Source organism: Pseudomonas sp. LBUM1653, assembly GCF_059716115.1.
Window position 1 is genome coordinate 3,033,523 of record NZ_CP166803.1, and the last position, 115,343, is coordinate 3,148,865.

Consider the following 115,343-nt stretch of genomic DNA (forward strand, 5'->3'; position numbering starts at 1 on the left):
CAGCGGCAGGCAGAACAACCAGCCGCGACGACCGGCGCACGCGGCCAGCAACAGCAGCGGCAACAGCAGCCAGTAACCCTGGTCGGCCCAGGTGTCGAGGCGCAGGGTCTGGCCGTCGTTGCGCAGGTTGCGCGGACCTTCGAGCAGGCCGAGGGCGCGCAGGTCGGCATCGCTCATGCGTGCGTGGCGATAGTGTCCGTCCAGATCATTGACGAAGGATTTCAAACCGGGCTCATCCAGGCGCGACACGAGAATCGCCCCCTGTTCATCCTTGAGGAAACTGCCATCTTCCTGGGTAATGGGCGCGCCTTCGGCGGTGCCGATGCCGAGCATCAAAAATTGCGTCGATTTACCGCTCAAGGCGCGGCTGATTCCCAGGCGCTCCGGCTCGCTCAGGGAGGTGCCGATCAACAGGATCCGGCCGTCGCCCAGTGCGGCCTGTTCCAGCAATGCCAGGGCCTTGAGCACCGCCAGGTCGGCACGATGGCCGGCTTCGGGCATCAATGACGGCTTGAGCGCATCGAGCAGGTTGCGGCTGGTGGACAGGTCGTCCGACAGCGGCACCAGGGTGTGGGCGCTGCCGGCGAAGACGACGATTGCAGTCTGTGCGTCGCTGCGGCTTTGCAACAGGTCGAAGAGTTTGCGCCGGGCCTGTTCCAGGCGATTTGGCTGAACGTCGGTGGCGAGCATTTGCGGCGTCAGCTCAAGGATCACCACCAGCGGATCGGCGGGTTTCTGGCTGGTCTGTTCGACGCGGGAAAAGCTCGGTCCCAGCAATGCGACGACGGTGATCAACCACGCAATGCCCAGGGCGACCCACGGCAGTTTGCTTTCGCGCCCGCTGCCGCCACTGAGCAACGCCGCATGAAAAGCCGGTGGCAGGATCATCTGCCAGCGCCCGGCGCGTTTCTGCCGATGCCAAAGTTGCCAGAGCAACCAGCCAAGCAGTGGCAGCAACAACAGCCACCACGGGCGGAACCAGTACGGCCAGAGTGCGCTCATCGGCGCCTCCGCAGGCGCAGGCGTTTGAGGCGCTGGCGCCAGTCAGGCAATTGCGTTTGCAAAAACAGGTCCTTGGTAAACAGTCGTTGCAGCGGGTTATCCGGCCACAGCTCGAGCACCACCAGCAGCATGCTCAGCCACAACGCCAGCCCCAGCGGCCAGTGGTACAACGCTTGGGCCGGACGGGCCTGGGTCGGTTGCTGGGTCACGGGCTCCAGTTGGTCGAGGGTGGCCTTGATCGATTGCAGTTCCTTGGCGTCTCGAGCACGAAAGTAGCGGCCACCGGTCGCTTCAGCGATAGCTTTGAGGGATGCTTCATCAAGATCCAGGCTCGGATTGATCCCCAGGAAACTCGGCGTGCCGCTTTGTTCCGGGTCGGCGCCGATGCCGATCGGGTAGATTTTCACCCCTTCCCTGGCTGCCAGGCGCGCGGCGGTGAGCGGATCGATTTCGCCACCGTTGTTGGCGCCATCGGTGACCAGGATCAGCACGCGACTTTGCGCCGGGCGTTGCCGCAGGCGCTTGAGGGCCAGGCCGATGGCGTCGCCGATGGCGGTATTCTTGCCGGCGATGCCGATGCGCGCTTCGTCGAGCCAGACGCGCACGGTATGCCGGTCAAACGTCAGGGGTGCCTGCACGTATGCCCGGCTGCCGAACAGGATCAGGCCGACCCGGTCGCCGTCGCGGCTTTCGAGGAAGTCGCCAAGCAAATGCTGGACCAGCGTGAGGCGGCTGACGTCATCCTCCTGCCACTGCATATCGGGAAAGTCCATCGAGCCGGACACATCCACTGCCACCAGCAGATCGCGACCACTGGCGGCAATCGGCAGCGGTTCGCCGAGCCATTGCGGGCGCGCGGCGGCGCTCAGCAGCAGCAACCAGAGCAGCAGGAACGGAGCCTGCTGGCGCCAGGCGGGCAGGTTGGCGCGAGCGCGACGCCGGGCCAAGCCTTCGAGGTCACTGAGGAAACTGACCTTGAGCGCCGGTTCGCCACTGTCGGCCACCGGCAACAGCACACGCATCAACCAGGGCAGCGGCAGCAGGGCGAAGATCCACGGCCAGGCGAATTCAAACATGTTTGCGAATCCAGGTATCGACCGCCTGGGTCAAGCCGGCGATGGCCTTGTCGTCGAGCTTGCATTCGGGCTTGTAGGCGCCTTCGACCAGCACCATCCAGCGGGTCAGGCCGGCAGCGGGGCAGCGGTTGTCGAGAAAAGCCAGCCATTTGCGGCCATTGAGGGTATGGCTCTGGCTGTAGGGGTAATGGTTACGGCACAGACGCTTGAGCAGGCCATTGAGCTGCTGCAGCCAGGCACCGGCGGGCGCACCATCGTAAGGTTTGGGCATGCGCGCCAGTTCGGCCAGTGCGGCCACGCGCACCGGGTCCAGGGGTTGTTCGACGGGCGCGACCGGCGGTTTGCCAGGCAACAGGCGCCGCAGTTGCCACAGGCCAAAGCCGATGGCTGGCAGCAACAACAGCAGTAACCACCACCCCGGTGCCAGCGGCCAGAAATCCACCGGGGGCGGGGAAATCAGTGGCTGCAGTTGATCGAGACTGCTCATCGACCTTTCCCCGGTTTCTGTGGGTTGAGGTACTCACGCAGTTGCTCGACCATTTCACTTTGCGTGCTCAGCGGCATCAGCAACACCCGGAGCTTTTGCGCCAGCAACTCCCAGCGGGCGATGCGGGCTTCGGCCTGGGCGCGGTAGGTCTGGCGCAGGTCGAAATTGAGCGTGTCGAGTTCCAGTTGTGCGCCACGTTGCGCGAAGCGCAAAAGGCCGGCGGCGGGCAGGGCGTGGTCCAGCGGATCGGACACCGGCAGCAGCAACAGGTCGCAATGGCGCGACAGCAGGCTCAGCTGTTGTTCTGCACTGTCGGACAAGGCGCGCTCATCGCAAATCACGATCGCCAGGCTGCCGGGTCGCAGCACTTCGCGCGCGCGGCGCAAGGCAATGCCGAACGCATCGCGATCGGGCTCGCTTTCGGTGTGCAGCGACTGGTTGACCCGTACCAGGCGGTTGAGCAACTGCAGCAGGCTCTGTTTGCTGCGCCTTGGCTTGATTTCGTAATGCTCGTTGTCGCCGAACACCAGGCCGCCGACCCGGTCGTTATGCCCCAGCGCAGCCCAGCCAATCAAGCTCGCGGCCTGGGCGGCCAACACCGACTTGAACATCAGCCCCGAGCCGAAAAACAAGCGACGACTTTGCTCGACCATGATGAAGATCGGCCGCTCACGCTCTTCGTGAAACAGCTTGGTGTGGGGCTCCTGGGTCCGGGCGGTGACGCGCCAGTCGATGCTGCGCACGTCGTCGCCAGCCTGATAGACCCGCACCTGATCGAAATCCACGCCACGGCCCCGCAGCTTGGAGTGGTGCAGGCCAATCAGCGGGCTGCGCTGGCTCGGCGTGGAAAACAGCTGCACTTCCCGCACGCGATGGCGCATCTCGATCAACTCGGCGAGGCTGACACGGATGCCCGGTTCGGGCGGCAGGATGGCGTTCATCGGGGTCAAGCGACGGCTACGACGTCGAGAATCCGCTGGACCACTCGGTCCTGATCGATACCGGCGGCTTCGGCTTCAAAGGAAAGAATGATGCGGTGGCGCAACACATCGAACAGTACCGCCTGGATGTCTTCGGGGCTGACGAAGTCGCGACCGGCCAGCCAGGCGTGGGCCCGGGCACAACGATCCAGGGCAATCGAACCGCGGGGGCTGGCGCCGTAGGCGATCCATTCAGCCATTTCCGGATCGAACTTGGCCGGGGTGCGCGTGGCCATGACCAGTTGCACCAGGTATTCCTCCACGGCGTCGGCCATGTACAGGCCGAGAATCTCCTTGCGTGCGGCGAAAATCGCCTGCTGGCTGACCCGACGTTCGGGCTTGGTTTCGCCGTTCAAGGCTTCGCCACGGGCCTGTTGCAGGATGCGGCGTTCGACAGCAGCGTCCGGAAAGCCGATTTTCACGTGCATCAGGAAACGGTCCAGCTGCGCTTCGGGCAGCGGGTAGGTGCCTTCCTGCTCGATCGGGTTTTGCGTGGCCATCACCAAAAACAACGGCGACAGCTCATAGGTGCTGCGTCCGACACTGACCTGGCGCTCACCCATGGCTTCGAGCAGCGCCGACTGAACCTTGGCCGGGGCACGGTTGATTTCGTCCGCCAGCACCAGGTTGTGGAAGATCGGGCCTTGCTGGAACACGAAACTGCCGGTTTCCGGACGATAGATCTCGGTACCGGTGATGTCGGCAGGTAACAGGTCGGGGGTGAACTGGATGCGATGGAACTGCGCTTCGATGCCTTCGGCCAATTCCTTGATGGCCTTGGTCTTGGCCAGGCCCGGGGCACCTTCGACCAGCATGTGGCCGTCGGCGAGCAGGGCGATGAGCAAGCGCTCGATGAGTTTTTCCTGGCCGAGAATCTGCGTTGAAAGAAAGGTTCGCAGCGCGAGCAGCGCTTCACGATGTTCCATCGATGACTGTTCCTGGAAAGGGTGACCGAAGACGTTCGTATAACGCCAGGGCTGGGGGCGTTACTTTAATCTATCGCGGGGTGCGGCGACTAACGGCATTTTGTGCAAAGTGCGGGAAAAGGCTGGCGAAAATGTTGGGGCTTTGTACAGATGGGAGATGGATGTCGTTCGTTATGGCCTCTTCGCGAGCAGGCTCGCTCCCACAGGTAATCGGGTTCCTTCAGAAAGAACGCGATCAATTGTGGGAGCGAGCCTGCTCGCGAAGAGGCCGGTACAACCACTTAATACTAGAGCTGGCTGATGTAAGTCCCAGTCCCCATGAGAATGTTTTGCAACGTCTCTTCCACCTCCGCCAGATCACTCGCATCAGTGTCATGGGTGATCTCCAGCACATCATCCCCATTAAGCGCGTCGGCATCCGCGGCAGCGATTTCGATCTTCAGCAGGGTAGGGCTGAGGGTGACTTTTACGCCTTCCAGGGTCGAAGGTTCTCCGTCGAGGGTAATTTCCAGCTCGTCCTCATCCGGGTAACGGCTCATCAGGAACATTTCGCCCTTGTCGCTGTGACAGCAGAGCATGGCCATGTTGTCTTCCTCGTCGTCGCATGGGTTGACAATCAAAAGGGCGGTGGTCATTTGCATGTGAGTAGTCCTGACGCTGGGCGGGTTGGTGACAAACAATGTGCAATTTTGCCATTTCAAACGATTTATTGCTGGGTTGTGTTAGGGAATTGCCGATCAGGTTGAATAACTAGCATTTCTGCTAGTACCGGGCGCTTGGGAATACTTCGATAATCCAGCCTCCCTGGTCTTGCTCATTGGAGTATCTCCCCATGCGCAATCTGCAGAAAACACTGCTTGCTCGTTATCAATACGACGCACTGGATCGACTGACCGTCCACGGCCACGCGGACAGGCAAGAGTCTCAGCGCTTTTACTGTGAAAGCCGATTGGCCACCGAGATACAAGGCGGGGAGCGGCATTCAATCTTCCAGCACGGTGATCAACTGTTGGCGCAACAGACGCAAGACAGCGGTGGGCGTGCTAGCACGTTGTTGGTCACGGACCTGCAACGTTCTGTATTGAGTGCGCTCAATGCCGGAAATCCACATGCCACCGTTTACTCTCCCTATGGTCACATTCCTTTCTCTGGTGGGTTGATCAGCTTGTTGGGTTTCAATGGTCAACGACCGGACCCGGTGACCGGACATTATTTGTTAGGCAATGGCTATCGAGCGTTCAACCCGGTATTGATGCGATTTAACCGTTCCGATTATTTGAGCCCGTTCGGAGAGGGCGGATTGAATTCTTATGCATATTGCCTAGGAGATCCGGTGAATCGGACTGATCCTAAGGGGGATATTTCAATAAGCAATTTCATGTCGAAAATTTCGACGCACATCCTAGCTGCCACTGGGCGAAATGTGAAAGTCGTAAAAAATATTACAAGGCTCGATCACGATATTTACACATTTCAAGATAAATATAAAAAGGGTTACAGGCTTAATTTTGTTGCGCATGGCTCGAGAAGGAGCGGGTTGATGGCGGCAGGTAATGGACGGAAGCTAAATGCACGCGAGCTGTTCGAGCTCGCAAAAAGCAAAGGCGTAATGGTTGAAAAATACGAATCTTATCGAATGGTTATGTGTCATTCAGCACCGTTTGCCCAGGAATTTTCGAGGTATGTGAGCGGTCCAGTGAAAGCTTATCCTGAGCAGGTTGGCCATTTTGATTCTTTTATAAACAACAGGATAAAGGTGGGCAAAACCTACAAAGGCTACAGTCGATTCAAAGTATACAAAAAACCTGAAAGTCTTAAGGCTATGAACGCTAAAAATCCATATGAATCCGTAACGTTTCGCAATGCTAACGAAGTACGTAAACGCTAGATAGTTTGACGGGGAATGTCGTGCATCCAGGATGAGTGAACGTGGAAGGACGACGCCCAGAACGAAACGTTCCTCACCAGTCATTTTTGGTACGGATGTACCGTATAACCGGACTGAAAACCGCCATTTTCCCGCACAACTGCTAGTGTTGTTCGATGCGCACGCCAAGAGCAGCGTACCGTTGACCGAATATGTCGCAGCACCGCAAGCACGGGCCTCGCCGCACTGGTTAAGCTGCGCAACGGATGAGCACCCGTAAAGGCATTGCGTTGCACGCAGCCCAGTCGCTTTTGCAGATGCCCATTCACGGAAGGTGAATGTGACCCGAGTGTCTCGTCCAGCTTCACCCACCTGTCACCCTGTTTCCTCTGCCCGAGAATCAGGAACAGGGTGACGGGTAGCCTTGAAACATAGCCCCGAACAGGGGTGTTTCGCGCGACGCTTCCATCAATAACAAGCCCAAGCGGAGTACCACAGATGGCGTTCTTCACCGCAGCCAGCAAAGCCGACTTCCAGCACCAACTGCAAGCGGCACTGGCGCAGCACATCAGTGAACAGGCACTGCCACAAGTGGCGCTGTTCGCTGAACAATTCTTCGGCATCATTTCCCTGGATGAACTGACCCAACGTCGGTTGTCTGACCTCGCTGGCTGTACCCTTTCTGCGTGGCGCCTGCTTGAGCGCTTCGATCATGCGCAACCGCAAGTGCGCGTCTACAACCCCGATTACGAACGTCACGGCTGGCAGTCGACGCACACCGCGGTCGAAGTGCTGCACCACGACCTGCCGTTCCTGGTGGACTCGGTGCGTACCGAGCTGAACCGCCGCGGCTACAGCATCCACACCCTGCAAACCACGGTGCTGAGCGTGCGTCGTGGCAGCAAGGGCGAGTTGCTGGAAATCCTGCCCAAAGGCACCCAGGGCGACGACGTGCTGCAAGAGTCGTTGATGTACCTGGAAATCGACCGTTGCGCCAACACCGCCGAACTGAACGTGCTGACCAAAGAGCTGGAGCAAGTGCTCGCTGAGGTGCGCGTTGCGGTTGGCGATTTCGAACCGATGAAAGCCAAGGTCCAGGAAATCCTCACCAAGCTGGACAACAGCCAGTTCGCCGTCGATGCCGACGAAAAGAGCGAAATCAAGGGTTTCCTGGAATGGCTGGTGGGCAACCACTTCACCTTCCTCGGCTACGAAGAGTTTGTGGTCAGCGATGAAGCCGATGGCGGCCACATCGTCTATGACAAGGACTCCTTCCTTGGCCTGACCAAACTGCTGCGCTCCGGCCTGAGCTACGATGACCTGCGCATCGAAGACTACGCCGTGAACTACCTGCGCGAACCGACCCTGCTGTCGTTCGCCAAGGCGGCGCACCCAAGCCGTGTACACCGTCCGGCTTACCCGGACTACGTGTCGATCCGTGAAATCGACGCCAACGGCAAGGTCATCAAGGAATGCCGTTTCATGGGCCTGTACACCTCCTCGGTGTATGGCGAGAGCGTTCGGGTCATTCCGTACATCCGCCGCAAGGTCGCGGAAATCGAACACCGTTCGGGCTTCCAGGCCAAGGCTCACCTGGGCAAGGAACTGGCGCAGGTGCTCGAAGTGCTGCCGCGCGACGATCTGTTCCAGACCCCGGTGGACGAGCTGTTCAGCACCGTGATGTCGATTGTGCAGATCCAGGAGCGCAACAAGATCCGCGTATTCCTGCGCAAGGACCCGTATGGTCGTTTCTGCTACTGCCTGGCCTACGTGCCGCGTGATATCTACTCCACCGAAGTACGGCAGAAGATCCAGCAAGTGCTGATGGATCGCCTGAAAGCCTCGGATTGCGAGTTCTGGACCTTCTTCTCCGAGTCCGTACTGGCCCGCGTGCAACTGATTTTGCGCGTCGACCCGAAAAACCGCCTCGACATCGATCCGCAGCAACTGGAAAACGAAGTGATCCAGGCGTGCCGCAGCTGGCAGGACGATTACTCGGCCCTGACCGTCGAAACCTTCGGCGAAGCCCACGGCACCAACGTGCTGGCCGACTTCCCGAAAGGCTTCCCGGCCGGTTACCGCGAGCGTTTCGCGGCCCATTCGGCTGTGGTCGACATGCAGCACCTGCTGAACCTCAACGAAAAAAATCCGCTGGTGATGAGCTTCTATCAGCCACTGGGCCAGGTAGGGCAGCGTGAGCTGCATTGCAAGCTGTATCACGCCGATACGCCACTGGCGCTGTCCGACGTGTTGCCGATCCTGGAAAACCTCGGCCTGCGCGTGCTGGGTGAGTTCCCGTACCGCCTGCGTCACAACAATGGCCGCGAGTTCTGGATCCACGACTTCGCCTTTACCGCGGCCGAAGGCCTGGACCTGGACATCCAGCAACTCAACGACACCCTGCAGGACGCGTTCGTGCACATCGTGCGCGGCGATGCCGAGAACGATGCGTTCAACCGCCTGGTATTGACCGCCGGCCTGCCATGGCGCGACGTGGCGCTGCTGCGTGCCTACGCCCGCTACCTGAAGCAGATCCGCCTGGGCTTCGACCTGGGTTACATTGCCAGCACCCTGAACAACCACACCGACATCGCTCGCGAATTGACCCGGTTGTTCAAAACGCGCTTCTATCTGGCGCGCAAGTTGAGCAGCGACGATCTCGAGCAGCGTCTGGAACACGCGATCCTGACTGCGTTGGACGACGTACAGGTGTTGAACGAAGACCGCATCCTGCGTCGCTACCTGGACCTGATCAAGGCCACCCTGCGCACCAACTTCTACCAGACCGACGCCAACGGCCATAACAAGTCGTACTTCAGCTTCAAGTTCAACCCGCACTTGATCCCTGAGCTGCCGAAGCCTGTACCGAAGTTCGAAATCTTCGTCTACTCGCCACGGGTCGAAGGCGTGCACCTGCGCTTCGGCAACGTTGCTCGTGGCGGCCTGCGCTGGTCCGACCGTGAAGAAGACTTCCGTACCGAAGTCCTGGGCCTGGTAAAAGCCCAGCAAGTGAAGAACTCGGTCATCGTGCCGGTGGGTGCGAAGGGCGGCTTCCTGCCGCGTCGCCTGCCACTGGGCGGTAGCCGTGACGAGATCGCGGCCGAGGGCATCGCCTGCTACCGCATCTTCATTTCCGGCCTGTTGGACATCACCGACAACCTCAAGGATGGCGCGCTGGTTCCGCCGGCCAACGTCGTGCGTCATGACGACGATGACCCGTACCTGGTGGTTGCCGCGGACAAGGGCACCGCGACCTTCTCCGATATCGCCAACGGCATCGCCATCGACTACGGCTTCTGGCTGGGTGACGCATTTGCGTCCGGTGGCTCGGCCGGTTACGACCACAAGAAAATGGGCATCACCGCCAAGGGCGCGTGGGTCGGCGTACAACGCCACTTCCGCGAGCGCGGCATCAATGTCCAGGAAGACAGCATCACCGTGGTGGGCGTCGGCGACATGGCCGGTGACGTGTTCGGTAACGGCTTGTTGATGTCCGACAAGCTGCAACTGGTGGCAGCCTTCAACCACCTGCACATCTTCATCGACCCGAACCCTGAGCCTGCCAGCAGCTTTGCCGAGCGTCAGCGTCTGTTCGACCTGCCACGTTCGGCCTGGTCGGACTACGACACCAGCATCATGTCCGAAGGCGGCGGCATCTTCTCCCGTAGCGCGAAGAGCATCGCGATTTCCCCGCAGATGCAGGAACGCTTCGACATCCAGGCCGACAAGCTGACCCCGACCGAACTGCTGAACGCCTTGCTCAAGGCACCGGTGGATCTGTTGTGGAACGGCGGTATCGGTACTTACGTCAAGGCCAGCAGCGAAAGCCACGCCGATGTCGGCGACAAGGCCAACGATGCACTGCGCGTGAACGGCAACGAACTGCGCTGCAAAGTGGTGGGTGAGGGCGGTAACCTCGGCATGACCCAGCTGGGTCGCGTGGAGTTCGGCCTCAATGGCGGCGGTTCCAACACCGACTTCATCGACAACGCCGGTGGCGTGGACTGCTCCGACCACGAAGTGAACATCAAGATCCTGCTGAACGAAGTGGTTCAAGCCGGCGACATGACCGACAAGCAGCGTAACCAGCTGCTGGCGAGCATGACCGACGAAGTCGGTGGCCTGGTGCTGGGCAACAACTACAAGCAGACCCAGGCGCTGTCCCTGGCGGCCCGTCGTGCCTTGCCGCGGATTGCCGAATACAAGCGTCTGATGAACGATCTGGAAGGTCGCGGCAAGCTGGATCGCGCCATCGAGTTCCTGCCGGCTGAAGACCAGATCAACGAGCGCATCGCGGCTGGCCATGGCCTGACCCGTGCCGAGCTGTCGGTGCTGATCTCCTACAGCAAGATCGACCTCAAGGAGCAGCTGCTGGGCTCCCTGGTGCCGGACGACGACTACCTGACCCGCGACATGGAAACCGCTTTCCCGCCGACCCTGGTGAGCAAGTTCTCCGAAGCCATGCGCCGTCACCGCCTGAAGCGCGAAATCGTCAGCACCCAGATCGCCAACGATCTGGTGAACCACATGGGCATCACCTTCGTGCAACGACTCAAAGAGTCGACCGGCATGAGCCCGGCGAACGTGGCCGGTGCCTACGTGATCGTGCGTGACATTTTCCACCTCCCGCACTGGTTCCGTCAGATTGAAGCCCTGGACTACCAGGTTTCCGCTGACGTGCAACTGGAGCTGATGGACGAGCTGATGCGCCTGGGCCGTCGCGCCACACGCTGGTTCCTGCGTGCCCGTCGCAACGAGCAGAACGCTGCCCGTGACGTCGCGCACTTCGGTCCGCACCTCAAGGAGTTGGGTCTCAAGCTCGACGAACTGCTCAGTGGCGAGATCCGCGAGAACTGGCAGTCCCGCTATCAGGCGTACGTCGCAGCCGGTGTACCGGAGTTGCTGGCGCGCATGGTGGCGGGTACCTCGCACCTGTACACCCTGCTGCCGATCATCGAGGCCTCCGACGTGACCGGCCAGAACCCTGCGGACGTGGCCAAGGCCTATTTCGCCGTGGGCAGCGCGCTGGACATCACCTGGTACCTGCAACAGATCAGTGCCTTGCCGGTGGAAAACAACTGGCAGGCCCTGGCCCGTGAAGCGTTCCGCGATGACGTCGACTGGCAGCAACGTGCGATCACCATCTCCGTCCTGCAACAGGGCGATGGCACCCAGGACGTGGAAACACGGCTGTCCCTGTGGATGGCGCAGCACGTCAGCATGATCGAACGCTGGCGCGCCATGCTGGTGGAAATCCGTGCCGCCAGCGGTACGGACTACGCCATGTACGCGGTGGCCAACCGTGAGTTGCTGGACCTGGCGTTGAGCGGGCAAGCGGTGGTGCCTGTCACCGCCCCTGTCAGCGCCGAGCTGGAACCGGCGGCCTGATCAGGCGTTGAATGAAAAAGCCCCGCATTGAGAGATGCGGGGTTTTTTTATGCAAATTTTGTGGTGTTTGGTCGGTCCCTTTCGCGAGCAGGCTCGCTCCCACATTGGTTTTGCGGCGTACACAAAGCTTATGTGGGAGCGAGCCTGCTCGCGAAGGGGGCAATGAGATCAATTCAACTTCTGCCCCTTGTTATTATCAAGCATCGACACTTTATCTGTCGGCTTGGTCAATAAATTACTGAGCGACTGGTCAAACTTCTGCAGTGCCCTTACTTGCACATTCTGTTGCTCGTTAATGTCGGCAACAATCTCTTCACTGCGTTTAAAATCCGCCCACACAGGACTTAGCGCCTTCGCGTCATGCCCTTTGGCAGTTCCGATGTAACTCAGGTTCTTATCGTAGAAGTCCACGCTGACATTTGCCTCAACGTCCGAACTGCGCGAGGTGATCAATTGGCTGCGGCTATCGACGATGGCGACCACATCCGGTTTTGCCGCCTGCAGGCTTTGCATGTCCGGGTACACCGTGACCGATCCAAATTGCCGTTGTAGAGAGGCCTCGACCCAGTCTACCGCCAGATCGGGTTTTGACGTGGCCACATAGGCGTCATGAATCGACTGCACCAGCAGGCTCTGGCCGAAACCGGTGCCGGCATTGGCCTGGTAGTCCTGCAGGTAGGCGCGGTTGGCCTGGGTATTGCGGCTATACACGATGCCCAGCGAAACATTCCGGCCGTTGGGAATGCTCGTGGCACCACTGCGGCCAACCGGTTGTGTAAAAATTCCGTCCAGCGAAGACACCGCTGAAGGTGCGGTGGGAACCGAGCACCCGGTTATTAACACGGTCATGGTCAATGTACTGATAAGCGCAAGTTTCATGGTGTTTCTCCAGTGAAACAACTTCAGGCGGGTAGTTTCAGTTGCCGCAAGTGATCGGCAGTAACTCCAGACTAAACCGTGAGTCGTTGAATGAAATAGCCAATCTTCGTACTTATCAGGTGGCCAATAGTTTTGTTTGGTTTAAGGAAGTGCGGTTAATTACATGAAGAAATAAAAACGCTCAAATCAAGGGTTTGGGGCGTTTTTATTTATGGCTAAAGGTTCAACGATCAGTTTTCCAATGGAACCAACACTTTCTCGTCCGGGGACAACACCATGAATACCAACAGCTTCGCAGGTTTGGTCGTGCTGGCATTTTTCGAGACCAGGTGTTCCGAACCCGCAGGTTCATACCAATACTCACCAGCCTTGTAAGTGACGGCTTTTTCGCCCTTCACCTGAGAAGTGATCGATCCCGAAAGCACATAGGCCATGGCAGTGCCGTCATGCTTGTGGGCGATCGACGCTTGGCCTGGCTTATAGTCGACCTCGATCATCAAAGCCTTTTTGCCTGGGGCGTTTTTCAGCATCTGGTCCTGCAATACCGTGACCTTTTCTGAAGGATCACCGGCTTCATGGGCAAACGCCGAGGCGCAAACGGTCAAGGCAAGGGCAGCGAGAGAGAAGCGCAAAACGTTCATGGTTCATCACCTGCAGTGGTTAGTTGTCAGGGACCAATCTATTGCGCCAGGGGAGACAAACAAACAGCCAATTCTCGGGAAGGCCAGGGGACCAATGTGCGGCGCTGAAACGAAAAAGATCGCAGTCCCCGGCAACGTTTACAGAGGTACCCATACTCTGCAAGCGCGACCAAGGACTGCGATCTTTAACCGTGTCTTATCTGATCGGAAAGCTGTTGAAGTCGACGGCGTTGGCCAGCTGGCAATCGATCAGGTCGATGAAGCCTTGCACCTGGGGGCTGTTGAAATGCGATTGCATCGCCGTTTCCGATTGCCAGTGGGCACTGACAGTCCAGCGATTACTGTCCTCAGGGCAGCGGTCGACCATATAGGATTCACAGCCCGGTAGTTCGCGCAGGGTATCGACAATCTTTTGCAGTTGCTTACCCAGTTCGTCCGAGCGGCCGGCGACGGCCTGCACCTGTACGGTATTGATCACTTTGTAGGACATTGGCTCACACTCCTCATTGAGGGATAACGCCTATGCAGGATAGGCCTGCACCCCCGGACCACCAATAGCCAATCGCTGGATAAAATCGCAGACCAATCCATCAGGCAACCTGCTGCAAAATGTCTCTGAGACGGTCCAGGGCGATGTCGATGTCCAGGGTCTCAATAGCGCCAAAACCCAGGAAAAACCCGACCTTGGGCGCTTGCTGGTAGAAAAAGCTGTCAATGGCATAGAGTCCCACTTCTACTTTTTTCGCCAGCTCGATCACCAGTGGCACGTCGATCGCTACCTTGCACAGCACCACCATGTGAAAACCCGCTGTGGTCGGCACCGCTTCAAGCCAGGGCGCGAGATCACCGGCCATGCGCGCCAGGATCCGCTCACGCCTGCCCGCATAAATCGTATGGCAGCGACGAATGTGCTTGAGCAGGCAGCCTTCGGCGATGAATTTGGCCAGCGCCCACTGGGGCAGGGTGGAGGTGTGCAGGTCGGTGAGTTGTTTGGCGCGTACCACCGCCTCGAGAATCGCTGGCGGCAGGATCGCGTAACCCAGGCGCAGCTCTGGCAGCAGGGTTTTCGAGAAGGTCCCGACATAGGCGACGATCCCGCGCTCATCCATGCTTTGTAGCGAGTCCGTGGGGCGGCCTTCGTAGCGGAACTCGCTGTCGTAGTCGTCCTCGATGATGATCGCCCCCAGTTCATGGGCGCGTGCCAGCAGCGCGACACGGCGATCCTGGCTCATGGGCATGCCCAGCGGGAACTGGTGCGATGGGGTGACGTAGATCAGCCGCGTTCCGTGGGGGATTTTCTCCACCACAATGCCTTCGGCGTCCACCGGGACGCCAATCACCGTGGCGCCATGGGTGCCGAACAACAGGCGCGCCGGCGGATATCCGGGATCCTCCATGGCCACAATGCTGCCGGGGCGCGTAAGCACCCGGGAAATCAGGTCCAGGGCTTGTTGCGCACCATTGCACACCACCACGTCCTCATCCTGGCAATTGACCCCGCGAGAAAAGGCGATGTGCTGCGCGATGGCATTGCGCAGCGCCGGCAGGCCTTCGGGCAGGCTGTAGAAGCCCTTGGACCCGGCGATCTGGCGCAAGGCGTGGGACGTACAGCGTCGCCAGTCGTCCTGGGGGAACTGACCCTTGCTGGTGGCGCCGCCAATGAAGTCATAACGCAGCGAGCCTTCCAGCGTCGGATGACGCAGAAACACCGGCAGGTTGCGCCAGGACTCGATCACCTCGAAGCCGGCAAGCTCGCTATGGCTTTGTTTGCGCTCGATTTTAGAGGTACGGGCGTTGACGTAGGTGCCTTTGCCGATCACCCCGGTGAGGAAGTTTTCATAGGTCAGCTGGGCATAGGTATCGGAAATGGTCTTGCGTGAAATGCCCAGCTGCTCGGCCAACAGGCGGCTGGGTGGCAGTTGCGTCCCGGCGGCCAGGCGGCCCGATTCGATAGCGCTGCGCAGTTGTGTGTACAACTGCCCCGCCAGGTCCTTGCGTCCGTTAATGACAACGTGTAGTTCCATACCGGCAAGGCTCCATGACAATTGAGGCGCGTGTGCATCACGCCAGATTAACCTCAACCGGTGTTTGTGCAGTAGTTGTGTGGTGGAAAAACCGCCAATTGGTCTGGGGCCCGGTGGTCCACGGATAATTCGCGCAATTGGATCTGTAATGCACTGTTAACAACTACTACCTTGGGGGGCACATCATCGCTACCTGAGGTCGCTCCATGAACCCCCGCCTGGATTACTACAGTGCCTCGCCCAAGGCGATGAAAGCGATGATCGCCATGGAAGCCCTGACCAGCAGCCTGAGCATCGAGCCGGCGCTGCTGCACCTGATCAAGATCCGCGCTTCGCAGCTCAACGGCTGTGCGTTCTGCACCGACATGCACTCGGTGGACGCCCGGCGCCTGGGCGAGACCGACCGCCGCCTGTACTCCATCGTGGTCTGGCGCGACAGTAACTTCTTCAACCCGCGCGAGCGCGCCGCCCTGGCCTGGGCCGAGGCTGTGACACTGCTTTCGGAAAACCATGTGCCGGACGCTGTCTACGAGCAAGCCCGGGCGCAATTCAGCGAGGGTGAACTGGTGGACCTGACCATTGCTGTCACCACCATCAACAGCTGGAATCGACTGGCCGTGAGTTTTCGCCAGACGCCCAGCGCCTGAGCGTCTGTCACACGTCGTTCATGAACGATGCGCAGGATGGACTTCCGGTGATAGATCGACAGGGAGTCTTCGATGTCATTCATGGAAACCAGGAGCGATCAGCCTGTAGCGCAATATCCCGCATCCTTCGATAAAACTACGTCCTGGCGCACTCGCGCGGCGCAGATCGATCCGTTGCTGGCGCAGTGCTTCAGCGTCATCGCCCGTTGCGGCTGCTACATGCAGGCGGCCCGCCGCCTGAACATCAAGGCAACCCGGTTGCGCAAGCAATTGGCGCAGCTGGAAAAGCAATTGCAGTGTTCGCTGTTCGGCCCTTCGGAGAACGGCCTTGTGCTCAGTCGTGACGGCCTGCAACTACACAAGCAGCTGACCGCCCTGGCGCATGAACGCGACCTGCCGGTGATCGAGCAACCCTTGGTGCGGCTGGCCGTTGCCGAGACGATCCTGCACGACATCCTCGGTCGCGACCTTGTGGCGTTGCTGCGACGCAATGCCAGTGCGCGCCTGGACATCATTACCCTCGACAGCGAATTGTCCCTGCAGGCCGTCAGTGCCGATGTCGTGGTGTGGCAGGCGGGTACCGACTCGCCGCTGCCAGGACCGAGTTTCGCCGTCAGCGAGCCCCGATGCCTGGCGCGACTCAACTACGTTCCCCACATTGCCAAGCGCTATTCACGGGTCGCCTCGCGGCCGGACAGCCTCGATGACCTGGCCGACTTCATGCTGGTGCAATGGCAGCATGATCGGCAGATCGACAGTTTTCGGCCATGGAACGATCTGGTCGACCAGCGTCTGGCCGGGGTCGTGCAATTGCATTCCTATGAACTGATGCTGGAGATGATCCGGTGCAGCGCCTGCATCGGCCTGTTGCCCGGCTACATGAGTCACTTTGACCGTGGCTTGATCGGCTTGCCGGGGCTGTTCCACCCGCCGATGCAGCGACAGGTGTGGCTGGCGGTGAATGCCCAATCCCAGTGCGATGCGCAGGTGCAGATGATTGTCGAGTTGATCCTCAGCACCTTCGAAGAGCGCAGGGAATGGTTTAAAAGTTGAGCGATGTCCAAAAATGTGGGAGCGAGCTTGCTCGCGATAGCGGTGGATCAGTCAATGAAGGTGCTGAATGTGCGGCCGCCATCGCGAGCAAGCTCGCTCCCACATTGAATCTCGCCGTGCTGGAGGGATGCGTTGTAGAGTAAGCGGCCATGTCTGCATCAAGGATGAATCACCCATGTCGCTCAATGACACCGCCATCACCCTCGAACGCTTCAACGAATCCCACCTCGACGGCGTTACCGCGCTCTACAACGACCCTGCGGTCACCCGTCAAGTGCTGCAAATGCCGTTTCAGTCCGTCGAAGTCTGGCGCAAACGCCTGGAAGCGGACAACGAACGCTCGGTCAAACTGGTCGCGCTGCATCAGGGCGTCGTGGTCGGCGAGCTTGGCCTTGAACAGTTTTCACGTATCCGACGCAGTCACGCCGGCAGTTTCGGCATGGGCGTGGCGCCAGCCTGGCAGGGCAAGGGCGTGGGCTCGAAACTGCTGGCAGCGGCGCTGGATATCGCCGACAACTGGATGAACCTGCGGCGGGTCGAACTGAGCGTGTATGCCGACAACGAAGCCGCTATCGGCCTGTACCGCAAATTCGGCTTCGAAACAGAAGGGCTGTTTCGCGACTACGCGGCGCGTGATGGCGTATACGTCGATACCTTGAGCATGGCGCGTCTGCGCCGCATGCCCAAGGCCGATTGATCACTTGCCCAAGGCAAACGCCACCGCCGCCCTGGCATGCAGTTCGGTGGTGTCGAGCAGAGGCAGGGCGCTGTGTTCGGGTTTGATCAGCAGGCTGATTTCGGTGCAGCCGAGGATGATCGCCTGGGCGCCGCGTCTGGTCAGTGATTCGATGACCTGTTGATACACCTTGCGCGACGCCTCGCTGATCACCCCGACACACAACTCGTCATAGATGATCCGGTGGACGGCCTGACGTTCATCGGCGTCCGGCACCAGCACGGTCAACCCCTGCGCGCTCAGGCGATCCTTCAGAAAGTCCTGTTCCATGGTGAACGCGGTACCGAGCAAGCCGACCTTTAACGCACCCGCATCGACGGCAGCCTGACCCGTCGGATCGGCGATATGCAGGAACGGAATATCGACCGCTGCCTGAATCTGCCCGGCGACCTTGTGCATGGTGTTCGTGCACAACACCACGCAATCGGCGCCACCCGCTTTGAGCCGACGTGCGGCGTCCACCAGAATCGCCGCCGCATCGTCCCAGCGCCCGGCATGTTGTGCCTGCTCGACCGGTCCGAAGTCGACGCTGTACATCAGCAGTTTCGCCGAACGCAACGGCCCGAGGCGGTCGCGTACTTGTTGGTTGATGAGGCGGTAATACTCGGCGCTGGACTCCCAGCTCATGCCGCCGATAAGGCCGATAGTGCGCATGTTGTGATCCTGTTGAAGGCTGACGGGCGTTCCTACAGTGCCCGCGAATCTTGCATGGCGCAAACCCCTCTCGTACCTCCTGGCGTTTAGTCGTACGCCGGCGGCGCGCATCTGCCATGCTCAACGTCCGCAGCACCGTTTCAATCAAAGGAACACCGCAATGGACGACGTACAACAACTGGGCGAGATGCTTCGTCACTACGCAGAAAGCGAAGCGCACAAAAAGCAGATGTTTGAGACGCAATCAACTGTGTGGGCAACGCGCATTGGTGAGTTGTTCGATCAGATCCAGCAGTGGCTGGAGCCGGTTCTGGCGCCGAATCTGCTGGAGGTGAGCCGCGAAGCGTATGTCGCGGCGGGGCCGAGTGCTCCGGTGGAGACCTCCACGTTCAAGACTGAAAAGCTGAGCATCCTCATCGCCGGCAAACCCGTGGAATTCGTACCCGATGTGATGGGTGTCGGCGGTCAGATTTCATTGGCAGTGATGGGGTTTACCGCTGCGCGCTATGGCAGTGTTTCGCTGGTGTGCCTGCCGCCGTCCAATGCTTGGCAGTGGCGCAAGACCAATGGTCTTAAGGACCCGGATACTTTTGCCTTCGATGCGGATTTTCTGGCGCAGCAGTTGCAGAGTTTGATTCCCCGCGAGCGAAGCTAGGTTTCCGAGCGTTGACACATACCCCTGTGGGAGCGAGCTTGCTCGCGAAAGCGGCGTACCAGTCAACATTGATGTTGACTGACACTCCGTCTTCGCGAGCAAGCTCGCTCCCACAGTGATTGATGTTGCATTAGATTTCGATGTTTCCCCACCCAGGCTTTTCTGCTTGCGGCGCTTTCACCACCTTGCCGGTAGCCGCTTCCACGCGCCGCGCGACCTCAGGGTCATCGGCAAACGGTATCAGGCTGGCATCGTCCAGGCTCTCGGCGGTCTGATGACGAAGGCAGTATTCGATGGCGAACCACACGAACACCACCCCCAGGATATTCACCACGACTTCAGTCATCAGGCTATCTGCGCCTCACATTCAGCCATCGCCACGTCGGACACCCGCACCGTGCGCCACACGTTGTAGGCCATCACCAGCATGCCAGTGAGGAACAACACACCACCGGCAAAGCGCACCACGAACCCCGGATGGCTGGCCTGCAAGGCTTCGACGAAAGAGTAGGTCAGCGTGCCGTCATCATTGATCGCGCGCCACATCAGGCCCTGGGTGATGCCGTTGACCCACATCGAGGCGATGTACAGCACGGTGCCGATGGTCGCCAGCCAGAAGTGCAGGTTGATCAGCGGTGTGCTGAACATCTGCTCGCGACCGAAGATTTTCGGCACCATGTGGTAAGTCGCGCCGAAGGTGATCATTGCCACCCAGCCGAGGGCGCCGGCGTGCACGTGGCCGATGGTCCAGTCGGTGTAGTGGGAGAGGGCGTTGACCGTCTTGATCGCCATCATCGGCCCTTCGAAGGTCGACATGCCGTAGAAGGCCAGGGACAGCACCAGAAAACGCAGGATCGGGTCGGTGCGCAATTTATGCCAGGCGCCCGAGAGGGTCATCATGCCGTTGATCATCCCGCCCCAGCTCGGCGCCAGCAGGATTAGCGACATCGCCATGCCCAGCGACTGCGCCCAGTCCGGCAGCGCGGTGTAGTGCAAATGGTGGGGACCTGCCCAGATGTACAGGGTGATCAGCGCCCAGAAATGCACGATCGACAAACGATACGAATACACCGGCCGACCCGCTTGTTTGGGCACGAAGTAATACATCATCCCGAGGAAACCGGTGGTCAGGAAAAAGCCCACGGCGTTGTGCCCGTACCACCACTGAACCATGGCGTCGGTAGCCCCCGAATACACCGGATAGGACTTGAACCAGTCCACCGGAATCGACAGGTGATTGACCACGTGCAGCATCGCAATCACCACGATGAACGCGCCGAAAAACCAGTTGCCGACATAGATGTGCCGGGTCTTGCGCTGCACCACGGTGGTGAAGAACACGATGGCGTAGGCGATCCAGACCACGATCATCCACACCGCGCCGGAGAATTCGATCTCGGCGTATTCCTTGGTGGTGGTGTAGCCCAGCGGTAGGGTGATAAGCATCACCACAATGACCGATTGCCAGCCCCAGAACGTGAAGGCGGCGAGTTTGTCCGAGAACAGCCGCACCTGACAGGTTCGCTGCACCGCGTAGTAGCTGGCGGCGAACTGTGCGCTGCCGGCGAATCCGAAAATCACCAGGCTGGTGTGCAGCGGGCGCAAGCGGCCGAAGGTGGTCCACGGCAGGTCCAGATTCAACTCCGGCCACACCAGCTGCGAGGCGATCCATACGCCCATCGCCATCCCCACGACGCCCCAGATCACGGTTGCCACGATGAATTGGCGGACGACCTTGTAGTTGTAGGCCTGCCCCATAGTTACTGTGCTCATGATCAATGCTTCCACGGTTGCAAAGTCGGGCAACTGTAAAAACATCTGCAAATTCAAAACAGACTCAGGGAAAAGTCATTTATGCGGATCAGATCTACAGCGAGTCGAGCTATGCAGCTCTACTCCTGATACGGTTTTTTCATGAATAGCTGAATCTGTAATGAAAACCAGCACGGGTCCATAGTCACTACCTCGAAACGAGCCGCAGTTGATGCCGTCCAGCCCGTGGGAGCGAGCCTGCTCGCGAAGAGTCCAGCACATTCAACATCGATGTCGCCGGATACTCCGCCTTCGCGAGCAGGCTCGCTCCCACAAGTATCGCGCCAGGCATCAGTACCAGAGCCCGATCAATCCTGATGAGGTAGCCAGATGTATCAGTACGACGACTATGACCGGGCACTGGTGTTCGAGCGGGTTGCGCAGTTTCGCGATCAGGTCGAACGCTTCATGGCCGGCGAACTGAGCGAGGAAGAGTTCCTGCCGTTGCGCCTGCAAAACGGCCTGTACATGCAAAAACACGCGTACATGCTGCGCGTCGCCATTCCCTACGGCACGCTGAGCGCCCGGCAGATGCGCACGCTGGCGAGCATCGCCCGGGATTACGATCGCGGCTACGGTCACTTCACGACGCGGCAGAACATGCAGTTCAACTGGATCGAACTGGCCCAGGTGCCGGACATCCTCGAACGCCTGGCCCAGGTGCACATGCACGCCATCCAGACCTCTGGCAACTGCGTGCGCAACATCACCACCGAAGCCTTTGCCGGGGTTGCGGCCGACGAAATGATCGACCCGCGCCCGCTGGCGGAAATCCTGCGGCAGTGGTCGACCATCAACCCGGAATTCCTCTACCTGCCGCGCAAGTTCAAGATCGCCATCTGCTCGGCCGAGCAGGACCGCGCGGCAATCATGATGCATGACATCGGCCTCTATCTTTACCCAGGCGACGACGGGCAAATGCTGCTGCGGGTGATCGTCGGCGGCGGCCTTGGGCGCACGCCGATCCTTGGCTTGCAGATTCGCCAAGGCTTGCCGTGGCAGCACCTGCTTTCCTATGTCGAGGCGGTGTTGCGCGTATATAACCGCCATGGCCGGCGGGACAACAAGTACAAGGCGCGGATCAAGATTCTGGTCAAGGCCTTGGGTATCGACGCGTTCGCCGCGGAAGTCGAGGAAGAATGGCAGTACCTCAGGGACGGCCCGGCCCAACTGACCGCCGATGAATTCGAGCGTGTGGCCAGTGCCTTCGTCGCGCCGCAGTACCGCGAACTGGCGGATACCAGCCTTGATTTCGGCACGCATCTGGCCCAGACCCCGGCGTTCGCCCGCTGGGTGCAACGCAATGTACAGGCGCACAAGGTATCGGGTTACGTCAGCGTCGTGCTGTCGACCAAACCGGGCGGTTCCGCGCCGCCGGGCGATGTCACCACCGCGCAAATGGAGGCGGTGGCCGAATGGTCAGAGCGCTTCGGATTTGGAGAGATCCGCATTGCCCATGAACAGAACATCGTCCTGCCGGACGTGCCCAAGGCCGATCTGTTCGCGCTTTGGCGCCTGGCCTGCGAGCACAACCTGGGCAGCGCCAACGTCGGTTTGCTCACCGACATCATCGCCTGCCCCGGTGGCGATTTCTGTGCGCTGGCCAACGCCAAGTCGATCCCCATCGCCCGAGCCATTCAAGCGCGCTTCGAAGACCTCGATTACCTGCATGACCTGGGCGACATCAGCCTCAACATCTCCGGCTGCATGAACGCCTGCGGTCACCACCATATCGGCAACATCGGCATCCTGGGGGTCGATAAGAACGGCAGCGAGTGGTACCAGATCACCCTGGGTGGCGCCCAGGGCAAGAACAGCGCGCTGGGCAAGGTCATCGGCCCGTCCTTCAGCGCCGCGCAAGTGCCAGATGTGATCGAGCAGATCGTCGACACGTTCGTGCGTTACCGCGAAAGCGAGGAACTGTTTGTAGACACCTTGCAGCGCATCGGCCTGGAGCCGTTCAAAGAGGCGGTTTATCCGACAGTGCTGGAGGTGTCGGCATGAATAATCTGTTGCTTCTGGAGGAGGGCGGGGCGCGGATTGTCGAGGATGATCCATGGATGCTTGTCCGGGATCTGCAGGCACCATTGCCTAGGAGCAAGGTGATCTTGCCGCTGGCACGCTGGCTGGAAAATCCACGAGAAAATGCTGTCTGGCTGGGGCCGGATGATGAGGTTGAAGGCCTTGAGCGGTGGTTTGGCGAATTGCCATTGATCGCCCTGGATTTTCCGAGTTTTCGCGATGGTCGAGCCTATAGCCAGGCCTATTTGCTGCGCACTCGATTGGGCTGGAACGGGGAGTTGCGTGCCGTTGGTGATGTGTTGCGCGATCAGCTCAGTCATATGCGCCAATGTGGATTCGACAGCTTTGCGGTACGTGAAGACAAATCTGCCGAGGATGCGCTCAAGGGGCTGGCGGGGATGAGCGTGTTGTATGGGCGGTCGGTGATTGAGCCGCGGCCGTTGTTTCGGCGGCGGTAACAGCGTCAAGATCAAAAGATCGCAGCCTGCGGCAGCTCCTACAGGTCGACCCATGTAGGAGCTGCCGCAGGCTGCGATCTTTTGATCATTTCAACGCCGGATCCCCCATGTTCATTTTCTTCCAGCCCTGCAACAGCACCTGAGCCTTCGGTTCCTGGCCGTTATCCAGGTAGTACTGGATCAGCGCCAACCGCGCATTGCGGTTGGCTGGCTGCACTTTCAACAGCCTTTCCAGCTCCTCGCACGCGGCATCGACCTTGCCGCTGTCATGCAGGGCCACGGCCAGTACATAGCCGTATTGCGCGCTCTGCTGTTCCAGTTGTGCGGCTTTGCGCAGGAAGGGCATGGCCTGTGCGGATTTGCCGGCTCGTACCAGCGACAAGCCTTGGGTGTGTTGCAGCAGTGCGGCGTCGGGGTGTTCCTTCAGGCTTTGCGCCAGCAGCGCTTGAGCTTCCTGACCGCGACCGTTGGCTTCCAGCCATTGCACCAGTGTCACCAGCGCCGGGTAGAAGTCCGGGTCGCGCTTGAGTGATGTGCGCAACAAACCTTCGACTTCGCCGCTGCGGCCGCTGGCCTGATACAGCATGGCCAGGTTGAGGTTGGCTTCGGCGCGTTCGGCCAGGCTCTTTTGCACGGTCTCGTACTCGGCGATGGCCGCGTTCCAGTTGTCCTGAGCCGTGCCCAAACCATTACGTGCCACGCCGAGCAAATCCCGGGCCGCGGCAATGCGCACAGCCTTGACCGGGTCGCTCAGCAACGGTGTCAGCAGGGGTGCACGCTCCGGTGGCGGCAGGAACGCGCTGATCGCCCGCACGGCGCTTTCACGCACTTGCGGTGCCGGGTTGCTCAAGTCCCTGGTGGCCAGTTCCAGCGCCTGTTCGCTTGGATACAGCGGCAGCTCGGCGAGCAGGGTCGCCCGTTGAATCGCCCGCAGGTTGCTGCGTTGCAGTTGCTCGTACAGAGCTTGCGCGGCGCCGGGTAAACCGTTGCGAATCAGCCACAGGCTTTCGTCGTAACGCGGGGCCTGCGCGGCGGTGGACGTGTTCCAGAGCTTGAACTGCTCGGTAACCTTGTCACCGGCCTTGCCCTGGTGGCAGGTCAGGCAGGCGTCCGGCGTGCCGAGTTTTTTCGCCCGCTCGGGATTGGGGATGCTGAAACTGTGGTCATGCCGAAAGTCATTGATCATGTAGAACTTGCCGGGCATGTGGCAATCCACGCATTGCGAGCCCGGTTGGCCCAGGGTGTGCCGGGTGTGTTCGATGGAGTCGTAATTCTTCGCCTGTAGGCCTTTGCCGTCGACGCCTTCGACGGAGGTCTTGCCAGCCGTGTTGTGGCATTGCAGGCACACGCCATTGCCCGGCGCCTTGAGTTCGGTGCTGTGGGGGTTATGGCAGTTGCTGCACCGCACGCCCTTGTCGAACATTTTGCTCTGGGCGAACGAACCGTGTTCGAACACTTCATCCTTGATCTTGCCATCCAGCGCATACAGTTCGCGGGTCAGGGTGCTTGGCAGGTAATCATCCATCAGGCGCTTGCCCACGGTAAAACCATCACCCAAGGGGGCGCGGCGCGAGTGGCACCGGGCACAGGTTTCGATTTCGACGGTCGCGTTTTTGTCCTTGAGGTCGACGGCAAAACCCGAGTGGATCAGATCGCCTTTTTTCGCCGTCCATTGCAGATGATTGGAGGCCGGGCCATGGCAGGCCTGGCAGCCAACGCCGAGGCTGTTCCACTGGCTGTCGAAGGTGTTTTTCGCGGTATCGAAATTGCGCTTGTACCCGGTGGTATGGCACTCGACGCACATGAAATTGGCGTTCTGGCTCGGCTTGCTCCAGTGCAGCGGGTCCTTGAAGGTCACACCCTGGCCTGGATAGAGATGAAACCAGCGGTGCTTCTCGGTATCCCAGGCGATGCCGAGGGCTTGCAAGCGACCCTCGCCGACCTCGATCAGGTATTGCTGCAACGGTGCGATGCCAAAGGTGTAGGCGACCTTGAAGTCGGCGTTCTTGCCGTCGATGCCAGGGGTGTTGACCCAGAATCCGTCGTCCTTGCGTGAGAACCGGGTGGTTTCGTTTTCGGCCTTGAAAGTGACGTTGTTGAAGTCGCCGAGCATGGTCTCGGCGTTGGCTTCCTGCATCGCCAATTGGTGATGGGAACCTTGCCAGTCCTTGACCTGGGCGCTGTGGCAGCCCTGGCATTGCTGTTCGTCGACCATTGTGGCCGGCGCCACGGCGACGGGTTGCGGTTGCGGCCTGACGGGTTGAGCGACAGGTGTGCTGGCCGGCGCATAGGTCACGGGAGTGGGTTGGCTGCTGAACAGAAACCAGCCGATGCCTGCGACCGCCAGCAGCAAGACGCCAATGGTGACGGGGAACAGGTATCGATGAATCAGGGTTGGTTGCGAATCAGGCTTTGGGTCTGTTGCTTTATTTTTATCTTTCGGCATTACGACTTCCGTGGTCCAGGTGCGTTTGCCGTCAGGCGCGCGTTCAAGCTCGTTGCAGCTTTGCCGGATGGCCGGCGTCTGTCAAATGGTTGCGGCGAAGCTGATGGCCCCATCGCGAGCAAGCTCGCTCCCACAGTGGATTGTGTTTGCATACAAATCTTGTGGACGACACAGATCAACTGTGGGAGCGAGCTTGCTCGCGATAGCGGTCTGATAGACAACCTATCATTCCCCGACAAACCAGCGGAAATACGGATTCCCCCCATCCCCGCGCATCACCTCGCGCACATCCCTGGCCCAGGCATCCCGGTCACCGTCATAGGCGTGCAGGCTTGCCCGGTAGAACTGCATCAGGCGTTGCCGATGGGTGTTCATTCGCTCGTTAAACCCTTGATCGGCGTTCACCAGCACCGGCGGTTGGTGCAAGTCCAGCAGGGCCGGCAGCACGCGGCTGATTTCCTTGGCCCGAACCCACGGCGCGTATTCGATTCGCGGCTGATCATCCGTCACCGCGGGTGCGTCAGCGGCGAAGCGTTCCAGGCCGGCGCGATCGGTCACCCAGGTCGCGAGCAGTGCGGCGGCCGAGCCGATACCGACGTCTTGCAAGGTGCTGCGCACACTGTCCTGCTGGAAGCGCTGGCTGATTTTTGCGGCATCAAGTTCGATCGGCTCCAGCGAGCCCACCAGCAGCATTTCGTGAAACTCGCTGGTCCACAGCGTGGCGTAGGGGAAGACATCGAGGAAGCTGCGCACCAGCGAGCGCGAGTCGTCGATGTTTTGCGTGGGCAGCGGCAGCCATTGGGCGACCAGGCCCTGTTTCTCTAGACGGCTGGCGGCTAACTGATAGAAGTCTCGGGAATACAGATTGACCACGCCAGCCGCGGAGGGTGGTGGCGGTTCGAGGGTTATCAGGTCGTAGCGTTGCGGGTTGCGCAGCAGTTCCTGGCGCCCGTCGCGCAGGCGCACGTCGACACCCGGATCGGATGCTGCATTGAAGTTGCCCTTGAACAACGGTGCCGCCTTGACCACCGAAGGCAGCAGTTCAGCGACAACCCGATGTTCAAGGCCCGGATAGCGCGTCAAGGCGCCCGCCGTGATTCCTGTGCCAAAACCGATCACCAGCGCCGAGCGTGGTTCGCCGTTGTGGATCAACAGCGGCAACAGCGCCTGAATCCGCATGTAACGCAGCGAAGGCATGGCGTCGCCGGTGTTGGATACACCCTGGATATACAAGCGCTGGAACGCCCTCTGGCCTTTGCCCTGGGTGACCACGGCGACGGTGCCGCCGCGTCCTTCTTCGTAAAACGCCAACGTGCCGTTGCGCGCGCCGGGCAGCAGGCTGGCCAGTTTGTCCACCGGGGTCAGCAGCGCCAGCGCCGCCGAGATCAGGCCGACCGCAATGACACCCTGACGCCGTCCCTTTTTCACGCCATGGCCCTTGCGCACGGCAAAGTAGCCAATTCCTGCAGCGATGATCGCCAGCAGGCCAAGGGTTCGAACCAGGCCCAACAGCGGGATCAGTACAAAGCCGCAGAGCATCACCCCGACTATCCCGCCGAGGGTGTTGAAAGCCACCACTTCACCGACATTACGCCCTATATGGTCGCGCCCGACGCTCAAGCGCAGTGCCACGGGAAACGCCGCGCCGAGCAGCACGGTCGGCACGAACACGATGCTCAGTGCTGCCACCGCGAAGCGTGCGCTCATGCCCAGCAATTCACTGGCCCCCATCGACAACACCCACGCTTCGACCACGCTTTGAGCGAGCACCAGCCAGCGTCCGAGCAGGGCAATCTCCAGCAATGCGATCAAACCGGCACCGGCGATCAGCAAGCCAAACACACCCCAGGGATCGCGTAGGCGATCGACCCGACGGGCGAGCAGGGCGCTACCGACAAACAGCCCGGTGAGGTACGTCGCCAACACCACGGCGAAGGCATAGGTGCGGGTGCTCATGAACTGCACGATGGATTGTGACCAGACCACTTCGTAACCGAGGGCCACGCCACCGGCAATCGAATACAGCCACAGGGCCAGGCGATCCGGTGCTTTGTTTGTGTGGTGTTTGACCGGGGTTTCAGCGGGTAGCGAACGATGGCGCTGGAACCACAAGGCACCCGCAGCGGCCAGCAGGTTGAGCATTGCGGCGGCCAGGGCACTGCCGCGCACGCCGAGGGTGGCGATCAGCACGAACGCGGCGAGCAGGGTGCCCGCGATGGCGCCGGCGGTGTTTGCCGCGTAAAGGTGTCCACCGGCCTTGCCCAGTTGCTGCGGATCGGCAGCCAGCGAGCGAACCAGCACCGGCAGCGTGCCGCCCATCAGCAGCGCGGGAATGCCCACCAACGCAAACGGCAACACCCAGGCCAGCAGGCCCACGTGCTGCTCCAGCCAGGCAAACGGACTGGCCGCGAGGCTCATGGCGAAGGTCGCGCCGACGCCGAGCACGGCCACCAGAACTTCCAGCCCGGCATACAACAAAACCGGTTGCTGGATGCGATCCGCCCAGCGGCCGAACAGCAAGCCGCCCAGGGCCAGACCGGCAAAAAACGCGCTGATCCCGGTGGTGATGGCGTACACCTCGACGCCCACCACCAGCGACAGCTGCTTGATCCACAGCACCTGATACACCAGCGCGGCGGCGCCGGAGACGAACAGCAACAGGGCGGGGATCAACAGCGCCGGGGAGGCGACATGCGGGGCAGGTATGGCCGACGACTTGCTGGCGACACGTGAGGACATAGCGGATTGCCTTGTTCCGGTTCAAAAACACCTGTGGCCGTGCCGGCCTCATCGCGAGCAAGCTCGCTCCCACAGTAGATTTTCGGTGCGGCAAAAATCCCTGTGGGAGCGAGCTTGCTCGCGATGGGGACGACGCGGTCCCAAGTCGAAAATAGGGCCGCCCACCGATGAAGGCGAGCGGCGGTCAAGCGGTCTTACTGTGCAGGTTGTTTCTTCATTTCTTCAGCGATTTTTGCGTCTACCGCCGCACGGATCTGGTCAACACTGAAGCTGGCCGGTTTCTGGCTAGGTGGATACTCGATGAATGTTTGCAGGAACGCCGCCGACTTCATTACTGCAATTTCAGTCAGGTAAACGTTCTTGGTGGTCCAATCGTAGTATTGGTCGGAAACCACGTCGGCCCTTTCATACGGGTCCATCCGCAGGTTGAAGATTTTCGGTACGCGCAGGCATACGAACGGTTCGCTCCAGACTTTAAAGCCGCCAGGTGCGCGCTGCTCGCAGAACACCGCTTTCCAGTTGTCGTAACGCATGGAAACCAGCACACCGTCATCATTGAAATAGTAGAACTCCTTGCGTTCGCTTTTTGGCTGTTGGCCAGTCAGGTAAGGCAGTTGGTTGTAGCCGTCCAGGTGCACCTTGAAGTTGTTGCCGCCGGAAGTTGGTGCCCAGCCTTTGAGCAGCTTGTTTTTAACGTCGGGTTCACCCACGGCAGCCAGTAAGGTCGGGAACCAGTCCAGGCCCGAGAACATTTCGTTGGACACTTCGCCCGCTTTGATCTTGCCCGGCCAGCGAATCATGGCTGGGACCCGGTAAGCGCCTTCCCAGTTGGAGTTCTTCTCGTTGCGAAATGGCGTGGTTGCCGCGTCCGGCCAGGAGAACTGGTTCGGGCCGTTGTCGGTGGTGTAGACGACGATGGTGTTGTCGGTGATTTTCAGGTCATCGAGGGTTTTCAGCAGTTTGCCGACGTCGCCGTCGTGCTCGAGCATGCCATCGGCATAGTCGTTGCCGGGCATGCCGCTCTGGCCCTTCATCGAGTCGCGCACGTGGGTGAACAAGTGCATGCGGGTGGTGTTCATCCAGACGAAGAACGGCTTGTCCGCCTTCGCCTGTTTCTCGATGAACGCTTGCGCCGCCGCCGTGGTTTCGTCGTCGATGGTTTCCATGCGCTTGACGGTCAGTGCGCCGGTGTCTTCGATCTTGCCGTCGGCGTAGCTGTGGATCACGCCACGAGGTGACATGGCCTTGACGAACTCGGGGTCGTCCTTGGGCCAGTACGGACGCTCGGGTTCTTCTTCGGCGTTGAGGTGGTACAGGTTGCCGAAGAACTCGTCGAAACCGTGGTTGGTCGGCAGATATTCATCCTTGTCGCCCAAGTGGTTCTTGCCGAACTGACCGGTCGCGTAGCCCTGGGATTTCAGCGCTTGGGCAATGGTGATGTCACGCTTTTGCAGGCCGACCGGTGCGCCCGGTACGCAGTGGCGTCTGACCGGTAATGAACGACGAGCGTCCGGCGGTGCAGCTGTTCTCCGCGTAATAGTCGGTGAACATCATGCCTTCCTTGGCAATCCGGTCGATGTTCGGAGTCTTGTACCCGACCACGCCCATGGAATAGGCACTGATATTGGTCTGGCCGATGTCATCGCCAAAAATCACGAGAATATTAGGTTTTTCGGCGGCCACGGCCGTTGCCGAAATCGCCATTACCGAGGTCGCCACCAAGGCGAGTTTCGGTAACCAATTGCGTATGCGAGTCATCTGACTTGCTCCTTTTTCTTACGTCGCTCGGTGCGACAAACGTTTATTGCGGTCCTGCGTCACGCTTTTTTATTGCACTTGCTCGGGTGTGGCGGCATCGAACGGATAGATCCGGCGCCATTCGGCAGCTATGTCGACGACGGTCCAGCCACGGGTTTTTGCTTCGTCCAGGGCCTTGTCCAGACGACCGATATCCGACTGGCGGTCGTAGGCCCATTCACGTTTGGCGTCGGTGTGATGCACCAGCCCCATGAAACGTTTGCCCGGCCCTGCGGCGGTCCACTGCAGCATTTGCAGGTCGCCGTCGGAGTTGCCAAAGGCGAGAATCGGTCGGCGTCCGATCACGGCGTCGATGCTCACCGGCTTGCCCGGCCCGTCATCGTTGTGGGCCAGTTTCGGTGTGCGCACGATCGACGCCTTGCCATCCTTGTACTCAAACGAGGTGACGAATGTGGTGCCGATCACCTGCTCGGGGGGGACGCCGTAGACCTTTTCGGCGAAGGCGCGCATGAAGCCGGTGTCGCCACCGGAAACGATGTAGGTCTTGAAGTCCTGGCGGCGCAGGTAGTCAAGCATTTCCAGCATCGGCTGGAAGATCATCTCGGTGTACGGCTTGCCGGTTTTCGGGTGGCGGGCCTGGGTCAGCCAGGTCTTGGCGTAGTCGTCGAAAGCTTCGGTGGTCATGCCGGTGTGGGTCGCACCAAAGATTTTCATCATGCCGTCCAGACCACTGGCGGCCAGCGCCTTGTGATCGTTTTCCAGCACGGCCTGGAATGGCTGGGTGGTTTTCCATTCCGGGTGCTGCGCCGCCGTGCGCTTGACCTCTTCCAGGGCGAACAGCAATTCGAAGTACATCGGCTGCTCGCTCCACAAGGTGCCGTCGTTATCGAACACGGCGATACGGTCCTCGGGTTTGACGAAGTCCTTGCTGCTTTGATCGGTTACCGCCTGGACGAACTCGATGATGTTCTTTTTCGACGGACCGTCATTCCATGACGGCAGTGGTTCAGCGGCCTGAACCAGCAATGGCAGGCTCAGGGCCAGTGCCAGCAGCAGCTTTAACCCGTGGAATTGGCGGTGCGCTATCGGGTTCGTCATGGGAAATCCTTCTCGTGAACGGGGTTGAGTGGTCGCAGTGCGGTAGCGACTGATTCTTGGTTGTGTTCGACCTGACTATGCAGCGTAGTCAAGGATTGCTTGAGTTGGTGCAGTGCCTGATCTTTGGTCGGCTGCCGGCCGTAGCACGCGCGCAGGAACGCTTGCAGGCGCGGGCCGAAAGCGGTCAGTTTGAGGCCCTTGCGACTGCGCCGGGTCCACAGGTACAGGGCGCTCAATTGCGCAGGTTGGCCATCAAGTTGCGCTGGGATCTGGCGCCAGGCGTAGTCGGAAGATTGCAGCCACGCCGTATGACGGGCACGGCGGCGCGCCTGCCAGGCGAGGTGTGCGCGATGGGCATACGGACGGGCAAACCAGGCTAGCAATACCACGCTCAGCAGCAGCGCCAGCAGGCCAAAGGTAGACCCTGAGAGGTGCAGGCGTTGGGTCTGACCGAGCCTTTTCAGGTCTTCGGTGATCGAGAACACTGGTTTGTAAGCACTATTGGCGCCGGCGTCGAAGCTCACCGCTGGCACTTGGGCAGTGCGGGTCTGCTGGCTGCTGGTGTCCCACCATTTCAGTTCGATGGCCGGCAGGGTGTGCTGGCCTTGGGTGTCGATGCGGTAGGTCACGCTGTCGATGCGCTGGCCACCGGTGAAGTTGCCGCGGCCATCATCCAGGGTGCTGACCTGCGGGTTTTTCGGGTACCGGCTGAGACCAGGGACATCGCCCAAAGACGGCGTCGGCAGTGCCATCGCCAGGGCGCCGTCAGCCTCCAGCTTAAGCTGCCGGGTGAGGCTGTCGCCGACTTTCAGCGGCGTGGACGACTGGATGATCTGCTGGGTGAAACGCAGCCCCTGGGCGACCAGTAATGGCTCGCCGGGTTTGAACCCCGGCGGTTGCGTCGCCGTGAAGTGCACCGGTTGGCTTTGCGCACTGAGCTCAGTCGTGGCCTGGCCCGGGGTGACCCGTACTGTCAGTGGTGGAATATCGAAAGCCTGGGCCACGTTGGGCGTAATCAAGTAGCTGTAGCGCATGCCGTTGAAGGATTTGCCGTCGAGCGTCTGGTTCAGGTGTTCGGCGTGGCCATCCGAGGGCAGCACTAGTGCACCGGGCAATTTGAGGTCGGGCAGGGTGGGAGCGCTGGTGAACCAGGTGTCGGTGAGCACATCCAGGCGCAATTCGACGAGGCTGCCGACCATGGCGGTGTCGGCGGGTTGCAGGCTGGCCTGGACCCTTAATTCAGGTTCGGCGGCGAGGGTAGTTGTGCTGATCAGGCTAAGTAACAAGACGACGAGGTTTGTGGTGATTGTGCGGCCGCCTTCGCGAGCAGGCTCGCTCCCACAGGGGTTCTTTGTACACCACAAATTCCCTGTGGGAGCGAGCCTGCTCGCGAAGGGCGCGCCTCGGTCAATGATCATGGCTTGCCCTCTGCCTGATCCTGCAAACTGAACTTCTGCTTAAGAAACTTCGCCGGCGATGTCGTCAGGTTCTGCAACCACTGCTCATCCGAAGCCGCCTGTTCGGTCTCCACTGCTTTGCTCTGACCCTTGCCCGGTGCCTTGTCCATCTTGATTTCGTCCGGTTTGACCTCGGGGGCATTTTGTTCGGCGCTTTCAGTGTCTTTCTGCAAGGCGATGGCCAAGGCCAGGTTGGCCGTAGCTTCAGGAAACTGCGGCTGCAACTTCAACGCCTGGGTGTAGGCCGCGATGGCCTCGTCGAATTTGAAACGGCGCACGTAAATGTTGCCCAGGTAGAAATACGCCTGCGGCGTTTCCAACTGCGCAAAACTCGCCAGGGCCAGGTCGAAATCAGCTGCGTTATAAGCCGCGATGCCTTTCCAGTACGGGTCGACAAAATGCGCGGCGGCCTGTGGGAAATGTTCATGTTCGAAGGCCCAGCGACCTTGCTGGTCCGGGGTGAGAAACGCGTCGATCAGCGCGTTCGCCTGGGCCGGTGCAGGTTGCAGCCCAACGCCGATGACCAGTAGAAAACCGGCCATCCAGTTCAGGCTCCAGCCCTTGCGCACACTGAAAAACGCGATTAACAACAGCGGCCAGCACAGCCAGTAACCGGCGTCCTTCCAGTGCAACTCGCGCTGTTCGTCACTGGCACTCTGGAAATGCTGCTGGGCGTGCAGTTCGACCCAATCCAGGTCGTCGTCATTGAGCGTCAGGCTGCCCAGCGGCGCTTCCATGGCTGACGCGAGTTGCTTGAGCGCTGCCTGATCAAAGCTGCCCAGTGCCGGACGACTATTGCTGTCGGTGCGTGGCTGGCCGTTGGCATCGTGGATGATCCCGCCATCCACGCTACCGACCGCCAGGATCAGCACCTGCAGCGCGCTGTCGGCCAGTTGTTGGTCCAGCCCTGTCAGGGCCGAGGTGTCGGCGCCGTCGGTGATCAGCAACAAGGTGCCTGGGGTATTTTCCGCCGCCAGCAGGCGCTTGGCCTGATCGATCACCGCCCCGACATTTTTCCCCGGTTTGCCGATCAGGTCGGTGCCCAGGGCCTGAATGAAGGTGTCGAGCAAGGCCGGATCGTCAGTCGGCGGCAACACCAGATGCGCGCTGCCCGCGTAGGCGATCAGCGCATTGCGCGCGCCAGCCCGACGCTGGATCAGGTCATGCAGCTTGTGCTTGGCCGCTTCCAGCCGACTCGGTTGTACGTCGTTGGCGTCCATCGACGACGACAGGTCAACGGCGATGATCAGCGGCGCACGGTTTTCCAGAAAATCCGGGCGATCCTGTTCCCAGGTGGGGCCAGCGGCGGCAATCGCACCCAGCATCAACAGCGCGCAGACAAGATGCACCGGGCGTAGCCATTGCTGGTCCCGGGGGGTAATCAGCAAGTGCGGCAGCAAGTGCCCGGCGATGTTGCTGCGCAAGCGCCGCTGCAAATCCCGGCTGCGGCGCCACAGCAGTGGCAACAGCGCGGCAAAAGGCAACAGCAACAGCCAAAGTGGACGCAGGAAGTGGAAATCGCTGAGGTTGATGTCCATCTCAAGCCTCCTGCCGCTGACGAGCGATGGACAAGCGTGGCCGCAGCATTGCGCACAAGTGGTAGAGCGCAAGCAGGGCGACCGCGGCCCCGAGCGGCCACCAGAACAGGTCTCGTTTGGGCTGATGACTGAGGGTTTTCACTTGATGCGGGGTGAGTTTGTCGAGGGTGCTGTAGACCTGATCCAGCGCGTTGCGGTCTTCGGCACGGAAGAACTTTCCGCCTGTCGCCGTGGCGATCTGCTGCAAGCCCTGCAAGTTGACCTTGGCCTCTCCGGAAGCATCAGGATCGCCAATGCCGATGGTGTGAATCACCACGCCTTTGGCCGCGGCCATTTGCGCCGCGTGGTCCGGGGTGATCGCACTGCTGGTGTCGTTGCCGTCGGTGAGCAGGATCACGACTTTTTCTTGCTCATGGGCCTGGTCGAGCAGTTTCAGGCTCAAGCCGATGGCATCGCCAATCGCCGTGTTCGGGCCGGCCATGCCGATGCCGGTGTCGTCCAGCAACAGCGAAAGGCTGGCGTGATCGAGGGTCAATGGCGCCTGCGGGAACGCGCCACTGCCGAACACGATCAGGCCGAGGCGATCCTCTTTGCGCTTGTCGATAAAGCCATGCACGACTTCCTTGACCGCTGCCAGTCGATTGATCTTCTGGCCATTGGCGTCGGTGAAATCGGTGGTTTCCATGGACTGGGAAATGTCGATGGCCAGCATCAGGTCGCGCACCGGTTGCTGGCGCTCGATGGGTTTTTCCACGTACACCGGTCGGGACGCCGCCAGAAGCAACAGTGCCCACACCAACAGGTTGAGCAGCAATTGCCAGTGGTTGGTGCGCGTGCCGGCCTGACTCGGCGCCTGGCCGACCGCGCGGCTCATGGCACTGAAAAATGGCACACGCACGGCGCTGCGCGCCTCACGGTAATCGGGCAGGTAGCGATAACCGAACCACGGCAAGGGCAGCAGTAGCAACAGCCAGGGGTAGTCAAGCTGCCACATGATGACGCTCCACCCAGAGTTTGCAGGTGTTGAACAGTTGCTGACGTTGCTCATTTGGCATGGCGCGCAACACCGCATCAGGTGCATAGGCGAGTTGCGACAGTTGTTGGCTGAAGTTGGCGGGCAGGGCTTGGTTACTGTGCTGCTGCAAAAAGGCCTGCCAATCCTGATTCCCAAGCGCACCGGGGTTCTGTAGGAGCTGCCTTGCCAGCGATGGCGTCCGCAAGGACAACGCACAACTCGGGGGCCCCATCGCTGGCAAGCCAGCTCCTACAGGGATTGCGTTCGGCATCGAGATGGCCACGCGCTTGAGCAGCTCTGGAAGCTCACGCAACGCATTCAGATCATCACTGCGCTTTTGCAACTGCGCCAACCGCACCAACGCCTCACGCCGATAACGGTCCCGCCGCCATTGCCGGTAACGCCGCGCACTCAGCAGCAGAACCGCCATGACAAACACCGCCAGCAACACCCACCAACCCCAGGTCTGCGGCGCGTAACTGACCGGCGCTGGCAGTGCGATCTCCTTGAGTTGCTCAATGCTCGGGACATTCGGGTTCATCGCCGCGCTCCCGCTTGCTTGCCCAACTCGGCGCGCAGTTGTTCGTGTGCTTGGGTGGCAGTGCTGAACATCATCAACGGCACCTGACTGCGCCGCAGCAACGTGGCCACGTCCTTGAGCCGACCGCCGAGAAAGTCGCCCAACGGCTGGTGCACCTGACGCCGTTCCACCGCCAGTTCAACCTGCAACTGGCCTTGGGTAATCAGCAGGCGGCCGTTTTTGGGCAGATTCAGCGCCAACGGGTCGTAGACCTGCATGGCGATCACATCGTTGTGCGCCGCCAACTGCCGCATCAGCTGCAAGGTGCGCTCGCCGGCGCCGGCAAAGTCGCTGACGATGCAGATCAAATGATCGTGGCCGGCCACGGCCAGGCACTGCTGCAAGACCTTGTCGAGCTGGTGTTCGCCTTCGGCGTCCGGGTTGGCCGCATTCAGTTCCTGGTTCTGTTGGGCGATGCGGCTGCACAGCGCTTCGATTCGCTTGCGGCTGCGTAGGGGGGCAATTGCGTCGATACGCTGATCGTTGAACACCAGGCCGCCGACCCGGTCACCGGCGTTGAACACCATCCACGCCGCCAGGGCGCCGAGCTCAGCGGCGACGGCGGATTTGAAGCTGCGTTGCGAGCCGAAAAACATCGACATGCGCTGGTCCACGACGATCAACGCCGGACGGTCCCGCTCTTCGGTGAAGGTGCGCACCACGGGTTTGCCGGTGCGCAGCGACGCCCGCCAGTCGAGGTGACGCAGATCGTCCCCCGGCTGATAGCGGCGCAGTTCATCGAAGTTCAAGCCACGGCCACGCAAGCGCGAAGCATGGTTGCCGGCGAGGATGCTGCCTTGCGGCTGACGGGCAGCAAAACTCAGGTCGCGCGCCTTGAACTCCAGGGCAATCAACTGCGCCAGAGAGACGTAGACCAAGCCGTCGACATTCATGCGGGAATCGCGACTTTGTCGAGCAGACGGTCGAGCACCTGATCAGCCGTTACACCGTCCGCCACCGCGTCATAGCTCAGTTGCAGGCGATGGCGCAGCACCGGGTGCACCACGGCGCGCACGTTATCCGGCGAGACGAAGTCCTGGGCCTGCAACCACGCATCGGCGCGGGCACAACGGTCCAGGCCGATGCCGCCGCGCGGGCTGGCACCGATGGCGATCCAGCGACCGAGGTCGGCGTCGTAGTCGGCCGGGTGGCGCGTGGCGTTGATCAGGTCGATCAGGTAGCGGTCGATGGCCGGGGACACGTGCACTGCACTGACTTCCCTGCGTGCGGCGAAGATCACGTCCTGGGCCAGGGCGAAGCCTTGCACCGCGGCGGTCTTGGCGCCGAGGGCCTGTTCTTCCTCGCGCAACAGGCGCAGCACCTGGCTTTCGTTTTCCGCGCTCGGATAATCCAGCAGCACCTTCATCAGGAACCGGTCCATCTGCGCTTCGGGCAGCGGGTAGGTGCCTTCCTGCTCGATCGGGTTCTGCGTCGCGACGACGATGAACAGCTCCGGCAGCGCGTGGCTGTTGCCAGCCACGGTGATCTGCCGTTCTTCCATGGCCTCCAGCAGTGCGGCCTGGACCTTGGCCGGGGCGCGGTTGATTTCGTCGGCCAGGATCAGGTTGCCGAACAGTGGCCCCGGCTGAAAACGGATCTCGTTTTTGCCCTCGACCTGGTGCAGCACCTCGGCGCCGGTGATGTCCGAGGGCAACAGGTCGGGGGTGAACTGGATGCGGCTCATTTTCGCGTCCAGGTGTTTGGCCAGGGCTTTCACCGTGCGGGTCTTGGCCAGCCCCGGCAGGCTTTCCAGCAACAAGTGACCGTTGGCCAGCAGGCCCAGGAGGATCTGTCGAATCACCTGGTCCTGGCCCAGCACCGCTTCGGCAATGCTGGCTTGAAGGGCGTTGAGGTCGTTGAGTGCGCTCATGCTTGCTCCTAGAAAAACGCCAACGTCAGGTTGATCGAGAAACCGTTGCCTTCGGGCCGGTTCTTGGTGTCGAACTCCGGGATCCAGCGAGCATTGAAATTGGCCTGGGCATCGGCGAATTTGCCCTGCCAGCCAAACGTCGGACCGGCACCCACCGAACGCCCGCGAAAGCCACTGCTGGCGCCAGATCCGCTGTCGTCGGTGAGCTGCTGGATGTAGCCCGCCGCCACGCCGGCGTTCCAGCCGTTGCCGAAGCCGTGGGTCCAGAGGGCGTCGAGGGTGAAGATGTCGCCGTTCTTGTAATCCGTGGCGTCGTTTTCGGTGTAGAACTCAAGTCCCCCGGACACGGTGAACTCACCACCCTAGCCGTCGAGGTGGGTAAAGGCCACGGTGGGCATGAAGGTGTAATTGTTCTGGCCGGCGTTGGCCAGGCGATCATCGTTGTAGGCGCCGGTCGGCACGTAGATCGGCAGCGAGAGCGAGAGGTGGTTGGCCTCGTCGAAGTGGTAGCCGGCGGCGATGGGCGTCACCAACATGTCGGCGAACTGGGTTGCGGTGTCTTCGGTGCCCAGGGTTCTGCCGCGCGGGCCGGTGATGCTCGCGGTAATGTCGGTGTACTGCACCGGCACGCCGATGGCCGACGCGTAGTTCCAGCTTCCCTTGCCGGTATCCCAGACATGGGTGAAGTTGGCCATGGTGTAGGACACTTTCAGGTCCAGGCCGGTACTCAGGGCGCCAACGATTGGCACCTGTGTTTTGCCCTTGAGCTCGCCGTCGTACCAGAAGCTGCTCAACGACATCACCCAACCGGGTTCCGGAGGCACGATCCCGGCATTGGAAAATACCTGCAGGCCGGTCATCGGCCGGCCACCACCGCCTTCTGCCGCCAGTAACGACGGACTCCCGCCGAGCATGCACAAGGCCAACAAAGGACGTACAACAAAAGCCCTGACCATGAACGACTCCACTTACTTGTTTTGTTGGTTTACGGGCGTCAGCAACGGCATTTTCCATTGGCCGCTGGCAACTTCCGGTTTAGGCAGGTACAGGCGCAACACCCCATAGAACGGCCCGTTGGGTGCCGGCAACCAGTTGCTTTGCAGGTCTTTGGCCGGTGCCTTGTTCTGCACGTAAAGGGTCAGCCCGCCGTCGTTGTCGAGCTTGAGGTCTGGCAGCATTCGCGAGTTGATCAGGTAGCGATTGAGCGGGTTGGCCACCAATAGTTTGTTCTTGCCGTCGTACATGGTCAGCGACCAGAACGCGTCAGCCGGGGGCAGGGCGCCCTTGTCGAAATGCAGGGTGTAGTCGTGTTTCGAGGCATCGACCGGCTGGCCGTCCTTGTCGACGAAGTAGCCGATGTAATTCGCTTCTTCGGCGGAGTTGCCGAAGATTCCCATGTTGGCGCCGGCGTAGCGGTACAGGTAATTGCCCTTGAGGTGATCGCGAGTACCGAAAAGGTCACCGCTGCTGACTTCGTGGGTATCGACCCTGGTCTTCTTGAACTCGGCGAATTCAGCCTTGGCATCGCTGATGCCGTCCTCCAGGGCCTTGCGTTGTTCGGCCGTGAGTTGGCTGACGTTGAACGGCTTGCCGGCTTCGATGCCGATTTTCGCGAAACGCCCAAGCAGGTCCTTTTCCACGTCCTGGGACGGGGCGAACGACAGCATGAAACTCAGGTAGCGAAACAGGTCCGGAGTGTCGCTCATGGTCGGCGTGGGTTTCGGCCAATCGACCTTGGGCGCGGCAGGCGGGGCCTTTTGTTTGTCGTAGTGGCTGAGGGTTTCGACCTTGTAGCCCTTCTGGATCTGCTTGACCTTGGCCAAGTCCTTGTCGTCGAACAACTGCGTGCGGTACAGCGCGTATGCAATGTTGCTTTCGCTGCGCAGCAGGCGGTCGATGTTCAGCGGTTGCTGACCTTGCCAGTTGGGGCCGGCGATCATGAAGTGGCCGCCGTTGTTGCCGGTACTACGGGTGCCCAGGTACGCAAAATTCTGTGTGTAGGCGTCGATCAATTGCACCGAGTAGTAACGGTGCTCTTCGATGGGCGGCAGGGTCAGCATCACAGGTTCGGCGCGCAGGTCCATCCAGACGAAGGAGTAGGGTGTGTCCGCATTCGGCGTGACGAACGCGGTGTCCTTGGCGGTGAATGCCTTGGCAGTGTTGCCGATCTGGTTGAACGGAGCCTTGAAGTTCGGGCTCTGCTTGTCCACGGCCTGGGTGTAGAGGGTCTTGTACATCTCCACCACCGGGAAACCGTACAGGTAGGCTTCCTTGGCGATACCCCGGGCTTCTTCCGGGGTAGCGGTGAAATCGGCCCAGGCATTGCTGCTCAAGGTGAGCACAAGGCCGGATAACAGAATGCGGTTATTCATAACACTTCCTTAGTGAACACTCGGCGTCATTCCACGGCCGTGATGTCGTCGAGTTTCCAGCTCTTGTCGAAATAGGCCAGGGTCGGGGCATACAGGCGGAAATAGCTGAACCAGTGTTTGCCCGGCAGGGTTTGCACCCAGTTAGCTTCGAAACCTTTTGGCGCGGTGGGACCGAAGTACAGGTCCACCGAACCATCAGCGTTCTTTTGCAGATCCTGGCGCGACGACAGGTCGGCCTTGCGCTGGGGGTTGTCGATCAGGCAGCGGCTGTCGATGTCGTATACGGTCATCGACCAGAACTGCTTGGCCGGCGGGTTGGCGCCGACGTGCAGGCGATAGTTTTTACCGCCGTCCAGCCAGTTGCCTTTAGCATCGGTATAGGCACCGAGGTAGGTCTGGCCCAGCCCCGGGGTTCTCGAAACCATGCCTTTGGTATTGGTCACCGCCTCGTAGAACCAGGCACTGCGTTCCCACAACTGGTCGTAGTAGGCCACGCGCTGGGAAGGATCGGTGATGTTCAACACCGTGTCCCACTGCCGGTCCGGCCAGTATTGGGCGCCGGGAAAGCGCTTGGCGAAAGTGTTGGCCTTGGCGATCAGCTCGCCGATTTGTGCACCTTGTTCCAGGGCCTTGCGCTGGGTATCGGTTGGGTTGAACGGTTTGTCCTTCTCGATACCCAGACTGGCTAGCATAGCCATGTAGAAACGATCACGTTCGTTGACCGGTTCTTTCTGAATGATCTGGTGCAAGCGCTCCCAGTACGCCATTGCCCGTGGCTGGGTGCCGGACCAGGCTTTGCCGCCGGGGGAGAGCAGCTTGGTCTGGCCAGGTTCGGCACGCTTGGCGTAGGGGTACATCTTGAATTGCTCGACCAACGCCTTGCCCTTGGCCGGGTCGGGATCGAGCACGCGAAATCCTACCAGCACGTTCATGGTCTGCGACTTGGCCAGGTAATACTTGCCAGCATCGGCCGGTGGCTCGGCACCCGGTGGCAACACCAGGTATTTGCCGCCCTTGCCTTTGTCCGGGCCGGTCTGGCCCATGTCGATGATCGCGCGTTGCCAGAAATCGCCAATACCGCCTGCGGTCGGGCCGGGAGGCAGCTCAATCACCAGCGGACCGGTTTCATTGAGATCGACGAAACCAAGGATGTAGGGCGTGGTGGCGTTGGCGGTGATGACGCCGAGCTTGTCTTCGTAACTGTCGAGCACCATCAGGTCGCCACTCTGGGCACCCAGCTTGTCGCGGAACTCCTCCTGCCATTGCGCGTAGGACACCAGCGGCAAAGCCCACAAGTAACTCTGGGTGGCTTGCTGGAAATCCAGCTCGGCATAGAGTTTGGCGATGGATTCATGGGCCGGCAGTTCACCTTCCATGGCGATCTGGCCGATCCGGGTGTCCAGTTCCTGGGCACCGACCCCGCAACTGACGAACATCGTCATCAGGCTGAAACCGGCTGCGCGAATGACACCGTGCATAGGGGGGTTCCTTATTGACCGAAAGTGGCGTTGAGGCCGACGAACAGCGTGAATTGCGGCATGCCATCGCCTTTTTTCTCGACGGTCCATTGCGGTTCGATGAAGACGTTGACGATATTGGGCCCGTCTTTCCACACTTTGCCGCCACCCAAACCGAGTGGGATGTAGTGGGTGTCGTTCTTCAGGTCGAAAGTCCAGATGCCGGTGGAGCGCAGGTACCAGCCCTTTTCCAGGTTATGAATGATGAAGGGCTGCATCGTTGCGCTTTCGACGTTGGGCCGGTCGTGGTCTCCGGCGAACGAACTCTGGTATTGAACCAGCGCGCCCAACAGGCCGCGTGGTGAAGAGTCGATAACGACCGCGGCCAAACCGCCTTGCCATTTGCCAGTGCCGAGTTCGTCTTGATCGGCAGTGGGGGCGGTAAGCAACGGGCCGATGCCCAACTGCACGCCTTCGGTCTTCACCAGAAAAATATCGAACAGATTCAGGTCACCTTCGCCGGTGCTGTAGCCGCTGTTCGGGTCCGGGTGGGTACTGATCGGCGCCGTGGCGCGTATCAATTGCGGCACGCCAATATAATCGTTGGGCGCAATCGGCAGCGTGCCGCGTATCAGCAGGTCATTGGTATGGATATTGGAGTCGTAGTACCGGGGGGTGTAGTAGTCCTGAGCGCTCATGCCTGGCGCGAAGTTCAGCGGGTTGTTGCTTTTGTTGGCGGTCTCGGCGTTGTCCGCGTGGGCGCAAAAAAAAGGCGCAAGCGAAGCCACCAAAAGACAGGCGTGCATCCCCATTTTGTTTGTCATGATTCCCCGATTCCTTGGTGGCTCATTGGACAACTCGGCACTTGGCGGCCGTTACGACGTAGTCTCTTTGCTATCAAGCCTGTAGGACACGTCTCTTGAACCTAGCAGCTAAATGGGGGTTAGCCAGTCCAAGGGATTAATTCTTTGGTTTTTTGTACAAGTTTTTCGGGGTTTTTGTGTACTAAAAAGTTAATACGAATCAAGGGATTGGAAAACACAAAGCCCGCCATCGGTATAAGCTCGATGGTGGGCTTGTGGTTTATTGTAGCGAGGCGGTAGTGATGGCTAAGGCGGATCAAGATTATCCAGCACTCGATTCACCGCCATCTCACCCAGCATGATCGACTGTTGAATCCCCAGCAGGGTGTGGCTCTGCGGCCCTTTCAGCGTCGCTGCGAAATCACTGGTCATGACATTCGCCGAGGCCAGGGACACGCAGGCGTACTCCAGCAAGGTGAGATTGTCGATTTCGGGGGCGATGAGGAAGAAGTGGCTGGGTTGACGGGGGGATTCGGGGATGGCGTCCGGCTCGGTGTCCGGGGGATTTTGTGTCGATTGGACCATGGCAACGTACCTCTACAAGTAGGGCCGCAACCATTTCGCGACTAAACGAATGGGTGGCGGCTGTGCGCAGGTTAGTCGACCGGTACGTTGCCAAACCCGGCGCGCCCGAAGGCGCCATGCGCACAGCCACCATCAAGTGCAGGGGAAATTCCTGACTGGATGACACTCATGCAACCGTTAGCAACAAACAGGGCGACTAAACCCGATCACTGAGGCTCAGTGACGCGAATCAAGTTACCGACGGCCCTCCAGGCGCACAAGCCGGCGGATTCTGGCGTAGTTGTAGGCAATGGCGCAAGGCGCTGTAGCCTCGCGGAAGCTGCCATTTTGAAACAACTCATCACTTCCGTTAAGGCCGTTTATATCCCTGTAGGAGCGAGCATGCTCGCGAAAAACCTGAGTGCGCCGCGGGATGTCAGGCTTCCAGCGTTATCGTTAACGACCATCGCGAGCATGCTCGCTCCTACAGGGGAAAAAGCCCAAAATTCAGCACTTCTTCCCCTGCCCAAACGCTCGCTCTTCCTGCTCACGCAACTCCGGCGTTAACTCCGCGCCGAAATCCTCCAGCTCGAACACCTGGCGTATCTCGATCTCGGCTTCGGTGCCCGGCATCGGGTTGGGGCAGCGCTTGACCCACTCGATGGCCACTTCCTTCGACTTCACCTGCCATAGCCAGTAGCCGGCGATCAGCTCCTTGGTTTCGGCGAAGGGGCCGTCGATCACCGTGCGCTTGTCGCCCGCGAAGCGCACACGGGCGCCTTTACTGCTCGGCTGCAGGCCTTCGCCGGCGAGGAGGATGCCGGCCTTGGCCAGTTCCTCGTTGTAGTTGCTCATGGCGGTCAGCAGTTCGGTGCTGGGCATGATGCCGGCTTCTGAGTCCTGGCTGGCTTTGATGATGATCATGAAACGCATGGTTTAGTCTCCGCTGGATTTGGATTGTTCGATTTATAGTCGAATGATCACCGCCTGAATCGACAACGGTGTTGCAAATTTCTGGACACCCTAGGATTCTTGTAGATACCGTCTTGAGCCTGATCGCGCAACTGCGGCTATTTTCTTGCAGGTGTACATATCCATTCCTGCGGTAACGGCCACCTATGGTTTCGCTTTTACAGCGAGTCACTTGGAAAAGCCCCAAGTAACCAAGGGCTCTTGCCCCTGGCGTTCGGTGCCTCGCTGTGGCTCGGCATGCCCTCGCTCCGGTCCTGCTCCGTGGGCCCGCCGCGCTGGGCCATCCTTGGCCCAGCGCGGCTAAACCGGCATCCATGCCGGTTTACCCACTGCGCAGAACCTCCACTCGGCCTCTCGAGGGGGCAAGAAAATCAAAAGCCAAAGCAAACGCGAGGCGGCCTGACAGCCGACCTGATTGCAGGTCTGTCCGCATTCCCCTGTGGGAGCGAGCTTGCTCGCGATGAACGTCCAGACAACGCGATCATCCAGACAGGGCGCGTTATCGTTGACGTCCATCGCGAGCAAGCTCGCTCCCACAGGGGATCAGGTACAGCCGTAAAACTCGGGTCGGCTGTCAGGCCGCCTCGCTTTTGTTTTTGATCTGGGCGCCCCGTTAATCCACGATGGCCGAACGCAGGCATTGCGTAGTGGGTAAACCGGCAGGACGCCGGTTTAGCCGCGCTGGGCCAGGGATGGCCCAGCGCGGCGCGGATCAACGTTGATAGAGGCGCCGATGGAGGTAGTCACAAGTTGACGGACAGGCTCAGGGCGTGAGGGGGTAAGAAGATCAAAGGCCAAAGCAAAAGCGAGGCGGCCGACCGGCCGGCCTGATCGGGAGCCGTTCGCATTTCCCCCTGAGCTGCCGCAGTAGGATGTTCGGAGCTTTAGCTTGAGGTAGTCTGCAGGTTTCCTGGTCAATGGAATGCCGTCGTCTATGCCCGTTCTGGAACTCGTCACGCTAATTCCCGATCGCACGCCCAAAGAAGTTCTCGACTTCTGTCTTGAAGGCGGCAACTTCCCGAAGATCTTTCCCGAGCGCATCACGCCGCTGGGCGATCTCGACCTGAACGACCTGCGCATCGAGCCCGGGCGGCAGTTCCGGTTTCGACACTGGATGTTCAATGTGATTCCAGCGAACTGGACGGTGGTGATTCGTGAAGTCAGCAGCTCACATTTCATCGACGAAATGCTCAAAGGCCCGATGGCTACCTTTCGTCATGAACACCGGGTGGCGGTGGGAGAGGGCGGTACGCTGTACACCGACAGGGTGACTTATGCAGCCATCGGCGGCGCGGCGTTGGAATGGTTGATAGTCAACGCCTATATGCGCCGAATTTTCGAGGCGCGGCATCGCAATATGCTGAAGTTGCTCGAGTAATACCGCCATCTCACAGGGTGTTTGTCGCTTGCAAGAGTTGTATCCACGTTCTGCTGACCTATCACAATTTGTATCCACCCATAGGTCACCGGACCATTTCGTGGTTAACTTCTGCCTCTTCAAAATTCTTCACACCAACGTTCAGAAGGACTCCGTTCATGGCTCAAGTCACTCTTAAAGGCAACCCGGTTCAAGTCAACGGCCAACTGCCTCAAGCCGGTTCCAAGGCGCCAGCCTTTTCCCTGGTTGCCGGCAATCTGTCCGACGTCACCCTGAAAGACTTCGCCGGCAAGCGCAAAGTGCTGAACATCTTCCCAAGCGTCGACACCCCTACCTGCGCCACTTCCGTGCGCAAGTTCAATGCCCAGGCCAACGATGTCGCCAACACTGTTGTGTTGTGCATCTCCGCTGACCTGCCGTTCGCCCAAGCCCGCTTCTGTGGCGCCGAAGGCCTGGAAAACGTACAAAACCTGTCGACCCTGCGCGGTGCCGAGTTCATCGAGAACTACGGCGTTGCCATTGCTGACGGCCCGCTGAAAGGCCTGACCGCCCGTGCCGTGGTGGTTCTGGACGAGAACGACAACGTGCTGCACAGCGAACTGGTCAAGGAAATCGCTGAAGAGCCGAACTACGAAGCAGCGCTCGCCGCTCTGAAGTAAGTAAACCATTACAATTGTTAACGGCCTGGCCCTGTCCAGGCCGTTTTCATTTGTGTTTCAGTGTCTTGGATATATCTCCTGTTACGTAAGCCGAAGGTAAATTGCCGGTAAAGGCGCTTTGCTTAAGACCCGCCAGTGCTTATCGTTCAGCCTCATGTAAAACAAGCCCACGCGCCCAATGGTTGATCACTCAATGCAATCCTCTGCTTCCCGTAGTCCTCGTCGCTGGCTGTTTGGCCTGCTTGTCCTGTTGGTCATCGCCGCCCTGTGCTGGAAATTCTGGCCCGGCAGCGCTGCGCCGAAAGAGGGCGCGGGGCAAAAAGCCGTGGCCGGGCATTCCGGCAGGCCAGGCGGGATGCGGCCGGGGTTCGGCGGCGCGTCTGGTCCGGTTCCGGTACGTGTCGCGCCGGCGGTCAAGGGTGACTTCCCGCTGTACTACAAGGCGCTGGGCACGGTGACCGCGTTGAACACCATTAATGTTCGCAGCCGCGTCGGCGGTGAACTGATGAAGATCCATTTCGAGGAAGGGCAGATGGTCAAGGCGGGCGATTTGCTGGCTGAAATTGACCCACGCCCTTACCAGAACGCCTTGCTCCAGGCTGAGGGCACCTTGCTGCAGAATCAGGCGCAGTTGAAGAATGCCCAGGTGGATGTCGAGCGTTATACCGGCCTGTACCGTGAGGACAGCATCGCCAAGCAAACCCTGGACACCGCCGTAGCGCTGGTCGGTCAGTTCCAGGGCACGGTCAAGACCAATCAGGCGGCGGTCAACGACGCCAAGCTCAATCTCGAATTCACCAAGATCCGCGCACCCATCGCCGGACGCGTCGGTCTGCGCCAGCTGGACGTCGGCAACCTGGTGGCAGCCAACGACACCACGGCGCTGGCAATCATCACCCAGACTCAACCGATCAGCGTGGCTTTCACCTTGCCGGAGAACAGCCTCGACGTAGTACTGGCGCGTTATCGCAGTGGGGCGAAGCTGCCGGCCGAGGCCTGGGACCGTGGCGATACCAAGCTGCAAGCCACCGGCGTGCTGCAGAGCCTGGACAACCAGATCGACGTCACTACCGGCACCCTGAAATTCAAGGCGCGTTACGAAAACCGCGACCAGTCGCTGTTCCCCAATCAGTTCGTCAATGTGCGCCTGCTGGCGGACACCCTCAAAGGCGTGGTGCTTGCGCCATCGGCGGCGATCCAGTTCGGCACCAACGGCACGTTCGTCTATGCCCTGGACGGCGACAAGAAGGTCAAGATTCGTCAGTTGAAAATCGGCGCCAGTGATGGCGAAAACACTGTAGTCACCGAAGGCCTCAGCGCCGGTGATCGCGTGGTACTGGAGGGCACCGACCGCTTGAAGGACGGCAGCGACGTGGAGGTGGTGAACGACCCGCAGCAAGTGCCGACCAGTCCCGCTGGCCATCTGCAAGGCGGATCGGCGACCAACACCGCTGAACCGGCCTCTGCCGACAAGGCGAAAAAGGGCGGCGCATGAATCTCTCGCGGCTGTTCATCCTTCGCCCGGTAGCGACCACCCTGAGCATGCTGGCCATTATCCTGGCCGGCGTGATCGCCTATCGCTTGCTGCCGGTGTCGGCCTTGCCTCAGGTCGATTACCCGACCATTCGCGTCATGACCCTCTATCCTGGCGCCAGCCCGGATGTCATGACCAGCGCCGTCACCGCGCCGCTCGAGCGACAGTTCGGGCAGATGCCCGGCCTGACCCAGATGGCGTCCACCAGCTCCGGCGGCGCCTCGGTGCTGACCCTGCGTTTCAGCCTCGACATCAACATGGACGTCGCCGAACAGCAGGTGCAGGCCGCGATCAATGCCGCGACCAACCTGTTGCCCAAGGATTTGCCGGCACCGCCGGTGTACAACAAGGTCAATCCGGCCGACACGCCGGTGCTGACCCTTGCCATCACCTCCAAGACCATGCTGCTGCCCAAGCTCAATGACCTGGTCGACACCCGCATGGCGCAGAAAATCGCCCAGATCAGCGGCGTCGGCATGGTCAGCATTGCCGGTGGCCAGCGTCAGGCCGTGCGGATCAAGGTCAACCCCGAAGCCCTGGCAGCCAACGGCCTGAACCTGGCGGACGTACGTACCTTGATCGGCGCGTCCAACGTCAACCAGCCGAAGGGCAACTTCGACGGCCCGACCCGGGTCTCGATGCTCGATGCAAACGATCAACTGACCTCGCCCAAGGACTACGCCAACCTGATCCTGGCCTACGCCAACGGTGCGCCGTTGCGGCTCAAGGACGTGGCGGAAATCGTTGACGGTGCAGAGAACGAGCGTCTGGCGGCCTGGGCCAACGAAAACCAGGCGGTACTGCTGAACATCCAGCGTCAGCCCGGGGCCAACGTCATCGAAGTGGTTGACCGGATCAAGGCCTTGCTGCCGAGCATCACCGACAACCTGCCGGCCGGCCTTGACGTCACGGTGCTGACCGACCGCACCCAGACCATCCGCGCCTCGGTCACGGACGTACAGCACGAATTGCTGATCGCCATCGCCCTGGTGGTGATGGTCACCTTCCTGTTCCTGCGCCGGGCCAGTGCCACGATCATTCCGTCGGTGGCCGTGCCGCTGTCGCTGATCGGCACCTTCGGTGTGATGTACTTGGCCGGCTTTTCGGTCAACAACCTGACCCTGATGGCCCTGACCATCGCCACCGGCTTCGTGGTGGACGATGCGATCGTGATGCTGGAGAACATTTCCCGGTTTATCGAAGAGGGCGACAGTCCATTGAACGCGGCGCTCAAGGGCGCCAAGCAGATCGGCTTCACCCTGATCTCCCTGACCCTGTCGCTGATCGCCGTACTGATCCCGCTGCTGTTCATGGCCGACGTGGTGGGGCGGCTGTTCCGCGAATTCGCCATCACCCTGGCGGTGGCAATCCTGATTTCCCTGGTGGTGTCCCTGACCCTGACGCCGATGATGTGCGCGCGGCTGCTTAAACGTGAGCCGAAGGAAGATGAGCAGGGCCGTTTCTATCGCGCCAGTGGCGCGGCAATTGATTGGATGATCGCGGCTTACGGGCGCAAGTTAAAGTGGGTTCTCAAGCATCAACCCCTGACGCTGCTGGTGGCTATCGGCACCCTGGCGTTGACGGTGTTCCTGTACATGGTCGTGCCCAAGGGCTTTTTCCCGGTGCAGGACACCGGGGTGATCCAGGGCATTTCCGAGGCACCGCAGTCAATTTCGTTCGCGGCGATGAGCGAACGTCAGCAGGAGCTGGCCAAGGTGATCCTGGCTGATCCGGCAGTCGAGAGCCTGTCGTCCTACATCGGCGTCGATGGCGACAACTCCACGCTCAACAGCGGCCGACTGCTGATCAACCTCAAATCCCACAGCGACCGAGACCTGAGCGCGACGCAAGTGATCGCTCGCTTGCAGCCGGAGCTGGACAAACTGGTCGGCATTCGCCTGTTCATGCAACCGGTGCAGGACCTGACCATCGAAGATCGGGTCAGCCGTACGCAGTACCAGTTCAGCATGTCGTCGCCGGATTCCGAGCTGCTCAGCCTGTGGAGCGGGCGCCTGGTCGAAGCGCTGGCCCAGCGGCCGGAACTGACCGATGTCGCCAGCGACTTGCAGGATAAAGGCTTGCAGGTCTATCTGGTGATCGATCGCGACGCCGCGTCGCGGGTCGGGGTGTCGGTGTCGAACATCACCGACGCGCTATACGACGCCTTCGGTCAGCGGCAAATTTCCACCATCTACACCCAGGCCAGCCAATACCGCGTGGTGTTGCAATCGCAATCCGGCGAGAAGATCGGCCCGCAGGCGCTGGACCAGATCCACGTCAAGACCACCGATGGCGGGCAGGTGCGCCTGTCCAGCCTGGCGCACATCGAAGAGCGCCAGGCGCAACTGGCGATCACCCACATCGGCCAGTTCCCGGCGGTGATGATGTCGTTCAACCTGGCGCCCGGCGTGGCGCTGGGGCATGCGGTAGAGATCATCGAGCAGGTGCAGCAGGACATCGGCATGCCGATTGGCGTGCAGACCCAGTTCCAGGGCGCGGCCGAAGCGTTCCAGGCGTCGCTGTCGAGCACCTTGCTGCTGATTCTGGCGGCGGTGGTGACCATGTACATCGTGCTGGGCGTGCTCTACGAGAGCTACATCCACCCGATCACCATTCTATCGACCTTGCCCTCGGCGGCGGTCGGCGCCTTGCTGGCGTTGATCCTCAGTGGCAATGACCTGGGGATGATCGCGATCATCGGCATCATTCTGCTGATCGGCATCGTGAAGAAGAACGCGATCATGATGATCGACTTCGCCCTCGACGCCGAACGCAATCAGGGCATGGACCCTGAAACGGCGATCTATCAGGCGGCCCTCCTGCGTTTCCGGCCGATCCTGATGACCACCCTGGCGGCCTTGTTCGGTGCGGTACCGTTGATGCTGGCCACTGGTTCCGGCGCGGAATTGCGTCAACCGCTGGGTCTGGTGATGGTCGGCGGCTTGCTGTTGAGTCAGGTGCTGACGCTGTTTACCACACCGGTAATCTACTTGTATTTCGACCGTCTCGGTCGGCGCTTTGGAAAATCCGACGCTCAGGAGGCGGCGGTATGACGGCATGCACAACCTGTGGGAGCGAGCTTGCTCGCGATGAGGCCCGTACATTCAACATCATCGCTGGCCGACCCACCGCTATCGCGAGCAAGCTCGCTCCCACAGAGGAGCAACAGTGCTCGCAGGTTGTTACCGGGAGCCGTGATAGATGAACCTCTCCGGACCTTTCATCAAGCGCCCGGTCGCGACGATGCTGCTGAGCCTGGCGATCATGTTGCTGGGCGGGGTCAGCTTCGGCTTGTTGCCGGTGTCCCCGCTGCCGCAAATGGACTTCCCGGTGATTGTGGTGCAGGCCAGCCTGCCCGGTGCCAGCCCCGAGGTCATGGCATCGACGGTGGCTACGCCGCTGGAACGCTCCTTCGGCGCCATCGCCGGGGTCAACACCATGAGCAGCCGCTCCAGCCAGGGCTCGACCCGGGTCATTCTGCAATTTGACCTGGACCGCGACATCAACGGCGCGGCGCGGGAAGTGCAGGCGGCGATCAACGCCTCGCGCAACCTGCTGCCCAGCGGCATGCGCAGCATGCCGACCTACAAGAAGGTCAACCCGTCCCAGGCACCGATCATGGTGCTGTCGCTGACGTCGGACGTGCTCGAAAAAGGCCAGCTCTATGACTTGGCGTCGACCATCCTGTCCCAGAGCCTGTCGCAAGTGCAGGGCGTCGGCGAAGTGCAGATCGGCGGCAGCTCCCTGCCAGCGGTGCGCATCGAACTCGAACCCCAGGCGCTCAACCAGTACGGCGTGGCCCTGGACGATGTGCGCAACACCATTGCCAATGCCAACGTGCGCCGGCCCAAGGGCTCGGTCGAAGACGGCCAGCGCTTGTGGCAGGTGCAGGCTAACGATCAATTGGAAAAAGCCAAGGACTACGAGTCGCTGATCATCCACTACGCGGACGGCGCAGCCCTGCGGTTGAAGGATGTGGCCAAGGTCAGCGACGGTGTCGAGGACCGCTATAACAGCGGTTTCTTCAACGACGATTCGGCGGTGCTGCTGGTGATCAACCGCCAGGCCGGCGCCAACATCATTGAGACAGTCAACGAGATCAAGGCTCAGTTGCCGGCGTTGCAGGCCGTGCTGCCGGCCAGCGTCAAACTGAACCTGGCCATGGACCGCTCGCCAGTGATCAAGGCCACGCTGCACGAAGCGGAAATGACCCTGCTGATCGCCGTGGCGCTGGTGATACTGGTGGTGTTCCTGTTCCTCGGTAACTTCCGTGCCTCGCTGATCCCGACCCTGGCGGTGCCGGTGTCGCTGGTCGGCACCTTTGCCGTGATGTACCTCTACGGTTTCTCGCTGAACAACCTGTCGCTGATGGCATTGATCCTGGCCACCGGGCTGGTGGTGGACGATGCCATCGTGGTGCTGGAGAACATCTCCCGGCACATCGATGCGGGTGTGCGACCGATGAAGGCGGCGTACCTCGGCGCCCAGGAAGTCGGCTTCACCTTGCTGTCGATGAACGTGTCGCTGGTGGCGGTGTTCCTGTCGATCCTGTTCATGGGCGGGATCATCGAGAGCCTGTTCCGCGAATTCTCCATCACCCTGGCGGCGGCCATCGTGGTGTCGCTGGTGGTCTCGCTGACGTTGACGCCGATGCTCTGTGCCCGCTGGCTCAAGCCGCACACGCCAGGCCAGGAAAACCGCCTGCAACGCTGGAGTCAGCGGGCCAACGAATGGATGGTCGGCAAATACGCCACCAGCCTCGATTGGGTGCTGCGCCACCGGCGCCTGACACTGCTCAGCTTGTTCGTGACAATTGGCGTTAACGTTGCGCTGTATGTCGTTGTTCCTAAAACATTTCTTCCGCAGCAAGACACCGGCCAGCTGATCGGTTTCGTGCGTGGCGACGACGGTCTTTCGTTCAGCGTGATGCAGCCAAAAATGGAGATCTTTCGCCGCGCCGTGCTCAAGGACGAAGCGGTGGAAAGCGTCGCCGGTTTCATTGGTGGCAGCAACGGTACCAACAACGCGTTCATGCTGGTGCGCCTGAAACCGATCAAGGAGCGCAGTATTTCCGCGCAAAAGGTCATCGAACGCCTGCGCAAGGAAATGCCCAAGGTCGCCGGCGCACAACTGATGCTGATGGCCGACCAGGACCTGCAGTTCGGCGGTGGTCGCGAACAGACCTCGTCGCAGTATTCCTACATCCTGCAAAGCGGTGACCTGGGAGCGCTGCGCGAGTGGTATCCGAAAGTGGTGACCGCACTCAAGGCGCTGCCGGAACTGACCGCGATCGATGCCCGGGAAGGCCGGGGCGCCCAGCAGGTGACGCTGATCGTCGATCGCGACCAGGCCAAACGCCTGGGCGTGGACATGGACATGGTCACGGCGGTGCTCAACAACGCCTACGCCCAGCGGCAGATTTCGACCATCTACGACAGCCTCAACCAGTATCAGGTGGTGATGGAGGTCAATCCGAAGTATGCCCAGGACCCGATCACGCTCAAGCAGGTGCAGGTGATCACCGCGGACGGCGCGCGGATTCCGCTGTCGACCATCGCCCATTACGAGAACAGCCTGGCAGACGATCGGGTCAGCCATGAAGGCCAGTTCGCCTCGGAAAGCATTGCCTTCGACATGGCCGAAGGCGTGACCGTGGAGCAGGGCAGTGCCGCCATCGAGCGGGCGATAGCCTCCGTGGGTCTGCCGGAAGACGTCATCGCGAAAATGGCCGGTACCACCGACGCCTTTGCCGCGACCCAGAAGAGCCAGCCGTGGATGATCCTTGGCGCGTTGGTGGCGGTGTACCTGGTGCTGGGCGTGCTGTATGAAAGCTACATTCATCCGCTGACCATTCTCTCGACCTTGCCTTCGGCGGGTGTCGGCGCGCTGCTGTCGATTTATGCCCTGGGCGGTGAGTTCAGCCTGATCTCATTGCTGGGCCTGTTCCTGCTGATCGGCGTGGTGAAAAAGAACGCCATCCTCATGATCGACCTGGCGTTGCAGCTCGAGCGCCATCAGGGCATGGCTCCGCTGGAGTCGATCCGCAACGCCTGCCTGCAACGTTTGCGGCCGATCCTGATGACCACCCTGGCCGCGATCCTCGGCGCCTTGCCACTGTTGCTGAGCCGCGCCGAAGGGGCGGAAATGCGCCAGCCGCTGGGCCTGACCATCATCGGCGGGCTGATCTTCAGCCAGGTGCTGACCCTTTACACCACCCCGGTGGTCTACCTCTATCTCGACAAACTGCGCCATCGATTCAACCACTGGCGTGGAGTGCGTACCGATGCTGCTCTGGAAACTCCGCTATGACTGACCGTTCGCTGTTCAACCTGGCTAAACCACTGATCAGCGCCCGCGGCTCGCGGTTGCTGAGCCTGTCGCTGTGCGTGGCGCTGCTCAGTGCCTGCGCCATCGGCCCGGATTACCAGCGCCCGCAAACCGCTGAGCCTGCGCAGTACAAGGAGGCGGCTGGCTGGCGTCAGGCCAATCCGAGCGATTCCCTGGCCCGCGGTGCGTGGTGGGAGCTGTACGGCGATCAGCAACTCAATGGCTTGATCGAGAAACTCAACAGCGCCAACCAGACCGTTGCCCAGTCCGAAGCCCAGTATCGCCAGGCCCAGGCCTTGGTACGCAGCGCCCGGGGCGCGTTTTTTCCGACGGTGGACCTGACACTGGGAAAAAACCGCTCCAGCCAGGGCACCGGCAGCAGCAGTTCCAGCCTGACCAGTTCGTCCAGCGGTATCCGCGACACCTACACCGCCCAGGCCGGGGTCAGTTGGGAAGCCGATGTCTGGGGCAAATTGCGCCGCGGTCTTGAAGCCGACACCGCCAATGCCCAAGCGAGTTTTGCCGACCTGGCGGCGATGCGCCTGAGCCAGCAGTCGGAACTGGTGCAGAACTACCTGCAATTGCGGGTGATCGACGAGCAGAAACGCTTGCTTGAAGCGACCGTCGAAGCCTACCAGCGTTCGCTGAAAATGACCGAAAACCAGTACCGTGCCGGGGTTTCCGGCAAGGACGCGGTGGCCCAGGCACAGACGCAACTCAAGGGCACCGAGGCGGACATGGTCGATCTGATCTGGCAACGTGCCCAGTTGGAAAACGCCATCGCCGTGCTGATCGGCTTGCCACCGTCCGAGTTCAGCCTGGCGGAAACCCAGACCATCCCGGCCTTGCCAGAGGTGCCACTGAGCCTGCCTTCGCAACTGCTGGAACGCCGCCCTGACATTGCCTCGGCGGAACGCTCGGTCATTGCCGCCAACGCCAACATCGGCGTGGCCAAGGCCGCTTATTACCCGGACCTGACCTTGAGCCTGAACGGGGGCTACAGCAGCAGTACGTCCAAAGATTTGTTCAGCCTGCCGAACCGATTCTGGTCGGTCGGCCCGCAACTGGCCATGACCCTGTTCGACGGCGGGCAGCGTTCGGCGGAAGTGGACCGCAGCGAAGCGGCCTACGACGAAACCGTGGCCAAATACCGCCAGACCGTACTCGACGGCTTCCGCGAGGTGGAGAACTATCTGGTCCAGCTCAAGGTGCTGCAGGACGAAGCCGTGGTGCGACAACAGGCGCTGGACGCGGCCCGTGAATCGTTACGCCTGACCCAGAACCAGTACAAGGCGGGGGTGATCGCTTACCTGGATGTGGTGGTGGTCCAGGCAGCGGCATTAAGCAATGAACGCAGCACCCTGGACCTGTTGCAGAGCCGCTTGATAGCCAGTGTGCAATTGATTGCCGCGCTGGGCGGCGGCTGGGATGGGCAGGTACCCCTGTAGGAGCGAGCATGCTCGCGATGGACTTCAACGATAACGCGGGTTGTCTGGATGCCCGCGTCATCGTTAACGACCATCGCGAGCATGCTCGCTCCTACAGGTGCCGGTTCGGTTCGATGGAGTTAATGTAAAACCTTAAAACAAGCGTTTCATCGAGTTGCTGGCCTTTTGCTCAGGATGGGCAAGTACCCCTGTAGGAGCGAGCATGCTCGCGAAAAACCTGAGAGCGCCGCGGGGCGTCAGGCTCCCCGCGTCATCGTTGACCTCCATCGCGAGCATGCTCGCTCCTACAGATGAAGGTTCGATGGAGTTAATGTAAAACCTTAAAACAAGCGTTTCATCGAGTTGCTGGCCTTTTGCTCATTTTGTGAGTGCGTTCTCATTTGGAATCAGTACAATCGCCGGATTTCCACCTCCGAGAACGGAAGCAGTACGGGGGTGATTGCGAGACACCTTCATGCTCATCGGTAGTTATTCCCCAACGCTGGTCATCATTTCGCTCTGTGTGGCAATTCTCGCGTCATACACCGCACTGGACCTGACCGGGCGCATTGCCACGGCCAAAGGCAGGGCTGTGCATTGCTGGACGGCGGGCGGTGCGTTTGCCATGGGCATCGGTGTATGGTCGATGCATTTCATCGGCATGCTCGCATTCAAGCTGCCCATCGACCTGGGTTACGACCTCTCCATCACCTTGCTGTCGCTGTTGATCGGCATCCTGTCGTGCGGCTTCGCCCTTTGGCTGGTCAGTCACGCGCAGTTACCGGCCTGGCAGCTGGCGTTCGGTGCGCTGGTCATGGGCGCCGGGATCAGTGCCATGCATTACACCGGCATGGCGGCCATGCGCATGCAGCCGGGCATCGATTACGACCCGACGCTGTTCAGCGCTTCGTTGTTCATAGCGGTTGGCGCTTCCGGCGCTGCACTCTGGATTGCCTTCCGCCTGCGCCAGCACACACCGTATGTGCGCCTGATCCGCGGTGGCGCGGCGGTGATCATGGGCATTGCCATCGTCGGCATGCACTACACCGGCATGGCCGCCGCGCAATTCCCCCCAGGCAGTTTTTGCGGCGCATCCGTGAATGGCCTGAGCGGCAACGGCCTCGACAACCTGGTACTGATCACCACGCTGGCGGTATTGAGCATCGCCTTGCTGACCTCGATCCTCGATGCGCGCCTTGAAGCCCGAACCGCCAACCTCGCCCAGTCGCTGACCGAAGCCAACCGCGAATTGACCCAACTGGCCTTGCACGACACGCTGACCGGCCTGCCGAATCGGGTGTTGCTGGCCGACCGCATCGATCAGGGGATGTCCAGGGTCGACACCGAGGGTGGTTGCGTGGCGTTGATGTTCATCGATCTCGATGGCTTCAAACCGGTCAATGACGCCTTCGGTCACCATATGGGCGACCAGTTGCTGCGCGAAGTCAGCCTGCGCCTGCGTGAGGATTTACGTGGCCAGGACACCCTGGCGCGCATCGGCGGCGATGAGTTCGTGCTGCTGGTGCAATTGAGCGAGCCGGACGACGCGATGAACCTCGCAGCCCGCCAAGTCAGCTTGATCGCCCGTTCATTCCGGGTGGCCGAGCATGATTTGCAGATCTCCGCCAGCGTCGGCATCGCCCTGTATCCGGGCAATGGCCAGACCGCTCACGAATTGCTGATGAACGCCGATGCGGCGATGTATCACGCCAAGGGTACGGGCAAGAACGGCTACAGCTTCTTCGATGCCTCGATGAACAGCAACGCGCGCAAGCAGCTGCAATTGCTGCAGGACCTGCGCAATGCCGTGGACCAAAACGAGTTCAGCCTGCACTACCAGCCCAAATTCGATGCCAATAACGGCCGTCCGGTAGGCGCCGAAGCATTGTTGCGCTGGGAGCATCCGACCCAGGGCATGCTGCTGCCGGACAAATTCATCGAGCTGGCGGAGAAGACCGGGCTGATCATTCCCATCGGCGAATGGGTCCTCAACGAAGCCTGCCGCCAGATGCGCGAATGGTATGTGCTCGGCTATACCAACTGGCGCATCGCGGTTAACCTCTCGGCCTTGCAGTTCTGCCACGTGGGCCTGGTGCAGAGCGTCGCCAAGGCGCTGGCCACCCACCATTTGCCGGCCAACAGCCTGACCCTGGAAATCACTGAAACCACGGCCATGAGCGATGCCGATGCCAGCATGACGGTGCTGCAGGAGCTGTCGGATATGGGCGTTGACCTGTCCATCGACGACTTTGGTACCGGCTACTCGAGCTTGATGTACCTCAAGCGCCTGCCGGCCAACGAGCTGAAAATCGACCGTGGTTTCGTGCGTGACCTGGAACGTGACAGCGATGACGCCGCCATCGTTTCGGCCATTGTCGCCCTCGGCCAGGCATTGGGCTTGCGGATCGTCGCCGAGGGCGTGGAAACGGACTCGCAGCAGGACTTCCTGACCCAGCTCGGTTGCGATTCGTTGCAGGGCTATCTGCTGGGGCACCCGTTGCCGGCCGAACGCTTCATGAAGGAAATTCACCGCTCCGAGCAATTGGCACTGGCTTGATCCAGCGGGACCGATGACGGTGCCATGCAAAATCCGCCAATGGCGGTTATTCTTCCCCCCGACTGCATAGGTTTGAAAGAGGGAAATTTTGCATGGACAAAGTCATCGTCATCACTGGCGGAAGTCGCGGTATCGGTGCCGCTACAGCGCTGTTGGCCGCTAAACAAGGCTATCGGATCTGCATCAACTTCCTGGCCGATGAACAGGCGGCGCAAACGGTGCTGGACCAGGTCCGCGCTTTGGGTGCCCAAGCCATCGCTGTGCGCGCCGACGTCAGCATCGAAGACGAAGTCGTCGCCTTGTTCAACCGGGTGGACAGCGAGCTGGGTCGAGTCACGGCACTGGTGAACAACGCCGGGACCGTGGGGCAAAAGTCCCGGGTCGACGAAATGTCGGAATTCCGCATCCTCAAAATCCTCAAGACCAATGTGTTGGCGCCCGTACTCTGCGCCAAGCACGCCATCTTGCGCATGTCGCCCAAACACGGCGGGCAGGGCGGCAGCATTGTCAACGTATCCTCGGTCGCCGCGCGTTTGGGCGCCCCAAACGAGTACGTCGACTACGCAGCCTCCAAGGGGGCGCTCGATACCTTCACCATTGGCCTGTCCAAGGAAGTGGCGGGTGAGGGGATTCGGGTGAACGCCGTGCGTCCGGGCTACATCTACACCGATTTCCATGCGCTGAGCGGCGATCCGGATCGGGTCAGCAAGCTGGAATCGGCGATTCCGATGGCCCGTGGCGGGCGGCCGGATGAAGTCGCGGAGGCTATTGTCTGGTTGTTGTCGGACAAGGCGTCTTATGCGACGGGGACTTTTGTCGATTTGGGTGGCGGGCGTTAGCGCTTCAGATTTTCATCGTTGAATCTGCCCCCTTCGCGAGCAGGCTCGCTCCCACAGGTGACCGCGTAACCCTGTGGGAGCGAGCCTGCTCGCGAAAGCGGTCTATCAAGCAACAAAAAACACTTCAGAACGACCGCACAATCCGCCCCAACGTCTCCATCGCCTTCTCTGATGCCTCATCCCACGGGCTGCCGTAATTCAACCGAATACAATTCCTGAAGCGTTGCGTGGGCGAAAAAATCGGCCCCGGCGCGATGCTGATGCCCTGTGCCAACGCCATCTGGAACAACTTCAACGAATCCATCTGCTCGGGTAATTCCAGCCAGAGGAAGTAGCCGCCAGCCGGTTGGCTGACGCGGGTCTGCGCCGGGAAATAGCGGGCAATGGCCGACAGCATGGCGCTTTGCTGTTCCTCCAGGGCATAACGCAGTCTGCGCAAATGGCGGTCATAACCGCCGTGCTGCAGGTAATCGGCAATGGCAGCCTGAGCGGGCATCGAAGCGCAAAGGGATGTCATGAGTTTCAGCCGCTCAATCTTCTGCGCATAACGCCCGGCAGCCACCCAACCAATGCGGTAACCGGGAGCCAGGCTCTTGGCGAAAGAGCCGCAATGCATCACCAATCCTTCGGTATCGAACGCTTTAGCCGGTTTAGGCGCCTGCTGCCCGTAATAAAGTTCGGCGTAGACATCGTCCTCGATCAACGGCACCTGATGGACGCGCAACAATTCCACCAGTTCGCGTTTTTTCGCTTCGGGCATGGTCGCGCCCATGGGGTTCTGGAAGCTGGTCATGCACCAGCAGGCCTTGATCGGGTGGCGTTCCAGGGTTTGCGCGAGCACGCCGAGGTCGATGCCGTCGCGCGGGTGCACGGGGATTTCCACGGCCTTGAGTTTCAAGCGTTCCAGCACTTGCAGGCAGGCGTAGAACGCCGGGGCTTCGATGGCCACCAGGTCGCCGGGTTGCGTCACGGCTTGCAGACACAGGTTCAGTGCTTCCAGCGCGCCGTTGGTGATCAGCAACTCTTCCATGGGCAGCATCAGGCCGCCGACCATGTAGCGCAGGGCAATTTGCCGGCGCAGTTGCGGATTGCCCGGCGACATGTCGGTGACCACCATGCGCGGGTCCATCTCGCGGCTGGCACTGGCCAGCGAGCGCGACAGGCGTTGCAGCGGAAACAGGGTCGGGCTGGGGAACGCCGAGCCGAAGGCTACGGTGTTCGGGTCCTTGATTGATTCGAGGACCGAGAACACCAGTTCGCTGACGTCGACTTCGGTGGATTCATTGACCTGGCTGCTGATCACCGGCTCGGAAAACGGCCGTGGTGCATGGGCGTTGACGAAGTAGCCGGAGCGCGGTCGGGCGCGAATCAGGCCGCGACGCTCAAGCAGGTAATACGCCTGGAACACCGTGGACGGACTGACCCCATAGGTCTGGCTGGCGTAGCGCACCGACGGCACGCGCTGGCCGGGCCCGAGGACGCCGGTGCGGATCAGTTCAGCGATGTCGTCGGCGAATTTTTCGTAGCGTTTCATCTTGGGTCCGGATTGATTGCATTCTGGTAGACCGGGTCACCTTCATTCGCGAGCAGGCTCGCTCCCACAGGAATTGAGTTGTTCTTGTGGGAGCGAGCCTGGTCGCGAATAGCAGCACCGCAGTCTAAGGGATCAACGGTTCATTGGCGCAACAAACCGGCTCTTCGCGACGCTGAAAACGCCCGGCTCATCGCTGTCGACAATCTTGAAGCTGATGCTCTGCGAGCTGCTGCTCGGCTGTTCCGTGGTCATCGCCACCGACACCGGCACATCGACAATCTCGCCGGGCGCCAGGCTCAATTCGGTCTTGCCCTGCAGCTGGAAGCCATCGCCATCGACCAGGGTCAAGCGGTAGTCCTGGCGTTGCTGGGTCTTGTTGATGACCTTGAGGCTGTAGATGTTTTCAATCTGCCCCTGACTGTTCTCGCGGAACAGGCCGCGGTCCTTGCTCACGTCCAGCGACACCATCGGCCGTTCCGTCAGCGCGACGACCAGCGCAACGAGCATCACCAGCAGCACGGCGGTGTAACCGATCAATCGTGGCCGCAGCAGGTGAGTCTTGCCGCCTTGCAACTGGCGCTCCGAGGTATAGCTGATCAGCCCGCGCTCGTAGCCCATTTTGTCCATGATCGAATCACAGGCGTCGATGCACGCCGCGCAGCCGATGCATTCCATCTGCAAGCCGTCGCGAATGTCGATGCCGGTCGGGCAGACCTGCACGCAGAGCTGGCAATCGATGCAGTCACCCAGGCCGACCTCGGCCGGCTTGATCTCACGCTTGCGTGGGCCGCGGTTCTCGCCACGGGCAACGTCGTAGGAAATGGTCAGGGTATCTTTGTCGAACATCACGCTCTGGAATCGCGCATACGGGCACATGTGCATGCACACCGCTTCACGCAGCCAGCCGGCGTTGATGTAGGTGGCACCGGTGAAGAACAGCACCCAGAACAGGCTGGCGCCGCTCATGTGCAGGGTCAGCAGTTCTTCGGCGAGCGGGCGGATCGGCGTGAAATAGCCGACAAAGGTCAGACCGGTCAGCAGGCTGATGGCCAGCCACAAAGTGTGTTTGGCCGAGCGGCGCATCAATTTGTTCAGCCCCCAAGGCGCCGCTTGCAGTTTGATGCGCTGGTTGCGTTCGCCTTCGGTGATCTTTTCGCACCACATGAAGATCCAGGTCCAGGAACTTTGCGGGCAGGTGTAGCCGCACCAGACCCGGCCGGCGAACACGGTGATCGCAAACAGGCCGAACGCGGCAATGATCAGCAGCGCCGAGAGCAGGATGAAGTCCTGCGGCCAGAACGTTGCACCAAAGATATGAAATTTGCTCTCGGAAAGGTCCCACAGCACCGCCTGGCGGCCACCCCAGTTCAACCACACCGTGCCGAAGAACAACAGAAACAGCAAACCCGCGCCGCTGATGCGCAGGGAACGGAACAGGCCGGTGAAGCTACGGGTGTGGATCAGGTTATCGCTGGACTTGGCCTTCATCTTTGGACGCGAAGGCTCGAAAGTCTTGACTAGGGGGGCGCTATCTACGATTCGGACGGGGATTCTATCGCTCATGGTCTTTCGCTCATCAGCCTCCATCAGGCAGGAGCACTATGAGCGGCGATCTGTTTGCATAACAGACTCAGGTATTGCTTTAAAAACCGGATCAGATGCGGGCGCAAGCCCTACCTGCGACAAGTTGAAGCACCTGTCGCGGCGGGACCTGGGCGCCTATATCAGGCGCTTGCGGACCTTGTTGATCCGGGTAAGTCAAATCACCGAATCACTGTCGGTGGCCTTCAAATGCCGGCGACCGTCCACCGCACCTGCTACGGTCAAAGCGTCGGCTTCTGCTTCGGTGATGTAGATGCGTTGGCCATCGAGGTCGACTGCCGACATGGCTTTGTCCCCGTCAGTGATAATGGTCACATCGGGACACAGGCGAATTTCCTCGCCGTTTTCGGTGATAAAGAAGCAGGCCTCGTTCTCGATGCGGACGGTCATGACGTGATCCTTGTTTTTCAGGACTGATGAAGCATTAGGGTATCGGCACCGGCCATCGTTCTGTGCAACTGATTAATGGTCGGCGAGGCCCATGCTCCATGATCCTTTTACTAGGCTCTTCACAAGGCTCTTTACAAAGGAATTCGCAATGAACGCCTGGTGGCATGAAGTCTGGGTGACCCTGCAATCCGAATTCGCCGACATCGGCGACGCCTCGCAATTGACCCGAATCACCGTGCGCCTGCTGATGGCCGCAGTGCTGGGCGGCATTCTCGGTTTTGAGCGCGAGCATAAGGGCAAGGCCGCAGGCGTGCGCACCCATATGCTGGTGGCGCTGGGTGCGGCGCTGTTCGTGCTGGTGCCACAAATGTCCGGCTCCCAGGCCGACGCCATGAGTCGGGTCGTTCAGGGTGTGATCGCCGGGATCGGCTTCCTCGGTGCCGGCACCATCCTGAAAAACCAGGAAGGCGATGAAGGCGACGTAAAAGGCCTGACCACCGCCGCCGGCTTGTGGATGACCGCCGCCATCGGCGTGTCCGCCGGGTTGGGAAGGGAGGCGACGGCGGTGTTGAGTACGTTGTTGGCGTTGGTGATTCTTGGCGTGATGCCCAGAATCGTGAAGATGCTGGATAAAGATAAAGACCCTCTGTAGGAGCGAGCATGCTCGCGAAAAACCAGAGAACGCCTCGGGGTATCAGGCTACCAACGTTATCGTTCGCGTCCATCGCGAGCATGCTCGCTCCTACAGTCGGGGAGCTCATGCTGGCTATAGTCGAAGTCACGATCTAGTAGCTGACTATCCAGCTCCTTGAGTATTGAACTTCTAGTGTCCTCTCGAGGACTCCGTTCGGTATGGAAGCAGAGAAATTCGTAGTTGAAGATTTTCAAAGCGAGGCCAGCCGTCGACGATGGGTTCACGGATAAGCGCTTTTTCCGGTGCGCTTGCTGTTTCTGTGAATCTGCTGACGTTAAAAAACGTGTTCATGGCTGGCTGTACTCAAGGTGGGTGACGTAGTCGCTATGTAAAGCCTTGGGAAAACTCTAGTAAATCGCCGCAGCGGCAAAAAAAATCACTTCAGGACCGGTCCTACGCGCTCGCAGGAAAGGTCATTCGGTTTCTTCCTTCGATCGTTCCCCCAGCGAGGCAGGGGGGAACGATCTACTGTCTTCATTCAGGAACCACAATCACCGGTGGCATCGTCGTCGGTGGCTCTTCCCTGGGTGGCGGGTTGCTGCCCGGCGGTTCCTGCTCTGGCACAGGCTGGGGTTCGCTGGGTGGTAGCACCGGGTTGTCGATGTTCGGATCGGGCGTTTCAGCCGGGAAAGGATTGTTCATTGTTGCAACCTCCAGTGGCACATGGCGTGAGTCGTGCTTAAGTTGGTTGACCACTGCGCAAAGGATTTGATTCCAGCCAATTGCCGATGAACTTTTCCCGACGCCTGTCGCTCGGAACCTAAGTGAGTTCATTCGGTGAGGGACTGACCGATGTGGATGACAATCGGACACAAGAGCGTCCTTGGGGCGTAAGGAGAGATGCTCGATGACGGCTGAAAAACCTGGTGAATTGAGCTACAACCCGCACATTCCGCTGTCGCAGGCGTTGTTGTTGCCGCGAATCGTGATCGAAAACACCATGCCGACCCTCGATGGCGGGCAGTTCGCCGTCAAAGCCGTGGCAGGCCAGGATGTGGTGGTGACCAGCAAGGTATTTGCCGACGGTCACGACAAACTGGCGGTGCGGATACGCTGGCAGGCTGATGGCGATGAGGTCTGGCACAGCGAGGTCATGGCCGAGCTGGGCAACAATGGCTTCCAGGGTCAGTTTCGCGTGCAGTCGCAGGGGCGCCATGTCTTCTGTATCGAGGCGTGGATCAATCAGTTCGCCAGTTTTTGCTATGAACTGGAGAAAAAACATACCGCCGGTGTTCCTGTCAGCCTGGAACTGCAAGAAGGTCGCCTTCACGTGCAGCAAGCCGCCGAACGCGCGGAAGGACAACTGAGCGAGCAATTGGCGGCGTTGCACCACGAATTGTCGGGGCTGCTGGAAACCGAACAGGTTGCTCTCTTTCTGCACCAACGCAGTGCCGAACTCATGGCCCAGGCCGATCATCGCGCTTACCTGAGCCTCAGTCCCGAGTACCCGGTCGATGTCGAGCGTGAGCTGGCGCAGTTCGCCAGTTGGTATGAACTGTTCCCGCGTTCGATCACCGACGATCCGGCGCGACACGGTACTTTCAACGATGTGCATGCACGTCTGCCGATGATCCAGGACATGGGCTTCGATGTGTTGTACTTCCCACCGATCCACCCGATCGGCCGCAGCTACCGCAAAGGTCCGAACAACTCCCTGAGCGCAGGCCCCGACGATCCGGGCAGCCCCTATGCCATCGGCAGCGAAGAGGGCGGCCATGAGGCGATTCACTCGCAACTGGGCACGCGCGAAGACTTCCGCCGCCTGGTGGCAGCAGCGGCGGAATACGGACTGGAAATTGCCCTCGACTTCGCCATCCAGTGTTCCCAGGACCATCCTTGGCTGCAGCAGCATCCGGGCTGGTTCAACTGGCGGCCCGACGGCACGATCAAGTACGCGGAAAACCCGCCGAAAAAATACCAGGACATCGTCAATGTCGACTTTTATGCCGTCGAGGCGATTCCCAGCCTGTGGGTCGAGTTGCGCGATATCGTCGTGGGATGGGTGCTGGAGGGCGTGAAGCTGTTTCGCGTCGACAATCCGCACACCAAACCGTTGCCGTTCTGGCAATGGCTCATCGCTGATGTGCGGGCGTTGTACCCCGACGTGATTTTCCTTGCCGAGGCGTTTACCACCCCGGCGATGATGGCGCGGCTGGGCAAGGTCGGTTACTCCCAGAGCTACACCTACTTCACCTGGCGCAACACCAAGCAGGAACTGGCCACCTACTTGACCGAACTCAATGAATCGCCGTGGCGCGAATGCTACCGGCCGAATTTCTTCGTCAATACACCGGACATCAACCCGGCGTTCCTGCATGAATCCGGTCGCCCCGGTTTTCTGATTCGCGCAGCGTTAGCGACCATGGGCTCGGGTTTGTGGGGCATGTATTCCGGCTTTGAACTGTGCGAGTCCGCGGCGATTCCAGGCAAGGAGGAATATCTCGACTCCGAAAAGTACGAGATTCGACCCAGGGACTTCAACGCGCCCGGAAACATCATTGCCGAGATCGCCCAACTCAACCGCATCCGCCGGCAAAACCCGGCGCTGCACACGCATCTGGGCCTTACGGTCTATAACGCCTGGAACGACAACATTCTGTACTTCGGTAAGCGCAGCGCCGACGGCAGCAATTTCATTCTGGTGGCGGTCAGCCTTGATCCGCATAACGTCCAGGAGGCGAATTTTGAATTGCCGCTGTGGGAAATGGGCTTGCCGGACGATGCCGTCACCCAGGGCGAGGACTTGATGAACGGCCATCGCTGGACCTGGCACGGCAAGTACCAGTTCATGCGCATCGATCCGGCGCTACAGCCGTTCGGCATCTGGCGGATCACCCCCTAGACGCAATACCTGTGGGAGCGAGCTTGCTCGCGATAGCAATTTGGCGGGCAGCACATCTGTTGAATGTTCAATCGCCATCGCGAGCAAGCTCGCTCCCACAGGGGAATCAGCATCGAATTCAACAGGAGTTTCAAATGGCGAAGAAACCCAAGGCAGCCACCTTCATCAAGGACCCGCTCTGGTACAAGGACGCGGTAATCTATCAAGTTCACGTCAAATCTTATTTCGATTCCAATAACGACGGAATCGGCGATTTTCCTGGCCTGATCGCCAAACTCGACTACATCGCCGACCTCGGCGTCAACACCATCTGGCTGTTGCCGTTCTACCCCTCGCCACGCCGCGACGATGGCTATGACATCGCCGAATACCGAGGCGTGCACAGCGACTACGGCACCATGGCCGACGCGAAACGCTTTATTGCCGAGGCCCACAAGCGCGGTTTGCGGGTGATCACCGAACTGGTCATCAACCACACCTCAGACCAGCACGCGTGGTTCCAGCGCGCACGCAAGGCCAAGAAAGGATCGGCCGCGCGAGATTTCTATGTGTGGTCCGATGACGATCAAAAATACGACGGCACCCGCATCATCTTTCTCGACACCGAAAAATCCAACTGGACCTGGGACCCGGTGGCCGGCCAATACTTCTGGCACCGCTTTTACTCGCACCAGCCCGATCTGAATTTCGACAACCCGCAAGTCATGAAAGCGGTGCTGTCAGTCATGCACTATTGGCTCGACATGGGCATCGACGGATTGCGCCTCGACGCGATCCCGTACCTGATCGAGCGCGACGGCACCAATAACGAGAACTTGCCCGAGACCCACGACGTCCTCAAGCAGATCCGCGCCGAAATCGACGCCCACTACCCGGACCGCATGCTGCTGGCCGAGGCCAATCAATGGCCGGAAGACACGCAGCTGTATTTCGGCGACACCGATAAAAAAGGCCTGAACGGCGACGAATGCCACATGGCGTTTCACTTCCCGTTGATGCCGCGCATGTACATGGCGCTGGCCCAGGAAGATCGTTTTCCGATCACCGACATCTTGCGCCAGACACCGGAGATCCCGGCCAATTGCCAATGGGCGATTTTCCTGCGCAACCACGATGAACTGACACTTGAGATGGTCACCGACAAGGAGCGTGACTACCTGTGGAATTACTACGCGGCCGACCGTCGGGCGCGGATCAACCTGGGGATTCGCCGGCGGCTGGCGCCGCTGATGGAGCGTGATCGTCGGCGCGTGGAGCTGCTCAACAGCCTGTTGCTGTCGATGCCCGGCACGCCGACCTTGTACTACGGTGACGAGATCGGCATGGGCGACAACATCTACCTCGGCGATCGCGACGGTGTGCGCACGCCGATGCAGTGGTCGATCGACCGCAACGGCGGGTTTTCCCGCGCCGACCCGGCCAGCCTGGTGCTGCCGCCGATCATGGACCCGCAATACGGCTACCTGTCGGTCAATGTCGAAACCCAGGCCGGCGATCCGCATTCGCTGTTGAACTGGACCCGGCGCATGTTGACGGTGCGCAAGCAGTCCAAGGCGTTCGGGCGCGGCACCTTGAAAATGCTCTCGCCGAGCAATCGTCGGGTACTGGCTTATACCCGCGAATACACCGGGCCTGACGGCAAGCACGAAATCATTCTGTGCGTGGCCAATGTTTCGCGCAGCGCCCAAGCCGTGGAGCTGGACCTGTCGGCGTACGTCGGCATGGTGCCTGTGGAGATGCTCGGCGGTAATGCGTTTCCACCCATTGGCCAATTGAGTTTCCTCCTGACCCTGGCGCCCTACGGTTTCTACTGGTTCGGCCTCGCCGCGGAGAACCAGATGCCGAGCTGGCACGTGGAACCGGCGCAAAGCCTGCCGGACTTCACCACGCTGGTGCTGAAAAAACGCATGGAAGAGTTGCTCGAAGCGCCATCGCGCACCACGCTGGAGCAGGGCATCCTGCCGAACTGGCTGCAGAACCGCCGCTGGTTCGCCGGCAAGGACGCGGCCATCGAACAGGTCAATCTGGCCTACGGTGTGCGTTTTGGCGATGCGCAGCATCCGGTGTTGTTGAGTGAAATCGAAGTCACCGGCGGCGGCCAGACCAGCCGCTATCAACTGCCGTTCGGCTTCATTGCAGAAGATCAGGTCGGCGCGGCACTGCCCCAGCAATTGGCCCTGTCGCGTGTGCGCCGTGGCCCGCAGGTCGGCTTGATCACCGATGCCTTCAGCCTGGAAAACTTTATCCGCGCGGTGTTGCAAGGCATGCACAACCACACGGTGTTGCCTTCGGACGGCGGCGAGATCCGTTTCGAACCCACGGCCGAGCTCGCCAAACTGGGTTTGACGGCGGAGTCGGATGTGCGTTACCTGTCCGCAGAGCAATCCAACAGTTCGGTGGTGGTCGGCAACAGCCTGGTGTTGAAACTGATCCGCAAGGTCGCCTCGGGCGTGCACCCGGAACTGGAAATGAGCGCGTATCTGACCGCCGCCGGCTTCGGCAATATTTCGCCGCTGTTGGGCGCGGTGGTGCGCCGGGATGCGGCGGGCGAAGACAACCTGCTGATGATCGCCCAGGGCTACTTGAGCAATCAGGGCGATGCCTGGGAGTGGACCCAGAACAACCTGGAGCGGGCGCTGCGCGACGAACTCGCAGACGCCATATCCGAGCAGGAACAGCACTACAACGCGCTTGGCGAGTTGAAGGATTTCGCTTCCATGCTCGGCCAGCGCCTGGGTGAAATGCATCAAGTGCTGGCGGCTTCGAGCGAAAACCCTGACTTTGATCCGCACATCACCACGCAAAAGGATGCGTCGGCGACGGCCAAGGATGTTGTGGCACAAATCGAGCATGCGCTGGAGTTGCTCAAGCAGCATCAAAATGAACTGAACCCGGCGGACAAAACCCTGGTCAGCCGTTTACTGGAGAATAAAAAGGCCATACTCAGCCATGTCCAGGAACTGGCCAAAAAGACCGCGGGTGGCCTGCGGATTCGCGTGCATGGTGACTTGCACCTCGGCCAGGTACTGGTGATCAAGGGCGATGCGTACCTGATCGACTTCGAAGGGGAACCGGCGCGACCACTGCCGGAACGACGGGGCAAGCACAGCCCGTACAAGGATGTCAGTGGAGTGCTGCGCTCCTTCGACTATGCGGCGGCCATGACCATCAACGTGCATAACGTTGATAACACCGCCCATGCCCAGGACGCTCGCCAGCGGGTCGGCGATCGCTATTTGTTTGAGGCAAAACAAGCATTTATCCACGCTTATCGGCTGGCGGCAGCTACGCTTGGCCATGCGTGGCAAGATCCGGATGGCGAAGATGCCGCATTGGCATTGTTCGGTCTGGAGAAGGCGGCGTATGAAGTGGCCTACGAGGCGGAAAATCGCCCCGCCTGGCTGCCCGTGCCGTTGCACGGTTTATATGGATTATTGAGTGGGCTTAAACCCTTTTCCGATCTTGGTGGAGAGTAGTCATGAGTTTCTCGAACAAGGAACAGGGTCGTCATCACAGTGAAGTATTGCTACCCAAGGCGCGCGATATCGATGCGCTGGTGCGTGCCGAGCATCGCGATCCTTTTGCCATTCTCGGCCCCCACGGCGATGGCGCCGGCGGCCAATTCATCCGGGCTTATCTACCGGGCGCCTTGAGCGTGCAGGTGGTGGGCAAAGAGTCCGGGGACGAACTGGGCAACCTTGAAGCGACCCAGACCCCCGGGCTGTTCGTCGGGCATTTCGACCGGGCACAGCCGTATCTGTTGCGAACCCGCTGGGCCGGTGGCGAGCAAACTGCCGAAGATCCCTATAGTTTTGGCCCGTTGCTCGGCGAGATGGATTTGTACCTGTTCGCCGAGGGCAATCACCGTGATTTGAGCAGCGCCCTAGGCGCACAGTTGATGACCGTGGACGGTGTCGATGGCGTGCGGTTCGCCGTGTGGGCACCGAACGCCCGACGGGTGTCGGTAGTGGGTGATTTCAACGGCTGGGACGGTCGTCGTCACCCGATGCGCCTGCGCCACCCCACCGGTGTCTGGGAACTGTTCATTCCACGCCTGCAAGCGGGGGAGGCCTACAAATACGAGATCCTCGGCAAGGAGGGGATACTGCCACTCAAGGCCGACCCCATGGCGCTGGCCACCAGCCTGCCACCGGACACCGCCTCGAAAGTCGCCCCGCCGTTGAAGATCGACTGGCAGGATCAGGACTGGATGCAGTCCCGCGGCGAGCGCCAGCGAACGACAGCGCCGTTGTCGATCTACGAACTGCACGCCGGTTCCTGGCAATGCGAGCTGGACGACCTCGGCGAAGTGGCCCGTCAGTACACCTGGCCGGAGCTGGGTGAGCGGCTGATTCCATATGTGAAGGATCTGGGGTTCACCCACATCGAGCTGATGCCGATCATGGAACACCCGTTCGGTGGCTCCTGGGGGTATCAACTGCTTTCGCAATTCGCCACCAGCGCCCGCTACGGGACGGGCGACGAGTTTGCCGCCTTCGTCAATGACTGCCACCTGGCGGGAATCGGCGTGATCCTCGACTGGGTGCCGGCGCATTTCCCCACCGACACCCATGGCCTGGCCCAGTTCGACGGCACCGCGCTGTACGAGTACGGCAACCCTCAGGAAGGCTTCCACCAGGACTGGGACACCCTGATCTATAACCTCGGCCGCACCGAAGTGCACGGCTACATGCTGGCGTCGGCGCTGCACTGGCTCAAGCATTTCCACGTGGATGGCCTGCGGGTCGATGCGGTGGCGTCGATGTTGTACCGCGACTACTCGCGCAAGGCCGGCGAGTGGGTGCCCAATCGCCATGGCGGCCGGGAGAACCTCGAGGCCATCGACTTCCTGCGCCACCTCAATGACGTCGTGGCGCTGGAAGCCCCCGGGGCGCTGGTGATCGCCGAAGAGTCCACCGCCTGGCCCGGCGTCAGCCAGAGCACGCAACAGGGCGGCCTGGGCTTCGCCTATAAATGGAACATGGGCTGGATGCACGATTCGCTGCACTACATTCAGCAAGACCCGGTGTACCGAGCCCATCACCACAACGAATTGAGTTTCGGCCTGGTGTACGCCTGGTCGGAACGTTTCATCCTGCCGATTTCCCACGATGAAGTGGTGCACGGCAAGCACTCGCTGATCGACAAGATGCCCGGCGACCGCTGGCAGAAATTTGCCAACCTGCGGGCCTACCTGAGTTTCATGTGGACCCATCCGGGCAAGAAACTGTTGTTCATGGGCTGCGAGTTCGGCCAATGGCGCGAGTGGAACCACGACCAGCAACTCGACTGGTACTTGCTGCAGTACTCCGAGCACAAAGGTGTACAGAAGCTGGTGAGCGACCTCAATCGCCTGTATCGCGAGGTGCCGGCGCTGCACGAACAGGACGACGTGCCGCAAGGCTTCCAGTGGCTGATTGGCGACGATGCGATCAACAGTGTTTATGCCTGGATGCGCTGGAGCAAAGACGGCGAGCCAATACTGGTGGTGGCCAACTTCACGCCGGTGCCGCGTGAGGCTTATCGCGTCGGCGTGCCGTTTGCCGGGCAGTGGAGCGAGGTGTTCAACAGCGATTCGTCGATCTATGCCGGGTCTAACTATGGCAACAGCGGCGGGGCAACGGCCGAGGAAACGCCGAGCCATGGGCAGGCGTTGTCTCTGGTGCTGAATCTGCCGCCGTTGGCGGTGTTGATGTTGCGACCAGTGGGCTGATTCAAAGCCGCCTTCGCCGGCAAGTCTGATCATCAGACTTGCCCGCGAAGATCGGGGCCTGGAACCAGGTGCCCGCAATTATTTCACCAGCGCATCCGCACGCCCAGGCTGCCGATCAACCCATTCAAATCATTGTCATCCACATCACTGCTGTAGTCGGCGCTGACGTACAGGCTCACGGTCGGCGTCACCCTGGCCACCAATCCCAAGCCCAGTTCGACCGTCGAGGAGTTTCGGCTGCTGCTGATCTTGTCGACCTGGTCGAGGGTTACGGTATTGCCGGTGTACACCGTGTGCCACAAGTTGGTTCGCACATAGGGTTCGATGGGCAGGCCGTTGATGTCGTAGCTACCTTTCAACTTGGCACCGACCCGGCCGCTCCAGGAGGTGAGGTCGCTGGAGGAGGCATTGCCCGAACCCGCATAGGGCGTTTCCAGGGTGATCCGCTGATTGATCAATTGCGCCTGGGGTTCGACCACCCAGTTTTCACTGATGCCGATCGGGAACCCGCCTTCGACCGAGAGGGTCACCGCGCTGCCTTCGGTGATTTGTCGGGCGCCTTGTTCATTGCGACTGAAACCGTTGACGCGACCACCACTGGCTGACAGATCGACGTGCCAGCCTTGTGGGCCGGTCAGGCTCCAGTAGGCGCCGAGGCTCTGCCCTTGCAGGTTGAGGGTGTCGTTGTGCGGGTCCGATTGGGCGCGATTGGTCAGCAAACCGTTGCCGGTGCCGTGGAACTCGGCGGTGCCGCCGATCAGACCGACCCGTTGGGTGTGGCCGTTATTGCTTTGCAAGGTCAGGATCGCCGGGCTTTTCAGTTCGCCGGAGCCAGGAATGGAAAAACCCTGGGCCAGGGCGTCGGTTTGCGCCTGGCGTGAGGCCTGGCCATACAGTTGATCCCAGGCCCCGGGCGCGGCGTCTTCGACGGTCAGGCTTGAACTTCGCGTATCGGCAATCGGGTTGAAGTGGCCGGGATAGGTGGTGGCAGGTGCAGACAAGGTGAGCGCCGGGATGTCCTGGCGGTACCAGGGGGTTGTTTCTTCCTCGGCGGAGGAAGCCTGCACTTCCATGGATGAACATAACAACAGTGTGCTGGAAACAGTGCAAATACTAATCCGGATCTCTTGTGGGGTGAGTGAAGTTCTCATGGAGGTCTACCTTGCAATCGCATGCGGTATCTCGCTTTGGCGCCTCTCCTACCCCGAGTGAGGGGCGACCGAATGAATTAGGGCAAGCCGACTCCTGCCCGTTTTCACGGGTGGTTAACGGTTGGTCCTGATGGTGATTCCGGGGTAGTACCGTGAAGTCAAGAGGACCCCTGCCATTGCGTCAAGAAAATGGCCGATAAATGGTAGGGGTATTTCAGATCATATAAGTGACTGATTTACGACGCATACATAAGTACTTGTTTATTGGTAAAAACGTCAAAAAACTCGCGAGCTAGAGCCTTTGCTCAGACTTACCAGCTCAGCCTGATTCCCAGGTTGCCGGTCATTCCACGCAATGGGTTGCTGTCGATATTGCTGCTGTAATCCGCATTGGCGTACACGCTGACATCATGCGCAAGTGTCAGGATGGCGCCGATGCCGAGATCCGCCGATGAGGAGCGTTGTTCGGTTTTGATTTCGGTGCTGTCGTCAAATGTCACTGTGTCGGTTCCCGACGATGTGTGCCACAGGTTGACGCGCAAGTAAGGTTCCAGCGGCAGGCCGGCGACGTCGTAGCGCCCCTTGACCCTGGCGCCGAGGCGGCCGGTCCAGGCAGCGTCCGAATCGAACGACACCTTTGAAATACCGTCATCCTGACTCTTCAGGTCAACCTGTTGATGGATGACTTGTACCTGGGGTTCGAACACCCAATTGTGTGCCACTGCAACAGGGTAGCCAGCCTCGACCGAGAGGGTTGTGGCGTGGCCGTCGTTGTCGATTTTCAGGCCGCGGTCGGAGTGGCTGTCGCCGTTCAACCAGGTGTACATCGCCACGGTATCGACATACCAGCCCAGGGGATCGGTCAGGGTCCAGTAGAGCCCGAGGCTGTCGCCTTGCAACTCGATCTTGCCGGCGCGTTTGTCCTGGAAACCCTGGTTGAAGCCGTCGACATCACCCTTCAAGCGGCTATGGCCGACGAAGAAGCCGGTGCGCTGGGTTTGCCCATCGGCAGTCTGCGAGGCGAACAGATCGTTGCCCACCTGAAACCCGTTGAGCGAACCGTCGAGCCGTGGTGTGACGGTGCCGGCCCAGGTCTGGTCGAAGTTTTTCCCGTAGACCCGGCCCCAGCCTGCGCCAAAGGCTCCGGTTTCGTTCAGCAGGCGTTGATCACCCTGTCGATCATGGAAGGTGCCGAGCGCCGACAGGGCCAGCTGCGCGGCCGCGGGTGGCAACACCGACCAGACCGGGACTTCCTGACGGTACAGGGGAATCGGTGCGGCACCGGGTTCGGCGACTGGCAGTGGTGGCGAGCCGACGGCCGCTACCGGCGCCGCGAACGGCGCTGCGTCCGGGGGCACCGGAATTGGTGGCAAGGCTGGATTCGGGTTAGGCACTGAGACCGGTGCAACCAGAATCGGTGGCAAGGCTGGATCGGGGTTGGGCACCGCGACCGGTGCCACGAGAATCGGTGGTAAGGCTGGATCCGGGTTGGGCACCACGAGCGGTGGTACCAGAATGGGTGGCAAGGCAGGATCCGGGTTGGGCACCGCAACCAGTGGCGCGGCCACTACGGACGAGCGCAGGAACCAACTGTTGGTGCTGTCAGCGGTGACGCCGCCCTTGAACAAGTTGTAATTGAAGGCCCCAATCGACAGCGGTGTGCTAAGGGTAAAAGCACCGTTGTCGCTGGTTGCCGTGCCTTGGGCCTGTACCACCTGGATACCGTTCTGCTGGGTCAGGGCGCCAAGGCCACCAAGGTTAGTAACGGCAATCGAGGTGCTGCCGGTGATGGTTCCGTCGTTGATCACCAGTTTGTCACTGGGGGAGCTGTCATCGCCCAGGACGCTTTGCAACCATAGCTGGCCGCCGTTGCCCGCATAGTTGCCCTGTACCGTCAGGGTGTCGTTGGTGCGGGTATTGCCGCTGCCCAGGTCAATGATCCCGGCGTTGTTCAGCGTCGCGCGCTGGCCCGGGGTGAAAGGGGCGAGGCTGCCCTGGATCGAGGTCACGACACTGCTGCCGTCGATGTTGAACACGCCGCTGCCGCTGACGCTGTCACCCAGGACAAATTTGTCGTCGAAGTGAAATCGCGAGCCATTGCTCAGGTTGACGGTTTCCCAGTTTACGTAACGAGCGGTTCCGCTGGAGGTGGTGTGATCGAACCTCAGCAGATCGTTGCCGTTGTTACCATTGAGGATCGGGGTCTGGGCCAGGATGCTGTCATTGAGGTTGAGCAGGATTGCCAGGTCATCGCCATCTCCCATCAGGATCGCCGAACGGATGGTTCCGGCGCCCTCCCAGGTAAAAGTGTCATTGCCTGCACTGGCACGGATCTCGCCGACGACTTCGCCTCCGGTCACCGTAATGCTGTCGTTGCCGCCGCTGACACTGATGTTGCCACCAATCCTGCCACCGGAAATGTTGATGGTGTCAGTACCAAACCCGGTGACCAGATTGCCGAGGATCTGCCCGAAAACCAGATGGAACAGATTGTTATCGAGCTTCATGTCGACCCGGCCGATGCTGCCGCCGGTCATCTTGGCGGTGTCACCGTCCTCGAAGGCGCCAATGATCGTGCCTGCGTTCATCTCGAAAAAGTCGCGACTGTCGCCTTGGGCGAGCGACTGGATTGTCCCGCCATTCATGAGAAATCTATCGACGCCATTGCCCTGGTTCACCGCCCCGGTGACCTGACCGGCACTGATGCTGAAAGTGTCGTCACCGTCTCCCAGATTGACGATCCCGGTAATCAAGCCGGAATTCATGTCCAGGGTGTCATTGCCAACGCCGAACGTCACATTACCTGTAATCGTGCCGGTGCCATTGGCGGGAAAGGTCAGGGTGTTGTTTCCCGCCAGATCAGTCAGCGGCCCGCCGTTGCCACTGTTACACAGCTGGTTGTCGTTGCCGGCGGTGGGGGTAGGCGTACAAGCCGCCTGTGTCGGTAGGGACCAGCCCAGGCACAGCCAGATTGAAATGGCACAGGCGCTGCAACGGTAGTTGGGCAGTTTTTTGCAAAGGTTCATGCTCGTCTCCGCGTGGAATCGACACCCGATGTCTTGCAAGAAAGGCAAGGCATCAAGTGAATCGGCAGCGCGAGTTGCGAGACATCATCAGGAAGGCAATAACCCTTCAGGCAACGACGGCTACGGGGCCTGTCCGCACGAGTCAGTCGAACGGACGGGAGCACCGTAGCAGGTGTTTTTGGGTGTATCTACTGTCATAAGTGACAGGTGGATAGCAGATTTGACGCGTTACAGGTGCACTTCAACCGCCAAGGGCAAATGATCTGACAGGTGCGTCCAGGGCTTGTGGCCGAGGATTTTCGGATCGTGGCTACTGGCATTGCGCAGGTAGATCCGATCCAGGCGCAGCAGCGGGAAGCGCGCCGGGTAGGTTTTTGCCGGACGGCCATGGTGGCGTTCGAAGGCTTCGTGCAAATAGTCGCGGCGGGAGAGGGCGGCGTTGCCCTGCAACTGCCAATCGTTGAAGTCGCCGGCAATGATGACCGGCGCGTCATCAGGCAGGGATTCGAGCAACTGGCAAAGCAACTGCAACTGCAACTGGCGATGACTCTCCAGCAGACTCAGGTGCACGCAGATCGCATGGACCTCGGCGTGGCCCGGTACGTCCAGCACGCAATGCAAAAGCCCACGGCGCTCGGGGCCGGTAATGGAGACGTCGAGGTTGCGGTATTCGCGGATCGGGTATTTGGACAGCAGTGCGTTGCCGTGGTGACCGTCGGGGTAGACCGCATTTCGCCCGTAGGCGAAGTCGCTCCACATACTGTCGGCGAGGAACTCGTATTGCGAGGTTTGTGGCCAATCGTTGTAACGCGAAGAATGGCGCTCGTGTTCACCGACGACTTCCTGCAGGAACACCAGGTCCGCTGAGGTGCTGCGTACTGCATCGCGCAATTCCGGGAGGATGAAGCGCCGGTTGAGCGCGGTAAACCCTTTGTGGGTGTTGACTGTCAGCACGCGTAACCGGTGGATGGCCGGGGGGCTGTCCAACGGCACTGCTCCTGCTGCCTGCCGATTAGAGTCACTGCTCACTTTCACTCCTCTGAATTCGGGTTGCTTATGTATGCGACTGATTGGGGGGCGTGCAGTTCAGCGCGTTATGTCGTGATGCCAAAAAAACGTTCGAACGCGGCATTATCTGTAGCGATGGCGGCCTTGTAGCCGACCAGTCGCTCGCGGTTGTACCACGATCTACTGTAGGAGCTGGCTTGCCAGCGAAGGCGGCCTGACAGTCGACCAATCACTCGCGGCTGTACCCGATCTACTGTGGGAGCGAGCTTGCTCGCGAAGGCGGCCTGACAGCCGACCTATTATATTTTGACTGAGTACATATCAATTCCTGCGGTAACGGCCACCTATGGTTTCGCTTTTACAGCGAGTCACTTGGAAAAGCCCCAAGTAACCAAGGGCTCTTGCCCCTGGCGTTCGGTGCCTCGCTGTGGCTCGGCATGCCCTCGCTCCGGTCCTGCTCCGTGGGCCCGCCGCCATCGGCCATCCATGGCCGGCGGCGGCTAAACCGGCATCCATGCCGGTTTACCCACTGCGCAGAACCTCCACTCGGCCTCTCGATGTGGCAAGAAAATCAAAAGCCAGATCAAAAGCAAAAGCGAGGCGGCCTGATAGCCGACCTGATTGCAGGCTTGTCCGCGATCCCCTGTGGGAGCGAGCCTGCTCGCGAAAAACGTCCAGACAACGCGATCATCCAGACAGGGCGCGTTATCGTTGGCGACCATCGCGAGCAGGCTCGCTCCCACAGGGGATTGGGGGTATCTGCAAAAGTCAGGTCGGCTGTCAGGCCGCCTCGCTTTGGCTTTAGATTTGGGCGCCCCGTTAAACCACGATGGCCGAACGCAGGCATTGCGCAGTGGGTAAACCGGCAGGACGCCGGTTTAGCCGCGCTGGGCCAGGGATGGCCCATCGCGGCGACCCACGGAGCAATGCCGGAGAGAGGGCATGCCGAGCCTAAGCGAGGCACCGAGTGGTGGGGCAAAGCCTTTTGCTTACTTTTCGCTGGGCCGGCATTCCGGCGTTTGGAAAAGTGAGGCGCCGTAAGGGCGAAACCATAAGCGGCCGTTACCGCAGAAATGGATATGTACTCCGACAACCGCCTTGGTCTTTTCAGACAAACACAATCTCATAAGGCAAACGCATCCGCTCCAACAACACCCGCGGCAAACGTGGCGCTATCCCGATGGCCGGTTCACCGTCGAGTTGACTGGCATAGGCATGGGTAGCGTGGCTCTTGCGCGCCACTGTCCAGGTATCCAGGCGTACCTTGCGCGCCCGATGCCAGGGGATCAGAGCGCTATCGCGCGTTGGCCAGTGCCAGGCCCAGACCGGTATTTCAGTAAAGACGGCACCGGCGATGGTGGCGGCATTGGCGCTGGCGCGGCCGACAGCGTCATGGTCGCTGTTGCCATCTGCGCACCAGGTGCTGAACACCACATCGCCCGGCCGAAGATAACGAGCGATGAATTGCGTGAGCGCCTGTTCATGGTCCGCCAGGGTGTGGTCGGTGAAGCCGCCGCGTATCCATTTCAGGCTGTGCATCGGCAACCCGAGCCGGCGCAAGGCCTCGACACTTTCCTGGGAGCGATACACGCTCAGGCGTTTCTCCGACCACTGTTGGGACCCCGCATGGCTGGCGCTGCCGTCGGTCACCGAGATCAATTGCAAGGGGTGCCCCGTGGCGCTGAGCAACTGCAGCAGACCGCCGCAGGTCACCACTTCGTCGCCGGGATGTGGGGCGATCACCACGGCGCGGGCGCCTGGGGGGAGAAGGGACTGGGTTCCAATGACTGGGATATTGGCCAATTGCGGGGCGCTGTTCCAGATTTGTTCTGCAAAGCTGCTGTCACTGACGGACACAGATTTCATGGCGTTACGTCCTTGTTCCTTTCGCCTTCAGTCGTGCGCAACGCAAGCGCTGCAGCAGCCGTGAGGGCGGGGTTGTTAGCGAAGCGCGGCGCTCCGGACCCTGGACAGCCGCGCATCGAGTATTGCTCATGTATCGGTATTCGTCGCGCCGGATGTGCACCCTTGACACAAATTTTACATCGCGCCGGCCTCGCTGTTTTTACTCCTCTTCCTCACGTTGCAGTTCGAACAACAGCAACGAACGCCCGGTGACCGAGTACTCGCGACCGAAATCGAAGCGTTCCTGGCCGCGTATGGACGGTTGATTGGTGTCGACCAGGCACGTCCAGAAACCGCCGTCGGGTACCTCCGGCAGGTGGAAGTTGACGATATCGTGATGGGCGTTGACCACCAGCAACAGCGTGGCGTCCGCCCCTTTGCGGCGGATCCCGGTTTCCTGGGCGCGGCCGTCGAGCAACATACCCAGGCAGCGATTGTGTGCATCGTGCCAGTGCTTGGTGGTCATTTCGCGGCCATCCGGCGCCAGCCAGGTGACATCCTTGACGCCGATGTCCTCGTTGTAGTTGCCCACCAGGAAGCGCCCACGGCGCAGGATAGGATAGGTCAGGCGCAACTTGATCAGGCGCTTGACGAACTTGAGCAGGGCCTTGCCATCCTCGCTCAGGTCCCAGTTGACCCAGCCGATTTCGCTGTCCTGGCAATAGGCATTGTTGTTGCCCTCCTGTGTCCGGGCGAATTCATCGCCGGCCACCAGCATCGGCGTACCCTGGGCCAGCAGCAAGGTGGCAAAAAAATTGCGCATCTGTCGCTGGCGCAGTTCGTTGATTTGCGGGTCGTCGGTGGGGCCTTCGACACCATGGTTCCATGACAGGTTGTTGTTGCTGCCGTCCTGGTTGTTTTCGTCGTTGGCTTCGTTGTGCTTGTCGTTGTACGACACCAGGTCATTGAGGGTGAAGCCGTCGTGGGCGGTGATGAAGTTCAGCGATGAATAAGGCCGCCGACCACGCTGGTTGAACATCTCGCCGGAAGCGGTCATGCGACTGGCGAAGTCCGCCAGTTGGCCATCGTCGCCTTTCCAGAACGCGCGCACGGTGTCGCGAAACTTGTCGTTCCATTCCACCCAGCCCGGTGGAAAGCGCCCGACCTGATAACCGCCGGGCCCGCAATCCCAAGACTCGGAAATCAGCTTGGCCTGACGCAGTACCGGGTCCTGGCGGCAGGCCACGAGGAAACTGTGACGCTCGTCGAAACCGTCGTGATAACGCCCCAGAATGGTCGCCAGGTCGAAGCGGAAGCCGTCCACATGCATTTCCGAAGCCCAGTAGCGCAGGGAGTCGGTGACCATCTGCAACACGCACGGGTGGCTCAGGTCCAGGGTGTTGCCGGTGCCGGAGTCGTTGATGTAGAAGCGTTTGTCTTCAGGCATCAAGCGGTAGTAAGACGCGTTGTCGATGCCGCGCATGGACAGGGTCGGGCCTTGTTCGTTGCCCTCGGCGGTGTGGTTGTAGACCACGTCGAGGATCACTTCCAGGTTGGCTTCGTGCAGGTGCGCGACCATTTCCTTGAACTCGGCGATCTTGCCGCTGGCCAGGTAGCGCGGGTCGGGGGCGAAGAACGCAATGCTGTTGTAGCCCCAGTAATTGGTCATGCCTTTGTGCAGCAGGTGCTGGTCGTTGACAAAGGCGTGGATCGGCAACAGCTCGACGGTCGACACGCCCAGCTTGCGGATGTGCTCCAGCACTTCGTCGACCATCAGCCCGGCAAAGGTCCCTCGCACGTTTTCGGGAACCGCGGGGTGACGCATGCTGAAGCCGCGCACGTGGGTTTCATAGATGATCGTTTTGTCCCATGGCACGCTGACCCGATGATCGTGGCCCCAGGTGTGCGCCGGATCGATCACCTTGCATTTGGGCACGAAGGGTGCGCTGTCGCGTTTGTCGAAACTGAGGTCGGCGTCGGGGTGGCCGATGGTGTAGCCGAACAGGGCCTCCGACCATTTCAACCGACCGACCAATTGTTTGGCGTAGGGGTCGATCAACAGCTTGTTGGGGTTGAAGCGATGGCCGTTGGCCGGGTCGTACGGGCCGTACACGCGATAGCCGTAGATCAGCCCCGGATGGGCGTCGGGCAGGTAGCCGTGGTAAATCTCGTCGGTGTATTCCGGCAGTTCGATGCGTTCGAGTTCCACTTCGCCGGCATCATCGAAAATGCACAGTTCGACCCGGGTGGCGTTGGCCGAGAACAAGGCGAAATTGACCCCCAGACCATCCCAGGTCGCACCCAGAGGAAAGGGCAGGCCTTCACGGATGCGCGAGGGTTCGGCATGGGGAGGCGGCGTGTCTTTCTTGGGTCGGGTCATAATTGCTCCTGCAACAAGGGATACAAATACGCCGCAACCTGTGGGAGCGAGCTTGCTCGCGATGGCGGCGTGTCAGGCATTACATGTATTGAATGGTGATCCGTCATCGCGAGCAAGCTCGCTCCCACAGGTGATTTTACGGATGAACGCCTCCCCATTGGCGAGATGACTCGCCACGAAGTGATTCAGGACCACGGTAGAAAAGCTTAGACCGCAGGCGGTTTTCGCGCTGCGCGAGGTTTTTTCTCGGCGGTTTTTTCCCCGGGCGGTATCACCGCAGAGGCGGCAGCCGGCTTGGCTTTGGCCTTGGGTTTTGGAGCCGCGGCCTTGCCATTGAGCTTGCTTTCGCCGCCTTTACTCACGGCTGGTTTACTCGCCGGCGCTTTTGCCGGCTTTTTCGGCGCCAGGGCTTCGGCTTCAGCCAGTTTGCGTGCCATCTCCCAGTGCCGTGCTTCCTGGCCCTCTGGCTTGCCTTCAGATTCCCAGATCTGATAGGCAAACTCGCGGATGCGTTTATCGTCGTTGCTCATCGCATTGCTCCTGAACTGAACTCAAGTGTGGGTAGTTTGGATAAAGAGATTGACCGGGAAATCCCCCAGCGCGGCGCTGATCATCAGCTCCCTGTTTTTTGTGACTGTGACGCTGGAAAAAAGTCCCTTCAGAGTTTCGCCGGCGATTGTGAACGGCAAACTGATCCGGGTATCGCCCCACTGCGGCGCGTCCACCTGAGGCACGGCACTGTTTTCCAGCAGTGTCGAACAGCGGATCGGCACGATGATGATGGCGCGTTTCCCCTCCCATTCGCGAACAAATCCCAGCACCCGATTGGCCTGACTGCCAATGACTTCCAGGGGCTGGTAAGTCCCGCGTCGAAACAACTCGGCGTGCTCGGCACGCCTGTTTAAAGTCTGCGCAATCAAGGCTTGCTTGATGCGCCCGTTGTGCCAGTGCTGCAACAGATCGGGCAAATCCAACGTTTGTTGCAAGGCCTGTTGGCGGCTGGCGTAATCCACCGGCCGGCGGTTGTCCGGATCGACCAGCGTGAAGTCCCAGAACTCGTTGCCCTGATAGAGGTCCGGCACTCCCGGTACGGTCATGCGCAGCAAGGTTTGCGCCAATCCGTTGAGGGCGCCAGGCAAGGCAATCGTCCGAGCTACCTTGCCCAGGGCGGTGCGCAGCAGATCGCCTTCCGGGCTCAGCAGCAGGCGCCTGGTAAAACTTTCGCTGGCTTGTTCGTACACTTCGTTTGGCGTGCTCCAGCTGCTCTGCAGCTTGGCTTCGCGCAGGGCTTTGCGTTGCCATTGGCAAATGCGTTGCGCGTAGTCCTCCAGGGCCGGTTGATCGTCGGCGCGCAGGTCCAGCGGCCAGCTGCCCAGGAGTGCCTGATAGAGAATCAACTCATCGCCGGCCGACGGCATCTGATCGTCGTCGCGCAGGGGGCGGGCGAGGGCGCGCCAAAGGCCGATCTGTTCGACGTACCATTTACTGTGTTCACTCAAGACTGCCAGGCGCGCGCGCGTATCCTCGCCACGTTTGTGATCGTGGGTCGCGGTGGCGAGCAGGTTGTCAGGAAACAGTTCCAGGCGCTTGAGGCAAGCCGCATGAAAATCGGCCACCGGGGCACTGAATTGCTCGGTGCTGAAGCCGACGTCATTGCGCGACAGCAACACCGCCGAGCGATAGAACGCAGTGTCTTCCACGGCCTTCGCTGCGGCAGGTGAAGTCAGCTGTTGAAAGCGCACGCAGGCATGCTTGAGCCGTTTGCGCAGGCGGCCAGCCGGGCGTTTTCGCCAGGCCTCGCCACCCAGCCAACCGGCCAGGCAATCGAGCACTGGCCAGTCGGCTTCGCCAAGGGTTTGTCGGGCGCCTTCCATGGCTTGCTGGAAAAACACCTCGTCCTGGGTCGAACGACCAAGGGCGCCGATGTAGGTGCGATACACCGAGAAATGCACAATCAGTTCCTGCAACGCTCTACGGATCGCACCCAGCGTCAAGTCGCGGGTCATCAGGTCATCCCGGGCCACTTGCAACAAAGCCTGGGCCACACTTTCGAAATCCCCGGCGAGCGAACCATTGAGAATCTGCTGGCGCGCCAGTTGTGCTTCCTGACGGAAGTCAGCCGGGCGATCGCTGTACCGGTGCCAGAGTTCGCCCAAGGTCTGTTGACCGTCGGGATCGTGTTGCAGCAACGACAACTGGTTCATGAATTCGTAGCCAGTGGTGCCATCCACCGACCAGTCGCAGTGCAAGGTTTCGCCTTCGCCAAGGATTTTTTCCACATAGATCGGCAGGTGCCGGCCCGGTGCCAGGCTGTCGACGCGCCGCCGCAGTTTGCGGCAGTAGCCCCGTGGGTCGGCGAGGCCGTCGATGTGATCGATGCGCAACCCGTCGACCAGCCCTTGCGCCACCAACTGGAAAATCTTCGCGTGGGTCGCCTCGAACACCGCTGGACGCTCCACGCGCAAACCACCCAGCTCGTTGATATCGAAAAAACGCCGCCAGTTGATGTCGTCCGCGGCGGTGCGCCAACTGGCGAGGCGGTAACTCTGGCGTTCCAGTAAGTTGTGCAAGCGTTGAAAACCTTCGCTGCTCAGCGAGTCGTAGGCTTGCAGATTTTGTTCAATGTCTTGCAGCATCGCGGGATCGCTGGCCAGTTCGCGCAACTCCTCTTTTAACGCAATGGCCAGGTTGTGGGCATCGGTCTGATAGCTCAAGGTGCTGAACCGGTCTGCCAGTAATTTCAGCGGCTCGGCATCTGCCTTCAGCAGCTCGCCGTAATGGCTGGGGCATATCGGAAAGTGATGATCGTAATGCTCGACATGGAACGCGCCGCGCTGGGCATTGAAACGCAGGGCCAGGGTGCCGTCCTGCAAGGCGATGCCGTAGTCGCTGCCCAGGAACGGCAACAGCAACTGGCCTTCCATCAACGGGTCGGGCGAGTGCCACTGAATATCGAAGAACTCGCCGTATGGACTCAGGCGTCCCCACTCCAGCAGGTCCAGCCACCAGGGATTGTCGTTACCGCCGACCGCCATGTGGTTGGAGACGATGTCGAGGATCAACCCCATGTTCTGATCGCGCAGCGCGCTGACCAAGCGGCGCAACGCCGATTCACCGCCCAGTTCCGGGTTTACGGTGGTCGGGTCCACCACGTCATAGCCGTGAATGGATCCGGCGCGGGCGCTCAGCAGCGGCGAGGCGTAGACATGGCTGATGCCGAGACGGGCGAAGTAGGGCACCAGCGGCACGGCATTGTCGAGGGTGAAGCCTTTATGAAATTGCAGTCGTAGTGTGGCCCGTAGCGGTTGAACAGTGACTTGCTTCATTGGTCACGCTCGGCCGCCTGCAGTCGCGCGCAGGCGAGCAGTTCCAGGCGCCGGGCGGCGTCCGGGCCATCGAGCAAGGCTTCGCTGTTACCGGGCAAACGACGGGACCAGTTGGGGTGGGTATCGATGGTGCCGGGCAGGTTGGCCTGCTGTTCGATACCCAGCGCATCTTCCAGCGGCAGCAGCACCAGCGGCGCGCGGGTGTGGCCGAGGAAGCGCACACTGGCGTCGAGCACCTGATCGGTTTCATGGGACTCTTCGCGAAAGTTCTGCGGGTCCTGGCTCAAGGTCCGGCGCAGGCCTTCGCGCTCGCGCTCGCGATGCTGGCGCCACTCGATTTCAGCACTGGCATCGATCAGGCCGAGGCGGGCGTTCCAGTCGATATCGCGGCCATGCCACCAGCCATTGAGGGTGGGCAGGTCGTGGGTACTGGTGGTGGCCAGGGCATTGTCCGGCCAGTCGAGGATCGGTTTGAAGTGAGTGTTGTCCTGTTCGAACAGCAACACTCGCATACCGAGGATCGAGCGGGCGCTGAGTTTTTCCCGCAGACCGTCCGGCACCGTGCCCAGGTCTTCGCCGAGGACGATGGCCTGGTGGCGATGGGACTCAAGGCTCAGCAGGCGCAGCAAGTCGTCAAGCGGGTAATACAAATAAGCGCCATCGGCAGGCGGTGCGCCATTGGGGATCACCCACAAGCGTTGCAGGCCCATGACATGGTCGATCCGCAGGCCACCGGCGTGGGCGAAGTTGGCGCGGAGCATTTCGATGAAAGCGCGGAAGCCATTTCGTACCAGGCCCTCGGGGGAAAATGCGGAAATCCCCCAACCCTGACCGGTGCGGTTGAGAATGTCCGGTGGCGCGCCGACGGTGAGGGAAGCGAGCAATTCATCCTGGCGACTCCAGGCCTGGCTGCCACCGCCATCGGCACCGACCGCCAGGTCGGCAATCAGGCCAATGCCCATGCCGCTGCTGCGGGCGGCAGTTTGCGCGCGCTCCAGGCAACGGGTAATCAGCCACTGGCAGAAGGCGAAGAAGCCGATGCGTCCGGCGTTCTCTTCGGCGAATTCGGCCAGGGCGGCGCTGCGCGGGTTGCGCCACTGCTCCGGCCATTCACGCCAATCGAGGCTTTCGCCTTGGGCGGCGCGGGTTTCTTGAATGGCTTCGAAGCGGCAATGATTTTCCAGCGCTTCGCCCCCGGCATGGCGAAAGCTGCTGAAGTCGGCGTGCAGCGGATGTTCGCCCTGCACGAAGCCTTCGTACAGCGCCTGTAACAGCCGATGCTTGGCTTCAGCGGCGGCCGGCCAGTCGATCAATGGCAGCTCTTCCAGGCGTTTGAGTTCGGCGGCCAGGCCAGTGGCATCGACAGCAGTGCGCATCGCGCGCTCACCGAGAATCGCCCCCGGCGCGCAATACAGGCTGTTGAGAAACAAACGGCTGGAGGGTGAATACGGGCTGTAGCGACGGGTGTCATTGGCGAACATTGCATGCAGCGGACTGATCGCCAGTGCTTCGGCGCCGCGTTCTCCCGCCACTCGGGCCAGGTCTTCCAGCGCCTGGGTGTCGCCAAAACCGCCATCGCCGGCACGGCGCAAGGCGTACAGTTGCACGCTCAGGCCCCAGGTGCGCGGGATCGGGCTGTCCACCGCATCGCCCACGCTGTAGCAGCGGGCGGGGGCCACGGCCAGGGTAAAGCTTTGTCCATCGATGTCGACGTGTTGGTAACCGACCGGAATCAGACCCGGCAGAACGGCCTCGGCATCCAGTTTGAGACTGAGTTGCGAGCCATCTTCGAGATGGATCTCGCAGGGTGTCAGCGGCTCGAAAAAGTGCGCCAGGTTGAGACCGACGCCGAAATCGGCGGTGATCAGCGGCGGCAGGTGGCGGGTTTGCTGTACCTGTTGCAATTCGAGCAGGCTGGCGTCGATTTCCTGGGCGCTGCCGGCGGGGTGGCCGAGTCCGGTGAGGACGTTGCGCAGCACCGAAGGCGCGACTTTTTGCGGGCGACCATTGGCATCGATCCAGTCGACCGCCAGGCCGGCGCGGCTGGCGAGGATTTCCAGTTGCGCATCACTCATTGGCGCTCTCCATCAAGGGGTAGCAAAGGGGCCGCGGCCGTGAGGCTGACAAGCGCGCAATACGGGGGCAAGGTGCCTTGATCCAGCTGTTGGCCAGACCCGGACGGGTGTTCGAACAGTAAAGACGCATTGACCGGCGGCGTGTGGCCTACCGGCGTACCGCTGAGGTTGAGGTCGATGCGCAATTGGCTGCCATCGCCAAGGCGCCATGTCGCGCTGACCGCGCCGTCGCCCAGCACCTCGGCATTCAACGCCTGGGTGCCGGGCAAGTGCGGGATGATGTGCCGGTGACGGATCTGCAACAGTTGGCGATAGAGGTCATGGACCGCCGAAGCCCCGGTGGCTGTGAGGGTAGGGCGGGACGCTTCGAAGGTCTGAGGTGCGTTGGGATCGGGAATCTGTTCGCGTTTATCCGGGTCGGCAAACGCGCTGAACGCGGCAAATTCATTGCGCCGTCCTTCGCGCACCAACCGTGCCAGTTCGCCGTGGTGGCTGGTGAAGAACAGGAACGGTTGCTCGGCGGCGAACTCGTCGCCCATGAACATCAGGGGGATCATCGGCGACAGCAGCAACAGCGCCGTCGCCGCTTTCAATGCGTCGGGGTTGGCCAGTTGATGCAGACGCTCGCCAAAGGCGCGGTTGCCAATCTGGTCGTGATTCTGCAAAAACAGCACGAACGCGCTGGGTGGTAAATGCCCGCTAGGCTCGCCGCGCGATTCGCCATGGCGGTTGAGGTGGCCCTGGAACACAAAGCCCTGGCTCAGGCAGCGGGCCAATTGTTCGGTGGGATTTTTTGCATAGTCGGCGTAATAGGCATCGGTCTCGCCGGTCAGCAGCACGTGCAAGGCGTTATGGCCGTCATCGTTCCACTGCGCGTCAAAGCCCTGTTCGAGCAGGCTGGCCTGGTTATGTTCGTTTTCCACCATCAGCCACACATGACGTAATGGATCGGTCTGCTCGCGCACCCGCTGGGCCAGTTCCTGGAGAAAATCCGGGTCTTCGATGGCATGCACCGCGTCCAGGCGCAAGCCGTCAAAACGGTACTCCAGCAACCACATCAAGGCGTTGTCGATGAAGAAGTCGCGCACTTCGCGTCGACGGAAATCGATGGCCGCTCCCCAAGGCGTATGCCGGTCTTCGCGGAAGAATCCCTTGGCGTAGCGATGCAGGTAATTGCCATCCGGCCCGAAGTGGTTGTAGACCACGTCGAGAATCACCGCCAGGCCAAGGCCATGGGCGGTGTCGATCAGGTGCTTGAGTTGTTCGGGAGAACCATAGGAGGCCTGGGGTGCATAGAGCAGCACCCCGTCGTAGCCCCAATTGCGCTCGCCGGGGAACTGCGCGATCGGCATCAACTCGATCGCGGTAACCCCAAGCTCCACCAGATGCGCCAGGTGTTTTTCGACCGCAAGGAAGCCGCCGAGGGCACCGACGTGCAGCTCGTAGATCACCGCTTCGTTCCACGGGCGTCCCAGCCAGGTGCTGTGTCGCCATTGGTAGGCCAACGGGTCGACCACCACGCTGTGCTGGTCAATGTCCCCGGCCTGGGCGCGGGAGGCCGGGTCGGGCACCTCCAGTTCGCCATCGATGTTGTAGCGGTATCGCGTACCCGCCGGGCAGCGGGTGTTGATCACGAACCAGCCGTCGGCCTGAGGCAGCAACGGCAAGGACTGTCCATTTTCCAGTTCGACACTGACGTAGAACGCATCGGGTGCCCACAACGCGAATCGCGTGTTTTGCGGGTCCAGTTTGATTGCGCCGTGGGGCCAGGTCTCAAGGGTCCGTAACGGCATTTCAAAAGCCTCTCACTGTTTGTGCGATTTCCCCAAAGCTTTGGCCACAAGCTGCTCGTAGAGTTCGGCGTAGGGTTCGACCGCCTTGCACCAGTTGAACGGTGCCGCCATGGCGCGGCAGCGCATGGCGTGCAGCAGGTCGGGGAAGGCGAAGACCTTGAACGCGCGGCTCAGGGCTTGCTGATAGCTTTCCACCGTGGATTCATCGAACAGGAAGCCGGTCACGCCGTCTTCAATGGTGTCCGCCAGACCACCGGTATTGCGCGCCACTGGCAACGAGCCAAAGCGCTGGGCGTACATCTGACTCAAGCCGCAAGGTTCATAGCGCGACGGCATCAACAGGAAATCGCTGCCGGCAAACATCCGCCGGGCATCGGTTTCGTTGAAGCCGATGCGCACACCGATCTGCCCAGGGAAACGCAGGGCCAGTTCGCGCATGGCCTGCTCTTCTTCCGGCTCGCCACGGCCGATGATTGCGATCTGGCCGCCGGATTTGACGATGTATTCGGAGACCGCTTCGGTCAGGTCCAGGCCTTTTTGATAAACCAGGCGCGAGACCACGGCGAATAGCGGACCTTCGCTGTCATGCAGGCCAAACAACTGGCGTACATGCGCGGCGTTGACCGCCTTGCCGTCCCAGTCGCCGATTTTGAAGGGGCAGAACAGGTGCGGGTCGGTGGCCGCATCCCAGCTTTCGTCGATGCCATTGGGAATGCCGCTGAGCAGGCCTTGCTGGGTCTTGGCGGCGAGAAAGCCGTCGAGACCGCAGCCGAAGTCCGGGGTGGTGATTTCCTGGGCGTAGGTCGCGCTGACCGTGGTGATGTGGCTCGAATAGGCCATGCCGGCCTTGAGGAACGACATCTTGCCGTAGAACTCCATGCCTTCCTGTTGCAGGGCGTGCTGGGGAATGCCCAGCTCGGGGCAGGACCCCAGGCTCGTCACGCCCTGGTACGCAAGGTTATGGATGGTGAACAGGGTCGGCGTGCGCTGCCCGCGCCAGTGCATATAGGCAGGGGCCAGGCCAGCCGGCCAGTCATGGGCGTGCACCAGGTCCGGGCACCAGTGGATTTGTGCGAGGTTGGCGGCGATATCGGCGGCCGCCAGACCCAGGCGGGCGAAACGAATATGGTTGTCCGGCCAGTCGCGGCCGTTGTTGGCGCCATAGGGCGAACCTTCGCGCTCGTAGAGCTCAGGGCAGATCAACACATAAATGACCAGACCGTCAGGCATGTCCATGCGCCCGATCTTGCACGGCGGGAGCGCCGCGTGACCCCCGAGTTCACCGACGATGTGAATCGGATTTTCACTGTGCATCACCTGCGGATAACCAGGGATCAGAACCCGCACATCGTGCAGATGCGCCATGGCCCGTGGTAGCGCGGCGGAAACGTCGCCCAGGCCACCGGTTTTCACAAGGTCAGCAATCTCGGAGGTGACGAACAACACTTTCTTCTTGTTGGGATTCTGACTAGCCACCGGTACCAGCGTCCGGGTACCGGTAACGCTGATCGGTTGAGCACTGGGAGCAGTCACGGCGCTCGATTCGCCGACCTGTTGATGAGCCAGCTCTCCCTGAACATCCAAAGCCGCACTAATCATATGAATCTCCCGTGTTGTTGATCTAATTCTTAGGTCTGGCAAACGGTGTTTCTTGGCCAATGGCTGTGGCCGGCGCAAAAGCGCTATGCATCGGCGAGCAAGCGCTCCCCAAATGCACTGAAGCAGAATGGGTGAATTAACCATTGCAAGGATTGCACCAGTCGCAACGCCCCTACCTTTAACTCGACCGGCCCCGTGGAGCAAAAGTTTCGACTTTTTTTCCACTTTGTGACCGACCGGTCTCCCCCGCGAAAATCAGTCTAGGCCAGAACTTAGAGCGGTAAAGCCCTGATGGCAAAATTGTTCGACAATCGGTTCATTTAGGTACGAACGTGCCGGATATCGGTGCGAATGCACCGACGAAGTGCAGGTTTTTATGCGTTTTGGCCCCGTTACGTCACTTGGCAGTCATATGAATGTGCGTAGCGTTGCTGAACTTTTGCACTGTTGTGGTGCGTTCGTACAGGTCCCGCTTTTGGCCGAACCACTGCCTTACCGCCTGCCTGGCTGCCTTGTTATAGTTCGGGCTTCTTTTTTTGCCCGGTAAAGGATCACTAGCATGTCTCAGTACACAGCGTTCAGCGTCGAACTGGTGGATAAGATCGCCCATGTGCAGATCAATCGCCCAGAGAAAATCAACTCGATGAACGCTGCCTTCTGGACTGAGATCATCGAGATCTTCCAGTGGATCGACGACACCGACGAAGTTCGGGTGGTGGTGCTCAGTGGCGCAGGAAAGCATTTCTCCTCCGGCATCGACCTGATGATGCTGGCCGGCGTGGCCAATGAACTGGGCAAGGACGTAGGGCGCAATGCGCGCTTGCTGCGCCGCAAGATCCTCAATCTGCAGGCTTCCTTCAATGCGGTCGACAAATGCCGCAAGCCGGTGCTCGCGGCCATCCAGGGTTATTGCCTGGGCGGCGCCATCGACCTGATCGCCGCTTGTGACATGCGCTACGCCGCCGAAGACGCACAATTCTCGATCAAGGAAATCGATATTGGCATGGCCGCCGACGTCGGTACGCTGCAACGCTTGCCGCGGATCATCGGGGACGGCATGCTGCGTGAACTGGCTTACACTGGTCGCACTTTCGGCGCCGAAGAAGCACGGGGCATGGGTCTGGTCAATCGTGTCTACAGCGATACCGCCAGCCTGCTCGACGGCGTCATGAGCATTGCCCGCGAGATTGCGAGCAAGTCGCCGATTGCCATTACTGGCACCAAGGAGATGATCAGCTACATGCGCGATCATCGCATCGACGACGGCCTGGAATACGTCGCCACCTGGAACGCCGCCATGCTGCAATCCACCGATCTGCGCGTGGCCATGGCAGCCCATATGAGCAAACAGAAACCCGAATTTCTGGATTGATTGAAAAATGACTTCACGCTGGACCACGGCAGTACTGGACACCGACCAGCCCGGCGGCTGGGCGGTAGCGCGCAGCCCCGAAGGCTTTTTGTTCGACGACAACGGCGCACTGTTCCCGCGCGAATGGCTCAAGCGCCAGGACTTGTCGATACTTGCCGAGCATGGCATCGGCCACCTCGATGGCGAGCCGGTGTACCTGCTGGAGTTGCGCAGTCACAGCGAAGTACCGGGCTGCAACTGGAAAGGCTTGCGCGCGTTCATGCTCGAAGGTGATCACACGGTGTTCAAGGTCCTGGGCTACGCCGCGCAGATCGGCACCTGGGCCCGTGAGCACCGTTTTTGCGGCAACTGCGGCCAGGCCATGACCCAGGTGCCGCGCGAGCGGGCGATGTATTGCCAGCCGTGTGATTTGCGCAGCTATCCGCGGATTTCGCCGAGCATGATCGTGCTGGTGACCCGTGGCGATGAAGTGCTGCTGGCGCGCTCGCCACGCTTTGTCGCCGGGGTCTACAGCACGTTGGCGGGGTTTGCCGAACCTGGCGAATCGGCGGAGGATTGCCTGATTCGCGAGGTGCGCGAAGAAGTGCAGATCGAAGTGAAGAACATCCAGTACCTGGGCAGCCAGTGCTGGCCGTTCCCGCACTCGATGATGCTCGGCTTCCATGCCGAATACGCCGGTGGCGAAATCGTCTGCCAGGAAGACGAGATCGAAGACGCCCAGTGGTTCAACGTCCATGCTCTGCCACCGTTGCCGGCCTCACGTTCGATCGCCCGTTACCTGATCGACGTCTACGTGGCGCGGCGCTTAGGCCACGCTGAACCAGTGTTGCCAGGCTAACCGGACGGTCAGGCCCAGTACCCCGGTGATGAATACCGGCCGAATGAACTTCGCGCCGCCGCTGATGGCGGTGCGAGCGCCGAAGAACGCCCCGACCATCACCGACAGGCCCATGCTCAGGCCGATGATCCAGTCCACTTGCCCGGAAAACACGAACACCGACAGCGCCGCAATGTTGCTGACGAAGTTCATGCTGCGCGCCACGCCGCTGGCCTTCACCAAATCGATCGGGTACATCAGCAGGCTGCTGACGGTCCAGAACGCACCGGTGCCGGGACCGGCCACGCCATCGTAGAAACCGAGGCTGAAGCCCTGGGTCGATTGCCACTTTTTCCTGATCGGTGCGTCGCTGTCCAGCGGCGCTTTCGGCGTGCCACCGAACAACAGATAGAGGCCACAGGCAAACACGATCACCGGCAGCATCTTGTTCAACCATTCGGCTGGCAGGTAGTGAGCGACCACCGCACCGGTCAGCGCGCCGACCAGGGTGCCGACGATGGCGTGTGTCCACTGTCTGGGGTGGAACAACTTGCGGCGGTAAAAGGTGAAGCTGGCAGTGGCCGAGCCGAAGGTCGAACTGAGTTTGTTGGTGCCTAGCACCAGGTGCGGCGGCAGGCCGGCGGTCAGCAAGGCCGGGGTGGTCAACAGACCGCCGCCGCCGGCGATGGCGTCGATGAAACCGGCAATGAAAGCGACAATGGCCAGGATGGCCAGGGTAGTGAGGTCAACGCTGAGTTCGAAAGGCATGGAATCGGCTTAATCGGCGGGGGGCAGCAAGGGCTGCGGGGAAGGGCCGGTATCTTACCTTTATCCAACTTCTGCGGCGACTGGTCTGGTTCCCTTGTAGGAGCCAGGCTTGCCGGCGAACCAGGCGCCTCGGTGTATCTGTTGCACCGCGTTATCGTTCTTCGCCGGCAAGCCTGGCTCCTACAAGTTCACGCGCTACATCATTTGCGCTCGGGCCCGTTACCGATCTGCCACACAAACGGCGGCTCAGTCCGGTTGATTTCCCAATCCCCGACAATCCGCGCCTTGTAGATCACCGGATTATGCGAAGACACGGTACGCGCATTGCGCCAATGCCGATCCAGAGCCTTGCCCTGACGAATATCCGAAGCCCCCAGCGCATTGAACAACTGCGTAGTCGCCCGCTGGATCAGCTCCGTGACCACCACCTGCGCTTTCGCCGATTCAATTTCCGCCGCGACATTTGCCGCGTGCTCCCTTTGTTCATCGCCGGCGAAACGCGCCAGATAAGCCTGTTGTGCCGGGTGCGCAGCTCGCAGCGTGCTGGCCTCGGCGGCATACACCCACGCGGCAATATCGCCGACCACTTGCTGGACCTGCGCGTCCTCGCTGACTCGCTGAGCATTGCCATGGCTGTAGATGCGTTGGCGTTCGCGCACATGCCGAGACACATCGCGCAACGCCGCACGGCCGATTCCCGCCAGGGTTGCCAGCAAGACCAGCTGATAAAACGCGGTCTGGTATTTAAAGCGAGTGGCGAAGTCGATGACGTTTTGCGCGTCCACCTCGGCGTCGACAAAGCGTGACGTGCCGCTGCCCGTGGTGCGCTGGCCGAACCCGTCCCAGTCGTCGCTCTGCACGATCCCGGGCTGGCGCGTGCGCACCGCGGCAATCACGTCGCCACCGGTGTCGCTGCGCTGGGCGTAGACATCGATCCAGTCGGAAAACAGGCTACCAGTGCTGTAGAACTTCTCGCCGTTAAGCCGCCATTGCTCGCCGTGGGGCGACACTTTGGTGACGACGTCGCCAATCGCCACGTTGCCGATTTCGGTCCAGGCGCAACCGACGATGTCACCTTCGACGAAGCGTTTGAACCAGATGTCCCGGGCCGGGCCGGGTGGGGAACTGAGGCGATCCTCGGCAAAGGCGAAGTGACCGCGCAACGCCTGGGGTATGTTCGAGTCGGCCTCGGCCAGTTCGATCAGCAGTTCAAACAGCTGCGGCAGCGAGGCGCCGTCACCGCCGTATTCAACGGGCACCCGCACAGCGCCAAATCCGGCGCCCTTGAGCCATTGGATCGGCTCATACGGTAGGGTGCGCGACAGCTCGCGTTCGAGGGCACCTTCGGCGATTCGCTGGAAAATCGGGCGGTACCTGGCGGCCAGCGTTTCGTAGTCAGTGCCAATTGACAGCGGGTTGAATACCTGGTGTTCGGTCATGGAACAGCTCCTTGGCTGGGTAGATGAAAACGTTGTTAGTGCAAGGGGCGATTGCACAGTCCATGCCGTAGGGAAGCAGCCAGGATTTGCGGGAGCGTTTGGATATCGATTAGGCTTGAACTGTTGCTGTAGCAACAGTTCAGCAGCAAATTGCCCCTGAAACACCCGAATCCTTGTAGGAGCGAGCCTGCTCGCGATGGTCGTTAACGAAAACGCGTGTTTACTGGCTTAACGCGCCGTTCTTTAGTCCATCGCGAGCAGGCTCGCTCCTACAGGCATCGACTACAACCGCAAACTGGCGCAACTGGCCGAAGCGGCGGGGTTTGAATATGCGCTGACGCAGATTCGCTTCACTGCCGGTTACGGCGCGGAATACCAGCATGAGTCCGTCGCCTTCAGCCATGCATTGCTGGCCGCCACAAGCAAACTGAAAGTCATCGCCGCGATCCTGCCGGGCCCATGGCAACCGGCGCTGGCGGCCAAGCAATTGGCGACCATCGATCAGCTGACCAACGGTCGGGTGGCGGTCAACATCGTCAGCGGATGGTTCAAGGGCGAATTCCAGGCCATTGGCGAACACTGGCTGGAGCACGACGAACGCTATCGCCGTTCCGAAGAATTCATTCGCTCACTCAAAGGCGTCTGGTCCGAGGACAACTTCACCTTTCGCGGCGATTTCTACCGTTTCGACAACTACAGCCTCAAACCTAAGCCACTGGGCCGGCCGGAAATCTTCCAGGGCGGTAGTTCCCGTGCAGCGCGAGACATGGCGGCGCGGGTGTCGGACTGGTACTTCACCAACGGCAATACCCCGGAGGGCATCAAAGCCCAGGTCGACGACATTCGCGCCAAGGCCGCGGCGAATAATCATTCTGTGAAGGTTGGCGTAAACGCCTTTGTCATCGCCCGTGACACCGAGGAGGAAGCACGGGCGGTGCTGGCGCAGATCATCGATGAGGCCGATCCGGACGCGGTGAATGCCTTTGGCGATGCGGCGAAGCAGGCGGGCAGGGCGTCCCCCGAAGGCGAAGGCAACTGGGCTAAATCGACGTACGAAGACCTGGTGCAGTACAACGACGGCTTCAAGACCAACCTGATTGGTACGCCGCAACAGATCGCCGAACGGATTGTGGCGCTGAAAGCGGTGGGGGTGGATCTGGTGCTGGCGGGGTTCCTGCACTTTCAGGAAGAAGTGGCGTATTTCGGCAAGCGGGTGTTGCCGTTGGTGCGGGAGCTAGAAGCTAAAGCGCAGGTGAAACCGCAAACCGCGGTCGCCTGAACACGACTGATCGTTCCCACGCTCTGCGTGGGAATGCCTCACCGGACGCTCCGCGTCCGCTTCAGGGACGCGGAGCGTCCCGGGCTGCATTCCCACGCAGAGCGTGGGAACGATCAGTCAGGGGGCGGCGGTTACAGGCCCAAATCCGACAGGCTCGGGTGATCGTCAGGACGACGGCCAAGCGTCCAGTGGAACTTGCGCTCGCTTTCCTTGATCGGCATGTCGTTGATGCTGGCAAAGCGCCGGGCCATTAGGCCGTCTTCGTTGAACTCCCAGTTTTCATTACCGTAGGAGCGGAACCAGTTGCCCGAATCGTCGTGCCATTCATAGGCATAACGCACGGCGATGCGGTTATCGGTAAACGCCCAGAGTTCCTTGATCAGGCGATAGTCCAGTTCCTTGGCCCATTTGCGCGTCAGGAAGCCCTTGGCTTCTTCACGGTTGTTGGCAAACTCGGCGCGGTTTCGCCATTTCGTGTCCAGGGTGTAGGCCAGCGAAACACGTTGCGGATCGCGGGAGTTCCAGCCATCTTCGGCCAGGCGAACTTTCTCGATGGCCGATTCACGGGTAAATGGCGGCAAAGGCGGACGAACTTCGGCGTTAGACATTTCATGTCTCCCTATTAATTAAAGTTCAAGCAAGTTGTCGGTCTTGATCAAGTCGTTACAGGTCCAATAACTTCCGCGCCATGCATTGCGCATTATCGGCTGCACTGTGGTCACCCATGACAAGTGCGACGGTGATGGCCCCGTCGATCAGGATCAGCAGCTGCTTGGCCAGCGTCTCCGGATCTTCAGCGCCATATTCGGTACACAGCTCGCACACGTAGTCGAGCAGCTTCTGTTTGTGGTGCCTGGCGACCAGGCGAACCGGGTCCAGCGGATCGCCGGTTTCACCGCTGGTGTTGATGAACGCGCAGCCGCGAAAGCCATCGGAGGCGAACCACGACTTGAGCACAGTAAACAGGTTGAGCAGGCGCTCGGCCGGGGTTTGTGCCTGTCCGACTTCGCTTCTGTACCAGTGCATCCAGCGTTGGTCCCGGCGCTGCAGGGCGGCGACGGTCAGCTCCTCCTTGTTGGCGAAGTAGCGATAGATACTTTTTCTGGAGACGCCGGCGGTTTTCACCAGGAGGTCCATGCCGGTGGCAGCAATGCCACTTTTGTAGATCAACTTTTCGGTGACGTCCAGAATGATGTCGCGTGTCTCGTTGCTGGTTATTTTGTTCATGGAATAAACAGTAGAACGATCGTTCTCCTTGGTCAAGTGATTGTTTTTGGTGTCCGTGAAAATGCTATCGCGAGCAAGCTCGCTCCCACAGGGGAATGCGTTTTAAATGTGGGAGCGACGGTGCGACGATTCGACTTGCTCGCGATGGCGCCGGTACAGACAGCTACAAGACCCAAACCCATCCATGGTGTAAGCTCTCGGGTTCTTCGGATTCGACCCTTGCGAGCCCTATGCCGTCGCTTTTCAAACGCTCCCTGCTGCCCAGACTGCGCAGTTTTCCGCTGACCGCCGATGCCGTCACCATCCTCTCTGGCGCCGCCGAGTTCCGTCGCTGCCTGCTGGAAAAAATCGCCAGCGCCACCCAGCGTATCTATATCGTCGCGCTGTACCTGCAACAGGACGAGGCCGGCCAGGAAATTCTCGATGCCTTGCACGCTGCCAAGCTGGCGCGTCCGGAACTGGACGTAGCGGTGGTCGTTGACTGGCTGCGCGCCCAGCGCGGGCTGATCGGTGCCGGCAAGCAGCCGGGCAACTCGGCCTGGTATCAGGAAATGACCCGTACCCACGAAAGCGTCGTGCCGGTGTATGGCGTGCCCGTGCAGACCCGCGAGTTGTTTGGCGTGCTGCACTTGAAGGGGTTTGTCATCGATGACTGCGTGATCTACAGCGGTGCGAGCCTGAACAACGTCTACCTGCACCAGTTCGACAAGTACCGGTACGACCGTTACCACTTGCTGCACAACCGCGCCCTGGCCGACTCGATGCATCACCTGGTGCAGCACGGTCTGGTGGCTTCCAAGGCGGTGCATCGCCTGGACCTGCCGAACCTGCCGACCACCCGCAGCCTGCGCAACGACATCGGCGACCTGCGCAGCCGTCTCAAGCATGCGGCCTACGACACCACCGAGGGCACTACGGACAAAGGCGGCCTGTCGGTCAGCCCGTTACTGGGCGTAGGCAAGAACAACCCGTTGAGCCGGGTGATCGGCGAGCTGATCGGCAGCGCCCGGCAGCAGCTGACCATCTGCACGCCTTACTTCAACTTGCCCTTGGCCGTGACCCGGGAAATCAACCGGGCACTGGCCAGGGGTGTGAAGATCGACATCGTGGTCGGTGACAAGACCGCCAACGATTTCTACATTCCGCCGAACGAACCGTTCAAGGTGATCTCGGCGCTGCCGTATCTCTATGAGATCAGCCTGCGCCGCTTTGCCAAGCGCCATCAGCGCAACATCGACAGCGGCCAGTTGAACCTGCACCTGTGGAAGGACGGCGACAACACCTATCACCTCAAGGGCATGTGGGTCGATCAGCGCTACACCTTGCTGACCGGCAATAACCTCAACCCGCGGGCGTTTCGTCTCGACCTGGAAAACGCCTTGCTGATCGATGATCCGCACAACGAACTGCTGGAACCGCGCCGCACCGAACTTGCGCAGATTTTCCAGCACACCCGGCGCATCGAGCGCTACCAGGACCTGCAAACCCTGCCGGATTACCCGGCGGGGGTGGCGAAGTTTCTCAAGCGGGTGAGTCGCGTGCGTATCGAGCGGTTGCTGTACCGCATTCTGTAAAAGCTGTAGCGCGGCCGCTGACGCATCGCGAGCAAGCTCGCTCCCACAGGGTTTAAGGTCGATCACGTAATTGTGCTTCGACTCAGAAACCTGTGGGGCCTCAAGGACGATTACTTATGATCTCCAATGCCGATCGCTTTTCACCTTATTCCGATGCGCTGAACGTTTCTTCTTTTCGCAAGTTGCTCATCGGGCAAAGCCTCTCGATGGCCGGTGACGCTATTTGTCTGGCCGCGTTGCCAATAGCGCTTATTCGGACCGGATACGGAGCAGAAGTATTTGGTTTTGTTATGGCGGCAGTCGGGGTAGGGACCGTAATCGGGGCCTTGGCCGGAGGGCTGCTGGCGGATCGAAAGTCGGCGAAACAGGTGCTGATTTACACCGATACGGCGCGGGGTACTGCGCAACTCGCCGCAGTGGCGCTGATCATCTGCGGTGCGCCCTGGTGGTGCCTGATCTTTGCCTATCTGATATTTGGCATCGGCATCGGGGTATCCCGCCCGTGTGCCCAGGTGCTGCTCGTCAATCTGCTGCCCAAGCAAGCACTTGTTGCCGGCAATGGTGCGATGAACTTTGTCGATAACCTGGTCGCTGTGCTGTTTCCCGCGACGCTGGGCGTATTCATCATTTTTTGGGACCCGGTCTGGGGCATCTTGATCGATGGTCTGACATTCTTTTGCGCCGCCATTTATACGGCGATGTTGCCCGATGTGAAGCCCCGTGAGTTCGAGGAGGGGGTCTCGATCCGAGAAGCGGTCAGTGGCATTACCGCTATTACCGGCAACACCATGCTTTCGTTGGGTTTCGCAGCCACCCTCGTGGTGAACGTACTATGCTTCCCGATATTTCTGGTCGTCGCACCCTATGCCATCAGCGATCGCTTCAGCCAGGAAATGTGGGGACTGTGTCTGGCCGCATCGGGATTCGGCGCGTGCATTGGATCTATCATCACGGTTCTCGCTTGCGGCCATGAGCGACTGATCAGTCTTGCCGTGGCCTGCGGCTTACTTCTGGCTGGCGGGATGGCTCTCCTCGGTATGGGAAATGCGTCCTGGATGGCGATACTGGGTGCGACCTTCGTGGGCGTCGTCGAAGCGGCCTGGTTGACGGGATGGGCCACCGCAATGCAGACACTGTCTCCTGAGAAGGACCTTGGCAAAGTGGTGGCAGTCGATACGTTCTTCACCAGTGGCCTGCACCCCTTCATTTATCTTGGAAGCGGAATCGTCGGCGGGCTGGTTGGTTACTCCCAGACCCTTTCGCTCACGGCAATCCTCAGTGCCCTGGGCACACTGATGATTGTTCTGGCGGCTTTAACGGCCATGCCAAGGCGTGCTGAAAATGATCAGGGGTAATCGATCGTTTGTAGGAGCCAGGCTTGCCGGCGAACCGGGCGCCGCGTTGTGTCTGTAGCACCGCGTTATCGTTCTTCGCCGGCAAGCCTGGCTCCTACAGGCGAACAGGACATCGCGGTGTGTCTGTAGCACCGCGTTATCGTTTTTCGCGGGCAAGCCGGGATCAGCCGTTACGGTGACGCAAACTGCGCTCCATGCGCGTTATCCCTTCCTCCAGCAACGACCGGGGGCAGCCGAAGTTCAGGCGCACGAACTGTTGGCAGTCATAGCCGAAATCCAGGCCGGGGCTCAAGCCCACCTTGGCTTGTTCGAGGAAGAACTGTTGCGGATTCTCCAGCCCCAGCGCTGTGCAATCGAGCCAGGCCAGGTAGGTGCTTTGCGGCACATTCATCGTGATGCCCGGCAAGCGGCTGCGCACGGCGTCGACCAGGTAATCGCGGTTGTCTTGCAGGTAGTCCTTCAGCCCGGCCAGCCAGGGGGCGGCTTCGCTGTAGGCGACGCGGGTGGCTTCCATGCCCAGCGGATTGACGCTGTCGACCATGCCGCAACGGGCATGATTGACCTTCTCGCGCAGGTGGCGGTCTTGAATGATCATGAACGAGGTTTTCAGGCCGGCGATGTTGTAGGCCTTGCTGGCCGACATCAGCGTGATGGTGCGCTGGGCGATTTGCGGGCTCAAGGACGCCATCGGCAGGTGCTGGCGGCCGTCAAAGCACAGTTCGGCGTGGATCTCGTCGGAAATGATCCAGGCCTCGTTTGCCAGGCAGATGTCGGCAATGGCTTGCAGCTCTTCCCGGGGGAAGGCCTTGCCCAACGGGTTATGCGGGTTGCTCAGCAGCAGCGCGCCGCCCCCTTGCAGGGACTCGTTCAAGGTCGCCAGTGGCGTGGCGTAAGTGCCGTCAGGCTGCGGGTCGAAGTTCAGCTCGACCTTGTTCAGGCCCCAATGACCCGGCGCGTGACGCAGCGGCGGATAGTTGGGGACTTGCACGACCACATTCTGTGCCGGCTGCACCAGCGCCTTGAGCGCCATGTTGAAGCCCGACTCGACGCCCGGCAGGAAGATCAGCTCTTGCGGCTCGACGCGCCAGGCGTACTTGTTCCACAAATCGGCAACGATGGCTGCGCGCAAATCGTCCTTGGCCACGCTGTAGCCGAGCAACGGGTGTTCCAGGCGCTTTTGCAGGGCCTGGATGATCATCGGCGGCGCGGCGAAATCCATGTCGGCGACCCACATTGGCAGCACGTCGGCCGGGTAACGGCTCCACTTGGTGCTGCCAGTGCCGTGGCGGTCGAACACCTGATCAAAATCGAAAGTCATGCGCAAATCTCGTAAAGGCCGGTTAATCATGGTGGCCATGATAAGCGCCAATCATTGTAGGAGCCAGGCTTGCCGGCGAAGGCGATCTCGACGACGTCTTCGCCGGCAAGCCTGGCTCCTACAAGATGTATGGATGCCTGCCCGACGGTCGGTTTTCACACAAGGCGCCCACCCGTTGTCTACAGTTTCAGGTGTCGGTAGCCAGCCTGCCGCAACCGTGATTGTCCAGAAAAGTCCGGCAACGTACCGGATTTCCACCTGATAAGGAGTGCACGATGGACCTCAGCCGTCGTCAGTTCTTCAAGGTCGCCGGTATCGGCCTTGCAGGCTCGAGCCTGGGCGCGTTGGGCATGGCCCCGACGGCCGCTTTCGCCGAGCAGGTGCGCCATTTCAAGCTCGCCCACACCCATGAAACCCGTAACACCTGCCCGTATTGCTCGGTCGGTTGTGGGTTGATCATGTACAGCCAGGGCGATGCGGCCAAGAATGTCGCGCAAAATATCATCCACATCGAAGGTGACGCCGACCATCCGGTCAACCGCGGCACCCTGTGCCCCAAAGGCGCAGGCCTGCTGGACTTCATTCACAGCCCCGGCCGCCTGCAATACCCGCAGATGCGCAAGCCCGGCAGCAGCGAGTGGACGCGAATCTCCTGGGATGAAGCGCTCGATCGCGTCGCCGACCTGATGAAGGCCGACCGCGACGCCAACTTCATCGAGAAGAACGACCAGGGCCAGACGGTCAACCGCTGGCTGACCACCGGTTTCCTCGCGGCATCGGCGGCGTCCAACGAGGCGGGCTACATCACCCACAAGGTGGTGCGCAGTCTCGGCATGCTGGGGTTCGATAACCAGGCGCGTGTCTGACACGGCCCGACGGTGGCAAGTCTTGCCCCGACGTACGGCCGTGGTGCCATGACCAATCACTGGACCGATATCGCCAATGCGAATCTGGTTCTGGTGATGGGCGGCAACGCAGCGGAAGCGCATCCCTGTGGCTTCAAGTGGGTGACCGAAGCCAAGGCGCACAACAAGGCACGGTTGATCGTGGTCGATCCGCGATTCACCCGGACTGCCTCGGTGGCCGATTATTACGCGCCGATCCGCACCGGTACCGACATCGCCTTCATGGGCGGGCTGATCAATTACCTGCTGACCGAGGACAAGATCCAGCACGAATACGTGCGCAACTACACCGACGTGTCGTTCCTGGTCAAAGCCGGGTATGGCTTCGAGGACGGGATTTTCAGCGGCTACGACGTCGACAAGCGTGCGTATACCGACAAGTCTGGCTGGGGCTATGACCTGGGTGAAGACGGCTTCGTCAAGACCGACCCGAGCCTGCATGACCCACGCTGCGTCTATCAACTGATGAAGCAGCATTACAGCCGCTACAACATCGAACTGGCGAGCCAGATCTGCGGCATGCCGGTGGATGCCATGCAGAAAATCTGGGAGGAAATCGCCACTTGCTCGCAACCGGGCAAGACCATGACCATCCTCTATGCATTGGGGTGGACCCAGCACTCGATTGGCGCGCAGATCATCCGCAGCGCGGCGATGGTGCAACTGTTGCTGGGCAACGTCGGCATGCCGGGCGGGGGCGTGAATGCTTTGCGCGGGCACTCCAATATCCAGGGGCTGACCGACCTGGGCCTGCTGTCCAACTCACTGCCGGGCTACCTGACGCTGCCCGGCGACGGCGAGCAGGACTACAACGCCTACATCGTCAAGCGCACGCAAACACCGCTGCGGCCGGGGCAACTGTCCTACTGGCAGAACTACAGCAAATTCCACGTCAGCCTGATGAAAGCCTGGTACGGGGCCAATGCAACGCTGGAAAACAACTGGGCCTTCGACTATCTGCCGAAACTGGACATTCCCAACTACGACATCCTCAAGGTGTTCGACCTGATGGGCCAGGGCAAGGTCAACGGCTATTTTTGCCAGGGCTTCAACCCCATTGCGGCGTTGCCGGACAAAAACCGCGTGATGGCCGCGCTGGCCAAGCTCAAATGGCTGGTGGTGATGGACCCACTGGCCACCGAAACCTCGGAGTTCTGGCAAAAGGTCGGGCCGTATAACGACGTCGACAGCTCCGCAATCCAGACCGAAGTGATTCGCCTGCCCACCACCTGTTTCGCCGAGGAAGACGGCTCGCTGGTCAACAGCAGTCGCTGGTTGCAATGGCACTGGAAGGGGGCCGACGGCCCTGGGGAGGCGTATACCGACATACGGATCATGAGCGAACTGTTCCTGCGCCTGCGTGAGCGCTATCAGGCCGAGGGCGGCGCCTATCCCGACCCGCTGCTCAAACTGTCGTGGCCGTACAAAGTCCAGGGCGAACCGTCACCGGAAGAACTGGCCAAGGAGGTCAACGGCTACGCCATCACCGACTTCACCGATGCCACGGGGGCGGTCATCAAGGGCAATGCGCAACTGGCCGGTTTTGGCCAGCTCAAGGACGACGGCAGCACGGCGTCCGGGTGCTGGATTTTCTGTGGCAGCTGGACCGAAACGGGCAACCAGATGGCCCGGCGCGACAACAACGACCCGTATGGCATGCACCAGCACCAGGGCTGGGCCTGGGCCTGGCCGGCGAACCGGCGGATTCTCTACAACCGCGCCTCGGCCGACCCGCAAGGCAAACCCTGGGACGAGAAAAAGCGCCTGGTGTGGTGGAACGGCAAAGCCTGGGCCGGCACCGATGTGCCGGACTACAAGGCTGACGTGGCGCCGGAAGCGGGGATGAATCCGTTCATCATGAACCCCGAAGGCGTGGCGCGGTTCTTCGCCGTCGACAAGATGAACGAGGGGCCATTTCCCGAGCACTACGAGCCGTTCGAGACGCCGATCGGCATCAACCCGCTGCACCCGCAGAACAAGAAGGCCACCAGCAATCCGGCGGCGCGGATCTTCGATTCGGTATGGGACTCCCTGGGCGTAGCCAAGGACTACCCGTACGCCGCCACCAGCTACCGGCTGACCGAGCATTTCCACTTCTGGAGCAAGCACTGCAAGCTCAACGCAATTACCCAGCCCGAGCAGTTCGTCGAGATCGGCGAAGTGCTGGCCAAGGAATTAGGCATCGTCGCCGGCGACCGGGTGCGGGTCAGCAGCAAGCGTGGCTTCATCGAGGCGGTGGCTGTGGTGACCAAGCGGATTCGTCCGTTGCAGGTCAACAACCAGATTGTGCACCAGATCGGTATCCCGTTGCACTGGGGGTTCACCGGGCTCACGCGCCACGGCTACCTGACCAATACCCTGGTGCCGTTCCTCGGCGATGGCAACACCCAGACCCCGGAATCCAAGTCATTCCTGGTCAACGTGGAGAAAGTCTAAATGGCCAGCCAAGACATCATTGCCCGCTCGGCCACCACCACCGTGCCGTCATCGGTACGCAACCAGGAGGAAGTCGCCAAGCTGATCGACACCACCAAGTGCATTGGCTGCAAGGCCTGCCAGGTCGCCTGCTCGGAATGGAACGAGCTGCGTGACGACGTCGGCCACAACCTCGGCACCTACAACAACCCGCAAGACCTGACCGCAGAAACCTGGACCCTGATGCGCTTCACCGAGCATGAAACCGATGCCGGCAACCTTGAGTGGCTGATCCGCAAGGACGGCTGCATGCACTGCGCCGAACCCGGTTGCCTGGCGGCGTGCCCCAGTCCCGGGGCGATCATCAAGCACGCCAACGGCATCGTCGATTTCAATCAGGATCACTGTATCGGCTGCGGTTACTGCATCACCGGTTGCCCGTTCAACATTCCGCGCATCTCGCAAAAGGACCACAAGGCCTACAAATGCACCTTGTGCTCGGATCGGGTGGCGGTGGGGCTGGAACCGGCCTGCGTGAAAACCTGTCCGACCGGCGCCATCGTGTTCGGCTCCAAGCAGGACATGAAGGAACATGCCGCCGAACGTATCGTCGACCTCAAGAGTCGTGGCTTCGACAACGCCGGCCTGTACGACCCTGCCGGTGTCGGTGGCACTCACGTGATGTACGTGTTGCACCACGCCGACACGCCGAGGCTGTACGCCGGCCTGCCAAGCGATCCGGTCATCAGCCCGTTGGTGAGCCTGTGGAAGGGTGTCAGCAAACCCTTGGCACTGCTGGCCATGAGCGCGGCGGTACTGGCCGGGTTCTTCCATTATGTGCGCGTCGGGCCACAAGTGGTCGAAGAGGATGAGCATCCGGACCCGCCGGACACCTCGGTACACCAGGTCGATCCTGCGGTGCATACCTACGACCCACGCGGGGAGGGCAGGCCATGAGCAACAAGACGATCCTGCGCTACACCAGCAATCAGCGCACCAACCACTGGCTGGTGGCGATTCTGTTCCTGATGGCGGGGTTATCGGGGCTGGCGTTGTTCCACCCGGCGCTGTTCTGGCTGAGTAACCTGTTCGGTGGCGGGCCTTGGACACGTATCCTGCACCCGTACATGGGCGTGCTGATGTTCGTGTTTTTCTTCGGCCTGGTGCTGAGTTTCTGGCGCGCCAATATCTTTATCAGCAATGATCGACTGTGGTTGCGGCGCATCGACCGGGTGATGAAAAACGAAGAGGAGGGCGTGCCGGCCATCGGCAAATACAATCCCGGGCAGAAGTTGCTGTTCTGGACTTTACTGCTGTGCATGCTGGTGCTGCTGTTCAGCGGGCTGGTGATCTGGCGCGCTTGGTTCAGCGCGTATTTCGGCATCACCAGCATTCGCTGGGCGATGCTGCTGCACGCGTTGGCCGGTTTCGTGCTGATCCTGAGCATCATCGTGCACATCTACGCCGGCATCTGGATCAAGGGCTCGGTCAGCGCCATGCTGCACGGCTGGGTCAGTCGTGCATGGGCGAAGAAACACCACGGGCTCTGGTACCGCGAAGTGACCCGCGACGAGCGTCCCGACCCTCCGCTGAACAAAAAAGGATAACGATTTGGCCACCCTCCTGGAGCCGGGACAGATCGAAGCGGCGGCATCATCGCCGCCGTTTCTGCACCTTCCACCGCATAACCTGTTTGCCTTGCGTGCGCTGCGCCTGGAGCGCCTTGCCGATGGGCATCCGTTGGCTGATTACCTGCGTCTGGTCGCGGGGTTGTGCAACGTGCAACAACGGCTAATGGACGATCCACCCGAGGCGGCAGCGCCGGATCCGCAACGCATCCAGCTGTGCCTGGATCACGGTCTGCCGCCGTTCGCCGCCGACAGTCTGGTACGCGAGGATGCGTGGCTGGCGTATCTGCAAGCACTGTTGCAGCACTATCAGCCACCGGCACAACCCGCGGTGGAGAGAGCCGTGGCAACCTTGCGCGATGCCGACGTCGGGCAGCTCAAGGCGTGGGCGATTGCCTTGGTCAGCGGGCAGTTCACCTTGCTGCCGGCGGCGCTGGTGCCATTTCTGGGTGCGGCCTTGCAAGTCGCGTGGAATCATTGGTTGCTGAGTACAAAAGGACTCGCCTTGAAACCCGGCAACAGCCTCAACCAGTGCCCGGCGTGCGGTTCACCGGCCATGGCTGGCGTGATCCGCCATCGCGGCAAATACAACGGCTTGCGCTATCTGGTGTGTTCGCTATGTGCCTGCGAATGGCATGTGGTGCGGGTCAAGTGCGTGTATTGCGAGCAGAGCAAAGGCTTGCAATATGTCAGCCTCGACAGCGACCGCTTTGCTGCGGACAAGGCGCCGTTGCGCGCGGAAACCTGCCCGGGCTGTCACAGCTATTTGAAGCAGCTGTATCTCGAATGCGACGCCGAGGGCGAAGCGTTGTCCGCCGACCTGAGCAGCCTGATGCTCGACATGCGCCTGGAACAGGAAGGCTTTGCGCGTCCTGCACCCAATCTGCTGCTGGCACCCGGGGGCGACTGAAGCGAAGGTCTACACTCAGGCGGTCAACGTTTGCGGGAGCGCCTGATGTCTGCCAGATCCACCAGCCAAGCCTTGCGACTGCCTTCGATCGACAGCCTGCTACGCCATCCAGCCTGCCAGCCGCTGGTCGAACGCTATGGTCGCGACGCCTTGCTCGCCAGTCTGCGCCAGTTGCTCGATGACTTGCGCGAACCCGTCCTGGCAGGGCAACTCAACGAGGTCGAACTCACCGCGCAAGTGCTGGCAGGCAGGGCGGGCGAGCGTCTGGCCAGCCAGCATCGCAGTCACGTGCGCCGTGTGTTCAACCTCACCGGCACGGTACTGCACACCAATCTGGGCCGCGCCTTGTTGCCGGAGGAAGCCATCGACGCCGTGCAAATGGCCGCGCGCTATCCGTTGAACCTGGAGTTCGACCTGCACAGCGGCAAGCGCGGCGACCGCGACGACCTGATCGAGGGCCTGATCCGCGAGCTGACCGGCGCCGAAGCGGTGACCGTGGTCAACAACAACGCCGCCGCGGTGCTGCTGACCCTCAACAGCCTGGGCGCACGCAAGGAAGGCATCATCTCCCGAGGCGAATTGATCGAAATCGGCGGCGCCTTTCGCATTCCCGACATCATGGCGCGCGCCGGGGTCAAACTCGTCGAGGTCGGCACCACCAACCGCACCCATGCCCGCGACTACGAAGCCGCCATCGGCCCGCGCAGCGGCCTGGTCATGCGGGTGCATGCGAGCAACTACAGCATCGAGGGGTTCACCACCCGGGTGCCGACCGCAAAGCTCGCGCAACTGGCGCACCAACATGGCTTGCCGCTGCTGGAAGACCTCGGCAGCGGCAGCCTGCTGGACCTGACCCGTTGGGGCTTGCCGGCCGAACCGACGGTGCGCCAGGCTCTGCTCGATGGCGCGGACATCGTTACTTTCAGCGGCGACAAATTGCTCGGTGGTCCCCAGGCCGGGTTGATTGTCGGCCGCAAGGACTTGATCACGCGGATCAAGAAAAACCCGCTGAAACGTGCGCTGCGGGTCGACAAGCTTACCCTGGCGGCGCTCGAAGCGGTGCTGGGGCTGTACCGCAACCCAGACCGACTGGCCGAACGCCTGCCCAGCCTGCGCCTGCTGACCCGATCGCAAACCGACATCCTTGCTCAAGCCGAGCGCCTGCAACCGTCCCTGGCCAATCGGCTGGGCGCGGGCTGGAGCGTCAGCGCAGTACCGGCGCTGGGGATGATCGGCAGTGGCAGTCAGCCGGTGGCGCGCTTGCCGAGTGCCGCGTTATGCCTGCGACCGCTAACCTCTAAACGTCTGCGCGGGCGAAGCCTGCATGGGCTAGAACAGGCCCTTCGAGCCTTGCCGATCCCGGTGCTCGGGCGCATCGACGACGACGCCTTGTGGTTGGACCTGCGGCAACTGGACGACGAACCGGCATGGCTGGCGCAACTCGATCAATTGCAGGTGCCGTAAGGTGATCGTCGGCACCGCTGGGCACATCGACCACGGCAAGACCGCATTGCTTGAGGCCTTGACCGGGCAGGCCGGTGATCGGCGCCGGGAAGAACGCGAACGCGGCATGACCATCGACCTCGGTTACCTCTACACCGCGCTGGAACCGGGCGCGGCCCTCACCGGTTTCATCGACGTGCCCGGTCATGAGCGCTTCACCCACAACATGCTCGCCGGCGCACAGGGCATCGACCTGGTGTTGCTGGTGGTGGCCGCCGACGACGGCGTGATGCCGCAGACCCGGGAACACCTGGCCATCGTCGAGTTGCTGGGCATTCCCCGCGCACTCGTGGCGATCAGCAAATGCGACCGGGTCGAATCATCCCGGGTGCCAGTGGTGCGCGAGCAAATCGAATCCTTGTTGGCGCACGGGCCCTATGCCTATGCACCGTTGATTGCGCTGTCGAGCGTGACCGGGCAGGGCATCGACACCCTGCGCCAGGCCTTGCTGGATGCGCAGCGTGAAGTGCTGCAACGCAGCCTCAGGGGTGGCTTTCGTCTGGCGATCGATCGGGCATTCAGCGTCGCTGGCGCGGGGATCGTGGTCACCGGCACGGCGCTGTCCGGCCAGGTGGCGGTGGGCGATACGCTGCTGCTCGGTCCCCTCGGCAAACCCGTGCGGGTGCGTGGCCTGCATGCGCAGAATCAGGCCGCCGAACGCGCGACAGCAGGGCAGCGCGTTGCGTTGAACCTGAGCGCGGAACGCCTGGCGTTGGAGCAGATCCATCGCGGACAGTGGCTGTCGGCGCAGTGGCTGTACGCACCGACCCAGCGTCTGGATATCGACCTGCAGTTGTTGCCCGGCGAGCCTCGCGCCTTCGAGCATTTTCAACCGGTGCATGTGCATATCGGCACGCAAGACGTGACCGGGCGCGTGGCCTTGTTGGAGGGTTCCAGTCTGGCGCCGGGTGAGCGTATGTTTGCACAGATCCTGCTCAATGCACCGGTGCAGGCAGTGAAGGGCGATCCGTTGATTCTGCGTGACCAGAGCGCGCAACGGACCCTCGGCGGCGGTCGAGTGCTTGATCCGTTCGCACCGACCCGACACCGTCGCAGTCCTGAGCGATTGGCGCAGTTACAGGCGCTGCTGACGACCACAAGCCTTGAAGACGTCATGCCGATGCTGCTGGCCAACAGTGACACCGGACTTGATCCGCAACGCCTGGAACGCCAGTTCAATCATCCGCGCGCAAACTGGCTGTTGCCGGATGACGTGCGGTTGATCGAAACGCGGCAGGGTCCGCTGTTGTTCAGCGCTGCTCGCTGGCAGGCATTGAAAGCGGAGTTGTTGGAGCATCTGGCGCGTTTTCACCAACTGGAGCCGGACCAGATGGGCCCGGACCGCGATCGCCTGCGTCGATTCACCGGGACAGCACTCGATCGCCCGTCCTTCATCAGCCTGCTCGACGAATTGCTGACCGATGGTGTCATCACCACGAGCGGGCCGTGGCTGCATTTGCCCACTCATCAAGTGCGCTTGAGTGAAGGCGACGAAGCCCTGTGGCAACAGTTGCAGCCGCGGTTCGACGCGGCCGGGTTTGATCCTCCGTGGGTGCGCGAACTGGGTCATGATGAGGCCAGGGTGCGCTTGCTGCTGCGCAAAATGGCCCGGTTGGGGCTGCTGCATCAAGTGGTCCGCGACCTGTTTTACACCGACGCGATGATCCGGCGTCTGGCGGCTATGCTGATGCAGCTGGCCGAGGATAACCCGGTGATTCAGGTGTCGGCGTTTCGCGATGCGGTGGGCCTGGGGCGCAAGCGCAGTATCCAGATTCTCGAATACTTCGACCGGCTCGGCCTGACCCGGCGCTTTGGGGACAAGCGCCACATCCGCCAGGACAATGCACTGGCCCGGCCAACCCATCATTGATTTCAAGGAAGGTAATCGCGCCCGGTGGCGCGGCCGGGCTTCAAACCCGGTTGGGGACGGCATCCGTTCCCGGGCAGGTTCGACTCCGGCTACCTTCCGCCACTTTGTTATTGCTGCCCAGATGATCGTTCCCATGCTCCGCGTGGGAATGCCGCCCGGGACGCTCCGCGTTCCACTGGCAACGCAAGACTTGAGCCCTGCGCACGAGTGACGCGGAGCGTCACGGGATGCATTCCCACGCGGAGCATGGGAACGATCAGTCGCTGGCACCGCAGCTCCGCAAGTTGCCCTGGCTGCTCATTGCATCACATAACGCCCCGGTGCCGGCTCCAACGCAGGATATTGGGCGTTCCCCGCGTGCAGCACCGATGCCTCGCGCTCTCCGGCATGCTCGGCCAGCCAGTTGAACCAGTCATTCCACCAGCTACCTGGATGCTGTTGGGCGTCGTTGAACCAGGTGTCCGGATCTTGCGCCAAGTGGTCGTTGATCCAGTAGTGGCGTTTTTCCCTGGCGGGGGGATTGATCACCCCGGCGATATGCCCCGAGGCGCCGAGTACAAAACGTTTGCTGCCGCTGAGCAAGCCGGTACTGGCGTAAGCGCTTCTCCAGGGCACGATGTGGTCGTCATGGGTGGCGAGGATGTAGGCCGGCGCATCGATGGCGCGCAGGTCGAGTTTCACCCCGCAGCAGTCCAGCTCAGCGGATTTCAGGTCGTTCTGCAAATAGGTGTGGCGCAGGTACCAGCAGTACATCGGCCCCGGCAGGTTGGTGCTGTCGTTGTTCCAGAACAGCAGGTCCAGCGCGTTCGGTTTCTGGCCCTTGAGGTACTTGTCGACGTTGTAGTTCCACCACAGATCGTTCGGCCGCAGCAGCGAGAAGGTATTGCCCATGTCCTCGCCCTTGAACAGGCCGATGGGGCCGTCGATACCACCGATGGTGCGTTCGCGGTAGGCCACGAGTTGTTCGTCGACGAAGATATCGATGGGGCCGGTGTCGAGGTAATCGAGAAAAGTGGTCAACAGGCTTACGCTGGCGATTGCTTTGTCGCCGCGTGCCGCCAGGACCGCCAGCGCGGAGCTGAGCAACGTGCCACCGATGCAGAATCCCACACAGTTGGGGCGCTGTTCGCCACTGATTTCGCGGGTCACTTGCAGGCCTTTGATGATGCCGGTCTCGATCAGATCATCCCAGGTGGTACCGGCGTGGGCCTGATCGAAGTTGCGCCACGACATCAGGAACACCGGATGACCTTGCTGCAACAGATGGCGAACCATCGAGTTGTCCGGGCGTAGGTCGAGGATGTAGTACTTGTTGATGGACGGCGGCACGATGAATACCGGGCGTTGGTACTGGGTTTCGGTTTGCGGGTGGTACTGAATCAGCTGGAACAGTTCATTTTCGAATACGACTTCGCCGGGCGTGCTGGCCAGGTCTTCACCGACCTTGAAGGCGCCGCTGTCGCACTGGCGCATCTTGCCTTCCTGCAGGTCGCTCGCCAGGTGCAACAGGCCCGTGAGCAGGCTGCCACCCCGGGTATCGACGACACGCTGCAGGGCATCCGGATTGCTCGCCAAAAAGTTGCTCGGTGCACCGGCGGCAATGGCTTGCTCCACCAGATACAGCAGGCGCTGGCGCGGCTTCCTGTCCTTGATCGGCAACTTGTCGAGCAGTTTCAGCAGGAACCCGGCGTTGAGCAGGTAAAACGCGGCGAGGGAGCCAAACAGTGGATTGCTCCAGTTGCCGCTGGCGAAACGTCGATCATCGAAGGTGAATGCCTGTCCGGTCAGCAGGCGCTGGCCGAGTTCGCCCCATTGCGTCTGATAGTCGGATTGAAGGCCATCCAGCGTTTCGCGGGGCAAGTCGAACCAGTCGTTGTAGGGCTGCCCGGTAAACCAGGGATTGCTGCTGACCCAGAGTCGTAATTGTTGCACTGCAAAGGAGGCCGCGAACGGGACCTGGCCAGACCAGAACGTGTTGAAGGTATGCGCGTTGTTGTCCATGGAGCTCCTTGCCCGCATAGGAAGCCCGGGCAGAAAAAAACCACGGCGCCGGAGGTCGGCGCCGAGTCAGCAGCGAGAGGCAATAGACCGATTCATCGGAGGCAGTCAGGTTTTGCATTGCAAGAAGGGCAGTGTTGGGCATTGGCGGGCGTTGCGGAAGTGTTGGGCGGTGACTGTCCGGTGTCCAACGGTGCCACGCCCGGTCACCGGTCGGATGCAGGGAAAAACACTGATTACCTAAACTTGTATCAATACTTTGAATTGAGCGGACACTCAGTATTTGCTTACCGCAAATCAGTCGTGGCTCCGGACAGGATGTCCGGTTCCAATCGTCATCGAGGACGCCATGTTTAGAATGAGTTCAGGCTATGCCAACGTGCTGGTCAATACGCTCTCGGCGCAAGGACTGGATGTCGCCAGTCTGTGCCGGGAAGCCGGGTTGGACCTGGGGCTCGCCAACACGCCCGGAGCGCTGTGCGAGCGCAGGGTGATCTATCGCTTGTGGCAACTGGCCGCGCAGGCCGGAGGAGATCCGGACATCGGCCTCAAGGCCTATGGGCATTTCCATCCGGGCACGTTTCAGATCGTCGGCTACACGATGATGTCGAGCCTCAATCTGAAACTGGCACTGGAACGCCTGGTGCGCTTCAGTCCGTTGATCGGCACCGGGTTCAGCCTGTTTTTTGTCCCCGAGCAGCAGCATTTCCGCTTGGCCTCGCTGGATCACCAACAATCGGGCTCCATCAAGCCACGCCAGTATGTCGATGCGGGGTTGGCGTCTCTGCTGGGTTTTTGCCGATGGCTCGGCGACGGCAAGCTGCCGCAACCCCTGAGTGTGGAATTCAGCTATCCGGAACCTGCGGACACGTCGGAGCATCGACGCTTGTTCGGGTGCGACCTGCAATTCGGCTCGGCCTACGACAGCATCCTGTTTGACGGCCAGGAGATCCTCCGGCCGCTGAGTATGGCCAACGAGGCGCTGGCGGTGCTGCATGACAGCTTTGCCGAGGCGCGACTGGATCTGCTGTTCGGGTTTTCCATCGTCGGCAGAATTCGCGCACTGATCACAGAGCGCTTGAGCCACGGCCAGGGACAATGCGACATGGAGTCGATCGCCGGCGCCATGAACATTAGCAAGCGAACACTGCAGCGGGCACTGGAAAAGGACGGCACGCAATTCAAGGACGTGCAGAACGCTGTCCGTCGACAACTGGCCGACTTCTACCTGCGCCATTCTCACTTCAACATGAAGAATGTGGCGTATCTCCTTGGTTTCCATGACCACAGCAGTTTCAACAAGGCGTGCAGTCGCTGGTTCGGCATGACCCCCGGCCAGTACCGCGCCGATGAGTCATGTGAAACTGCGCTTGCACTCCGCTCTGAGGGGCTGCTCGTCAACGCATGAGCATCAGGCTGCCGAGCGTGCCATAGACACCGTAGAAACACAGTTCCTGAGCCGCATCGCGCAGATCGCGGTAGCCGTTAAAGGCATCAAAGATCTGGTTGGATAACAGCGTCTGCCAGGCCAGCAACGGGTTGTCCGGGCTGGCGGGCTGACGCTCCTTGCGAACCTGCGCGGCGCTGTCGGCCAGCCACCACAGCGCCGGGTTCGCGCTGCTCCACAGCACTTGCTGTTGCTGGAAGGGATGGGCCTTGCGCAGCAGTTCGGCGCTTGGCTCGTTGATCAGCTGACGTAGCCACGGCCGTACGAAGCCGTCATACAGACTGTTGTTGATCCCGGACGCGCGATCGACCAGGGCGAATTCGCGATCGTCATCGCGCGGTGGCGCAACGTCGCCATGGATGTCGGCAATGCGTCGGGTTTCGAATCGCACGGAGTAGGGGGTATCCGGGTTGTCCGGCAAGTCATCGATCAGCATTTCATACAGCCCGGCCGGCAGCGATTTGATCGTCTCGACCGCGCCCAGCAACTGCCGGTGCTCGCGCCGCGCCACTTCGCCGGAAACGAAGATGCCCAGGTGACCGATGCTGGCATGGCGTAGATAAACGATCGTGCGCCCGGCGCTTTGCAAAGCCAGATCGCTGGGGTAAACGTCGGCGATCCAGTCGAGGGCCTGTTGCGGCGAGGTGATGTTGTCACCGTACGAACAAAACACCACCACCGGGACTTCTATCCGCTTGAGATCGAGCCCGTTGCTCTTGCGTCCGGGGCCGCCGGACAACCGATTGCCTATGAACAAATCGTCGACGATCATCTCGATTTCCTCGCCATTGAGCAGGGTCGGGCTGCCCCACCAACGCTCGAAATCGAGAAACCGGGGCGCTTCGCTGTCGACTTCACTGAACAGGTGGTAGTACTTGCCCCACCAGGCATTGGCCGGGTCGAGATTCTCGAAATTGCTTACCAGCCAGGTGCCGTCGAAACGGTCATTGCCCAAATCGCTGGCCAGGCGCGCCATCCAGCCTCCGCCCAGCAGGCCGCCGGTGTAGCGCATCGGATTGCGCCCGTTGACGCCAGCCCAGTACGACAACGGCGCGCCGTTGACGATGATCAGGCCCGGCAATTCCGGCCGGTTTGCCGCCAGCCCCATCAGCGCCCAGCCCGCCTGGCAATTGCCGATCACCACGGGTTTGGCGCTGTCGGGATGCCGCTCACTGACCACTTCAATAAAACGCGCCTGGGCGGTGACGATGTCCGCCAGCGTCTGCCCCGGCGCTGGCGCATGGCTGAAGGCGATGAAGTAGGTGGGGTGACCGGCGCGCAGGCTCTCGCCAATGACCGAATCCTGTTTGAATCCCCCAATGCCGGCGCCATGGCCGCCACGTGGGTCGATGATGATCACTGGCCGATTCCTGCTGTCGACCGGTTGCCCGGGCCCCGGGAGAATCTGCAGCAGCGAGTAATTGACAGGACGCGGCAGGTCCGCGCCGTCGACCAGGGTTTGATGATCGAACTTCAACAGCAACGGATACCCGGCGCGTTCGTGGGCCAGCGAGTTGTCGCCGCGCTGACGCAAGGTGTCCCAGAACAGCACGCTGCGCTGCCCGAGATCCGTGAGGTATTCCTTCCAGTCAGCGGCGCTGGGTTGCCTGAGTTGCCCAAGTCTTGCGGGTGCATAGGTCGTTGCCTGGCGTTTCTGCACCGCGTCGAGGATGTTGCGGGCATTAAGACGATGCAGATGATTGAGGTGGTCGAATGAACCGGAGCCGGTGCGCAACGGTTTATCCTGCGGCGCAATATCTTCTTCCAGACCCATCATGATCTCCTGATGCCGTACACGGGGAACGGTTCAAACCAGGCCCGTTGGTTAAGCAGGCAATGGTCG

Annotated in this window: 79 protein-coding genes, 1 tRNA gene and 4 pseudogenes (1 of these 84 running past the window's edge); 33 read left to right on the top strand and 51 right to left on the bottom strand. The window is 60.7% G+C overall.

The window, feature by feature from the left end; all coding sequences use genetic code 11:
- The 6 genes from ACA054_RS13775 to ACA054_RS13800 all read right to left on the bottom strand — a co-directional run.
- Positions 1-1,002: the 5' portion of a vWA domain-containing protein gene (locus ACA054_RS13775; RefSeq protein WP_497689874.1), read on the bottom strand. 732 nt of this gene lie to the left of the window's left edge; the window shows 1,002 of its 1,734 coding nt (coding positions 1-1,002); its start codon is at positions 1,000-1,002; its stop codon lies off the left edge, out of view.
- A complete protein-coding gene (locus ACA054_RS13780; RefSeq protein ID WP_497689875.1) occupies positions 999-2,078 on the bottom strand; it encodes a vWA domain-containing protein in 1,080 nt (359 codons plus the stop codon). Before ACA054_RS13780 ends, ACA054_RS13775 begins: the two co-directional genes overlap by 4 nt.
- Positions 2,071-2,565, bottom strand: a complete 495-nt coding sequence (locus ACA054_RS13785; RefSeq protein ID WP_497689876.1) for a DUF4381 domain-containing protein — start codon at positions 2,563-2,565, stop codon at positions 2,071-2,073. The genes ACA054_RS13780 and ACA054_RS13785 overlap by 8 nt, the downstream gene beginning before the upstream one ends.
- Positions 2,562-3,506 carry a DUF58 domain-containing protein gene (locus tag ACA054_RS13790; RefSeq protein ID WP_497689877.1) on the bottom strand — a complete coding sequence of 315 codons (945 nt, stop codon included), beginning with the start codon at positions 3,504-3,506 and terminating at the stop codon, positions 2,562-2,564. The genes ACA054_RS13785 and ACA054_RS13790 overlap by 4 nt, the downstream gene beginning before the upstream one ends.
- 5 nt (positions 3,507-3,511) lie before the next feature.
- Positions 3,512-4,471 carry an AAA family ATPase gene (locus ACA054_RS13795; RefSeq protein ID WP_008150800.1) on the bottom strand — a complete coding sequence of 320 codons (960 nt, stop codon included), beginning with the start codon at positions 4,469-4,471 and terminating at the stop codon, positions 3,512-3,514.
- A 287-nt stretch (positions 4,472-4,758) separates the two neighbouring features.
- Positions 4,759-5,112: a hypothetical protein gene (locus tag ACA054_RS13800; RefSeq protein WP_497689878.1), complete on the bottom strand. Its 354-nt coding sequence runs from the start codon at positions 5,110-5,112 to the stop codon at positions 4,759-4,761.
- 191 nt (positions 5,113-5,303) lie between these two features.
- On the opposite strand from ACA054_RS13800, the gene ACA054_RS13805 reads away from it, so the two are divergent.
- Positions 5,304-6,359: an RHS repeat-associated core domain-containing protein gene (locus tag ACA054_RS13805; RefSeq protein WP_497689879.1), complete on the top strand. Its 1,056-nt coding sequence runs from the start codon at positions 5,304-5,306 to the stop codon at positions 6,357-6,359.
- 477 nt (positions 6,360-6,836) lie between these two features.
- Complete coding sequence (locus tag ACA054_RS13810; protein WP_497689880.1) at positions 6,837-11,726, top strand: NAD-glutamate dehydrogenase; 4,890 nt, start codon at positions 6,837-6,839, stop codon at positions 11,724-11,726.
- A 168-nt stretch (positions 11,727-11,894) separates the two neighbouring features.
- Here ACA054_RS13810 and ACA054_RS13815 read toward each other — a convergent pair whose 3' ends face one another.
- The 4 genes from ACA054_RS13815 to pdxR all read right to left on the bottom strand — a co-directional run bounded on the left by ACA054_RS13815 (position 11,895) and on the right by pdxR (position 15,270).
- Positions 11,895-12,605 carry an ATPase gene (locus ACA054_RS13815; protein ID WP_497689881.1) on the bottom strand — a complete coding sequence of 237 codons (711 nt, stop codon included), beginning with the start codon at positions 12,603-12,605 and terminating at the stop codon, positions 11,895-11,897.
- Positions 12,606-12,835: 230 nt separating this feature from the next.
- A complete protein-coding gene (locus ACA054_RS13820) occupies positions 12,836-13,246 on the bottom strand; it encodes a cupin domain-containing protein (protein ID WP_497689882.1) in 411 nt (136 codons plus the stop codon).
- A 196-nt stretch (positions 13,247-13,442) separates the two neighbouring features.
- On the bottom strand, positions 13,443-13,736 hold the full coding sequence (locus tag ACA054_RS13825) for an antibiotic biosynthesis monooxygenase family protein (protein WP_497689883.1): 294 nt from the start codon (positions 13,734-13,736) through the stop codon (positions 13,443-13,445).
- A gap of 100 nt (positions 13,737-13,836) precedes the next feature.
- Positions 13,837-15,270, bottom strand: coding sequence for a MocR-like pyridoxine biosynthesis transcription factor PdxR (gene pdxR / locus ACA054_RS13830; RefSeq protein ID WP_497689884.1), 1,434 nt, complete (start codon positions 15,268-15,270; stop codon positions 13,837-13,839).
- Positions 15,271-15,476: 206 nt separating this feature from the next.
- Between pdxR and ACA054_RS13835 the strand changes: the two genes are divergently transcribed.
- From ACA054_RS13835 to ACA054_RS13845, 3 genes are all read left to right on the top strand, one after another.
- Complete coding sequence (locus ACA054_RS13835) at positions 15,477-15,917, top strand: carboxymuconolactone decarboxylase family protein (protein WP_497689885.1); 441 nt, start codon at positions 15,477-15,479, stop codon at positions 15,915-15,917.
- A gap of 72 nt (positions 15,918-15,989) precedes the next feature.
- Positions 15,990-16,970 (top strand): LysR substrate-binding domain-containing protein, encoded by a 981-nt coding sequence (locus tag ACA054_RS13840; protein WP_497689886.1) that lies wholly within the window; start codon positions 15,990-15,992, stop codon positions 16,968-16,970.
- A 175-nt stretch (positions 16,971-17,145) separates the two neighbouring features.
- Positions 17,146-17,667, top strand: a complete 522-nt coding sequence (locus tag ACA054_RS13845; RefSeq protein WP_497689887.1) for a GNAT family N-acetyltransferase — start codon at positions 17,146-17,148, stop codon at positions 17,665-17,667.
- Here ACA054_RS13845 and ACA054_RS13850 read toward each other — a convergent pair whose 3' ends face one another.
- Positions 17,668-18,360 carry an aspartate/glutamate racemase family protein gene (locus tag ACA054_RS13850; RefSeq protein WP_497689888.1) on the bottom strand — a complete coding sequence of 231 codons (693 nt, stop codon included), beginning with the start codon at positions 18,358-18,360 and terminating at the stop codon, positions 17,668-17,670.
- Positions 18,361-18,520: 160 nt separating this feature from the next.
- Between ACA054_RS13850 and ACA054_RS13855 the strand changes: the two genes are divergently transcribed.
- On the top strand, positions 18,521-19,015 hold the full coding sequence (locus ACA054_RS13855) for a hypothetical protein (protein WP_497689889.1): 495 nt from the start codon (positions 18,521-18,523) through the stop codon (positions 19,013-19,015).
- Positions 19,016-19,145: 130 nt separating this feature from the next.
- Here the strand turns inward: ACA054_RS13855 and ACA054_RS13860 are convergent, their stop codons facing one another.
- Both ACA054_RS13860 and ccoN read right to left on the bottom strand, forming a co-directional pair.
- Positions 19,146-19,361, bottom strand: coding sequence for a cbb3-type cytochrome c oxidase subunit 3 (locus ACA054_RS13860; RefSeq protein WP_497689890.1), 216 nt, complete (start codon positions 19,359-19,361; stop codon positions 19,146-19,148).
- Positions 19,361-20,788 carry a cytochrome-c oxidase, cbb3-type subunit I gene (gene ccoN / locus ACA054_RS13865; protein WP_497689891.1) on the bottom strand — a complete coding sequence of 476 codons (1,428 nt, stop codon included), beginning with the start codon at positions 20,786-20,788 and terminating at the stop codon, positions 19,361-19,363. Before ccoN ends, ACA054_RS13860 begins: the two co-directional genes overlap by 1 nt.
- A gap of 369 nt (positions 20,789-21,157) precedes the next feature.
- Between ccoN and nirA the strand changes: the two genes are divergently transcribed.
- Together nirA and ACA054_RS13875 are read left to right on the top strand one after the other, a co-directional pair.
- Positions 21,158-22,831 (top strand): nitrite reductase NirA, encoded by a 1,674-nt coding sequence (nirA, locus tag ACA054_RS13870; protein WP_497689892.1) that lies wholly within the window; start codon positions 21,158-21,160, stop codon positions 22,829-22,831.
- Positions 22,828-23,307 carry a DUF934 domain-containing protein gene (locus ACA054_RS13875; RefSeq protein WP_497689893.1) on the top strand — a complete coding sequence of 160 codons (480 nt, stop codon included), beginning with the start codon at positions 22,828-22,830 and terminating at the stop codon, positions 23,305-23,307. The genes nirA and ACA054_RS13875 overlap by 4 nt, the downstream gene beginning before the upstream one ends.
- A gap of 85 nt (positions 23,308-23,392) precedes the next feature.
- Here the strand turns inward: ACA054_RS13875 and ACA054_RS13880 are convergent, their stop codons facing one another.
- The 17 genes and pseudogenes from ACA054_RS13880 to ACA054_RS13960 form a co-directional block, all read right to left on the bottom strand.
- On the bottom strand, positions 23,393-25,753 hold the full coding sequence (locus ACA054_RS13880; protein WP_497689894.1) for a multiheme c-type cytochrome: 2,361 nt from the start codon (positions 25,751-25,753) through the stop codon (positions 23,393-23,395).
- 225 nt (positions 25,754-25,978) lie between these two features.
- A complete protein-coding gene (locus ACA054_RS13885; RefSeq protein ID WP_497689895.1) occupies positions 25,979-28,492 on the bottom strand; it encodes a fused MFS/spermidine synthase in 2,514 nt (837 codons plus the stop codon).
- A gap of 194 nt (positions 28,493-28,686) precedes the next feature.
- Positions 28,687-30,250: pseudogene (locus ACA054_RS13890) on the bottom strand (arylsulfatase).
- Positions 30,251-30,319: 69 nt separating this feature from the next.
- Positions 30,320-31,348 carry an HAD family hydrolase gene (locus ACA054_RS13895; RefSeq protein ID WP_497689896.1) on the bottom strand — a complete coding sequence of 343 codons (1,029 nt, stop codon included), beginning with the start codon at positions 31,346-31,348 and terminating at the stop codon, positions 30,320-30,322.
- Entirely contained in the window at positions 31,345-32,766 is a 1,422-nt protein-coding gene (locus tag ACA054_RS13900) for a BatD family protein (RefSeq protein ID WP_497689897.1), read from the bottom strand. The genes ACA054_RS13895 and ACA054_RS13900 overlap by 4 nt, the downstream gene beginning before the upstream one ends.
- A complete protein-coding gene (locus ACA054_RS13905) occupies positions 32,763-34,343 on the bottom strand; it encodes a VWA domain-containing protein (protein ID WP_497689898.1) in 1,581 nt (526 codons plus the stop codon). Before ACA054_RS13905 ends, ACA054_RS13900 begins: the two co-directional genes overlap by 4 nt.
- Position 34,344: 1 nt before the next feature.
- Positions 34,345-35,337, bottom strand: coding sequence for a vWA domain-containing protein (locus tag ACA054_RS13910; protein WP_497689899.1), 993 nt, complete (start codon positions 35,335-35,337; stop codon positions 34,345-34,347).
- Positions 35,324-35,899 carry a DUF4381 domain-containing protein gene (locus ACA054_RS13915; protein ID WP_497689900.1) on the bottom strand — a complete coding sequence of 192 codons (576 nt, stop codon included), beginning with the start codon at positions 35,897-35,899 and terminating at the stop codon, positions 35,324-35,326. Before ACA054_RS13915 ends, ACA054_RS13910 begins: the two co-directional genes overlap by 14 nt.
- The gene (locus ACA054_RS13920; RefSeq protein WP_497689901.1) at positions 35,896-36,831 is read right to left on the bottom strand and encodes a DUF58 domain-containing protein; all 936 of its coding nucleotides are present in this window, start codon (positions 36,829-36,831) and stop codon (positions 35,896-35,898) included. Before ACA054_RS13920 ends, ACA054_RS13915 begins: the two co-directional genes overlap by 4 nt.
- Positions 36,828-37,808: an AAA family ATPase gene (locus ACA054_RS13925; protein ID WP_497689902.1), complete on the bottom strand. Its 981-nt coding sequence runs from the start codon at positions 37,806-37,808 to the stop codon at positions 36,828-36,830. Before ACA054_RS13925 ends, ACA054_RS13920 begins: the two co-directional genes overlap by 4 nt.
- An 8-nt stretch (positions 37,809-37,816) precedes the next feature.
- A pseudogene (locus ACA054_RS13930) lies at positions 37,817-38,764 on the bottom strand (SphA family protein).
- A gap of 12 nt (positions 38,765-38,776) precedes the next feature.
- Positions 38,777-40,180: a DUF1254 domain-containing protein gene (locus tag ACA054_RS13935; RefSeq protein ID WP_497689903.1), complete on the bottom strand. Its 1,404-nt coding sequence runs from the start codon at positions 40,178-40,180 to the stop codon at positions 38,777-38,779.
- Positions 40,181-40,206: 26 nt separating this feature from the next.
- Positions 40,207-41,658, bottom strand: a complete 1,452-nt coding sequence (locus ACA054_RS13940) for a DUF1254 domain-containing protein (RefSeq protein WP_497689904.1) — start codon at positions 41,656-41,658, stop codon at positions 40,207-40,209.
- Between the two features lie 11 nt (positions 41,659-41,669).
- On the bottom strand, positions 41,670-42,461 hold the full coding sequence (locus tag ACA054_RS13945; protein ID WP_497689905.1) for a hypothetical protein: 792 nt from the start codon (positions 42,459-42,461) through the stop codon (positions 41,670-41,672).
- A gap of 285 nt (positions 42,462-42,746) precedes the next feature.
- The gene (locus tag ACA054_RS13950) at positions 42,747-43,025 is read right to left on the bottom strand and encodes a DUF6124 family protein (RefSeq protein WP_497689906.1); all 279 of its coding nucleotides are present in this window, start codon (positions 43,023-43,025) and stop codon (positions 42,747-42,749) included.
- Positions 43,026-43,393: 368 nt separating this feature from the next.
- Positions 43,394-43,480 (bottom strand): annotated as a pseudogene (locus ACA054_RS13955) (outer membrane lipoprotein carrier protein LolA); the annotation flags it as partial.
- A gap of 31 nt (positions 43,481-43,511) precedes the next feature.
- Positions 43,512-43,937 (bottom strand): YciI family protein, encoded by a 426-nt coding sequence (locus tag ACA054_RS13960; protein ID WP_497689907.1) that lies wholly within the window; start codon positions 43,935-43,937, stop codon positions 43,512-43,514.
- 973 nt (positions 43,938-44,910) lie between these two features.
- Between ACA054_RS13960 and ACA054_RS13965 the strand changes: the two genes are divergently transcribed.
- From ACA054_RS13965 to ACA054_RS14000, 8 genes are all read left to right on the top strand, one after another.
- The gene (locus tag ACA054_RS13965) at positions 44,911-45,354 is read left to right on the top strand and encodes an SRPBCC family protein (RefSeq protein WP_497689908.1); all 444 of its coding nucleotides are present in this window, start codon (positions 44,911-44,913) and stop codon (positions 45,352-45,354) included.
- 158 nt (positions 45,355-45,512) lie between these two features.
- Positions 45,513-46,013 carry a thiol peroxidase gene (gene tpx, locus ACA054_RS13970; protein WP_056855499.1) on the top strand — a complete coding sequence of 167 codons (501 nt, stop codon included), beginning with the start codon at positions 45,513-45,515 and terminating at the stop codon, positions 46,011-46,013.
- Between the two features lie 178 nt (positions 46,014-46,191).
- Entirely contained in the window at positions 46,192-47,508 is a 1,317-nt protein-coding gene (locus ACA054_RS13975; RefSeq protein WP_497689909.1) for an MdtA/MuxA family multidrug efflux RND transporter periplasmic adaptor subunit, read from the top strand.
- On the top strand, positions 47,505-50,600 hold the full coding sequence (locus tag ACA054_RS13980) for an MdtB/MuxB family multidrug efflux RND transporter permease subunit (protein ID WP_497689910.1): 3,096 nt from the start codon (positions 47,505-47,507) through the stop codon (positions 50,598-50,600). Before ACA054_RS13975 ends, ACA054_RS13980 begins: the two co-directional genes overlap by 4 nt.
- A gap of 148 nt (positions 50,601-50,748) precedes the next feature.
- The gene (locus ACA054_RS13985) at positions 50,749-53,856 is read left to right on the top strand and encodes an efflux RND transporter permease subunit (protein WP_497689911.1); all 3,108 of its coding nucleotides are present in this window, start codon (positions 50,749-50,751) and stop codon (positions 53,854-53,856) included.
- Positions 53,853-55,322: an efflux transporter outer membrane subunit gene (locus tag ACA054_RS13990; RefSeq protein ID WP_497689912.1), complete on the top strand. Its 1,470-nt coding sequence runs from the start codon at positions 53,853-53,855 to the stop codon at positions 55,320-55,322. Before ACA054_RS13985 ends, ACA054_RS13990 begins: the two co-directional genes overlap by 4 nt.
- 454 nt (positions 55,323-55,776) lie before the next feature.
- Positions 55,777-57,858 carry a putative bifunctional diguanylate cyclase/phosphodiesterase gene (locus ACA054_RS13995; RefSeq protein ID WP_497689913.1) on the top strand — a complete coding sequence of 694 codons (2,082 nt, stop codon included), beginning with the start codon at positions 55,777-55,779 and terminating at the stop codon, positions 57,856-57,858.
- Between the two features lie 92 nt (positions 57,859-57,950).
- Positions 57,951-58,697 (top strand): SDR family oxidoreductase, encoded by a 747-nt coding sequence (locus ACA054_RS14000; RefSeq protein ID WP_497689914.1) that lies wholly within the window; start codon positions 57,951-57,953, stop codon positions 58,695-58,697.
- A gap of 124 nt (positions 58,698-58,821) precedes the next feature.
- Here ACA054_RS14000 and mapR read toward each other — a convergent pair whose 3' ends face one another.
- The 3 genes from mapR to ACA054_RS14015 form a co-directional block, all read right to left on the bottom strand.
- Positions 58,822-60,231 carry a GntR family transcriptional regulator MpaR gene (gene mapR / locus ACA054_RS14005; RefSeq protein ID WP_497689915.1) on the bottom strand — a complete coding sequence of 470 codons (1,410 nt, stop codon included), beginning with the start codon at positions 60,229-60,231 and terminating at the stop codon, positions 58,822-58,824.
- A gap of 132 nt (positions 60,232-60,363) precedes the next feature.
- On the bottom strand, positions 60,364-61,794 hold the full coding sequence (gene ccoG / locus ACA054_RS14010) for a cytochrome c oxidase accessory protein CcoG (protein ID WP_497689916.1): 1,431 nt from the start codon (positions 61,792-61,794) through the stop codon (positions 60,364-60,366).
- A gap of 195 nt (positions 61,795-61,989) precedes the next feature.
- Entirely contained in the window at positions 61,990-62,223 is a 234-nt protein-coding gene (locus ACA054_RS14015; RefSeq protein WP_497689917.1) for a DUF3203 family protein, read from the bottom strand.
- 148 nt (positions 62,224-62,371) lie between these two features.
- Between ACA054_RS14015 and ACA054_RS14020 the strand changes: the two genes are divergently transcribed.
- Positions 62,372-62,875, top strand: coding sequence for an MgtC/SapB family protein (locus tag ACA054_RS14020; RefSeq protein WP_497689918.1), 504 nt, complete (start codon positions 62,372-62,374; stop codon positions 62,873-62,875).
- Positions 62,876-63,391: 516 nt separating this feature from the next.
- Here ACA054_RS14020 and ACA054_RS14025 read toward each other — a convergent pair.
- Positions 63,392-63,559, bottom strand: coding sequence for a hypothetical protein (locus ACA054_RS14025; protein WP_497689919.1), 168 nt, complete (start codon positions 63,557-63,559; stop codon positions 63,392-63,394).
- Between the two features lie 205 nt (positions 63,560-63,764).
- Here ACA054_RS14025 and ACA054_RS14030 point away from each other — a divergent pair, with 205 nt between their 5' ends.
- The 3 genes from ACA054_RS14030 to glgB all read left to right on the top strand — a co-directional run bounded on the left by ACA054_RS14030 (position 63,765) and on the right by glgB (position 71,472).
- Positions 63,765-65,759 (top strand): alpha-1,4-glucan--maltose-1-phosphate maltosyltransferase, encoded by a 1,995-nt coding sequence (locus ACA054_RS14030; protein WP_497689920.1) that lies wholly within the window; start codon positions 63,765-63,767, stop codon positions 65,757-65,759.
- Positions 65,760-65,893: 134 nt separating this feature from the next.
- Complete coding sequence (treS, locus tag ACA054_RS14035; RefSeq protein ID WP_497689921.1) at positions 65,894-69,235, top strand: maltose alpha-D-glucosyltransferase; 3,342 nt, start codon at positions 65,894-65,896, stop codon at positions 69,233-69,235.
- Positions 69,236-69,237: 2 nt separating this feature from the next.
- On the top strand, positions 69,238-71,472 hold the full coding sequence (gene glgB / locus ACA054_RS14040) for a 1,4-alpha-glucan branching protein GlgB (protein WP_497689922.1): 2,235 nt from the start codon (positions 69,238-69,240) through the stop codon (positions 71,470-71,472).
- A gap of 83 nt (positions 71,473-71,555) precedes the next feature.
- On the opposite strand, the gene ACA054_RS14045 is transcribed toward glgB, so the two are convergent.
- From ACA054_RS14045 to glgA, 10 genes are all read right to left on the bottom strand, one after another.
- The gene (locus tag ACA054_RS14045; RefSeq protein WP_497689923.1) at positions 71,556-72,623 is read right to left on the bottom strand and encodes an autotransporter domain-containing protein; all 1,068 of its coding nucleotides are present in this window, start codon (positions 72,621-72,623) and stop codon (positions 71,556-71,558) included.
- 311 nt (positions 72,624-72,934) lie between these two features.
- Positions 72,935-75,649 (bottom strand): autotransporter family protein, encoded by a 2,715-nt coding sequence (locus ACA054_RS14050; RefSeq protein ID WP_497689924.1) that lies wholly within the window; start codon positions 75,647-75,649, stop codon positions 72,935-72,937.
- Between the two features lie 228 nt (positions 75,650-75,877).
- Complete coding sequence (locus ACA054_RS14055; RefSeq protein WP_497689925.1) at positions 75,878-76,678, bottom strand: endonuclease/exonuclease/phosphatase family protein; 801 nt, start codon at positions 76,676-76,678, stop codon at positions 75,878-75,880.
- A 1,086-nt stretch (positions 76,679-77,764) separates the two neighbouring features.
- Entirely contained in the window at positions 77,765-78,523 is a 759-nt protein-coding gene (locus tag ACA054_RS14060) for a PIG-L deacetylase family protein (RefSeq protein WP_497689926.1), read from the bottom strand.
- 199 nt (positions 78,524-78,722) lie between these two features.
- Positions 78,723-80,882 (bottom strand): glycogen debranching protein GlgX, encoded by a 2,160-nt coding sequence (gene glgX / locus ACA054_RS14065; RefSeq protein ID WP_497689927.1) that lies wholly within the window; start codon positions 80,880-80,882, stop codon positions 78,723-78,725.
- A 206-nt stretch (positions 80,883-81,088) separates the two neighbouring features.
- On the bottom strand, positions 81,089-81,412 hold the full coding sequence (locus ACA054_RS14070) for a DUF2934 domain-containing protein (protein ID WP_497689928.1): 324 nt from the start codon (positions 81,410-81,412) through the stop codon (positions 81,089-81,091).
- Between the two features lie 21 nt (positions 81,413-81,433).
- On the bottom strand, positions 81,434-84,208 hold the full coding sequence (locus tag ACA054_RS14075) for a malto-oligosyltrehalose synthase (RefSeq protein WP_497689929.1): 2,775 nt from the start codon (positions 84,206-84,208) through the stop codon (positions 81,434-81,436).
- Positions 84,205-86,283, bottom strand: a complete 2,079-nt coding sequence (gene malQ, locus ACA054_RS14080; protein ID WP_497689930.1) for a 4-alpha-glucanotransferase — start codon at positions 86,281-86,283, stop codon at positions 84,205-84,207. Before malQ ends, ACA054_RS14075 begins: the two co-directional genes overlap by 4 nt.
- Positions 86,280-88,076: a malto-oligosyltrehalose trehalohydrolase gene (gene treZ, locus ACA054_RS14085; protein WP_497689931.1), complete on the bottom strand. Its 1,797-nt coding sequence runs from the start codon at positions 88,074-88,076 to the stop codon at positions 86,280-86,282. The genes malQ and treZ overlap by 4 nt, the downstream gene beginning before the upstream one ends.
- A 12-nt stretch (positions 88,077-88,088) precedes the next feature.
- Positions 88,089-89,675, bottom strand: coding sequence for a glycogen synthase GlgA (gene glgA, locus ACA054_RS14090; protein WP_497689932.1), 1,587 nt, complete (start codon positions 89,673-89,675; stop codon positions 88,089-88,091).
- A 559-nt stretch (positions 89,676-90,234) separates the two neighbouring features.
- Between glgA and ACA054_RS14095 the strand changes: the two genes are divergently transcribed.
- Entirely contained in the window at positions 90,235-91,047 is an 813-nt protein-coding gene (locus tag ACA054_RS14095) for a crotonase/enoyl-CoA hydratase family protein (protein ID WP_497689933.1), read from the top strand.
- Positions 91,048-91,054: 7 nt separating this feature from the next.
- The gene (nudC, locus tag ACA054_RS14100) at positions 91,055-91,885 is read left to right on the top strand and encodes an NAD(+) diphosphatase (RefSeq protein ID WP_497689934.1); all 831 of its coding nucleotides are present in this window, start codon (positions 91,055-91,057) and stop codon (positions 91,883-91,885) included.
- Here the strand turns inward: nudC and ACA054_RS14105 are convergent.
- Together ACA054_RS14105 and ACA054_RS14110 are read right to left on the bottom strand one after the other, a co-directional pair.
- On the bottom strand, positions 91,853-92,632 hold the full coding sequence (locus ACA054_RS14105; protein WP_497689935.1) for a TSUP family transporter: 780 nt from the start codon (positions 92,630-92,632) through the stop codon (positions 91,853-91,855). The two genes, nudC and ACA054_RS14105, sit on opposite strands and share 33 nt — an antisense overlap.
- A 200-nt stretch (positions 92,633-92,832) precedes the next feature.
- The gene (locus ACA054_RS14110) at positions 92,833-94,071 is read right to left on the bottom strand and encodes an acyl-CoA dehydrogenase family protein (protein ID WP_497689936.1); all 1,239 of its coding nucleotides are present in this window, start codon (positions 94,069-94,071) and stop codon (positions 92,833-92,835) included.
- A 277-nt stretch (positions 94,072-94,348) separates the two neighbouring features.
- On the opposite strand from ACA054_RS14110, the pseudogene sfnG reads away from it, so the two are divergent.
- Positions 94,349-95,350: pseudogene (sfnG, locus tag ACA054_RS14115) on the top strand (dimethylsulfone monooxygenase SfnG); the annotation flags it as partial.
- Positions 95,351-95,481: 131 nt separating this feature from the next.
- Here the strand turns inward: sfnG and ACA054_RS14120 are convergent.
- On the bottom strand, positions 95,482-95,958 hold the full coding sequence (locus ACA054_RS14120) for a nuclear transport factor 2 family protein (RefSeq protein ID WP_497689937.1): 477 nt from the start codon (positions 95,956-95,958) through the stop codon (positions 95,482-95,484).
- A gap of 55 nt (positions 95,959-96,013) precedes the next feature.
- Positions 96,014-96,577: a TetR/AcrR family transcriptional regulator gene (locus tag ACA054_RS14125; RefSeq protein ID WP_497689938.1), complete on the bottom strand. Its 564-nt coding sequence runs from the start codon at positions 96,575-96,577 to the stop codon at positions 96,014-96,016.
- Between the two features lie 230 nt (positions 96,578-96,807).
- Here ACA054_RS14125 and pssA point away from each other — a divergent pair, with 230 nt between their 5' ends.
- Both pssA and ACA054_RS14135 read left to right on the top strand, forming a co-directional pair.
- The gene (gene pssA / locus ACA054_RS14130; protein ID WP_497689939.1) at positions 96,808-98,151 is read left to right on the top strand and encodes a CDP-diacylglycerol--serine O-phosphatidyltransferase; all 1,344 of its coding nucleotides are present in this window, start codon (positions 96,808-96,810) and stop codon (positions 98,149-98,151) included.
- A 116-nt stretch (positions 98,152-98,267) separates the two neighbouring features.
- A complete protein-coding gene (locus tag ACA054_RS14135; RefSeq protein WP_497689940.1) occupies positions 98,268-99,506 on the top strand; it encodes an MFS transporter in 1,239 nt (412 codons plus the stop codon).
- Between the two features lie 163 nt (positions 99,507-99,669).
- Here the strand turns inward: ACA054_RS14135 and ACA054_RS14140 are convergent, their stop codons facing one another.
- On the bottom strand, positions 99,670-100,824 hold the full coding sequence (locus ACA054_RS14140; RefSeq protein WP_497689941.1) for a MalY/PatB family protein: 1,155 nt from the start codon (positions 100,822-100,824) through the stop codon (positions 99,670-99,672).
- A gap of 275 nt (positions 100,825-101,099) precedes the next feature.
- On the opposite strand from ACA054_RS14140, the gene fdnG reads away from it, so the two are divergent.
- The 7 genes from fdnG (at position 101,100) to ACA054_RS14175 (ending at position 110,157) form a co-directional block, all read left to right on the top strand.
- The gene (fdnG, locus tag ACA054_RS14145; RefSeq protein ID WP_497689942.1) at positions 101,100-104,165 is read left to right on the top strand and encodes a formate dehydrogenase-N subunit alpha; all 3,066 of its coding nucleotides are present in this window, start codon (positions 101,100-101,102) and stop codon (positions 104,163-104,165) included.
- Complete coding sequence (fdxH, locus tag ACA054_RS14150) at positions 104,166-105,101, top strand: formate dehydrogenase subunit beta (RefSeq protein WP_497689943.1); 936 nt, start codon at positions 104,166-104,168, stop codon at positions 105,099-105,101.
- The gene (locus ACA054_RS14155; protein WP_497689944.1) at positions 105,098-105,751 is read left to right on the top strand and encodes a formate dehydrogenase subunit gamma; all 654 of its coding nucleotides are present in this window, start codon (positions 105,098-105,100) and stop codon (positions 105,749-105,751) included. The genes fdxH and ACA054_RS14155 overlap by 4 nt, the downstream gene beginning before the upstream one ends.
- A gap of 4 nt (positions 105,752-105,755) precedes the next feature.
- Complete coding sequence (gene fdhE / locus ACA054_RS14160; RefSeq protein WP_497689945.1) at positions 105,756-106,682, top strand: formate dehydrogenase accessory protein FdhE; 927 nt, start codon at positions 105,756-105,758, stop codon at positions 106,680-106,682.
- Positions 106,683-106,727: 45 nt separating this feature from the next.
- On the top strand, positions 106,728-108,146 hold the full coding sequence (gene selA / locus ACA054_RS14165; RefSeq protein WP_497689946.1) for an L-seryl-tRNA(Sec) selenium transferase: 1,419 nt from the start codon (positions 106,728-106,730) through the stop codon (positions 108,144-108,146).
- A gap of 1 nt (position 108,147) precedes the next feature.
- Positions 108,148-110,055 carry a selenocysteine-specific translation elongation factor gene (gene selB, locus ACA054_RS14170; protein ID WP_497689947.1) on the top strand — a complete coding sequence of 636 codons (1,908 nt, stop codon included), beginning with the start codon at positions 108,148-108,150 and terminating at the stop codon, positions 110,053-110,055.
- A 6-nt stretch (positions 110,056-110,061) separates the two neighbouring features.
- Positions 110,062-110,157: transfer RNA gene (locus ACA054_RS14175), tRNA-Sec, on the top strand.
- 195 nt (positions 110,158-110,352) lie between these two features.
- Here ACA054_RS14175 and phaC read toward each other — a convergent pair.
- Positions 110,353-112,056 (bottom strand): class I poly(R)-hydroxyalkanoic acid synthase, encoded by a 1,704-nt coding sequence (gene phaC / locus ACA054_RS14180; RefSeq protein WP_497689948.1) that lies wholly within the window; start codon positions 112,054-112,056, stop codon positions 110,353-110,355.
- Positions 112,057-112,402: 346 nt separating this feature from the next.
- On the opposite strand from phaC, the gene ACA054_RS14185 reads away from it, so the two are divergent.
- Positions 112,403-113,461 carry an AraC family transcriptional regulator gene (locus tag ACA054_RS14185; protein WP_497689949.1) on the top strand — a complete coding sequence of 353 codons (1,059 nt, stop codon included), beginning with the start codon at positions 112,403-112,405 and terminating at the stop codon, positions 113,459-113,461.
- Here ACA054_RS14185 and ACA054_RS14190 read toward each other — a convergent pair.
- Positions 113,451-115,274, bottom strand: coding sequence for a DUF3141 domain-containing protein (locus ACA054_RS14190; protein ID WP_497689950.1), 1,824 nt, complete (start codon positions 115,272-115,274; stop codon positions 113,451-113,453). The genes ACA054_RS14185 and ACA054_RS14190 overlap by 11 nt on opposite strands.
- Between the last annotated feature and the right edge of the window lie 69 nt (positions 115,275-115,343).

What these genes read in the sequence shown, in the direction of transcription:
- ACA054_RS13910 (WP_497689899.1), bottom strand. Translation starts at nt 35,337, where the DNA reads ATGTGGCAGCTTGACTACCCCTGGCTGTTGCTACTGCTGCCCTTGCCG.
- ACA054_RS14185 (WP_497689949.1), top strand. Translation starts at nt 112,403, where the DNA reads ATGTTTAGAATGAGTTCAGGCTATGCCAACGTGCTGGTCAATACGCTC.
- ACA054_RS14025 (WP_497689919.1), bottom strand. Translation starts at nt 63,559, where the DNA reads ATGAACAATCCTTTCCCGGCTGAAACGCCCGATCCGAACATCGACAAC.
- ACA054_RS14125 (WP_497689938.1), bottom strand. Translation starts at nt 96,577, where the DNA reads ATGAACAAAATAACCAGCAACGAGACACGCGACATCATTCTGGACGTC.
- ccoG (WP_497689916.1), bottom strand. Translation starts at nt 61,794, where the DNA reads ATGAGCGATAGAATCCCCGTCCGAATCGTAGATAGCGCCCCCCTAGTC.
- ACA054_RS14135 (WP_497689940.1), top strand. Translation starts at nt 98,268, where the DNA reads ATGATCTCCAATGCCGATCGCTTTTCACCTTATTCCGATGCGCTGAAC.
- ACA054_RS13985 (WP_497689911.1), top strand. Translation starts at nt 50,749, where the DNA reads ATGAACCTCTCCGGACCTTTCATCAAGCGCCCGGTCGCGACGATGCTG.
- ACA054_RS13810 (WP_497689880.1), top strand. Translation starts at nt 6,837, where the DNA reads ATGGCGTTCTTCACCGCAGCCAGCAAAGCCGACTTCCAGCACCAACTG.
- ACA054_RS14110 (WP_497689936.1), bottom strand. Translation starts at nt 94,071, where the DNA reads ATGACCGAACACCAGGTATTCAACCCGCTGTCAATTGGCACTGACTAC.
- ACA054_RS13805 (WP_497689879.1), top strand. Translation starts at nt 5,304, where the DNA reads ATGCGCAATCTGCAGAAAACACTGCTTGCTCGTTATCAATACGACGCA.
- nirA (WP_497689892.1), top strand. Translation starts at nt 21,158, where the DNA reads ATGTATCAGTACGACGACTATGACCGGGCACTGGTGTTCGAGCGGGTT.
- ACA054_RS13920 (WP_497689901.1), bottom strand. Translation starts at nt 36,831, where the DNA reads ATGAATGTCGACGGCTTGGTCTACGTCTCTCTGGCGCAGTTGATTGCC.
- ACA054_RS13995 (WP_497689913.1), top strand. Translation starts at nt 55,777, where the DNA reads ATGCTCATCGGTAGTTATTCCCCAACGCTGGTCATCATTTCGCTCTGT.
- ACA054_RS14075 (WP_497689929.1), bottom strand. Translation starts at nt 84,208, where the DNA reads ATGAAGCAAGTCACTGTTCAACCGCTACGGGCCACACTACGACTGCAA.
- ACA054_RS13980 (WP_497689910.1), top strand. Translation starts at nt 47,505, where the DNA reads ATGAATCTCTCGCGGCTGTTCATCCTTCGCCCGGTAGCGACCACCCTG.
- ACA054_RS14070 (WP_497689928.1), bottom strand. Translation starts at nt 81,412, where the DNA reads ATGAGCAACGACGATAAACGCATCCGCGAGTTTGCCTATCAGATCTGG.
- ACA054_RS13795 (WP_008150800.1), bottom strand. Translation starts at nt 4,471, where the DNA reads ATGGAACATCGTGAAGCGCTGCTCGCGCTGCGAACCTTTCTTTCAACG.
- fdxH (WP_497689943.1), top strand. Translation starts at nt 104,166, where the DNA reads ATGGCCAGCCAAGACATCATTGCCCGCTCGGCCACCACCACCGTGCCG.
- ACA054_RS13950 (WP_497689906.1), bottom strand. Translation starts at nt 43,025, where the DNA reads ATGGTCCAATCGACACAAAATCCCCCGGACACCGAGCCGGACGCCATC.
- ACA054_RS13935 (WP_497689903.1), bottom strand. Translation starts at nt 40,180, where the DNA reads ATGAATAACCGCATTCTGTTATCCGGCCTTGTGCTCACCTTGAGCAGC.
- nudC (WP_497689934.1), top strand. Translation starts at nt 91,055, where the DNA reads ATGACTTCACGCTGGACCACGGCAGTACTGGACACCGACCAGCCCGGC.
- ACA054_RS14120 (WP_497689937.1), bottom strand. Translation starts at nt 95,958, where the DNA reads ATGTCTAACGCCGAAGTTCGTCCGCCTTTGCCGCCATTTACCCGTGAA.
- ACA054_RS13880 (WP_497689894.1), bottom strand. Translation starts at nt 25,753, where the DNA reads ATGCCGAAAGATAAAAATAAAGCAACAGACCCAAAGCCTGATTCGCAA.
- ACA054_RS13840 (WP_497689886.1), top strand. Translation starts at nt 15,990, where the DNA reads ATGTCATTCATGGAAACCAGGAGCGATCAGCCTGTAGCGCAATATCCC.
- ACA054_RS13790 (WP_497689877.1), bottom strand. Translation starts at nt 3,506, where the DNA reads ATGAACGCCATCCTGCCGCCCGAACCGGGCATCCGTGTCAGCCTCGCC.
- ACA054_RS13835 (WP_497689885.1), top strand. Translation starts at nt 15,477, where the DNA reads ATGAACCCCCGCCTGGATTACTACAGTGCCTCGCCCAAGGCGATGAAA.
- treZ (WP_497689931.1), bottom strand. Translation starts at nt 88,076, where the DNA reads ATGCCGTTACGGACCCTTGAGACCTGGCCCCACGGCGCAATCAAACTG.
- ACA054_RS14095 (WP_497689933.1), top strand. Translation starts at nt 90,235, where the DNA reads ATGTCTCAGTACACAGCGTTCAGCGTCGAACTGGTGGATAAGATCGCC.
- ACA054_RS14015 (WP_497689917.1), bottom strand. Translation starts at nt 62,223, where the DNA reads ATGACCGTCCGCATCGAGAACGAGGCCTGCTTCTTTATCACCGAAAAC.
- ACA054_RS13815 (WP_497689881.1), bottom strand. Translation starts at nt 12,605, where the DNA reads ATGAAACTTGCGCTTATCAGTACATTGACCATGACCGTGTTAATAACC.
- ACA054_RS13780 (WP_497689875.1), bottom strand. Translation starts at nt 2,078, where the DNA reads ATGTTTGAATTCGCCTGGCCGTGGATCTTCGCCCTGCTGCCGCTGCCC.
- ACA054_RS13855 (WP_497689889.1), top strand. Translation starts at nt 18,521, where the DNA reads ATGGACGACGTACAACAACTGGGCGAGATGCTTCGTCACTACGCAGAA.
- phaC (WP_497689948.1), bottom strand. Translation starts at nt 112,056, where the DNA reads ATGGACAACAACGCGCATACCTTCAACACGTTCTGGTCTGGCCAGGTC.
- ACA054_RS13945 (WP_497689905.1), bottom strand. Translation starts at nt 42,461, where the DNA reads ATGACAAACAAAATGGGGATGCACGCCTGTCTTTTGGTGGCTTCGCTT.
- mapR (WP_497689915.1), bottom strand. Translation starts at nt 60,231, where the DNA reads ATGAAACGCTACGAAAAATTCGCCGACGACATCGCTGAACTGATCCGC.
- ACA054_RS13785 (WP_497689876.1), bottom strand. Translation starts at nt 2,565, where the DNA reads ATGAGCAGTCTCGATCAACTGCAGCCACTGATTTCCCCGCCCCCGGTG.
- ACA054_RS14140 (WP_497689941.1), bottom strand. Translation starts at nt 100,824, where the DNA reads ATGACTTTCGATTTTGATCAGGTGTTCGACCGCCACGGCACTGGCAGC.
- ACA054_RS13860 (WP_497689890.1), bottom strand. Translation starts at nt 19,361, where the DNA reads ATGACTGAAGTCGTGGTGAATATCCTGGGGGTGGTGTTCGTGTGGTTC.
- ACA054_RS13820 (WP_497689882.1), bottom strand. Translation starts at nt 13,246, where the DNA reads ATGAACGTTTTGCGCTTCTCTCTCGCTGCCCTTGCCTTGACCGTTTGC.
- ACA054_RS13900 (WP_497689897.1), bottom strand. Translation starts at nt 32,766, where the DNA reads ATGATCATTGACCGAGGCGCGCCCTTCGCGAGCAGGCTCGCTCCCACA.
- ACA054_RS13875 (WP_497689893.1), top strand. Translation starts at nt 22,828, where the DNA reads ATGAATAATCTGTTGCTTCTGGAGGAGGGCGGGGCGCGGATTGTCGAG.
- ACA054_RS14000 (WP_497689914.1), top strand. Translation starts at nt 57,951, where the DNA reads ATGGACAAAGTCATCGTCATCACTGGCGGAAGTCGCGGTATCGGTGCC.
- ACA054_RS13850 (WP_497689888.1), bottom strand. Translation starts at nt 18,360, where the DNA reads ATGCGCACTATCGGCCTTATCGGCGGCATGAGCTGGGAGTCCAGCGCC.
- pdxR (WP_497689884.1), bottom strand. Translation starts at nt 15,270, where the DNA reads ATGGAACTACACGTTGTCATTAACGGACGCAAGGACCTGGCGGGGCAG.
- ACA054_RS14105 (WP_497689935.1), bottom strand. Translation starts at nt 92,632, where the DNA reads ATGCCTTTCGAACTCAGCGTTGACCTCACTACCCTGGCCATCCTGGCC.
- ACA054_RS13800 (WP_497689878.1), bottom strand. Translation starts at nt 5,112, where the DNA reads ATGCAAATGACCACCGCCCTTTTGATTGTCAACCCATGCGACGACGAG.
- ACA054_RS14060 (WP_497689926.1), bottom strand. Translation starts at nt 78,523, where the DNA reads ATGAAATCTGTGTCCGTCAGTGACAGCAGCTTTGCAGAACAAATCTGG.
- ACA054_RS13990 (WP_497689912.1), top strand. Translation starts at nt 53,853, where the DNA reads ATGACTGACCGTTCGCTGTTCAACCTGGCTAAACCACTGATCAGCGCC.
- ACA054_RS13825 (WP_497689883.1), bottom strand. Translation starts at nt 13,736, where the DNA reads ATGTCCTACAAAGTGATCAATACCGTACAGGTGCAGGCCGTCGCCGGC.
- ACA054_RS14045 (WP_497689923.1), bottom strand. Translation starts at nt 72,623, where the DNA reads ATGAGAACTTCACTCACCCCACAAGAGATCCGGATTAGTATTTGCACT.
- ACA054_RS13845 (WP_497689887.1), top strand. Translation starts at nt 17,146, where the DNA reads ATGTCGCTCAATGACACCGCCATCACCCTCGAACGCTTCAACGAATCC.
- glgX (WP_497689927.1), bottom strand. Translation starts at nt 80,882, where the DNA reads ATGACCCGACCCAAGAAAGACACGCCGCCTCCCCATGCCGAACCCTCG.
- glgA (WP_497689932.1), bottom strand. Translation starts at nt 89,675, where the DNA reads ATGATTAGTGCGGCTTTGGATGTTCAGGGAGAGCTGGCTCATCAACAG.
- pssA (WP_497689939.1), top strand. Translation starts at nt 96,808, where the DNA reads ATGCCGTCGCTTTTCAAACGCTCCCTGCTGCCCAGACTGCGCAGTTTT.
- treS (WP_497689921.1), top strand. Translation starts at nt 65,894, where the DNA reads ATGGCGAAGAAACCCAAGGCAGCCACCTTCATCAAGGACCCGCTCTGG.
- selA (WP_497689946.1), top strand. Translation starts at nt 106,728, where the DNA reads ATGTCTGCCAGATCCACCAGCCAAGCCTTGCGACTGCCTTCGATCGAC.
- glgB (WP_497689922.1), top strand. Translation starts at nt 69,238, where the DNA reads ATGAGTTTCTCGAACAAGGAACAGGGTCGTCATCACAGTGAAGTATTG.
- ACA054_RS14155 (WP_497689944.1), top strand. Translation starts at nt 105,098, where the DNA reads ATGAGCAACAAGACGATCCTGCGCTACACCAGCAATCAGCGCACCAAC.
- ACA054_RS13965 (WP_497689908.1), top strand. Translation starts at nt 44,911, where the DNA reads ATGCCCGTTCTGGAACTCGTCACGCTAATTCCCGATCGCACGCCCAAA.
- ACA054_RS14190 (WP_497689950.1), bottom strand. Translation starts at nt 115,274, where the DNA reads ATGGGTCTGGAAGAAGATATTGCGCCGCAGGATAAACCGTTGCGCACC.
- ACA054_RS13905 (WP_497689898.1), bottom strand. Translation starts at nt 34,343, where the DNA reads ATGGACATCAACCTCAGCGATTTCCACTTCCTGCGTCCACTTTGGCTG.
- ACA054_RS13925 (WP_497689902.1), bottom strand. Translation starts at nt 37,808, where the DNA reads ATGAGCGCACTCAACGACCTCAACGCCCTTCAAGCCAGCATTGCCGAA.
- ACA054_RS13960 (WP_497689907.1), bottom strand. Translation starts at nt 43,937, where the DNA reads ATGCGTTTCATGATCATCATCAAAGCCAGCCAGGACTCAGAAGCCGGC.
- malQ (WP_497689930.1), bottom strand. Translation starts at nt 86,283, where the DNA reads ATGAGTGATGCGCAACTGGAAATCCTCGCCAGCCGCGCCGGCCTGGCG.
- ACA054_RS13885 (WP_497689895.1), bottom strand. Translation starts at nt 28,492, where the DNA reads ATGTCCTCACGTGTCGCCAGCAAGTCGTCGGCCATACCTGCCCCGCAT.
- ACA054_RS13895 (WP_497689896.1), bottom strand. Translation starts at nt 31,348, where the DNA reads ATGACGAACCCGATAGCGCACCGCCAATTCCACGGGTTAAAGCTGCTG.
- ACA054_RS13915 (WP_497689900.1), bottom strand. Translation starts at nt 35,899, where the DNA reads ATGAACCCGAATGTCCCGAGCATTGAGCAACTCAAGGAGATCGCACTG.
- ACA054_RS13975 (WP_497689909.1), top strand. Translation starts at nt 46,192, where the DNA reads ATGGTTGATCACTCAATGCAATCCTCTGCTTCCCGTAGTCCTCGTCGC.
- ACA054_RS14030 (WP_497689920.1), top strand. Translation starts at nt 63,765, where the DNA reads ATGACGGCTGAAAAACCTGGTGAATTGAGCTACAACCCGCACATTCCG.
- ACA054_RS14020 (WP_497689918.1), top strand. Translation starts at nt 62,372, where the DNA reads ATGAACGCCTGGTGGCATGAAGTCTGGGTGACCCTGCAATCCGAATTC.
- ACA054_RS13940 (WP_497689904.1), bottom strand. Translation starts at nt 41,658, where the DNA reads ATGCACGGTGTCATTCGCGCAGCCGGTTTCAGCCTGATGACGATGTTC.
- ACA054_RS14050 (WP_497689924.1), bottom strand. Translation starts at nt 75,649, where the DNA reads ATGAACCTTTGCAAAAAACTGCCCAACTACCGTTGCAGCGCCTGTGCC.
- ccoN (WP_497689891.1), bottom strand. Translation starts at nt 20,788, where the DNA reads ATGAGCACAGTAACTATGGGGCAGGCCTACAACTACAAGGTCGTCCGC.
- tpx (WP_056855499.1), top strand. Translation starts at nt 45,513, where the DNA reads ATGGCTCAAGTCACTCTTAAAGGCAACCCGGTTCAAGTCAACGGCCAA.